Here is a 115,343-nt window from a genome sequence, read left to right on the forward strand (position 1 = left end):
TCTGCCATCGCGGGCTCCTCCGCAGTGTCGTTTCGTCGTGACGCTCATGGGCTCGAGGAATTTAGGATCGAACCCTGAACGATATTCGGCCCGTTTCGCTCAGGAGCACGATCCGGCAGGCGCAACCGTCGCCGTCGCCATGCCGTGAGCATCGAAGATCCTGCGAACGGTGCCGTCGCTCTTCAGGTCCTCGATAATGCCGCTGAAGACCTTCAAGGCTTCGGTGTGCCCCTTCGGCACGGCCACCGCCGTGCCGGCGGCATGGAAGTGCCCCTCCAGCATTCTTGCGCCTGGGAATTGCGGGAGCAGGCTCTGGAGCGACTCCTTCCCGAGGGCCAGCGCGTCGATCTCACCATCGCGGAATTTCTCCAGGGCCTCATCGAGGCCTGAAAGCCCGATCACGGTCGTCCTCGTGAGAGATTTACGAGCGCTCCGGATCGTGGCGGTGTTCTCGACGCCGTAGACGCGAATGCCTTCACGATCGGCTTCCGCAAGGCTGTCGATCGCGGATCCGGCCGGGACCATGTAGGTGCTCTCTCCCAGGAAGTAGTTGGGACCAAAGTCGACGGCCTTCTTTCTCTCGGCGTCAACAGGCGTGAAGGAAACGTCCCACGTGCCTGATGATGCCGTTTCAATGATGGCGCCCGAACTGGCACACTCAACCAGGGTCAGGGGAACCCCGATGCGTCGAGCCATGAGCTTCGCGAGATCCACGGTAGGGCCGCGTGGCTCGCCTGTTTGGGCATCCCGCGTCGTCCAGACTGCGGAAACTGCACTGCCCACCGCGACAGCCACCCGCAGGGTCCCTACTGGGGCCAACAAATCGCGCGTCGTTTGATCGATGTTTGACATTACACCACTCTTCGAATTCAGGACCTGCCGAACAATTCAGGACCTGCCGAACACTTGGCGAAGCTCCTCGACCTGACCGGATGTGAGCATCCGGCACGGGAGCGACCGTAGCGCCAGCAGCAGCTTCGCCGTTTCTTCCAATTCCTCGGAGGCAAAAACGGCCGAGGCCAAGTCCTTGCCGGTCACGATGGGCCCATGGTTTGCAAGAAGCACGGCCGCATACCCGCCCGCAAGATCCCGGATGAGATCTCCGGACGCAGGATCTCCCGGCCGCATATAAGGCACGAGCTTCACCTGCCCCACCCGCATGACAACATAGGGCGTGAGAGGCGGGATGCAGTCATCCTCATCAAGGTCCTGCAGACAGGAGAGCGCGGTCGCGTAGGTCGAATGCAGGTGAACGACCGCGCCGGTTCCAGGCCGCGTTTCGTAAAATGCGCGGTGCAGGAGCACCTCCTTCGACGGGGCGTCCCCGGAAACGTGGCGCCAGCCCCGATCGACCTTGGAGATGCGCTCCGGATCGAGAAAACCGAGGCCGGAGTTGGTCGGTGTGATCGGCCATGTGACTCGGCCGCCCTTCCCATAGTCCCTCGAAACATCAGACGCGCACGCGACAGAGAGTTCCATGTCGGACCAGCTATCGCTTTGCCGACATGCCCGCGAACGGTGTGGAGGTCGACCGATTGGTTCCGTCTGGATGATCACAGGCTGTGCAGTCATCAGGACTCCCGGAAGCGACGGGTAAGACCCGCTCCGTCGCCTGTAACCGATTGTCCTTTGCCTGAAGGTCGCCTTGCGCGCGGTGAGCCGCTTGCTTTGATGCAACACGACCGGCTCTTGAAGACATCAGTCCTCTGCTTGAATGCCACGGTATCGCACGGCGTTGCTCCACACCTGCTCGAAACGCCTGAGCGTGCGGAAGGTTACTTCGAGATCCCGGACCTCGTCCTCGTCCCGCGTTACGAGTTTATGATAGGTCCGGTCCATCTGCCGGATCCTGTCGCAAAGCTGGCGGCCCTTTTCGGATAGACGGATACGCGCGGAGCGTCGGTCCCTCTCCGAAGCGGTACGAATGACGTATGCCGTTTCGACAAGGCGCTTGAGGCTGTAGGAGGCATTCGATCCCAGATAGTACCCGCGCTCGATCAGATCGCGCACCGACAGCTCGCTCCGACCGATCGTGAAAAGCATCATGACCTGGGAGGGGCTGAGCTCGTCGATTCCCGCCTGGAGCAGATCCGCCCGGATGAGATCAAGCGAGCGGCGATGCAGTCGCTCGATGACCCGCACAATTTCGATGTGCGTGATTCCGACTGGCTCCGGGCCCGGCCGATCGGCATCGTCCCGGAGCATCTGAAATGCGCTTTCCTCATCCTGGCACTCGTCTTGTGAGGCATTCATCTCAATCACTGCTTCTTTCCATACTGCTTTTCATGGCAGATAATATGCGCTTTATTGCATAATATTCCCACGATTTCAGCGAATAATTTAGTTTGAAATTCGAATTAAAGTGCAAACATTTACGAATCACATGCCACACTTCAGCATAAAATCGCCAACTTTCTAAAGCTTTATTGATGTTCTTCCTTAAACAACCTCAGTTTTATTATGACGATCAGACTTTATGGGTAGACGCTATACCAAAATCGAGCGATAACTCCCTTCCAATAACTTTGGGGCAAAATTTGGGTATGTCTACGAAAAGCCACCTTTGGAGACTGTCCGCATGAAGAAGACGGCGAACCTCGAAGCCGCCGAACTCATTCACCAGGGGCGCAAAGCGTTTGTCACAGGTTTAGCCTATGCCGCAGCTCTCAGCGCGGTCATCAATGTCCTTCAGCTGACTGTTCCGCTCTTCATGCTGCAAGTGCATGACCGTGTTGTGAACAGTCAGAGCACCGACACGCTGATCATGCTGATCATCGTCGCGACGATCGGGCTGGCGCTCTTTTGCATCCTCGACTACGTGCGGGCGCTCACCTACCAGGTGATGGCCAGCAAGCTGGTTCGGAAACTGAACCTTCCTGTCCTTCAGGCGGCGGTATCGGCCTCGGTCGCGCATGGCGTCTCGCAATCGGGCCAGGCCATTCGCGAGCTCAACGACATCCGCGCATTCGTGGTCGGAAACGCCATCAGCGTTCCGCTCGAGGCTCTTTGGTCACCCATCTTCCTGGCCGTTCTCTTCGCGCTCCACTGGCTCTACGGCCTCGTGGCTCTGGTGTCCGCGATCATCATCCTGTCTCTGAGCCTGCTCTCGGACTTCCTGACGCGACGCGCCACGAAGCGGGCCAACGAAGCAGCCGTCCGCAACATTTCCGAAATCAGCGGCAGCCTTCGTCATGCGGAGGCCATCGAAGCGATGGGCATGCTGCCGGCCCTTGCCCGCAGATGGCGCAAGAACCAGCTTCAGACGCAGGACCTGCTCGACGTCACCACGCGCCGCAGCCGCGCTCTCTCATCCGTCACGCGCACCTGCCGGTACCTGATGCAGATCGCGGTTCTGTCGACCGGCGCGGTCCTGGTGATCAATCAGGAAGTCAGCGCCGGATCGATGGTGGCCTCGAGCATCATCATGGGGCGCATGCTCATGCCATTCGATTCCATGGTCGACGGCTGGCGCCAATGGGTCCTTGCCATGACCGCATGGAAGAATGTGCAGGATCTTCTCGAAAACCAGGCCCCGAAGCGCGAAACCACGCCGACTCCCCGCACCCAAGGAGAGTTGACGATCGATCGTGTCGTCTATGCTCCGCCCGGCTCCGACGTGCCGGTGCTCAAGGGCCTGACCTTCGCGCTGTCTCCCGGCGAAGTGCTCGGCATCGCCGGTCCGTCGGGCGCAGGCAAGTCCACCCTCGCCCGCCTCCTCATCGGCGTGACGAAGCCGACGACGGGCGGCGTCTATCTCGACGGCAATAACGTGTTTCTGTGGGAACGGGATTCGTTCGGCAACATGGTCGGCTACCTGCCTCAGAGCGTCTCGCTGCTCGACGGTACGATCCGAAGCAACATCGCCCGCATGCGGGACGCCGATCCCCGGCTCGTTCTGGAAGCGTCCCGTCTCGCCGACGTTCACGACATCATCGGACGCCTGCCCCTCGGATATGACACCCATATCGGTGACGGCGGCTATGTCCTTTCGGGCGGACAGCGGCAGCGGATCGGGCTGGCTCGGGCGCTTTATGGAAGACCCCGTCTGATCGTTCTCGACGAGCCGAACTCCAACCTGGATACGGATGGTGAGCGAGCCCTGATCCGCGCCATCGAGGCCATGCGGACAGACGGAGCGATCGTCATCCTGATCGCCCATCGCCCTTCCGTCATGCAGGTCGCCGACAAGATCATGGTCCTGCAGGAAGGCAAGATTACCCAGTTCGGGCCCCGCAATGCGATCGCCGGCATCATCACGCCCGGGGAGAAGCCCGCGCAGGCCGTGACTGCCCTCAGGGGAAATACATGACGAAAGCGGTCGATATCATCAGGAATCCGGTAGCTCTTGCCGAACCGAACGTGTCCGTCGAAATGAAGCCGTGGACGGAGGTATTCCGTGAGGAGGAACCGCGCGAACCGTCCTATCGGATACCGGTGGTCGCCGGTCTCGCCACGATCTTCCTCGGCATCGGCGGCCTGCTGACCTGGGGCTTTGCGGCCCATCTCGACAGCGCCGCGGTCGCCAATGCGACCGTTGTGGTGGATTCCAAACGGAAGACGATCAGCCATCTGGAAGGCGGCATCCTGAAGGCGCTGATCGCCCACGAGGGGCAGGTCGTGAAGGGCGGCGAAGCTCTGCTCCGGCTGGACGACACCCGTGCCAAGGCCGAGCTCGAACAGCTGCGTTCCAAGCGGATCGGCTTGGAGGCGCGTCTCGTTCGCCTCCGTGCCGAGCAATCGGGCGCCGAGGATCTGACCTTCTCGGAGGATCTGCAGGCATCCGGTGGACCGACGGCTGCGGACATTCTCGCCGCCGAGCGCCGGTTCTTCATCGCCAGACGCGAGATGTTCAACCGCAAGGTGGATATCCAGCGCAAGACGATCGCGCAGCAGGTTGCGGAACTTGAGGCCGTGAAGGCGCAAACCGATGCCAATGCGCGGCAGTCCGAACTGCTCGATCGCGAGCTCAAGGCCATCGCGAGCCTGGTCGAGAAAGGCTATGCGCCGCGGCCCCGCCTGACCGAGATGCAGACCCGCGAGAGCCAACTGGTCGGACAGGCCGGAGAACTTGCTTCGCGCAAAGCAAAGGCGGAGCAAGCCAAGGCGCAGGCGGACCTCGAGATCCTGTCCCTGGGCAACGATTTCCAGCAGCAGGTTGCCGCCGACGTTCAGACCGCTCAGCTCGATCTCGCCGACACGATGGAGCGGATGACCGCCGCAAGCGACGTGCTGCGCCGGATCGAGGTGGTCTCACCCGAGAACGGCATCGTGACGAATATCCGTTTCCATACCCCTGGAAGCGTGATTACGGCGGGACAACCGATTCTCGATATCGTGCCCGAGAACGAACCGCTCATCGTCGAGGCGAAGGTAAGCGTGCGCGATATCGATTCCGTTCATGTCGGAGCCCCGGTTCAAATCCGTTTGACCGCCTACAACAATCGCAGCACGGCGCCGCTGGCCGGCAAGCTGACCTATCTGTCAGCCGACCAGCAGATGGACGATCGCACGAACTATCCCTACTACGTCGCCCGCGCGGAGATTTTGCCGGAAAGCTTCAAGGCCAATCCGACGACCTCTCTGTATCCGGGAATGCCTGCCGAGATTCTCATCATCAACCGGCCGCGCCGGGCCATCGAGTATCTGCTCGAACCCATCACCGACAGTTTCAATCGCGCGTTCCGGGAAGAATAGAAGGCGCCCGACAGAGCCATACCGCGCTTGCCATCCATCCGTGACGGCGAGCGCGGCCTTGCCGGTCATTCGAATGAATTCCTGATTTCAGCACCGGGACAGCCATGTCAGGGCCATACCGATAAAAAATAGTTCGAAATTAGAAATATTACCTGACTTTTATACTGATGATTTTCAATAATTTCCTGAGTACTCGCCTATATATTGCCATCATTTAGCTGGTTTAACTAAAAATATTCTCAGTAATATTTACAAGGATGCGATTTCACTTTACGGAATCTATCGTCGAGCGCGGCGTTGGGCAGATTGCGGCGCGCCGATTCCTCGTTGCGCGGCTAGCGCTTCATTTCGGTTGAAGGACACGGACGGGCGGAGTCCGTTCGTCCGGTTCAGACAATAAGGATGACTGATATGGCAACCATCGGAGGCGGAGCCTTCAACGACCACCTGCACGGCACGAACGGCCCCGACGTGATTTTCGGGAATGGTGGCGACGACCTGATCTTCGGAGGCAATGACAGCGACGCGATCTCTGGCGGCGAAGGACACGACACTCTCTTCGGCGGCAATGGCGACGACTGGCTGTCGGGTGGCGAAGGTCACGACATGCTGTTCGGCGGCAACGGCAATGACGTTATGCAGGGCGGCAACGGCGACGACGTTCTGTTCGGCAACAACGGCGACGACATCCTCCAGGGGAATGCCGGCGACGATTATCTTCGTGGCGGCAACGGCGACGACATCCTGATGGGTGGAGACGGCAACGACATCCTCGAGGGCGGCAACGGCGACGACATCCTGATGGGTGGCGCTGGCGACGACGTGCTCCGCGGCGGTAACGGCAATGACGTCCTCATCGGCGGCGCCGGCGACGACATCCTTCACGGCGGCAACGGCAGCGACACCTTCGTGTTCACCGGGGGCGGCGGCAACGACATCGTGCTCGACTTCAAGGTCGGTCAGGACATCCTGCAGATCTCGAAGGGCATCAACGGCACGGATATCGCGACCGCCGACGATCTCGCCAGCCGCGTTCACCAGATAGGCCACGACACGTTCATCGATCTGGGCAACGGCGACTCGATCACGCTCCGCAATGTCAACGCCGACGACATCACCCACAATCCATCGGACGTTTTCAACGTTCAGTAAGACCTGCGACTCGACCGGGTAGTCATGGATGCCGCGGTCTTACAGCCGCGGCATCCCCATTTACGCACCAGATTGGCAGAGCCACACATGTATGAGGCCACCGAAGCGATGCCGTCGACGGAACGGATCGCACACCCGACAGTCTCCAGCCTCGGGCGCGATGTGATCCTGCTTGCATGGGATGTCACGCATGCGGTCCGCTTCTCTTCTCCCAAGCTGAGTGCGGAGGGCGAGGCGATTTCACCCCTGGCGTCGTTGCGCCTGCCCCTCTCTCGCGGCGGCGTCCGGCTTTTGTGGGTCTTGCGACGCCCCGCCGAGGGTGAGCGCGAGCTGGAGCTGCTGACCGGCCCGCTCGGCGTCAGGACGGAGGTGACGATCGACGCCGATACCGCGCTCCCCGCCGTCGACGCGCACGGCCTGCTCGAGGGCATCGCTCCATCGGGCCGCGTCGCCCTCGTTTCCGCGCTCTTCAACGTCTGGAGCGTGATGTTCCACCTGAAGCGGAGCAAGACATTCATCCGAACTCTGCGGGATATCCTTGCGCAGATCTCTCCCGACCCCGGCCCCGCGACGACCGTCGCCCAGGTTGCCGGCGACCTGGTTCTGCTCAGGACCTCGGTTTCCGCCGCCTTCGACAAGATCGATGCGATCTATGCCCTCGGCGGCGACGGGCCGACCCGGATCGTCGAACGCCCCTACAAGGTCGCGATTCGGGGAGGCGAACGGGAACTCGTCCATCTTCTGGCCGACGACACGGCGGTTCCGTCAGGCGAGTCCCTTCTTGTTCTGATCGGCCCCAAGGGCGTGTCGGTCCGGAAGCTGATCCGGCCGGAGACGGATCTTCCGTCGATCGAGCGCTGGTTCCGCGAGCAGGCTCAGACGGCTCCCGGTCTGCGCGAGCATCTTCTCATCGACATCGCCGAACGGTCGGCGGCCGGGCGTGCTCTTGCGCTCGAAACTCAGCTGCGCGCACCTCTGCGGCCGAAACGGGCCTCGAGCCGCCTGTCGACGCCATCGGCCGAGATCGTCTGTGCTCTCTCGACACCGGCCGGCACGCTCGTGACGGGATGGTATCGCGACCCGGTCGATCTTTTCGCCGGCATCGACGCGCTCGGACCCTCGGAAGGAGCGCGGGACCTCACGCAGCACCTGCGCCGCTTTCCGGTGGAGGTCGCGGGCCCGACAAAGGAAACCCGGGTTCCGGCAACGGGATTTGCCGTTCTGGCTCCGGCGCGTGCCGCGTCGGCTCCGATCCTTCAGCCTCGCTTTCGGCTGCGTCTGAAATCGGGAGCCCATCATCCCCTGATTCCTCATCTCCAACCGGCCGATCCGGTGGAAGCGAGGGCGGCCGCCCTGCGGTCCGTGCCGCCCCAGCACGTAGACGAAGCGGTGCTGTCCCACGTTCTCGCCCCGGTGATCGCCGACCTGCACGATCAGGCGCGGAGGCGCGTGGGGTCTCCGACCGTTCAGACGATCGGCAAACAGGTCCTGCGACCGAAGGTTTCGGTGATCATTCCGCTCTACAAGGCTTTGGACTTCCTCCGCTTTCAGATCGCATCCTTCGCGACCGATCCGTGGTTCCAGGCCAATGCGGAACTGATCTACGTCCTCGATTCTCCGGAGCAGGCCCAGGAGGTCGAGCACCTTCTCGGAGGCCTCCATCTGATCTACGGCCTCCCCATGATCCTCGCCGTCATGGAACGCAACGGAGGCTATGCGCGTGCGAATAACGTCGGCGTCTCGCTGGCTCGCGGCGATGTCCTGGCGCTGGTCAATTCCGACATCATTCCCACTGCGCCCGGCTGGCTTCAGACTCTGGCGGCGCGTGTCGGCGGACGCCGTCGCGGGATCGGTGCCGTCGGACCCAAGCTCCTGTTCGAGGATGGCTCGATCCAGCACGCCGGGATGTATTTCTCGAAAGACCATCGCGGCCGCTGGCTCAACCAACATTTCCATAAGGGCATGCCGCGCGATTACGCACCAGCCTGCGAGGATCGCATCGTTCCCGCCGTGACCGGTGCGTGCCTCGTCACGCCGAAATCCGTCTTTGAAGCCGTGGGCGGCTTCACCGAGGATTATGTCATCGGAGATTACGAGGACAGCGACCTGTGCCTCAAAATCACCATGACCGACCGTAAGATCGCGTACTCGCCCGACATCGAGCTCTATCATCTCGAGCGCAAGTCGATGTCCCTCAACAGCGAATACATGCGTGGAATCGCCTGGCAGTACAATTGTGCGCTCCACACGGAGCGTTGGGGCGATCTCATGACGTCGATCATGCAGGCCGGACGGCCGCGCAGAACAAGGAACGCAGCGATATGAATGCCCAGTTCGACCTCAGCGCCAACGAAATCACTCCCGTTGCGGAATCGGATGAGCGCCTGTCTCGGCTGATGGACGAGATCGCGCGCAACGAAACCCTGCCGGCGCCGTCTCCGGAGAACGTCTTCGTCGGCGATGGCGACTATCGGGCGATCGGTCTCGAATATCTCGGGCATTACGTCCGCATCGGCGGCCTCAAACCGACTCACCGCGTTCTCGATATCGGATGCGGGATCGGCCGCATGGCCGTGCCGCTGACGCAGTTTCTCGATCCGAAGACCGCCTTCTATGAAGGCGTCGACCCGGTCAACGAAGGCATTCAATGGTGCGTTCAGAACATCGGCTCCGCCTATCCCAATTTCCGATTCTGCCGCGTGGATGTCGCGCATGAGCTCTACAACCCGGGCGGCGCCATCAGCGGCGACAAGGTGGTCCTGCCCTTCCCAAGTGCCCATTTCGACTTCGTCACCATGGTGTCGGTCGCAACCCATCTGCCGGCGGCCGAGATCGCGGCCTATGCCAGCGAGATCATGCGGCTCCTGGCGCCCGGCGGTCGCCTCTTCCTGACGGCCTTTCTCGTCGATGAGGCCGATCTTTCTCGTCCGAATGCCCGTCCCAAATTCCTCAAGGGCGAGGCTCCCGGCACCTGGATCGCCGATCCGGCCGCGCCGCTGGGAGCCATCGGTTTCGACAACGGCATCGTTCAGGACATCCTCAAGAAATCGGGGCTTGCGATCCAGCAGGTCAGCCTCGGCCACTGGCGTGGCGTCGAGAGCGCCCACTACCAGGACGTCATCATCGCCATGAGGCCGGAGTAAAGCGCTTGACGATGCGGGTCCTTGTCGTTGCTCACAATCATCCCGATTTTCATCCCGGCGGGACGGAGATCTTCGCGCATGATCTGTTTCGCGAATATCGCTCGCGTCCGGATGTCGAGACTCTGTTCCTGGCCGCCACGAACCATCTTCACCGCGAGCAGCGTCCGGGCACCAGCTTCCAGTCGGTCGGAGACGCGCCGGATGAAGTGATCATGTGGAGCGGGCACTTCGACCGCTTCTATTTGAGCCAGATCGACAGCTATGGCGTCGTGCCTCACCTTGTGAACCTGCTCGAGGAATTCCGTCCGGACGTGGTGCACATCCATCACGTTCTCCTGCTCGGGGTCGAGTTCATCGCGCTCGTCCGACGCATCCTGCCGAACGCCAGGATCGTGATGACGCTTCACGATTACTACGCGATCTGCGCCCATGACGGCCTGATGATGCGCACGAAAAACCGGGAGCGCTGCGATCGCGCGACTCCCGGCCGGTGCAGCAGCTGCTTTCCGGATATTGCCGCGGACCGGTTTCTTCTGCGGGAGCAGTTCGTCAAGACCCTGTTCGGACAGGTGGACCGTTTCATCGCGCCGAGCCGCTTCATCAAGGACCGCTTCGTCGCCTGGGGACTTCCGGCCGACGGGATCGAGGTGGTCGCCAACGGCAGGCCCGCCGTCGACCCGGCGCCACACCGTCTCTCTCAGGACGGCCGTCGTCCGGTCTTCGGGTATTTCGGCAACCTCAATCCGTGGAAGGGCGTCCTGAGCCTCCTCAAGGCATCCCAGCGGCTGATCTCGACCGGTATCGAGGACTTCGAGCTGCGCGTCCATGGCGGCGCGCCGTTCCAGTCGCGGGAATTCGTCGAGGAGCTCGACTCTCTCGTCGACGAAACGGACCCCCATGTGGTTCGTCTCGGCCCCTACCGCCGCGAGGAGCTTCCCACGCTGATCTCTGCCGTCGACTGGGTCGTCATGCCGTCGATCTGGTGGGAGAACGCGCCCCTCGTCATCCAGGAGGCCTTCCTGCACCGCCGGCCGGTCATCGCGAGCAATATCGGCGGAATGGCCGAGGCGGTGCGCGACGGCATCGATGGATTGCACGTGCGGGCCGACGATCCGGTTTCTCTGGCGAATGCCATGCGCAGGGCCATGGAGACTCCGGGCCTCTGGGATCGCCTGGTCGCCGGGATACAGCCGCCGGCGGACATCCGCGAAGTCGCCGAGAGACATCTTTCGGTCTATCGCGCGATCGGACAACCGGCTGAGATCATCGAACTGGAGGCGAATGCGGCATGAGCACAGGACAAGTCGAGAGGGCGGTTGCGGTCACCCAGGCCCCGGACGCCGCACAGATCCAGGGACGTCTGGACGCCATCGAGGGCCGCCGTCTGTTCGGATGGGTTTGGGATCGGAATCGGCCGAACGAGCGCATCCAGATCCGCATTCTCCTCGAAGGTCGCACGGTTCTCTCCGCAACCGCCGACATGCCTCGCATTGATCTGCGGCGCAACGGCATCGGCGACGGCGTGCACGCGTTCGAGGTCGAACTCCCGGAAGCCATCGCAAGCGTCTCGGACAACCTCGCCGTCGTGGCGGTCTCGCCCAGCACGGGCGAAGAAGTCGTCCTGCGGGCTCCGAGCCAGGATGAAAGGGCCGCGGAAGCCGCGGTCAGCGGGCCTCTCAATCGCGTGCTTGACCGCGTCGAGCTGCTGATCGAGGCGCAGCGTCGTTCCCAAATGATGCAGCGTGAGGTCGTCGATGCCTTGCGGAGCACCTCGAAGCAGGTCGACGAAATCGTCGGGCAGGAGGACGGGATCGCGGCGGCCCTCGAGGTCGTGCGCACCAACCAGGCGGAGCTGGCGGAAAAGATTTCCGGCATCGAGGTTTTTCATCTGCGCTTCGACAAGGTCCTGGCGGATTTCGACAAGCGTATCCAGGAACTGACGACGGCAGCCGACCGTCCCATGCGCCGGGCCGTAGCGCTGCTGATCGCTTTCGGCGGCATTTCCGCCGTGAGCGCGCTGATCACATTAGTGGCCGTTTTGCGTCACGGCGTCAGGTAGGCGGCGCCTTCAAAAAAATGAATCGATGAGATCGTACGAAGCGATCCGAGAACAAGCATGACAGGGCAGATCACGTGAAAGACAAACTGAACCTTCCGGTGGATGGCGAGACGGCGCTTGCGACACCGATCGGAGACGATCTCGCATTGATCAGCGGCGTCGCCGACACGATGCCGGATACCATCGAAGTCTTGCTCAACGGCGATCCTTCCATGACGATGAAGGCCGGTGTCGTCAGCTGGCAGCGGAAGAATGCTCCAGCCGATGCGGCGACCGGCTTTGTCGCCGTCGTTCCGATCCGCCTCGCCGCCAAGGTTCGCCTGCGGTCGATCGTCGTGCGCCGGAACGGGCCTCCCATTCGCTATGACCTCGTTCGCCCTGCCGCCTCGGTTCAGGATCTGATGGAGATTCTTTTCGTCGATACGGCAGAGCGCTTCACCGACGTCACGGACGGGATCACCCAAACCCTGATAGCGGGTCAGGGCAATGAGAAACGCTTGGCCGCCGCCTTGTCGGTCCTGACCGCTGCCGCGAAGAACGACGGCTGGATCGAGGTCATGGGGCCGCTCGATACGGGCGAGCTCCTCCTTCAGGGATGGGCTCACACCCTGCCGTCGGACGAACTGCGGGTGCTCGTGGCGCAAGACGGTCTTCTCGTCGGTGAGGTCAAGGCGGCTTCGGTCCAACGCGACGATCTCGGCGGGAACGGCGTCGGCTTCATCGGCCTGCTCGATACAGGACCGGTTTCCGTGGAGCCGGAGAGCCTTCAGCGGGTGTTCTTCCGCACGAAGGACGGCTGGCGCACGCTCGACGTCTACGAGAAGCGCGTTCTCTTGCCGACGACGGACGTTCCGGCCCATATCCGCGACGGCCTGGCCCGGGCGTCGGCCCACCCTGACACGATGCAGATTCTTCGCCGTGCCGGCGAGCGCTTCGACGGACGCGACACGGTCTCGAGCCTGCAGCAGCCTGTCAGGATCGGCATGGACATGGTGGCCGAAGTACCTGGCGGCGGCCTGCTCGTCGCCGGATGGATGCTCGATCCGGAGGGGCATACGGACACGATCCTGCTCAGGGCGGGATCCGATTTCGCGCGGATTGACGATGCCTGGACGCGTCTGCCGCGCCCGGACGTGTCGGCGGCCTTCCAGCATAACGAGCTTTTTGCAGGACGCCTCGATCCCCGCAAGCTCGACCATGGCTTTCTGGCCTTCGTTCCCGGCCTCTCCTGCGCGGGGGATACGCCGGTCTATTTCGAGCTCATGGTCGGCGACAGCGTGGCATTCTATCGTTTGAAGCCCATGCGGAACCTCTCCCGCCAGGGGTTGGAACGGCTGGTCTCGCCGCTCGATCCGCGCACGGCAGCCGCGGGCGCAGCCATTGATCGCCATATCGGCCCGATGATGCAGGCGCTTGCCGCACCGGCTCCCCGCGTGGTCGAGACCCGCGACTTCGGTTTCGACGGCTCCGGCGCCCCGAAGGCGCTGGTGGTCGGCGCAGGCCATGACGTGGAGGAGTTGAGCGCCGCGCTCGTCCTGCTGGCGCTCGACGCGGAGGCCCGCAATACCCCCATGATCGTCTCGGCTCCCATCGAGGCCTTCGGAAGCCTCGCGCCCGAAGCCGAGCGGCTCGTCCGCTTCTATGGCCTCAGGCTCCGTATCATCGGGTCCGAGGAGGTGCAGGATGCCTGCGATGCCTTCGAGGCAGCCATTCAGGCGACGGATGCCGAGGCTCTCGTGCTCCTGGCGGCCGGCGTTCTTCCGCGCCAGTCGGGATGGCTGTCCTCGCTCGAGCGGGCCTATCGCAAGCGCGGCGGCAAGGCGCTCGTAAGCCCGACCATCGTGTACGAGGACGATTCCATCCGGTTCGCCGGAACGTGGTTCGACGCCGACGAGCAGAAGCTCGTCGACCGGTACATCGGCTACCCGCGCGACGTCGTTCACGGCTCCGAGCCGGCCGAAGTCATGGCAGGGTCCACCGCGTGCTGCATGGTCGCCCGCTCGGCCATCGAAGCGGCAGGCGGCTTCACCCGCTCCTACCTGGGAACCAGCGACAAGGGGCGCGACCTCTGCCTCAAGATGAGGCTCTGCGGAACCATGTCCGTGTGGACGCCCGATGTCGAGATGATCTCGGCCGAGGACGACGCAGGTGGAACCGGTCCGGCCATCCGTCGCCTCGCCCAGCGGATCGACCGCTGGAGCTTCGATCGCAAATGGTCCCTTCTCGTCAACAACATGCGGTGATGACAATGACCGAACATTCTCCACGCGTGCTGATCGTCTCCCATGGTCATCCGAGCTTCTCGCTCGGAGGCGCTGAAATCGCCGCGCACAATCTTCACAAGGGCCTCAACAAGATCGGAGGCGCGGAGTCCCGTTTTCTCGCGCGCGTAGGGCATCCGGTCGTCCGCCACAGCGGCACGGCCCTCATGAGCCTGCGCCAGAAGGGCGGCGACATCCTCTATCACGCGGACGATTACGACCATTTCCTGGTCTCGAACCGCAACACCGAGGAACTCGATCGCGATTTCCTGCGCGTCCTGCGGGACTTGAAACCGGATGTGGTCCATTTCCACCACTTCATCGGCCTGGGCCTCGAGACCCTCTACGCCGTCCGCCGCGCTCTGCCGGACTGTGTGATCGTGATTACGTTCCACGAGTTCCTCTCCATCTGTCACCACCACGGCCAGATGGTGAAGACGGGAGGGACGAAGCTCTGCCACCGGGCCTCCCCGGCGGATTGCAACGCCTGCTTCCCGGAGATATCCCCGGCCCGCTTCCTGCGCCGGGAGCATTTTGTCCGAGGCCTCCTCCAGGTCGCGGACTACTTCGTCTCGCCGAGCCAGTTCCTTGTCGACCGCTACGTCGAATGGGGCCTTGATCCCTCGCGGTTCATCGTGATCGAGAACGGTCTCGACATCGCGGAGCCCGTTCCCCCGCGCGAACTGCTGACCGCCGGGCGCAACAGGAGGGGGCGCCGCTCCCGTTTCGCCTATTTCGGGCAGATCACCCAGTTCAAGGGCGTCGACGTCCTTCTCGACGCCGTGGCACGGATTCCGGATAAGATCTGGGGCGACGACGCCCAGCTGATGATCTTCGGCGGCAACCTTGAGCGGCAGCCGAAACCGTTCCAGCAGAAAATCGAGACGCTCGTGGAGCGCGCCGGAAACCGCGTCCGTTTCTACGGCGCCTACCAGAACAGCGAGATGCCGCGCCTGATGCGTTCGATCGACTGGACGATCATTCCCTCCATCTGGTGGGAGAATTCTCCGATCGTCATTCAGGAAGCCTTCTTCCATGGCCGGCCGATGATCTGTTCGAATATCGGCGGCATGGCGGAGAAGATCACCGACGGCGTCGACGGCCTGCACTTCCGAGTCGGCTCGTCCGAGGACCTCGTCGACCGCATGACCGAGGCCCTGACGAACCCGCGCCTCTGGGAGCAGCTGCGCGCCGGGATCAAACGTCCGATCAGCTACGAGGATTGCGCCAGACAGCACCTCGACCTCTATCAGCAGCTTGCCGCCGAGAAGGCGACGAAAAAGGTTCCGGCCGCCGCGCTGACCGCGTGAGATCGTCCGACAGGCAACACACTGGCATGTCCAGGAGAGATTTTATGAAACGTATCCTCGTCATCAGCCCCTCGGGCGAAGTCTATGACCACGACAACGTTCGCTGGTACAATTACAAGGACGTCCAGGGCAGCATCGGCCACTACCACAATATCGGCGACGCCTTCGTGTTCGACTCGTCGCTGAAGCTCCTGAACTACGACCGGCTCGATGCACTCGAGATCGCCAAACCCAACATGGCCGATATCGACCGCATCAACGCGGAATACGACTACGTCTTCCTGCGTGGCTCCAACTACATCCACAGCGAGATGAACTGGGAGAAGGCGATCGAGGTTCTGAAGAAGCTGCGGATCCCGGTGATCGCATGGGGCATCGGCGCCCAGGCCCCGGTCAAGGGCAAGCTCGAGCTGTCCGAGCAGACCAAGACGGTCCTGCGCCTGATGGCCGATTCAACGACATCCATCGGGGTGCGCGGTGCCTACTCGGCCCAGGTCCTCTGGGATCTCGGCATCAAGAACGTGCGCATCGTCGGTTGCCCGACGGCGTTCCGTCGCAACAATCCCGACCTCGAGATCAAGCTGCCCCCGCTCGACACGATCAAGACGGCCGGCATCACGGTCCGCCGGGAGGTGTCCAGGACCTACGCCCGGAACGTCGAGCGGTACCTGACCTTCCATCGCGACATGGTGAAGGAAATGGCCTCCCGCTTCGACGTGGTTCTGATGGCCCAGGGCGAGGTCGAGGAGAAGAAGATGGTCTTCGGCACTCCCGCGCAGAGGGAGGAGGCGTTCGCGACCTTGAAGGCCAACGCCTGGGTCGGCCAATGGTATCTCGACGAGACGATGGAAAAGCTCCATCGCGAGCGGCTGTTCTATTCGGATGTCGTGGCGGATTACGAGGATCTCGTCCAGCAAAAGGATATGGTTCTCGGCTACCGCCTGCACGGCAACCTGATGGCGCTCGCCAACGGAACCCCGTCGATCTATTTCACCTATGACAGCCGGACCGTGGAATTCGCCGAGACCTATCAGATCCCGAGCTACGACGTTTTCTCGGACAAGACGTTCTCGCTTGAGGAGTACTGGGACCAGTCGCTCTTCGACAAATTCAACCGCGCCTATCGGTTCATGTATCGCGAGATGCGCCAGTTCTTGGTCGAGAACGGCGCCGACACGAAGATGGTCGACGTGATGAGGAAGCCCGTAAAAGAGCAGCTGAAGGCTGCATAAGACTATTCCGGTGAGACATACGTAACAGGCGCGTTGCAGTAGGAAGACAATATGACCGTATTGGTAACAGGTGGTGCCGGTTACATCGGCAGCCATATGGTGCTGGCCCTGGTGGATTCGGGCCAAGAGGTGGTCGTCCTGGATGACCTGAGCACCGGCTTCCGGTGGCAGGTCCACCCGAAGGCTCACTTCGTGCAGGGAGACATCGCGGATGACAGCCTCGTCACTGAAATCATCCGCCAGCATGGCGTCGACGCGATCGTCCATTTTGCGGGGTCGATCGTGGTGCCGGACTCCGTGTCCGACCCGCTGGGCTACTACTTCAACAATACGGTGAAGTCCCGCGCCCTGATCAGCACGGCGGTGCAGAACAAGATTGAAAACTTCATCTTCTCCTCAACGGCTGCCATTTATGGCGATGCCAAGGAGAGCCCCATCGCCGAGACGGCGCCGCTCAATCCGGTTTCTCCCTACGGCACGTCGAAGCTGATGACCGAGCTGATGCTCCGCGACACCGGCATCGCTCACCCGTTGAGATACGTGGCGCTCCGTTACTTCAACGTCGCCGGCGCCGACCCGCAGTGCCGCTCTGGCCAGTCGAGCCGCCGCGCCACCCATCTGATCAAGGTCGCGACACAGGCGGCCCTGAGCGAACGGAACGGCATCGATATTTTCGGGACGGATTATCCGACCCCGGATGGAACCTGCCTGCGCGACTATATCCACGTCTCGGACCTGGCGAGTGCTCATATGCTCGCTCTCGATTACCTCCGGGCCGGCGGGAAAAGCACGGCCATGAATTGCGGCTATGGACGCGGGTACTCCGTCCTGGAGGTTGTCGAAGCCGTGAAGCGCGTGTCCGGCGTCGAATTTGATGTCCGGCTGGCGGATCGGCGTGCCGGCGATCCCGCGACCCTGATTGCCGGGGCGGATCGCATCCGGGAGACCCTTGGCTGGAAGCCCGCTCTCGAAGAGCTCGAGACCATCGTCGCCCATGCCCTCGCGTGGGAAGAAAACCTCAAGAACAAGGCGGCAGCGGCTTAATCCGCCGGCCTACGGACGTTAAGGCAAGATCACATGCTAGACACCATCATCCGACAAGCCTCCTCCGATCAGCAGATGCCGAAGGCGGGACAAGGATCCCAGCCCTTGCGGGTCGCCATCCTCTGGAAGTTTCCCTCTCTCGGCCTGTATTCCAATTCTGCCTTCGATGATCTCTTCAACGCGATCGGGCACAACAACGGTAACCTGGCCTTCGTTCATGCCATCGCCAGCCAGATCACGAACCCCGTCAAGTTCTTCGGATGGACGACTCCGGCGGAGGATCTGAAGGCGAGTGCCGATATCATCGTCATCCCCTGCGCCAACCAGCTCGGCAAGCACACCGATTTTGGCGATATGGCCGAGCGACTGAAGGCATCCGGCCTCCCGATCGTCGCGATCGGACTCGGCGCTCAGGCCGACAGCTACGATCATGATATCGAGCTGAAGGAAGGGACAGTGCGCTGGGCCCAGGTCATCGGGGCGGCCAGGGTTTCGCCCACGGCCTCGAACATCTACACTCGCGGCGCCTATACGAGCGGCCAGCTCGACAAGCTCGGGATCACGGGATCGCTGCCCGGCGGATGCCCGTCGCACTTCATCAACCAGCAGAAAGGCCTCGGCCACAAAATTCACAAGAACTGGACCGAGATCGGCCTGCCGCGGGCCATTACGGTCGCGGCCGGCCATCAGGCCTGGATGAAGACGCGGGAGATCGAGCATCAGCTTGTCAGCCTGATGATGGACCCGTCCGCACCCGGCCAATACGTCGTCCAGTCCATGGCCGAAATGGTCAAGGTCTCCCGCGGAATCTTCGATGGGATCGAGGAACACGCCCTCAAGGGGATCCATAACCACACGGTTCCGCACTATAGTTTCGACGAGTTCAAGGCATGGTGCCGCAACTACGTGCGCTCGTTCTACGACGTGCCCGCCTGGATGGATTCGCTTCGCCGGTACGATCTGACGATCGGGTGCCGCTACCACGGCGTGGCTCTTGCCCTCCAGGCCGAGCGTATGGGCCTCACAGTCACGATCGACTCGCGGACCCGAGAGCTCTGTGAGAACACGGGTGTTCCGCATATCGCGGCCGAGGACCTGACGGCGCCGATCACCCGGTTCAATCTCAAGAAGCTGATCAAGTTCGATCCCGTCGCGTATGACAGGCACCGGAGCGAGGCGGCCGCGAAATATCTCGACTTCCTCGTGGCGAACCGTCTTGAGCCCGCCCCGTTTCTGAAGCGGATCGCGGAGGGAGGATAAGGCCATCTCACATCAATCGTCTCTGCCGCCTGTCTGGGAACGGCTCGATCGACCAAGTGGAGATCAATGCCAATGAAGACGCTTGCGCCGTCATCCTGGAACAACGTGATCCGAATTCTCCTGGCATGGTCGGCCGCTGTCACTGTCCTAAGTGCATGCGTGGCAAATGCCGGGGAAGCGCCCATGTTCTCCGTCTCACCCGTCCCGGAAGTCGTATACAGCTACCGGTCTCAGAAGTGCGACTGGCGCACGATCCCGGATTCGCCGGCGAGGTCCTACAGGCGAGAGGACGGTTCCCTTGTCCTGATCGCTTCGCACTTTCGGAACAGGATCTTCGAGGGACTCAACTTCGACGACCTTCGTCCGAATTGCGGAGTCGTCTCGCAAGGCGCGGAATCGGTCGATCCTTCCGAGTTCGACGACCGTTACTGGATCCAAAGTCTCATTCCGCTCGGCAATGGCCGGATCCTTGCATTGGCCAGCGAGGAGTATTCCGGGCTGCGTCACGATGGTGTCTGCTCCAAGGGTCGCGACAAACCGGCCTGCTGGTATCTCTCGATCGTCGGGCTGGAAGCGAACGATCGTGACTTCTCCTTCAGGCTTCTGCCGCGGGACCGGCGCCTGATCGCCGGATCCAACCGGACGTTCGACACGTCCGTCAACGCGGCCGGCTTCCTCACCGTCACGAACGCCGTCTTTGAGGGTGATTACGCCTATTTCATCGCCTGGACGGAAGATGCCGCGGAACCGGGGCCGCGTGGAAACTGCCTCTTCCGCGCGCCTCGAAGCGATTTGGTGAACGGCTGGCAGGTCATGAGCAAGGGCCGGTTCGTCGCGCCGCCCGACCCCTATCCGGGTAACGGCCTGCGCCCTGTTCAAGCCACATGCGACCGCCTGGGCGGGGCGGACATGTCGGGCAAGGCACGGTCGCTGGTCTGGCTCGAAACCAAGCAGATGTGGATGGTCGTCTGGTCGACGCGGGTCGATGGGGTCGGCGGGGTCTATTACGCCACCTCGCCTGACCTGAAACATTGGTCGTCGTCGGCCGTGCTGGTGTCCCTTGAGCCGTTCTGGGGCACCGAGAAGACCGGGGCGTTCTACGACTACCCGTCAGTCATCGACCATGCCAGCACGTCGCCGATCTTCCAATCGGCAGGTGACGAATTCTATCTGTACCTGACCCGTCTCAACTGGCAGAAGAAGCGCAATACGATGGACCGTGACCTCGTCCGCTTCAGGGTGAACATAAACTAGCGCATCGTGCGGACCCGGAGGGCCGCGCCAGCGAAAAGTGGCCCCGGTCTTTCGCTCAAACGATGCGCTCCTCTAGGAGGGAGCATCGGACCCAAAAGTGGATGCCACTGTCGGATCCGATGCTCTAGGGTGATCAGCTTACATCGACGTGGCTGGTCGAGTATCCCCTCCAAGAAGATCTTTGTGCTTTTCTCGCAGCCTGAACGTCGCTTCGGCACATTGTGCAGATCCGGAGACCAATGCTCACGAAAAGGATCTGAGGGGTGGACCCCCCAACGGCCTTGGTGTGCCAATTTGGACCTGATCCGCGAACTCCCATCCGGGCCCGCGGCGTATGAACGGCCGCAGGAGAGGCCGCTGGATGTACCTTTACCGGGCGATCGACAGCAACGGCGCCACAGTTGAATTCTGGTTCAGCGAACGACGGGACCTCATTGCTGCTAAGCGGTTTCTGCGCACGACTCTCAAGCGCCATGGCCGGCCCGAGCGGATTGTCATCGACGGCAGCCAGACCAACCGGGAGGCGATCTTGTCGTGTGATGCCGAGAGCCGGATGCAGGACCGTTCAAGACGCAGCCTCAAGCCAATCCGGATCCGGCAGAGTCAGTGCCTCAATAACCGCATCGAGCAGGATCACCGTGTCGTCAAACGCCGCGTGCGATCGATGCTCGGCTTCAAGTCGGTTGACAGTGCCCGCGTGATCCTGAGTGGGATCGAGATGGTTCACATGATGCGTAAAGGACAGGCGAAGTATGCCTGTCATTCAAACCTTTCGCCTGCCGAGCAGTTCGTGTGGCTCGCTGAACAACGTGGAGCGACGCTTGCTTCCATCTCTGCAACTTCAATCAGGATTTGCGACGGAGCCCTCCCACGAAGCTCCAGCATTCGGCGACAGCTGTCGACCGCGAAGACGACCCTGCTCCCGATACACGCTCACGCGGCGCGCCTATGATCCGCTTAGGCCTAGCTCTCCTTAGTCCTCCTCGGCCCTGATCCGAGGGTCGAGCCGGTGAGTTTTTGAAAAACTACTTGCAAAATGCCACGGGATTAGACGCCCCCATCAGATCCAGCATGACAAGACTTCTGAAATGTGCGCGGCTGGATCGCATCCTACTCGGACATCAGGGGAATGTGCGAGGAACGAGGCGGCGCATCCAGAGCCTGAACGCGATACTCCTCGCACCAAGGAAGATCAGGAAGGACATCCAAAGCCCGTGGTTCCCGAAGGCAGGTGTCAGAACTGCCCAAGCCGCGAGATATATGGCTAGTGAGAGCAGCATCATGTTGCGCATCTCACGCGACCATGTCGCGCCGATAAAGATGCCATCCATCTGGAATGCCACCGCTCCGGCGAGTGGGAGAAATACGGCCCAAGGAAGGAACTCATGAGCGATGTGCTTCACAGCCGTGGAAGGCCCCATCCAATCGATCACCAATCCCCCTGTGAGAGCGATCACGAACGAGATACCAGCCGCAATCCCGACACCCCAACCGGTGGTGAGTCGGACCATCTGATCGAAGGCAGGGCGGTAGCGTGCGCCAACCGCACGGCCTGCAAGCTGCTCTGCTGCCGTAGCCATCCCGTCGAGGAAGGAGATGGCAACGGAATAGAACCGGAGCAGGATGGTGTTCGCGGCCAGAATGTCTATTCCCATCGCCGCGCTCTGTCGCGTGAAGAACGAGATTCCGAGAAGAAGTGCGAGCGAGCGCACCATCATGTCCGAGTTGACGGCCGCCAGACGGCGCAGGCGCCGGGTGTTCCAGATCCCTACGGGATTCCAGTGGGCGGCGCTGGTGCGCGTGATGACGAGGACAAGACCTACCGCAGTAGTGACAGCTTCCGCGACGACGCTGGCGAGAGCAGCCCCCTCCAAACCCCATCCGAGATACAGCACCCACCACAGGCTTAGGGCAATTCCGAGTCCGTTGAGCAGGGTCTGCAGCATCAGTCCGAGAAACGCCTCCCCTCGCCCAAGGATCCAGCCGAATGCAACATAGTTAAAAAGAACAAACGGTGCCGACCAGATGCGGATCGTGAAATACCCCCTTGCTGCCTCTGCGGCCGCTCCCGACGCACCAAGGACCTCAAGGCCCAGAATTCCGATCGGCCGCCGCAGCAGCACGAGCGTGACGCCCACCCCTACCGCGATTACGAAGGCACCGAGCAGCATGCTCTGTTCCTCTGTGCGGTTGCCAGCGCCTACAGCCTGGGCTGTGAAGCCTGTGGTCGCCCCCCGCAGGAAGTTGCAGGACACGAATACCACATCGAAGATGACGGAAGCCAAGGCCACGCCGCCGATGAGCGCGGCATCTCCCGCGCGCCCGACGACGCCCGTCGCCACGAGCCCAACAAGTGGTGTCGAGAGATGGGCAAGCATCATCGGCAGGGCTATGCGCAGGATCTCATGGTGGGACACTTCGAAGGATAGGCTTCGTTTGTCGCTCACCGCTCGACCTTTCTGCTACGAGATCCGAACATCACCCGCCGTGGGAGGATCAATCCTGCCGCCGCGCCTCACCCAGGGTGTGCATGAGGCGATTGGCCCAACCGAAGATCGAAACCGCGTGCGTCAGGTCGAGGATCTCCAGATCGCTGAGGCCCACCTCGCGCAGCGCAGCGAGGTCTTCCGCGTCGATAGAGCCAGGTGCGCGCGTCAGCTTGACACCATAGTCGAAAATGGCCTGGTCGCGGGGGGGCAACTCGGCATCGGCCCCCTCGCGATAGATTGTCTCGACCACACCGGGACGTTTGCTCAGCGTGATGTAGCGGTTGGCATGGACCGAGGCGCAATAGATGCAGCGATTCACCACAGAAGCAGCGAGAGCTCCGAGCTCGCGCTCGGCACGTGACAGTCCACCGCGGCTGTACATGATGTCGTTGTAGAGCGGCGTCCGCTCGGCCAGGATCTCCGCGTCCTGAGCGAGCACCAGCAGATAGGCAGAAACCTTGGTGTTTGAAGGGGTCACCTTTAAAGCATCGAGTTGCTCCGGGGTCGCTTGCTGCAGGTCGACCGGAGCAACGTAGGGGTGCCAGTCCAGAGTTTCGAGGGTCAGTTCATGCACGGGATAGCCCATGTCACTCGCCTTTCAGCATGCGCATTCCCACCACCAGGCGGGCTTGGTAGTTCACAAAGGCGATCAGACCCGTTAGCGTCACAACGTCCCGGTCGGTGAGGCCAGCGGACATGAGTCTCTCGACGTCGCCACGCGTCGCCTTCTCAGGGGAAAGCGTCAGCAGATCGACGTGGCGCAGGATCGCGTTCGTGCGGGCATCCACGGCGTTCGTGATACTAGGATCGACGAGCGTCGCCGTGGCCGAGCCAGCTCCCTCACCATCGAGCAGACCGGCATAGTGAGCGGCTAGCGTATCGTCCTTCAGGAGGCGGACCATGCGGCATGCGAGCGCCGCACGTTCCACGTAGGAAAGGTTACCGGGATCAGCCGGATGCAAGGCGGCCCTGTAGCTTGCCTGGCTCAGGCGCAGGATTTCCGGACGCTCACGGCGCAGGGTGCCCACCCCTGTCGCGGGGTTGAGGCCCGCTGCCTTGTCGATGATATCCGCAGGGTCGGCTAGATCCATGATGAGATGTTCCTTTCGTCTCGGATGGGAGGGACCGAAGTAGGGCGTGCTAGACAATCCTGACGCCTGCCGGCTTCTCGGCGTCGGCATCCTGCCACTCGTCACCCTGAAGCTCCGGCTGCGCGTAGTCGAGAAGAGCCTGCCAATGGTGCTCAACGTCGGATACGAAGAAGCTGGCCGCCACACCTCGGGCAAGCCACGCGGCTCCCTCACTAATCGCCGGAATATCGCCGCTGACCTTCCCCAGGCTCAGGGTCGCGCCATAGTTGAAACAGTGAATCTTCGATAGCCAGGGCGCCGTGCCGGGCTCTTTCTCCATAAAGGAGAAATCCTCACCGAGCCAAGGGAAGGTCGCGAGATCGGCGTTCCCTGCCTCGGCAGGAGGCGTGTAGTGATCGCCCCACGTCGCAATTCTATCGGAATACTCGGCGAGCTCGGGTCGGCTCGTCGCGTTGACCGAAAATCCGGTTCCGAGGATCACGTGATCGGTGACGAAGTTCCGACCGGCCTGCGTCCTGATGACAATCTCGTCATCCTGCACGTGCATCGACTCGATGCCGTAGCCAAAATGGAAGAAGGCGTCGGGATGACGGCTCACCCGTTGGGTCGAGTTGCGCGGCGCGGGCGTCTGCTGCTTGAAGGAATAGTCCATGATGCGCCAGCGCCACGCGGGGCTCAGCTTCGGGAAGCCCGCCGTCATTCCATAGGATCCGACGCCCATGAGCTTGTTGATCATCGGCATCTTCCGTCGCCGCGCGAGAAGCCGGACCTCACAGGCGCCCTCCTCGAGCGCCACAGCAGCGTTGTCCATCGCGGAGGCACCGACCCCGATGACCACCACCCGCTTTCCACGAAGGGCGGCGAAGTCGATTTCGTCCGAGGAATGGGACCAGCGCTCGCGTGGGAGGTCCCGCACGAACGACGGGATCGTTGGCGCTCCCAGTCCCTCACGACCGTTGGCGAGAACGACACGGCGCGTCAGGATGGCAGGCTGATTGCCATTCTCGATTTCAAGTTCGAGGAGGTCGTCGAGCGGGCGAACGCGCGTCACCTCGATGCCGTTCTCCACCGGCAGCTTCAGCACGCTGCGATACCACCGCAGGTAATCCATCCACATGGGCCGCGGGATACGGAAGAGTTCTTCCCACGCCTCGGTCCCGAACTGCGCCGTGAACCATGCGCGAAAGGTGAGTGAAGCCATGCCATAGGCCGGCCCCAGCAATTGCTTGGGCGAGCGTAGCGTCTCCATCCGCGCATAGGTCATCCACGGACCCTCGAACCCTTCGGGGTTTTTGTCGAGGATGCGCAAATTCCGGATACCCGCGCGCGTGAGGGCGAAGGCGGCTACAAGGCCGCACATCCCTCCGCCGACGACCACTACATCACTGACGGGTCGTCCGCTGGAGTGCGTGGTGGGAGCGAGCCAGTTCAGTGGCGGATAGTTGAGGTAAGCGAGATCCTGCTCTACCCGAGCGCCAAGAGCTCTTAGGCTATGGTCGCCCGCGTCACGAAGAGAATGTGTCACGTATCGCCTCGGTCTGTCGTCGGTGGGGCGCGAAGGCGCACTAATCGTGGAGCATCACGGCGCTGTCCTCGTTCCAGCTTACCCAGACCTGCGGATCGGTCAGCCGGCTCGAGGAGACGGGATCCACGAGGGCACTCAGGTAGCACCCTGGAGCAATCTCGATCCTCAGGGAGGTGTGATTGCCTTTGAAAATGCGCTGGTCGACTCGTCCAGGCAGGCTGTTGACGCCCTCCTGCCCCTCCGGGGCGCACTGGATGGCTTCAGGACGAATAGCCACGTGTATGCGGTCGCCCGATTTGGGGCGAACGTCGTTAACGGCGGCACGCATGGGACCCCCAGCCCACCTGAGCGCAGCACTCCGCTCGTCGGCTCCTTCGACGATGCACTCGAGCAAGTTGGTTTCCCCGATAAAGTTCGCCACGAAGCGGCTGCGCGGCCTGCCGTAAAGCGCATGCGGGTCGCCAATCTGTTCGATACGCCCCTGGTTCATCACAACGATCTGGTCCGACATGGTGATCGCCTCTTCCTGATCGTGCGTTACGAACAGGAAAGTCTTCCCGGTCTTCTCCTGGATGGATTTCAGCTCGATCTGCATCTGCTGACGCAGCTTCGCATCAAGGGCGCTCAAGGGCTCGTCGAGCAGGAGCACCTGGGGATCGGGCGCGAGTGCCCGCATCAGGGCAACGCGCTGGCGCTGGCCGCCGGAGAGCTGCGCGGGCATCCTGTCGGCAAAGGCCTCGAGCTGGACGAGATTGAGCAGTTCCGTGACACGGCGGTGGATCTCATCCGATTTCCGGCCCTGAAGCTCCATTCCGAAGGCGATATTGCGCGCCACCGTCATGTGCGGGAACAGCGCGTAATCCTGGAACACGATGTTCACGTTGCGCCGGTTGGGTGGAAGGCGCGTCACGTCCTTGCCGCCGAGAAGGATGCGGCCGGAATTCGGGATCTCGAAGCCTCCCAGCATGCGCAGGGTCGTGGACTTGCCGCAGCCTGACGGGCCGAGCAGGGTCACGAACTTGCCAGGGTCGATCCTGAGATCCAGGGCATCTACGGCCTTCTGCTGGCCGTATAACTTCGTGACGTTGTCGAAATGGACGATCGGTTCCATCAGCGGGCTCTCGAACTGCGGGTGAAATGCTCGGCGTAGAGGCCGACAGCGGCGGTCGCCACCAGGACGAGGGTCGCCATCGCATTGATCTCAGGCGACATGCCTCCCTGAATTTTGGCGAAGATGAGCATCGGCAAGGTCGCTTGGTAGCCGCCGAGGAAAAAGGTGCGGACGAAGTCGTCGATGCTGAGCAGCATGCAGAAGATCATGCCGCCAATCACTGCCGGCCACAGGAAGGGCAACGTCACACGGAAAAAGGCGATGATGGGATCAGCGCCGAGATCTCGTGCGGCATCGACCAAACTGCGCGGCATGGCGCGAAGGCGTGTGAGGACCATGACGACGACAAAGGGGACAGCGTGCACGGTGTGTCCGAGAATGATCGCCTCGGTCCCTGTCTGCATGTCGATGGTGCGGACGAAGATGCGCAGGGAAATGGCCGAGATCATGCCTGGAACCACTGCCGGGATGCACGCGAGCGCGAAGATCACGGCCCGGGCCCAGATTCCCTCGGCGGAGATCAGGAGCGCAATCCAAACCCCGATGATCGTGGCCGCGACGGTCGAGCTGATGGCGATCAGGAGAGAATAGGCGAACGCTGACAGGAACTGCTGGTCCTGAAGTGACTTGGCGTACCAGTCGAGCGTCCATTTTCCGATCGGAAAGGCAATGAAGTTCGCGTCCTTGAAGCTCATGAGCATCATCAGGGCCAAAGGCGCAAGAAGGTAAAGGACGAAAGCCCAGTAGGCTGCTGTGAGCAGCATGCGTGGCATATCGACCAGGGCGGGATTTTCGCGCATTACATGAGCCTCGTTGTCCGATCGCCGACGACCCGCATGAAGAGCCCTGCCGTGATCAGGGAGGCGACCAGGAGGATGGTGGCGAAAGCTGCCCCGATGGGCCATTTGTCGCTCGCGCCGTGGAAGAAGGCGCCGATCGTCTCGGGGAACAGGGACGTGTTGGGGCCCCCGAGCAGCATCGGCGTCGCGAACACGCCGATACAGGTCAGGAATACCAGGCTGCAGCCTGATACGATTCCATCGCGCGACAGTGGCAGAACGACTCTGCGAAAACGAGTCAACGGACCTGCTCCGAGGTCGGCCGCGGCATCAAGCAGAGGTGAGGGAATCTTCTCGATTGCCGAGTAGAGCGGCAGCAGCATGTAGAGGCAGACGAGATAGACCACGCCGAAGCTGAGAGAGAAATAGCTGTAGAGCATCGGGATCGGCCGGTCGATCAGCCCGAGCTCACGGAGCAGCATGTTGATTGCGCCGCGGTTCGCCAGGAGCATGATGACTGAGAACGTCCGAATGATCTCGCCCGCCCAGAAGGGCACCAGCAGCAACAGCAGGGCCTTGGTGCGCCGCTGCGGGCGGACGATCTTCGCGATGTAGTAGGCGATCGGATAGACGACAATCAACGTCACCACTGTCGCCAGCGCCGAGAAGATCAGGCTGCGGATAAAGGGGATGTAGTAAATCGGCTCCTGGAAGAAAGCCGTGTAGTTGGAAAGGGTGTAGGCTGCCTCGGCGCCTTCCTCCAGGGGATAGTTCGCCAAAAAGCTGATACGGATCACCTGGAACAGAGGTCCAAGATTGAACACGACGATCCAGATCAGAGGGACGATCACGAGCAGGAAGAGCCGCCCGATACGCGTCTCGACGATGGCACCGATGGTCGAGCGGTAGAGTGTCGAGCTCGCCAGGTGACCAAAGACTGATCCGTAGTGCGGAGCTGCCCGGCGTTCGTCGGGGGGATGAGCGGCGCTCGTTGCGCCCTGAGTGATCACTGTCATAAGTCCGTCTTATCGTTCCGCAGCCTCCGGCTGAAGCGGCCGGAGGCTGCGCTGGGATGGTTTAGGCGGCTTTGATCTCGGCGGACGCGCGATCGACCATCTCGTTCTTCATGTCGCGGTTCTGTGAGCTGAAGAAGCGGATGCGCTCGACTTGAGCTTGTGGCAGGGCCGCTGCCTTCCGCTCGCGCTCGTTCAGCAGTTTATCCACGCCGCTAAAGGTTGAGGCAAAGCCGGACTGGCGAGTCATGGACGCGCCGACCTCCGGCGAGGCGAGCACCGCGTCGAGGAACTTGTATGCGTTCTCGGCATTCGGCGCGTTGTTCACCAGGTTGAGGGTGTAGACGAAGCCGTAGGTGCCTTCCTTGGGCACAGACAACTCGACTGGGTGACCTTCCATGATCAACTTGGCCGCGGGACCGGACCAGGCCTGCGCAAGATAGATGTCCTCGTTGATGAACATCTGCTGCACTTCCGAGCCGGCATCGTAAAACTTGCGCAACATGCCTTTGTTCTTGATCAGGAAGTCGCGAGCCTCGTTGGTCGCTTTCTGGGCCTCCTGAGATTTGCCCATGTAGCTGACGAAGTCGCCGTCATGGCCGAGATAGAGCATTGTGATGGAAAGGAAGTCACCGACGATATACGAGGTAAGGCCCTCGTACTTGGGATCGAACATCACACCCCAGCTGTCGGTGTCCTTCACCTGCTCGGTGTTGCGCACCAGACCTTCGTACCCAGCAAGAATAGGCGTGCCCCAGATGTTGCCGTTGATGCGTAGCCAGGGCGAATCCTGATAGACACTGATGAGGTTCTTCCAGTTGGCGATGCGCCCCGTGTCGAGCGGAGCGAGCAGCTTCGAATCGACGAACTGCGCGAAGCGGTGGCCCGCGACCGTGACGATGTCTGTAGAGGGCTTAGACGCCTCCGCCGTCAGCAGGTTGTACTGCTTGCCCTGGTCGTCCGTAAGTCGGATGCGGACTTCGATGCCCGTATCACGCTGGAATTTGTCGACAAATTCTTTGGGCAGGAATTTGTCGTAGGTCGTGATGTTGAGCACCTGGGTCGCCGCCCAGCCCGGCCGCGGGCGAATGATGTAGGGCACAGAGAGCGCGCCTCCACCGAGAATCTTCAGTGCGGATCGGCGTGTCGTCCTGACGTCCATCTTATGTCCCCTCTCTTTATTTGAAGAAGCCTGTCCTGCAGATCGCGAGTCGCGGGATAAGCCAAAGGCAGGCAGGATTTAAGCCCACCTGATCGGCGCGGGACAAGCCCAAACTTGGCCGTCCGCACCAAATTGAGAAACCGGACCCGATTCCAGCTCGTCGAACGGAGTAACGCCACACGAGGTCGTGCACGTCAGGAAGTCCAGTTCAGGATGATCTTGCCACTGTCACCTCTCTTCATGACCTCGAAGGCGCGCTCGTACTCCGCAACATCAAAGCGATGTGTAATAACCTTTCTCACACTGAGGCCCGATTGCAGCAAGGAAAGCATCTTGTGCCATGTCTCGAACATCTCGCGTCCGTAGATGCCCTTCACCGTGATCATCCTGAACACGATCTTCGTCCAATCGACCTGAAAGGGCCGCGCAGGGATGCCGAGCATTGCGATCTTTCCACCCACGACGAGATGATCGATCATCTGCTCGAACGCGGCAGGGGCGCCGCTCATCTCGAGGCCGATGTCGAATCCCTCCTTCATTCCGAGCCGTCCCATGACGGAGGCAAGATCCTCTTTGGATACGTCAACGGGCACCACGTCGGCGACCTCGCCCGCGAGTGCAAGGCGCTTCGGGTTAACGTCGGTAATGACGACATGCCGAGCGCCGACGTGCCGCGCAACGGCTGCGCTCATGATCCCGATAGGGCCGGCGCCGGTGATCAGCACGTCCTCGCCCACGAGGTCGAACGACAACGCCGTGTGCACCGCATTGCCCAGGGGATCGAGAATGGCGCCGATCTCGTCGTCGATCTCGTCGGGAAGAGGCACGATGTTGAAGGCGGGAATCTTGACGTAATCCGCGAAGGCTCCCTGAATGTTGACGCCGATGCCTCGCGTCTCGGGATCGAGGTGGAACCGCCCACCGCGCGCCGCCCGGCTCCTCATGCCGATTACATGCCCCTCGCCGGACACGCGCTGGCCGAGATCGAGATCGCGGACCGCAGAGCCTTTCTCGACGATCTCACCGGCGAACTCATGGCCAACGACCATCGGCACCGCAACCGTGCGGCTCGCCCACTCGTCCCACGTGTAGATGTGGATGTCGGTTCCGCAGATCCCCGTCTTGCGCACGCGCACGAGGACGTCCTCCGGCCCGATAGTCGGGACGGGCTCCTCGTGCAGCCAAAGGCCGGGAGTCGCGTGGGCTTTAACGAGCGCTTTCATCGAACCTGTTTCCTCGGGGCGGTCATCAGATAATGCCGAGCGCCTTGCCGGCATCCTTGAAGGCGTCGACGGCATAGTCGATATCGGCGTCGCTGAGCGCAGCCGAAATCTGCGTACGAATGCGTGCCCTCCCCTTCGGCACGACAGGAAAGAAGAAGCCTGTAACGTAGACGCCGCGCGCATCGAGTGCCCGCGCCATTTCCTGCGATAGGCGTGCATCGTTGAGCATCACCGGAATGATGGGGCTCGAACCGGGAAGCAGCTCGAAGCCGGCCGACGCCATAGCGCTCCGAAAGCGCTCCGCATGACGAGCGAGCGTGGCGCGCCGGTCGTCGGCGCTCTTCGCGATCTCGATCGCGCGCAGGGAGCCTGCAGCAACGGCCGGCGCCAAGCTGTTGGAGAACAGATATGGCCGCGCCCGCTGGCGCAGGATGTCGATCACCGGCTGCGCAGCAGCGACGAAGCCGCCCATCGCTCCGCCGAGGGTCTTGCCGAGAGTGCCGGTCACGATGTGCACGCGGTCGCCGACACCGGTGAGGGCGGGCGTTCCTCGACCCTTCTCACCGAGGTGGCCGGTAGCGTGGCAATCGTCGACCATCACGAGCGCATCGTAGCGTTCGGCAAGATCACAGATCGCGGGCAGGTCGGCGATGTAGCCGTCCATCGAGAACACGCCATCGGTTACGATGAGCTTGAAGCGCACGCCGTCAGCAATGGCCTCCTTGAGGCTGTCCTCAAGGGCGTTCATGTTGCTGTTGGCATAGCGGTAGCGCTTGGCCTTGCTCAAGCGAATGCCGTCGATGATCGACGCATGGTTGAGCGCGTCGGAGAGGATCGCGTCCTCCGGGCCGAGCAATGGCTCGAATACGCCGCCATTGGCATCAAAGCAGGCTGCGAAGAGGATTGCGTCGTCTTTGCCGAGATAGCGGGCGATGGCGCACTCCAACTCGCGATGCAGCGTCTGCGCGCCGCAGATGAAGCGGACCGAGGCCATGCCGAAGCCGAACCTGTCGAGACCCTCCTTGGCGGCGGCGATGACGTCGGGATGATCAGCGAGGCCGAGATAGTTGTTCGAGCAGAGATTGACGACGCTTCGCGTCCCACCCGCCGAGGCGACGTCGATCCGGCCGCCTTGAGGCCCTGCGATGAGGCGCTCCCGTTTGTAGAGCCCCTCCGCCTCGATGTCCTTGAGAAGGTCGGCCAAGTGATCGAGAAGCCTCAAATCCGCTCTCCGCGTTTTCACTATAATGGATACTTCCACTATAATGGAAACCTGTCAAGCCGGTGCCAGCGTGTTTGCTGACGTCTTCCCTAAAGTTCAGCGATAGAGGAGGATCATCAGACCCTTGGCCGGCTTGTTGAGCACATTCCGGATCCGGTGCGGCACGTCGGCCGGATAGCGCGCCGTCTCGCCCGCCTTGAGCGAACGTGTGACGTGGCCGCTCGTGATCTCGAATCCATCCGTGTGCGCGGTAAAATGCTCGAACGCTCCGGTTGCGTGCGGCCCGCTGTCCAGCATCCCCAACGGCGCGATTTCGACCTCGTACCATTCAATTCGCCCCGCGAGCCGCGCGGGGCTCAGGATACGAAGCCGGCTGGAGCCATCGCCACTGCGTATCTCCGGCGTTTGCGTCGCCGGCACGATCTCGATGGTTTCATCGGACGAATGCGGCACGGATTTCCCGGCGAGAAGATCGGAGAATTCGATCTTGAGCGCCCGGGTTAACCCCCAAAGCACGGCAAAGGTGGGATTGGCCTGCCCCCGCTCAATCTGAGACAGCATCGATTTCGAGACACCCGACAGTGCCGCCAGTTGCTCAAGTGTCAGTCCGAGGCTCTTTCTGTGACGCTGGATGATTGGCCCGATCTGCGGCGTATTGATCTCTTCAGCCATGCAGGTTAGCTTTCCCATGTCCTGGAAACTGGAATTTCAACCGTTGGCCACTATAGATATACTATTCATCAAGAATAAAGAAGGCCTGCGGGCGGACAATTCCAGCGTCATGGCTGACGATGACATCAAGAGCCCTTACAGGCATTCGTAGGCTGGGCGAAATCCACCTGACATAGCATACACGCCGTGCCGAGCGCAGATCCGTGCTGGCAGGCACCAATCAACGGAAGAGGAGAAGTCGATGCGGGTGAGTATTCTTGGAGCGGGCGCTATCGCCTATGGGGCAGCCGCCTATCTCGCGCAGGCGGGACACGACCCCATGCTTTGGTCGCCTTCGGGGGAGCGCACCAAGGAGCTTGCCGCAGGAACGCCTCTGACAGCCACCAATGCGGTCGACGGGACCTTTACGCCACGTATTGCCCAGAGTTGCTCCGAGGCAGTCGAGACCGCCGATGCGGTCATGATCGCCCTGCCCGGCTACGGTCACAAGCATGTGTTCGATGCGGCGGCGCCTCACATCCGTGAAGGACAGCCGATCATCATCAGCTCCCATGCCTCGTTCGGCGCGCTTTATCTCTCGAAATTGCTGGCTGCACGCGGCGTCCGCGCGCCCATCATTGTTTGGGGCACCACGGTGACGACCGGCCGGCAGAAGAGTCCAACCGAGGTGTTCGTGGCCACTGTGCGTCAGAAAGTCGATCTCGCGACAGTTCCACAGAGCGCCATCGAAGAAGGTCACGCCCTGTGCACCGCGCTGTTCGGTGATCGCTTCGTCAAGCGCGATGGCCTGCTCGCGATCGCCCTCAGCAACCTCAATCCGCAGAACCATCTCGCGATCGCCCTCCTGAACCTGACCCGTATGGAGCGCGGCGAAACGTGGGGCCAGGGCGAGAACGTCACGCCCACCGTCGGACGCCTCATCGAGGCGCTCGACGAGGAACGTCTGGCAATTGCGAAGACCTTCGGCTTATCGGTGCGCACCGTCAAGGAGCATTTCTCGCTCTCGTTCCATGTGCCCATGGGTAGCGTGTCGGATATGAATCAGGAGATGCACCGTCAGGGTCGTGGAGGCTTCGGCCCAACCACGGTAAACAGCCGCTATGTTCTAGAGGATGTTCCCTTTGGCTTGGCACCGACTGCCCTCCTCGGGCGCATGGTCGGTACGCCTGCAACCCTGCATGAGGCCGGTATTACCCTGTTCTCGGCGGCCTACGGGCGCGACCTAACCAGAGATAACGATCTGTTACCCGCACTCGATCTCGGGAACCACACCCTCGAGCAGTTGCAGAGCCTTTGCCACAGCGGCTTCTGACACACTGCGTGCCGCCCTTCGCAGCAGGATCAACATATCCTGCTGCGCTATGCGGGAATTGGCGGAGGGAACGAGGCTGCCTCCTCCGTGTGTCGTGGAAGACTGAGCCTCTTTGGCGGGTTTGAAGGCGAAGGAATGAGACACGAGACCATATCGAGGATGGTTCCGTTCTCGCCCCAAGCGAGAGCGCAGATTCTTCGGGCGGCCTGTCTGGGATCAATCTCGATAAGGATAATGTCGGTCTGAGGATTGAACCTGATGAGTTTCTTATTGTTGAGGCGAATAGCTCGCAATCGCTCGAACTGACCGATGACGCCTCGAGTGTGTTGTGGGCAAAATGGAACGCGATCCTGTCCTGTCAGGCCCAGAAGGACAGACCAGAATGCTTCCTCCTCGCCCTTTTGCCCCTCGAAAGTATCGAAGATGCGAAGCCGGACGCACTGGATGGCGAAGCGGTGGGCATTGCTGAGTTGCTCTGCAAGGGCCTGCGAGCACCCTGCCCATCGGGAGCATTGATTAACATCAAATGCATCAAGTCGTTCTTGGGGCAGCTTCAGCATCATTTCTGTTCATTATGACGGATTTTTCATCCTGTAAACAGGAAATTCCATTATTAAGAACAAGCTCTCCCGGATGCCGTCCCCTGGAGCGAGCATGGTGTTGTTCTTGGAGTGCAGTAGGGGCCACGCCCGGCTAAGGGATTTGATTTATCAGGACAGCGGCCGAGCATGACGCTATGGAGGATCCGATGACTAATAGTAGCAGGAAGGACAAGTGCGCCTCTTGGCTCAGAGAAGTTTTTTTACGTTTCCGTGACTGGGAGCATTCTGAGCGGTTTGTGATTGGACCAGACAAAGCTTGGGCGCAGCATATGCGCGCGACACGGCGCATGCTTTAGAAACCTTGGTCACCTACGACGTCGCCATAAGGTCTCCAAGGTGTTCAGTTTCAACAGTCCCCGACGGGAGTAGTGGACCTGACTCAGGCGCGCCTAGGGCTTGATGAATCAAGGCCATGGGTGGCCTATCACCGATCGCGCTATGCGGTCTTACTGGTTTTGTCGCAAGTTATGTCTGAGGGCGGAAAGACGCCCGAACAGCTTGTCGCTGCCTATGCGACGAGCTGCTCGAACTGCTCGGCGAGGGACAGCTGCGGCGCGCGGGCATACTTTGCCTGTCCCTTCCGCATCATGTGAACCATCTCGATGCCACCGAGGATCACATGGGCGCTGTCCATGTGACTTGAACCCGAGCATCGGCCGCACTCGGCGCTTGATGGCACGATGATCTTGCTCAAACCGATTGTTCAAGTAGCAACTCTGACGGATCCGGATTGGCTTCAGCGTCTGCCGTGACCGGTCCTGCAGCCGGTCTGTCGTATGGCAGGAGAGGATTGCCTCCCGGTTGGTCTGGCTGCCGTCGTTCACAATCCTCTCAGGCCGGCCATGTCGCTTGAGCGCCTTGCTGAGGAGGCGCTTGGCAGCAGCGAGGTTGCGCCGCTCGCTGAACCAGAACTCAATGGTGTCACCGTTACTGTCAATGGCGCGATAGAGATAGGTCCACCGTCAGCGGACCTTGATACAGGTCTCATCGATGTGCCACCTCCGGGTGACGGCCCGCTTGCGGAGGTTGCACTGCTCCAAAAGGAGTGGGGTGTAACGCACCGTCCAACGATGGATCGTCGCATGGTCAACCTCAACACCGCGCTCCGCCATCATCTCTTCGAGACTCCGCAGGCTCAGATTGTAAGCCAAATACCACCGGACGCAGAGCAGGATCACAGATCGATCAAATTGCCTACCCTTGAACATCGCACGTCACTCTCTCGCCAGCGAAGGCCATTGCCCCGCGGTAGGAAAGAAAGAGTTGCGACATGACCCCGTTGCGCCGTGGAAGTCTTCGTAGCCCATCAGACGGGCGGCGATTTCATGGCATTGGCTAAAGTCGGCCCCACAGTTCAGACGCTCAAGCGGCGGCGTTCTTGAGGGATGCCGTCGTTTTACGTCAACAGCGCCCGCAGCTTGCGCACGGCGCTGTCCGGAGTTGTCAGGACGGGACGCCCCGTGGCCGCCGCAACCGCGCCGGCAGCGCGGGCGAGGCTAAACTGGGCAAGCGCGATCGCATCACAGTCACAGAGCCTCCTGGCCGCCTCGGCTGCGAGACGGTCGTGCTCGGCGCCGTCGCCTCGGTCGAGAGCCGCGAGGGCGCCCTCGATCAGGGTCGGAGCGAGCGCGACGCCTTGCGGGAACTCGGCGGGCATCGACGCGAGCGTCGGTGCAAAGGTCGCCATGAGGCCGATGTGGGACCCATGCGCACAGGCTTCCTCGATCATGGCCTCGTTGGGCTTGAGCACCGGGATGCCGGAGAGGTCGTCCTTCACGGCATCGATGCAGGAACCGAAGGCCGAGCACGTGAACAGGATGCCGTCGGCTCCCGTGTCTCGCGCATAGCGCCCGAGCCACAGGAAGCGCTCGGTCATTGCGGGCGTGATCGCACCGTCCCGCGCGACATCCGCGGAGAGCGAGTCGTCGAGGAGGTTCATCAGTGTCGGCTCAGGCCAGAGCCGACGGAAGGCCTCCTCGATCGGCGGCGGCGAATGGCGGAGCGCATGGATGAGGACGATCCTCATGCGGCCGCTCTCCGCCGGCGCTGCAATCCAACGATGAGGCCCAATAGGGCGAGTGCCGGCAGGGTCACCCAGTAGGAGCTCGGCCGATCAGTGGGGACGAGGACGGACTTCACCGTGTCGCCGGGCTGAAGACCATACTTGGCGGCCTCGCTGCCGAGTTTAGCCGAGCGCACGATCATGTCGTCGCCCTGCTTTGCCAGGATGAGCCCCGTCTCGCCGAGCCGCTGCTCGGGCGTTCCCTCACTGCGCAGACTCAGTCGAACCAGCTTCTCGACATCATCGCCGGCGCGGCTCTGGCTGAGCACGCGCAGCCGTAGCGTACCGTCCTTCGGAATCGTGTTCACCTGAGTGGCGATTGCGTCCGGGCCCTTGGGCTCGTAGGCGGGCTCCACGAGGTTGAGCCAGAATCCCGGCCGGAACAGCGTGAAGCAGATCAGCAGCAGCGCGAGCGTCTCCCACAGCCTGTTGCGGGTGAGCAGCCAGCTCTGAGTCGCTGCCACGAAGCAGGCCATGCCGACGGTGGCGAAGGCGAGCACCATGGCGAATTGCCACCAGCTTCCGATGTCGATGAGCAGGATCTCGGTGTTGAAGATGAAGATGAACGGCAGAAGGCCGGTCCGGATTTCATATTTGAAGCCCTGGATGCCCGTCTTCACCGGATCCGCGCCCGAGATCGCTGCTGCCGCATAGGCGGCAAGCCCCACAGGTGGCGTCACGTCGGCCATCAGGCCGAAATAGAAGACGAACAGGTGGACTGCGACGAGCGGCACTGCGAGGTCGTTCTGCGCCGCGACCTCGATCAGGACCGGCGCCATCAGGGTCGCGACGACGACGTAGCTCGCCGTGGTCGGCATGCCCATGCCGAGCACCAGACAGATGCCGGCCGTCAGCAGGAGCATGATAACCAGGTTGCCGCCGGAGACAGCCTCCACGATCTCGGTCATCACGAGACCGATTCCGGTCAGCGCGACCGTGCCCACGATGATGCCGGCAGCCGCCGTCGCGATACCCACCCCCGTCATGTTGCGCGCTGCGGCCTCGAGCGCCTCGATGAATTCCCTGGCACCGCGCCGCAAGCCCGCCGCCATGGCGGTTTCGCCACGGAAGAACGCGACGATGGGCCTTTGAGTCAGGATGACGAAGGCCAGTGTCGCCGTTCCCCAGAAGGCCGCGAGGCCAGGCGACATCTCCTCCACGAGCAGGCACCAGATCAGCACGATGACGGGAATCAGGTAGTGCAGACCGGTCCGTGCCGTTTCGTAGAAATCAGGTACGGCCATTGTCGGCGACGACGGATCGTCCTCAGGTAGATCCGGATGCCGGGCTTTGTTCCAGAGCAGCCCGACATAGGCTGCCGCGAGGCCGGTTCCGATGACCCAGGGAGCATTGTCGCCCAGGGCTGCCTTGACCGCGCTGAGAACGAAATAAACGATCCCGGCAAGAATGATCAGGGCAGACCAGGTCGCGAGCGCTTTGACGAGCCGCTGCGAGAAGACATGCCGGCGAATACGGGGGGCGCCGGCGAGACCCATCTTCATGGCTTCGATATCGACGATATAGAACAGTGACCCGTAGGTCAGCAGTGCCGGGACGAAGGCGTGCTTCACCACCTCGGCATAGGAGATGCCGACATATTCTGCGATGAGGAAGGCTGCGGCGCCCATCACCGGGGGCATGAGCTGGCCATTCACGCCAGCGGCGCACTCGATGGCGCCCGCCTTCACAGCAGGGTAGCCGACCCGCTTCATCAGCGGAATCGTGAATGTGCCGGTCGTCACCGTGTTGGCGATCGACGATCCGGAAATCATGCCGGTCATGCCGGATGCGACGACACCGGCCTTGGCGGGACCGCCGCGATAATGACCGAGGAGGGAATAGGCCAGCTGGATGAAATAATGGCCTGCACCCGCCTTCTCGAGCAGCGTGCCGAAGAGAACATAGAGGAAGATGAAGCTCGTCGAAACGCCAATCGCGACGCCGAACACGCCCTCCTGCGTCAGCCACATCTGGGAAGCCGCACGGGCAATCGAGGCGCCGCGATGGGCGAAGAGGCCACCAAGCCAGGGACCCGCGAAGATATAGGCCAGCATCAGGGCTGCGATGGCGGCGAGGGCCGGGCCGACCGCGCGGCGGGCTGCCTCCAGCAGAACCAGGACGCCTGTGACAGCAATGACGATGTCGGTCGTGGTCGGCAGGCCGGGACGCTGCGCCAGCTCGCGGTAGAAGAAGAACAGATAGAGAGCTGAAGCGGCGCCGAGCGCGGCAAGGACCCAGTCATAGAGCGGAACATAGGAGCGCGGCGATGCCTTGGCGCGTGGGAACGTCAGGAAGGCAAGCGTCATCGCGAAGGCGAGGTGGATCGCCCGGGCTTCGAAGTCGTTGAAGACGCCGGTCTTCAGGGCGAAGGGGAGAGGGGACGCATACCAGATCTGAAACAGCGACCAAGCCAGGGCTGTCCAGAAAATGAAGACGCGCGTGATCCCCCTCGGCTTGCGGCCACCCGTGTCGGCTTCCGCCACCATTTCTTCCAATACGGCGCGAGAAGCCGTAGCGCTTTGATCGACGCGCATGATCTTGTTCCCCTTCGTCAAGAAAAAAGGCGGGCTGCCCCCACGCAGCCCGCCTCCTGCTGCTGCTTACATCCAGCCTTTTTCTTTGTAGTATTTGACGGCACCCGGATGCAGCGGCGCAGAGAGGCCGTTCCTGATCATCGCCTTGGGGTCGAGATTGGCGAAGGCGGGATGCAGCTTCTTGAACTCTTCGAGATTGTCGAAGACGGACCTCACCAGGGCGTATACCGTATCGTCAGAAACTTTCGCCGAGGTGACGAGCGTCGCGACGACGCCATAGGTCGTCACCGGGTTAGGGTTGTTGGCATACATGCCGCCGGGAATGGTCGCCTTCGCGTAATAGGGCTTCTCGCTCACCAGCTTGTCGACAGCAGGGCCTTCGACAGAGATGAGCTTGGCGCCGCAGGCCGTCGTCGGATCCTGGATCGCGGCGGACGGATGGCCGACACCGTAGAAGAATCCGTCGATCTTGTTATCGCAGAGGGCCGTGCCCTGCTCGTCGGCCTTCAGTTCTCCCGCAAGCGAAAAGTCGGACTTGCTCCAGCCGAGCTCCTTGAGGAGTTCCTCCATCGATGCGAGCGTTCCTGAACCCGGGTTACCGACATTGAAGCGCTTGCCCTTGAAATCGGCGAACTTCTCGACGCCAGCCTCCTTGCGCGCGAGAACGGTAAACGGCTCCGGATGGACCGCGAAAACCGCCCGCAGATCCTTGTCGGCGCCAGTGTCCTTGAATTGCGCAAGACCATTGACGGCATTGAACTGGACGTCGGACTGAGTCATGCCGAATTCCTGCTCGCCCGACCGGATGGCGTTCACGTTGAACACGGAGCCGCCGGTCGATTCTGTCGAGCAGCGAATTCCTGTCTTGGCGCGGTCCTTGTTCATCAGACGGCAGATCGAGCCGCCGACCGCATAATAGACCCCGGTCACGCCGCCGGTGCCGATCGTCACGAATTTGGACTGCGCGATGGCTGGCGCGGAAAGGCCGACCGACAGTCCGAGAGCGATAAGTCCCGCTAGTTTCGCATTCATGTTCTTCCCCTCTGGTTGAATGCAGGTTTCTGCTTGTTACACAATGGACTGGATGGCCGCGTCTACGGCATCGCCAAGGCGTTCGACGATAGTGTCGATATCCTGGGTGGTGCAGATGAAGGGCGGCGCCAGCATGTTGTGATCGCCGGACTTGCCGTCGATCGTTCCGGGCATGGCATAGCATGCCAATCCCCGCGCCAGGGCTTCGCGCTTGACGCGGGCATTCAGTTTCAGGGCTGGATCGAAGGGTGTCTTCGTGGCCCTGTCGGTCACGTATTCGACGGCCCAGAACAGGCCGCGTCCGCGAATGTCGCCGACGTGATGATGATTCCCGAACCGCTCCTTAAGCCGCCGCTCGAGATGAGCGGCCTGCTTCCGGACATTCGCTAGCAGGTCCTCCTCCTCGATGGTTTTCTGGACGGCGAGAGAAGCTGCGCAGGCGAGCGGATGCGCAAGATAGGTATGGCCATGTTGGAAGAAGCCGCTGCCGTCGCGGAATGCCGCAAAGATCTTGCCGCTGAGCAGGACTGCGCCGATCGGCTGGTAGCCGCCGCCAAGCCCTTTGGCAATCGCCAGCAGGTCGGGCGTGATTCCTTCCTGCTCGCAGGCATGCAGTGTGCCAGTACGGCCCATGCCGCACATCACCTCGTCCAAGACAAGGAGAATGCCGTATCGGTCGCAGATCTGGCGGATGCGCTTGAAATAGCCGGGCGGCGCAGTGGTGCAGCCCTGAGTGGCGCCGCCGACCGTCTCCGCCACGAAGGCGATCACCGTTTCAGGGCCGAGTTCTTCGACCTTGGCCTCGAACTCGGCGGCAAGCCGCTCCCCATAGGCCTCAGGCGTTTCGTCGGCGCGCTGGTCGCGATATGCGTAGGGCGGCGAGACATGGTGGCTCTCGAAGAGCATCGGGGCGAATTGCTGCCGCCGCCAGAGATTGCCACCGACCGCGAGCACGCCGAGCGTATTGCCGTGGTAGCTCTGCCGTCGCCCGATGAAGTTGACGCGTCCGGGCTCGCCGCATTCAATGAAATATTGCCGCGCCATCTTGAGAGCGGCTTCCATGGCCTCCGAGCCGCCCGATACGTAATAGACGTGATCGAGCCCCGCCGGCGCATGGGCGACCAGATGATCGGCAAGCTCCTCGGCGACATCGGTTGTGAAGAACGAGGTGTGAGCGTATGCAAGGCGATCGGTCTGAGCCTTGATGGCCGCGTTGACCCGCGGGTGACCATGTCCGAGGCAGGATACCGCTGCCCCGCTGGAGGCATCGATATAGGACTTGCCCGCCTTGTCGATGATCTCGATGCCACGCCCGGCCACAGCGATGGGAAGCTGATCGCTGCCGGCGATCTGCCTGTGCAGGATATGCGTCGTTCTCGCGGGATCGGATTGGTCTTGGATCACGATGTCTGCCCTTTGCTGGTCTTGTGCGTGTAATAGGAGCCGAATCGCTCCAGGTGAGCCTCAGCGGCTGCGATGGCCGAGACCGCTTTCTTGCCGCGCCGGGCCGCCACGAGCGCCGCAATGCATTCGACGACGATCAGCGCCGGGGCGACGGTCTGCAGGAACGAGGGCGTGCTGATCGGTACGATGATCGTGGCCGTCGCCTGCCGGGTGATCGGCGAAACCGTGCTGTCGGTGATGGCGATGATGCTCGCTCCGCGCTCCCGGGCGAAGGCAACGGCCTCGACAGTGATGCGAGTATAGGGAGCGATGGTCAGGGCGAGCAGTGCGTCGCCGGGGCCGATGTCGCGCAGCGCATCGAGTCCGACCGCTCCGGCTCCGTCCACCAGCACCGTCCGTTCCCCGATCAGCGAGAGAAGATAGGCTCCAAGATGGGCACCGGCGAAGCTGGAGCGGGCGCCGATGCAGAAGAGCCTGTCTCGTTCCACGACGATGTCGGCTGCCTTCGCGATGGCCGCCAGCGTCTCTGGGCCGCTCAGGAGCTTCAGGTGGCCCGCGAGGCCCGCCAGAAGATCCGACGTGAGCGCCACGTCGCCATCGAGCGCGCGATGCTGCAGCAGCCTTTCGGCCCGGTCGGCGAAATGATCGGATCGTTCGCGCAGGGAGGTTACGTAGACCTCCTTCAATTCGTCAAAGCCGTTATAGCCCAGCCGCTGCGCAAGCCGCGTCATTGTGGCGGGTGGCACTCCGATGCGCTTTGCCTGTTCCCGCATGGACAGAAGGGCTACGTCGTCCGCGCGATCCAGCAGCCAGCGCGCCACAACCCGATGCTGGGCCGGCAAGGTGTCGAAAATTGCAAGGAGCCGGTCGGCGATGGGCGTGTCTGACATGGCTCCACTGTAGCGCTGCCTTCGTGAATTGCAACAATCGTTTCACTGTGACTGTTGATGAAACAAGTGGGAGCGGTGCCATCGCTCCCCTCGGAGTATGCGGATCCATGAGAAGTCAGGTCTCCACTTGGATGTCGCACCCCAAAGTTTGGCAGCACTGTTGCATTAACCTAGGCGGTATAAGGAGGGCGGTTAATCGAGGAGCCGCCCGTTGTCTCTATTCAAGCGCCGCCGCTTTCCGGTGGAGATCATCCTGCTGTGCGTCCGCTGGTCCTACAAATACGGGATCAGCTGTCGGGTGATGTCACGTTAACCTAAGGAGTCCGCAAGGAGCCCTGCTTTGTTGATTTCAGGCAAGCACGCCCGCGGTGGCTTTCCAAGCCGCCATAGCCTGAAGGCGGTGAAGGTGGGTGGCGAGGGCAGAGCGGTGGGAATGGGGCGGAACGAACAGGCTCGGGCATGCTGCCGTTCCTACCGCAGAGGCCCTGACCAAAAGTTGTCGTGACATCACCGTCTTACGGCCTATTACGGTGAAAGGTCCGGACCTGAGGCTCAAGCAGCCATAGGACGAACGACCGGCGCGTGCCATTTGAAGACATTCGCCCGTGGGCATCAGCTCGATTGTGGCGCTTCACGGCAGCTTATCGTACGCCCTTCTCGTCTACACCAGATCGCACAGACCTGATGAAGTTTGCCAATAGCGCCGAAGGGTCTCGTTTCCTAAGGGCTAGTGCCAGCACAGCCTGCGGCTCGCGCGGTCCACTCACGTAACGGTAGACGACTCCCTCCATCTGGACCGATTTGAGGCATTCCGGCACAAGCGTCACCCCAAGACCAGCCGCCACGAAGCCGAGAGCCGAACTCATTCGCGGGGCTTGTTGCGCAATGCGAAGGCTGAAGCCGGCTGCTTGGCAGGTGGAAACCGTCTCGTCATGAAACCCTGTTCCCGGAGGCCCGATGAGAATGAACGGCGTGTCGGCGCATTGCGCCAATTCCACCCGTCCGGGCACCTGCGCCAGGCGGCTTTCGGCCGGCAGAGCCAGCACCATCGGCTCCGTCACCAGCGGGATCGTCAAGAGATCGGGATCGTGAAGCTTGGCACTGCGCACGAAGGCCACATCGATCTGCTCTCGGGCGAGATTGTGTGCGATCTCATGGCTCAGCCCTTCGGTCAGCGTGATGGTCACTGCCGAGAGGGTCTCCCGAAAGCGGCGGATCGATTGCGGCACGAGCGGATGAAAGGGCGCGGTCGGGGCAATGCCGAGACTGAGCTGGCCCATCTCGCCGCGCGCTGTCGAGCGGGTTCTCTCGACCGCACGGTCAAGCCGGGCGAGAATATCGCGAACTTCCGTGAGCAGCACCCGTCCGGCCTCGGTTAGTTCGACGCCACGGGCTTTGCGCAGGAACAGTCTCAACCCAAGGCGGTCTTCGATCGCTTTGATCTGCGCGCTCAGCGGCGGCTGCTGCATGCCAAGCCGCTCGGCGGCGCGGGTAACATGGCTCTCCTCGGCAACGGCCACGAAACAGCGCATCTGCTTCAGGTCCAACATATACCGGGCTCGTATGGGTTTCGTTGTTTTCATACGATACCTCAGATGAAGCGCAGCCGCTAACGTCAGCTCACCGCAACTGACCTTCAGCGTTGGAGATTGCCATGAGACGCCGTGACTTCTTGCTGCTCAGCGCTACCACTTTTTGTGTATCGTGGTCAGGGCTGTGCTTGGCCACAGGATATCCCTACAGGGAAGCACGCGTGATGGTGGGGTTCCCGCCCAATGGCCCAGTCGATATCGCCGGCCGGCTCGTGAGCAGGCTCCTCAGCGAGCGGCTGGGCCAGCCTTTTGTCGTCGAGAATAAACCCGGCGAGAGTGGCAATGTGGCAACTCGCGAAGTCGTGCACGCCGATCCGGATGGCTATACGCTGCTGATCTTCGGCCCTGTGAACACGATCAATGCCGCGCTGCGGACGGATCTCGGGTTCGACTTCGCCCGCGACATTGCTCCTGTGGCTGGACTGTACAGTGTTCCGCTTCTCGTTGAGGTGAACCCCTCGCTTCCGATCACCTCGCCGGAGGATTTCCTGTCGTTTGCCCGTGCCAATCCCGGCCGACTGAAGGTGGGGTATGCGGGGAGAGGGACGCCGCAGCATTTCGGGATCGAGCTTCTGAGATGGATGGCGGGGCTCGACCTCCAGCTCCTCCCGTTTGTTGGTTCAGCGCCGGCACTTCAGGCGCTTGTCGCTGGAGAGGTCGATGCCATGTTCGATCCTCTGCCCTCATCCATCGGTCTCGTGCGAAGTGGCAAGCTCCGGCCTGTGGCGGTGACCAGTTCATCCCGCTCATCGATCTTGCCGGAAATCCCCGCGATGGCCGAAGTCGTCCCAAACTATGAGGCGGGATCCTGGTTTGCGGTTGGGGCGCCACAGAGCACTTCGCCCGATGTCATCGCCGTATTGAGCCGCGTCGTTCAAGAGGGGCTCACTGAAGCACAGGTTAGAGACAAGATAGGAGAACTCGGTGGGATGCCGCTGGCCCTTTCGCCAGAACAACTGAGCATCTTCGTGAACGCCGAGATTGCGCGCGCTCGGAAGGTGATCGAGGCAACTGGCATTCTGCGCTAATGAGCAACCTTATCACCAACTTGCTGAGGGCCGTATTGGGTCAGGCATCGGTATTCCTGCTGCCCGCAGAGGGTCGATTGGCGCACTTTAAGGGGACCAAGTACTTTCGTCCGAGGAGTGCCGGGAGCGGTCGTTCGCCTTAACTCACCAGCGGAGCGTCGACTGAGCATACGACGCCTGTCTCGGAAAACTCGATCTGCACCTCGCCCGCGAGTTCTTGAGCCAGGCTGCGCTCAATGAGCCGCGTGCCGAAGCCACGGCGGACGGGCTTCTGGACAGGCGGTCCCGCCATCTCCTCCCACATCAGATGCAGGCGCGGGGGAGTGCTCGCGCCAGTCAGGATCCAGTGTACCCTGATCTGCCCCGTTCCATTGGACAATGCCCCGTATTTCACGGCATTCGTCACCAATTCCTGGAGCGCCATCGCAAGCGGCAGCGCCATGCGCGGCGGGACCTGTACGCTCACGCCCTGTACGTGGATGCGGTTTTCCCCGCGGCTACGGTACGGCTCGACGGCCTGTGCGACAATGTCGTGGAGGGCCACATGCGCCCAGCTCCGGTCGGTCAGCACATTGTGAACCTGCGACAGCGCGATGAGACGGCTCTCGATGGCGTCTGACGCGTGGTCAAGCGAGGGCGCGTTCCGCAGTGTCTGCGAGGCGATGGACTGCACCGTCGTCAGAGTGTTTTTCACCCGATGATTGAGCTCGCCGATCAGAAGGTCCTTCTCCCTCACGGCCGCTCGCAGCTCGTCCACGACCCGAAGGCGCTCGATGGCGGCGCCAAGCAGATTGGCGTAGCTGCGGAGGAACTCGATGTCCGATTGCGTGAAGTCCCGGGGGTCGCGGCTGTCCACCTGAAGGACGCCAAAGGGTGGACGCCCGTTGCTGCTCAGCACGAGCACGTTCACAAACGCCTTAACCCCATGCTCTTTCATGAAGTCGTGGTACTCGAAACGATCCTCCTTATCGGAGTTCTTTGAGATGACCGCCCCCTCCTTGAGGGTCAGCCCTTCCGGTGAGTTCTCGGCCGCCGTGACAGTGACCGCGCCGATGATCCCCGGTCTCCACCCGACGCCCGCACGGACTGCGAAGGTCTGACCATCAGGCAGGAGTTCCATGAGCTTGGCCAAGTCGGTTTCGAGGGCCCGGCTGATGAGCTCGCAGGCCCTGTTCAGGATATCATCGATGGTCTCGGTCTTGAGCGCAAAGTCCCCGAACTCTGCCAAGGCCCGCTGCTGCTCCAGCAACTCCTCTTGATCGGTATCGTTTTGGTTGGCCATCTATTCGAGCTTCGCCGTGGTGAGAGGGTGTTCAATTCGCCAAAGGTTCCAGGGTTCCGGTGCCCGGTACGTTCCATGGGACCATTCCACCCCATCACGGTGGAATGCAGTGCCACGGACATTCCTGCGCCATTCCAGCATGTGCCTATTCACTGGAGCGTCTGCCCCGGGTCAAACTGAGCCGAGTTTCCCTATGCGTTCGGAACGTTCGGTTCGATGAGGATTGCTGCCCTCGGGCTAATGTCTTAGGCGTGCCGAAATCGTTGATTTAGTCGGCCAGACGGAGCGCTGACGGTCTGCTCAGCTCGACCAGCGGAATGACCTCCTCGGCCACGCTGTGGCTGTTTCACACTGCCTCTTCGAGCACCGGAAGGGGCTCCTCATCGTCCGGTTTTCGGCTGGGAGGTTGGGTTGGATTGCTCATGACTGCTCTCACATGAACGCAAGCCCAGAGGAACCCACCAAGGGAGTTCCTTGCGCCTGAACTCCGGGCAGCCTTGGCCGAATCTGCAACGAATCGTTGATCTGTAAGGAAATCCGCCTGTCCCTGCCGAACAATTCCCACATCCGAGGGTTGGAGGGCGAACAGGAGGTCCGCCATGGCCAACACCCATCACCCCGACACGCCGCGCAATCAGGGCGACTACGACGCTCCCCACATGAGCCCGGTCATGCCATCCGAGGATGCCCGCACCATCATGCTCAACCGGATCTCCTGGGGAGCTGTGCTCGCCGGTGTCGTCGTGACCCTGGCCATCCAGCTCATCCTCAACCTGCTCGGCATCGGCGTCGGGGCGGCGACCCTCAATCCTGCCGCCGGGGCCGCCGGCAATCCCTCCGCCTCGACGTTCTCGATCGGTGCCGGTGCTTGGTTCGTGGTGGCCGGCATTCTGGCCTCGCTCGCCGGCGGCTACGCCGCAGGCCGGCTGGCCGGCAGGCCGAAGGAGTCCACCGCGGGTTGGCACGGCCTGACGGCATGGGCGCTGACCACGCTCGTCATCTTCTATCTCCTGACCACCACCGTAGGCGGCATCCTCGGCGGAGCCTACCGCACCGTGACCAGCGCCTTGGGCAACGTCACCCAGGCCGTGGGCTCAACGGCGCAGACCGCCGCCCAGGCGGCCGCTCCCAGTCTCGCCGGAGCCGCAGACCCCTTCTCATCCATCGAGCAGCAGATTCGCAGCGCGACGGGTGGCAATGATCCGGCGGCCCTGCGGGATGCCGCCGTTGCTTCGGTGCGAGCCGCGCTGACCGGCAACGAGCAGCAAGCGGCCGACGCCCGCAATCGCGCTGCCGATGCTCTCGCCCGGGCGCAGAACATCCCGGTCGACCAGGCCCGCGGCCAGGTGCAGCAGTATGAGCAGCAGTATCGGCAAGCAGTGGACCAGGCGAAGCAGCAGGCCACACAGGCTGCCGACAAGGCCTCGACCGCAGTGTCGACCGGTGCCCTCCTGGCGGCCCTTAGCCTGATCCTCGGCGCGGTGGCAGGCTGGTTTGGCGGGCGCATGGGCGCCGTCGAGCCAACGATCACGGCTCAGATGGGCCAGGGCCGCGCTACCGCGGCCGGCGCCGTTGGGACCACTGCGGGAACCGACGCGATCGTGGAACGGACCACTGATCCCACTCGCCGGGCAACGGCCAGCGGAACCGACAGCCGCATTCCCCGGTCCTGACGGTCCCCTCGTCCGGAGAACGACGACCCAGCAGATCGTCGCCGCCTTCTTTGACACAGCTGCTCCAAGGCCCGACCGACCTTGGAGCAGCGGCCAAAGTCACGCAGCCATGCAGGAGAATTGTAGATGTCGAAGACCGTCACGTGCCTGCACCCGGACCTGCAGAATGTCGCGGCTGATGGACGAAGACCTGTACCGCCTCACGGTGACCCGCTGCTCATCTGGCGTCGAGAGAAGGTTCTGTTGCAGACACAGGGCTTGCGCCGGACCACCTGGCGCCAGGCACCGAAAGGTCGCCTTAGGGTCAAACCAAGCCATTGAGCTCTTGCCCATGAGGGTCAGCTCACGCCGCCAATGCGGGATTTCGGCTAAGGTCCGCTTGGTGCCATTTCTTAGACCTTTGGGAGTACACAACGTCCAAGCGCAAAGCGGTCGTATTCGGCCGCGCAACGCTCGATGGGAGCGTGTGAGCATCACCTGACAGCCAGCTTACTGACTCGATGTAACCTCACGGATTGCGTTGGATATCGGGTCGGTCAATACTCGGATCAGTCTTTTGGTTGCCGTTTCCAACTTGAGCGCCATGAACATGCCTCCTGCTATTGCCAGTGCACAAAGCAGAAGAACGATGATGACGGTTTCATTGCGGGGGCGAAAAGACCAAAGCTGCCGAAGAGCAGAGCCAGCCAGAAGATCAGCAGAACCATGAACGAAGCTGGTAAGGACGTATTTGCCCTTTCAATGAGGACTCATCGCGCGTCCGCGATACTGTCGAGCAGCTTCAAGGCCAGTGCTTGGGCCTGCTGTCGCTGATTGTCACCCGGCTGAAGGTCAAGAACGCAGCTCGTCACCGCCTCGAATCTCGGCAGTGATCTAAGGTTGCCCGCAAGCCGGGAGCTCTGCGCAACAGTGCTTCCTGTGCGTCCCTATCATATGCTTCATGAGCCGCTGACGTTTATTGAATAGCCCCGTCTGCCCGCCTTGTGAAGAAGTATAGGAATACCCTTAAGAGGTATTCATTACAGTCGATACTTGCCCTCTGCTAACAATGGCGCATAATTTTTTTCACCCTATCGACCATGCGTGTTCGATGGCAGGAGCCCGCAACGAGGTTTTGCCACTCACATGCAGGAGGTGTCGGCCCGCATTTGACAGTTTCCCGCACAGGCCCGGGCCGCCGGTCCTGCGCCCCTTCCGGGGATCCGGAAAATCAAAAAACATAATTGCAAGGTCTTCGGCCTGCAGGGAGGAAAAACATGAACAGGCGTGAACTGCTCTCGACAGTTGGTGCTGTTGTGGCCGCTGGGCTACTCGCGGTGCCTGCGACAGCTTTTGCTCAAAGCCAGAAGGAGATGGTGGCGGTCGTCAAAATTGCTGGAATCCCCTGGTTCAACGCGGTCGAGAAGGGAATCAAGAAGGGCGGACAGGACTTTGGGATGAACGCCTCGATGATCGGCCCCGCCAACGTCGATCCGGCGCAGCAGGTGAAGCTGCTGGAGGATCTGATCGCGAAGAAGGTCGACGTGATCGGCCTCGTGCCTCTGGACGTGAAAGTCACCGAACCTGTGCTCAAGCGGGCCCAGGCCGCGGGTATCCCGGTCATCACGCATGAAGGTCCCGAACAGGAAGGCCGGACCTGGAACGTCGAGCTCATCGACTCGAAGAAGTTCGGCGAAGAGCAGATGAAGCGCCTTGCGCAGGAGATGGGCGAAGAGGGCGAGTACGTCGTCTATGTCGGCACGCTCACGACCCCGCTCCACAACAAATGGGCGGATGCGGCGATCAACTATCAGAAAGAGCACTATCCCAAGATGAAGCTCGTCACCGACCGGTTCCCCGGCGCGGACGAGATCGACACAAGCTACCGGACCACGCTGGACGTCATCAAGGCCTACCCCACCCTCAAGGGCATCCTGGGCTTCGGTTCGAACGGTCCAATTGGCGCCGGCAATGCGGTGCGTGAGAAGCGGCTCGGACGCAAGATCGCGGTGGTCGGCACGGTGCTCCCCTCTCAGGCCAAGCCTTTGATCATGGACGGCACGATCCGCGAGGGATTCCTTTGGAACCCCACCGATGCCGGCTACGCCATGGTGGCTGTGGCCAAGCTTGTTTTGGACGGCAAGGACATCAAGGACGGAATCGAGATCCCCGGTCTCGGCAAGGCCGAAGTCGATGTCGCAGGGCGGCAGATCAAGGTCGACAAGATCATGCGCATCAATAAGGACACCGTGGACGGCCTGATCGCGCAGGGTCTGTAAGCCGCGAAGGCGAGCGACCGGCGCGGAGCATTCGACCGCGCCGGTAACCGTCAGCAAGGATCCGCTCCCATGGCCTTCCTCGAACTACAGCAAATCTCAAAGCGCTTTGGGGGGGTCCGAGCGCTGGAGGACATTTCGCTCACGCTCGATGCGGGTGAAGTCCACTGCCTCGTCGGCGAGAACGGATCCGGCAAATCGACGCTCATCAAGATCATATCGGGCGTGCAGCCCCCGGAACCGGGCGGTCGCATCGTCGTCGCGGGAATCGAGCACACCCGGCTCACTCCGATCGAGAGCACCCGGCTCGGCATTCAGGTGATCTATCAGGACCTCTCCCTGTTCCCGAACCTCACCGTTGCGGAAAACATCGCGGTGAGCCAGCATCTCGGCCGCCCCCGTGCCGTGGACTGGCGGGTGATCGACGAGACGGCACGACGCGCCATGGCCCGCATCGGCGTTGCGCTCGACGTTCATGCCCGAGTGGAGACGCTCTCGATCGCAGACCGGCAGCTCGTCGCGATCTGCCGGGCCATGGCCGCGGATGCCCGCCTCGTCATCATGGACGAGCCGACGGCATCGCTTACCCGCCATGAGGTCGACGCTTTGCTCTCGCTCGTCCGGGAACTGAAGTCGCGCAATATCTGCGTCGTCTTCGTGAGCCACCGCTTGGACGAGGTGATGGAGGTCGCCGAGCGCGTCACGGTGCTGCGCGACGGGCGCAAGGTCGGAACCTACGATGCAGCCGAGATGGACGACCACCGGCTCGCCGTCCTCATGACCGACAAGGAGTTCCACTATGATCTGAGGGATGTCGACCTCACCGGGCGGCCCATCGTTGTAGAGGTCGAGAACCTCACGCGGCGCGGAGAATACGAGAACATCGATCTTCAGGTGCACGAAGGCGAGATTCTCGGCATCACGGGGCTCCTCGGCTCGGGGCGAACGGAGCTTGCGCTTTCGCTCTTCGGGATGAATCCCCCTGACTCGGGTACCCTCCGGATCGCAGGACGGCCGCTCGCGATGCGCTCCAACAGGGAGGCCATCGAGAACGGGGTCGCGTATGTCTCCGAGGATCGCCTGACCCTCGGCCTAGTGCTCGACCAATCGATATCGGCCAATACGGTCATGACAATCCTCGATCGCCTGGCAGGGCGCCTCGGCCTCATCGACCCGAAACGGCAGCGCGAGACCGTGCGGCGCTGGATTCGGGACCTCGGCATCAAGGTCTCCGATCCCGAGAATCCGGTGAAGACCCTCTCCGGCGGCAATCAGCAACGCGTGGTCCTGGCGAAATGGATGGCGACCAACCCGCGCCTCCTCATCCTGGACAGCCCAACGGTCGGCGTCGACATCAACGCAAAGGACGGGATCTACGAGATCGTCAAGCGGCTGGCGGCGGAAGGCGTCGCGGTAATCATGATTTCCGACGAGATCCCGGAGGTGCTCTTCCACAGTCATCGCGTGCTGGTCATGCGGGCGGGACGGCTCACCGGCGAATTCCGGCCGCACCGCACTTCGGAAGCTGAACTCAGGGTGGCTGTGAATGCTTGAGCTCAGTCCTTCCACCTGCCCCTCGGTCGGCGGTGTAACGGAGCGGCCCGCGCCGGATCCGACACCCATATTCGAGCAGGGTCGTTCATGATCAACGCTCTCCGCCGCTTCTCGCATAGCCAGGAGGCCCGCCTCCTTGCCGTCGTGCTTGCGCTCGGCGCCATCCTTACGATCGCGACCCCGAGCTTTCTCACGTTCCAGAATCTGTTCGACCTCCTCACCTCCTATGCTTTTCTCGGCATCCTAGCGGCGGGACTGCTCGTCGTTCTGGTCGCCGGGGGAATCGACATCTCGTTCACGGCGACAGCCTCGGTGGCGCAATATCTGGCTCTGTCATCTGCCAACGCCTATGGGCTGGGCTGGGCTGGGACTTTCGGGCTCGCCATCGGAACGGGAATCGCCTGCGGGCTGATGAACGCCTGGCTTATCGAGAGTCTGCGCATCTCGAGCATCATCGTCACGATCGCAACGCTCAACATCCTTTACGGCCTGCTCGTCTTCGTCACCGGCGGCCAGTACATCTACGCCCTGCCGGACTGGTTCTCGAAAGGGATCTGGTGGCTCGAATTCGTCGACGCCGACCAGATCCCTTACGGGCTGAATCTCCAGATCTTGCTGCTCCTGCTCGCCTTCGCGGCAACTTGGGTCCTGCTCAACCGGACCACCATCGGACGGCAGATCTATGCGCTTGGCGGCAACAGGGACGCCGCGGGGCGGCTTGGTTTTCATGTGTTCGGCCTCAGCCTCTTCGTCTACGGTTATATGGGCTTTATGGCGGGCATCGCGTCGCTCGCGCAGGCGCAGCTGGCCCAGAGCGTGGCGCCCACGGTCCTCGTCGGCCGGGAGCTCGATGTGCTGGCGGCAGTGGTCCTCGGGGGAGCGAGCCTCAACGGCGGCGTAGGAACGGTGCTCGGCACGGCGCTGGGGCTCGCACTCCTCGCCGTATTGCAGAACGGCCTCGTTCTGGTGGGCATCTCGTCCTACTGGTCGCAGTTCTTCGTCGGGCTCGTAATTCTCGTGTCCGTGAGCTCGACCGCACTCACCCTCAGGCGCCGGGCCAGGAGTGCCGTCGCATGAAGTACCCAACATCGGTTCTCCAAGCACGGGGAGGCAGCGGGCCCCCATGGGCGCGGGTTCTTCTGCAGAGCACCGTGCCATGAACCGCCCCCTGATCTCTTCCAAGCCGGTCGACACGGTCGGGCCGCTCGACAGTGAGCTTGCGGCGGCAGAGGCGCCTCCGCCTCGGGTCGGGCGCTTCGAGCGCTTGCGGGATTTCGGTGGCGACGGCGACAACCTGAGGCTCCTAGTGCTGATCGCGATCCTGCTAGCGGGCTTCGGGCTCGTGATCGGCAAGCAGCTTTTCTCGGCAGCATCCCTCCAATCGATGGCCTACCAACTGCCGGAACTCGGCATCCTGTCGCTCGCCATGATGGTGACCCTCCTCTCGGGGGGCATCAACCTATCGGTCATCGCGACCGCCAACCTGTGTGCGCTGGCGATGGCAGCCACTCTCACGCGCTTCGTGCCTGGATCGGAAGGTGCGGCTTGGGTTCTGATCCAGGTGGCGGCTCTCGCGGCGGGGTTCGCCATCGCGGCGCTGATCGGGCTCGTGAACGGGTTCATCATCGCTTATCTGCGGGTTTCGCCCATTCTCGCGACGCTCGGCACGATGACCCTGGTCAAAGGGATCTCGGTCGGCACAACGCGAGGCAACGTGATCTCCGGCTTCCCTGAGCCCATCGTTTTCATCGGGAACGGAGCGGTGCTGGGCATCCCGATGGCGCTACTCGTCTTCGCCGCGGCCGCGCTGCCGCTGGCGATCATGCTGAACCGAGCGCCTCTGGGAGCGGCTATTTACATGATCGGCTCCAACGAGCGGGCGACGCGCTTCTCGGGGATCCAAACGCGGCGCGTGATCCTGAAGGTCTATTTGATCTCGAGCCTTCTCGCCGCCGTGGCGGCCGTCGTCATGATGGCTCGCTTCAACTCGGCCAATGCCTCTTATGGCGAGAGCTATCTGCTGGTCACCATCCTCGCGGCGGTGCTCGGGGGTGTCAACCCGATGGGCGGATTCGGCAAGGTGAGCGGGCTGGTGCTGGCCCTCATCATGCTCCAGATCATCTCGTCGGCCTTCAACCTCCTGAACTTCAGCGCATTCCTGACCCTGGCGATCTGGGGCGGCATTCTGATCGCGGTCGCGGGCATGACCCAGTTGCGCCAGCGGCTTAAGGGCGGTTGACCATGACTGGGTCCGGCAGGCCGCAGACAGCGGCTCTCGACATCGGGAGAACCAATCTGGAGCTCGTGCTCGCCGACACCTTCGAACATGCGCTCCGGCGCGCCGTGGAGATCGAGACCCTCGACACCGTCACCGACACCCCCAAGGCTCAGGTGACCGCCTGATCCCAATCCCCCACTCAAGCCACAGAGACGTTCCCATGCTTCCCACCCGCATCCTTGGAAAGACAGGCATCCCGGTCACCATTCTCGGCTTCGGCGGCGTGCCGGTCGGGGACTTGTACGAGCGGCTCGACGAAGGCAGGGCCATCGCGACGGTCGAGTCGGCCCACCGCGCCGGCATGACTCTGTTCGACACCTCGCCGCATTACGGGAACGGCCTCTCGGAGCTGCGTTTCGGTGCTGCGCTGCGGCGCTTTCCACGCGACTCCTACGTGCTTTCAACGAAGGTCGGAAGGCACATGAACCCGCGCATGCCGGGCAGCAGCGTCGGAGGTCCCGGCTTCGCCGGCGGCGTGCCGCATGCGTCGATCGTCGACTATTCCTATGACGGCACGATGCGCTCCTTCGAGCAGTCCCTCTTGCGGCTCGGCCTCGACCGCATTGACATCCTCCTCCTGCATGACGTGGACGTCTGGACGCACGGGCCCGAGATGGCGGACCAGCGCTTCCGGGAGGCGATGGAAGGATCCTACAAGGCCGTGCACGAACTCCGGAGCCAGGGTGTCATCAAGGCGGTGGGCCTCGGCCTCAACGAATCCGACACGACGGTGCGCTTCGTGAAGGCAGGAGACTTCGACTGCGTGCTGCTCGCCGGACGCTACTCGCTCCTCCAGCAGGATGCCCTCGACGAGTTCCTGCCGCTGGCCGAAAAGAAGGGGATCGGCGTCATTCTCGGTGGCGTCTACAATTCCGGCATCCTGGCCACCGGGGCCAAGCCCGGCGCTCATTTCAACTACGTGCCGGCTTCGCCCGAGGTGATGGACAAGGTCGCGCGGATCGAGCGCGTCTGCGAGGCCCATGACGTCCCGATCGCGGTCGCGGCCCTCCAGTTCGCCCTCGGCGCACCGACTGTCGCATCCGTGATCCTCGGAGGCATCTCTCCCGACGAGGTCGAACGCAACATGACGGCAATCAAGACCGAAGTGCCAGCCGCGCTTTGGAGCGATCTGAAAGCCGAGCGTCTGCTTCCCGAGACGGTGCCAGTGCCCGCATGAGACCAGCGCGAGCCCCACAAGAAGGTTCTGACCCGGAAGATGCGGCCGCTTCGGCCATGCAGGCTAGAGCATCGGACGGAAAAGCGGACCCTCTTTTGGGATCCAATCCGATGCTCCACGCCTTCAGTGGCGCATCGTTCGGAGCAGAAAATCGGGTCCACTTTTCCGCACGATGCGCTAGCGTAAGCGACCCGAAGGATGGACCGGCTGCCGGATGACAGGTCGGTTTCCAAGCCCCCCAACCCAGTCGGGGTGTAACGAAAGATAAGGAGGAACCCATGATGAGCAAAAGAAGCTTGTTGGCCCTTGTGGCCGCCGCCGCCCTAGCCTCCGGCCTGACTGTCGCCGGCGCGCCGGCCCGGGCCGCCGAGAAGGAAATCGTCTATCTAACGCCCGGCCTCGACCTGCCGTTCTGGCGCTATCTCTCCAAGGGCGTCGAAGCCGCGGCAAAGAAGGAGGGCTACGCCTACCAGGCGCTCGACTCCTCCAACAACGCTCAGACCCAGCTGCGCAATGCCCAGGATGCAATTGCCCGCAAAGTGGCTGGCATCGTGATCTCGCCCACCGATTCCTCGACCGCCCCCAGCGTGCTCCAGCTCGCCAAGGACGCCAACATCCCGGTCGTCATCGCCGACATCGGAACGAACAGCGGCGATTACGTGTCGTTCATCATCTCCGACAACTATGAGGGCGCGAATGGCGTCGGCAAGGCCCTTGCCGACGCCATGAAGAAAAAGGGCTGGCAGGGAGGGTCAGTCGGCATCGTCTCGATTTCCCAGGCCCGCAAGAACGGTCAGGCCCGGACGAAGGGCTTCCGGGATGCGCTCAAGGAGGCTGGGATCACTAAGGATGCCGGTCTGCAGCAGATGCAGTCGTACACCGCCGACGAGACCTTCAAGTTCACGCAGGACATGCTGACCGCCAACCCCGACATGAGGGGGCTGTTCATCCAGACCGACCAGCCCGCCATCGGGGCATTGCGCGCGATCCGTGCCGCCCGGCGACAGGGTGAGGTCCTCGTCGCGGCGTTTGACGGCATCCCGGAGTTCGTCGACCTGCTCAAGAACGGCGAGATCGTCGTTTCCGGCATGCAGCAGCCGTACCTCATGGGGGTGCGCTCCGGAGAGGCCCTCCTGGAGCATCTGAAAGGCGGCACACCCCAGAAGGAGATTCTGGTGCCGATCCTGGTCGTGACCAGCGAGAACATCGAGAAGCTCCTGCCTACCGTGAAGGAGACGGTGTTCGCCAACGAGGTGAAATAACGCCCTAAGCTTGGCCGGCCTGGAACCCCGGGCCGCGCCCCGCAACGGAAATCCGCAACGATGCATGCGTTAGGCCGGGTCCTGCCCTCAGAAATTCTCAAAGCGACCGGGGTCGACAAGACATTCGATCGTACCCAGGCACTCCGGTGCGCGACCCTCGAACTGCGCGCGGGCGAAGTTCACGGGCTTCTCGGAGCCAACGGCGCCGGCAAGTCGACCCTGTCGAAGGTCATCTCGGGGCACGTCATCCCGGATCGGGGCGAAATCGTCTTCAAGGGGCAAACGCTCCGCGTCGCCTCCACGCGCGATGCCCTTGAGGCCGGAATCGCCATCGTCATGCAGGAGACCAGTCTCGCGCCCGATCTCTCGGTTCTAGAGAACATCTTCTTGCCGGAGCTCGGCAGGTCCGGCCTGCTTTCGCGCGGCCGGCTGCGCCAGCGCGCCCGAGAGCTGCTCGCCCGGCTCGGTCACGAACATATGCTACCGCTCGACCAGGAGGTGCGCGATCTCTCCGCAGCACAGCGCCAGTTGGTCGAGATCGCTAAGGCGCTCGCGCTCGACACCGATCTCATCATCTTTGACGAGCCAACTGCGTCGTTGAGCCCGTCTGAGGTAGAGCGCCTTTTCGAGATCATGGATCGGTTGCGCCAGGACGGCCATGCCCTGGTGTTCGTGTCCCATCGCCTCGAAGAGGTCTTCGCGATCACCGACCGCGTTACCATCATGCGTGAGGGACGCACCATCGCGGCTTCGCTGGAGACGGCCTCGCTCAGCCAGGGTGACCTGGTGCGCCACATGGTCGGCCAAGAGCTAGGTTCGATCTACGCCCGCACCGCGGAAGCGCGCAAGCTCGACCAGGACCGTTCTGGCGAATTCCTGCTGGCCGTCGAAGGGCTAGGCGCGCCGCCTCACGTCGTCGACGTGTCCTTCGGCGTGCGCCGCGGCGAGATCCTTGGCCTCGGTGGGCTCGTCGGGGCTGGCCGATCCGAGGCCGCAGAGGCAATCTTCGGCCTGCGCCCGCGAGCCCGCGGCACCATCACGCTCTCGGGGAGGCGCATCGCTCCGCGGAGCCCCGCCGAGGCCATCGCCTACGGGATCGGCTTCATCCCCGAAGATCGGCGCACGCAGAACATCGTGCCCGACCTCTCGGTCAAAGAGAACCTCCTCCTCGCGCATCTGGGCGCTCACCACGGGTTCGGCCGCGGCTACCGCAAGAGAGAGGCCGCGGCAACGCGCCTCATGGAGCGGCTGGGGCTGCCCGCCGACCGCCTCCTCGATACAAACATGCTGACCTTCTCCGGAGGCATGCAGCAGAAGGTCATCATCGCGCGCTGGCTGCTGCTCAAACCTGCCGTTCTCATTCTGGATGAGCCCACCAAGGGCGTCGACATCGGCACCCGTTCCTCAATTTACACGATCCTGCGGGAGGTCGCCTCGCAGGGCATGGCCGTCGTGCTGATCTCCTCGGACTTCGAGGAACTTCTCGGCCTGGCGGACCGGATCGTCGTGCTCAGCGACGGGCGCTCAATCGCGGATCTGCCGAGCGCGCTTCTCGACGAGGTGAAGCTCACGCTGCTCGCCGCCCCGCGGACGTCCATGGCGCGCAACACCGCCCTGCTCGAGGCCGTTTCGGCAGATCACGGCGGTGCGGCCTTCTGGGCGCTCATCGATGGCGACGGGCTGATCTGCCTCAACCTCGTGGAGGCCGCGGGCAGCCCCGGTCCCGGTCTGCGGACCGGAGAGGCCATGCGGATCGGGGAGACCCGCATTCCCCGCGCCCTCACGGAGCGGCAGGACGGCTTCGTCACGGAGGCGGACGTGCCTCTCTCGACCGTGCTGGTCCCAATGCGCAGCCCGCGCGGTCACGATTTCGGCTGGATCGGGCTGACAGTCGACAGCCGGATGCCCATCCCCTCCGCCCAGACCATCCGGACGCGCGTTGAGGGCCTGATGAGCGCCGATTGAACAGGAGTGGACAGAGTGACGTCGAACAACCTCGTAAACACCGGCTCCCGCGGACCTCTCGACGGGGTTGCGCCCCGCCGCACCAACTGGGCGAGGCGGATCTTCGGCCGCCTCGAGGTGCGGATGGTCCTCCTTGCCTTGCTCATCGCCATCGTGCTGTCGGTGCTCTCTCCGTACTTTCTCACGCGCACGAACCTCTTCAACATTCTCGACCAGTCCGTGGTGGTCGGCATCGTCGCTGTCGGCATGACCTTCGTCATCCTGACCGGCGGGATTGACCTTTCGGTCGGATCGGTCGCGGGCCTGTGCGGGATCGTCCTGGGCCTTTCCCTGCAGCACCTGCCGATCCCGCTCGCCATCCCGTGCGCTATCGCGGCGGGCGGATTCATCGGCCTCGTCTCAGGGTGCCTGATCGCCTATTTCGGCCTCGCGGCTTTCGTGGTGACACTCGGCATGATGGCGATCGCCCGAAGCCTCGCGTACATTTTCTCCGGGCAGACGGCGATCTCGAACATCCCGTCGGACCTGTCGAACATCGTCTACACCTCGATCCTCGGAATCCCGGCGAACGTCGCGTTCCTCCTCGTCCTCTACGCGCTCGCCTTCGCGTACCTCACCTACACCAAGGGAGGGCGCACCATCTACGCGATCGGCTCCAACAAGGAAGCCGCGCGCGCCGCAGGCCTCTCCGTCCTTTTCTACAGCACGCTGCCCTATGTGATCTCCGGCGCCCTTTCGGCGGTCGCAGTGACGTTTTCGATAGCGCAGCTCCTTTCGGCCGATCCCCTGATGGGCAACATGCTCGAGCTCGATGCGATCGCGGCCGTGGTGATCGGAGGAGCAAGCCTCTACGGCGGGCGAGGCTCGATCGTGGGCACGCTCATCGGCGTCCTGATCATGGTGACGATCCGCAACGGGCTGAACCTCATGGGCGTTTCACCCTTCTGGCAGGGCTCGGCCATCGGAGCGATCATCATCCTGGCGCTGTTGGTCGAGAGGCTGGTCAGCATCCGGGCAAAACGCTGAAGCCGGCTAAACGGGAAGTCACGCCAAACGACCAAGCGGCCCGAGCATTCTAAAGGGAGGTTCGATATGTCCATCAATGCGTCACTCGCCGTGCGACTCTACGGCACCGAGGAGCAGGCAGAGCCGCCGCGCATTCTCCGCGCGGGCTCGCTCACCGTGGAGCTCGAAGCCGGGAACCTGCGCTACGTCCGCTTTCGCGGCCATGAGCTCCTGCGCGCCGTATCCTTCATCGTGCGCGACCGCAACTGGGGCACCTACAACCCGCGCATCTCGAACCTGTTCACCGAAGAGACAGAGGCCGGCTTTCGCGTCACCTACGACGCGGTCACGGCGGACGATCACCAGGAGTTCCGGTACTCGGCGGAGATCTCCGGCACGAGTGATGGCCAGCTCACCTTCCGAGCACGAGGCCGCGCGGCCACGGACTTCGAGACGAACCGCACCGGATTCGTGGTTCTCCATCCCGCGAGCACGGCAGGACGGCCGGCCCGGATCGAGCATGTCGACGGTCGGGTCGTGGAAGGCGCGTTCCCGGAGCTGATCGATCCCGTCCAGCCCATGATGGACCTGCGTGGGCTGACCCACGAAGCCGCTCCGGGCCTCTCGGTCACCTGCCGGATGGAGGGCGATACCTTCGAGATGGAGGACCAGCGCAACTGGACGGACGCCTCGTTCAAGACCTATGTGCGCCCGCTCGCCCTGCCCTGGCCGTACCGACTCGCGGCCGACACCGAGCTCGAACAATCCGTCACGGTGACGGTCGAGGATCGCGGGAGTGCGACCGCTCCGGCGGGCGGAACGATCACGGTCCGCCTAGGCGACGATGCGGGACCGGTCCCGCGGCTCGGCCTCGGGCTCGATCCTGCTGACGCTGAGGATGCCCGCGCCGCCCGCGGCAGTTTGGCCGAGATCGGGCCTTCCTATCTCATCTGTCGCCACGATCCCCGTCAGGGCCACGGTCCGGACACCCTACGCGCAGCGATCGAGATCGCACGCGATCTCGGCGCGCAGCCCTGGCTCGAGGCCGTCGTCCTCTCGATTGAGCAGAGCGCAGCGGAAGCTGAGGTCGCGGAGCTCGGCCAGATGGCAGTCTCGCTCGGCTCGCCGTTCCAAGTGGTCCTCATCTCGCCCGCACCCGATCTGAAATGCACCTTGCCGGGCAGCATCTGGCCGTCGGCCCCGCCGCTCGACGCGCTCTACAGGGCCGCCCGTGAGGCGTTCCCCGGTGCGGAGATCGGCGGCGGAATGTTCAGCTACTTCACAGAGCTCAACCGCAAGCGCCCGCCGACGGAGCTTCTCGACTACGTGGTTTTCACGACATGCGCCGTGGTCCATGCCGGCGACGACCGCTCCGTCATGGAGGGGCTCGGGTCGCTCCCTTTCATCGCCAAGAGCGCCCGCGCGATCGCGGGAGAGACGCCCATCATCGTCGGGCCGAGCGCCATCGGCATGCGCGACAACCCTTACGGCGAAGCCCCGATGGCCAACCCGCGCAACATCCGGCAGGCCATGAACTTCAACGATCCACGTCAGCGAGGCCTCCTCGGGGCGGCATGGAACATCGGCTACTTCTCGCATTTAGCGCGCGGCGGTGCGGCCGCGATCACGCTCGGCGGCTTGGTGGGAGCGTTCGGAGCCGTTCATGCACGCCGCTCCTGGACGCAGCCCTTCTTCGATGCCCAGCCGGGACTCTATCCAGTCTTTCACATCCTGCGTGGCCTTGCCCGGCTGGGTGGACGCGCGATGATCGCAACGGAAATCTCTGCACCCAGCTTAGTGCAAGGCTTCGCCGCCCAGTCGGACTCGGGTTGGGAGCTGTGGCTTGCGAATCTTACGGCCGAGCGCCAGCGCGTCATGATCGAGGGAAATGGGAGCATCCAAGGAGCGAGCCTCGCCGCTGAGGATTTCGAGGCAGCTGCCCTCGACCCAGGCTTTCTCGACCGGATGGCACGAATGGACTCGGTCGAGCTGGAACCCTTTGCCATTGCTAGATTGGCTCTGCAACGGTGATGGCAGTGGACAAGCCGATGACCGGAAGGGCTGCAGGGTTCGACGCTGTCCCTCACCGCAGCGGCTCGCCAGCCCTTCCGCGGGAAGCCGGCCGGGCTAGCGCGCCAGCCATCCGCCGTCGACAGGCAGCGTATGGCCTGTGATCATGGCGGCGGCATCGCTGGCGAGGAAGACGACCGAGGCAGCGATCTCCTCAGGCTCGATGAGACGGCCGAGCGGTGTGGCATCCAGGATCGCGCCCTTCAGTGCGGCATCGGCGAGCAGGGATTCGACGAGGGCGGTCCTGACGAAAGCCGGAGCCACCCCGTTCACCCGGATGCCGTGCGGCGCCCATTCCAGGGCCCAAGCCCGCGTGAGGTTCACGAGAGCGCCCTTCACGGCGTGGTAGGCTGGATTCGGGTAAAGCCCTCCTCCCGATAAGCCCATGATGGAGGCGACGTTCACGATAGCGCCACGACCCTGCGTGATCATGGGCTTCGCGGCGGCCCGCGCGCAGAAGAACGCTCCCGTGAGGCCGATTCCCAGGACACGCTGCCACTGTTCCGTGGGAAGGTCGACCGTCGCGACTCTCGCTCCGACGCCGGCGTTGTTGACGAGAACGTCGAGGCTTCCGAATTGCGAACGGGTTTCTTCGATAACACGGTCGACTTCGCGCTCGTCGGCGACGTCGAGCCGTGCCGGGAACGCTTGGCCACCGGCCCGGGAGATCTCGTCCGCCACCTGTGCCGCACGGGTGCCGTCCATATCAGTGACGGCAACACTGGCACCGGCATGTGCGAACGCTATGGCCGTGGCGCGTCCGATGCCGGCCCCAGCCCCCGTGATCAGGACCACCCGCGCGTCGAATCGCAGTTGCGCTGCTAATGGATTCAAACGACCCTCCCCTTTGACCGTCCGCATTCTGGCCGGTCGACCGAACATTTTCCAAGCTGGAAGAAGCTGGAAATCGCACTTGGAAAAGAAACTAAGTGCTTTTCAGGTCAGTGTAGAGGATAACCTGCGTGCCTGAACGAGCGCCAGGCGGGCGTGTACAGACCGTGAGCAGTCCGTAGGCGGCCCAGGTGGTCTTGCTGCGGGCGATGGAGCGACGGTGCGTGACGGTATCGGTGCTCATGGTGGGATCCTGCCACGGAGTTGGTCAAACATCACCTTGAACCGGCGGGGCAATCTCACCCCAGGTTGCGCCTCCTATGAAACGTAGAGGTCCGGGCATGCCTGAAGCCGCACTTCAGTTGCCTGCCCGCTCTCAAGTGCCTTTCCGCAGGCCGCCGCGGTCGCCGTCGCGGCGTAGCCGTCCCATGCGCTTGCACCGACGGGAACTCCGGTCCGGATCGAGTCCACCCATGCCTGGAGTTGGCTCCTGTAGGCAGCAGAGAAGTGTGCCCGCCAATCCTCGGCAAACCTGGAAATCTCCTGTCCAGAGGAGCGAATGCGCACGAGGGACTGCGGCGTGAGCGCCAGAGTGCCGTTCTCGCATACGAGCTCCGCGCGGACATCGTAGCCGTAACGGGCATTCACAAAAACTTCGATGTCGACGAGGGTGCCCTGACGAGTTTCTAACACGATGAACTGCGGGTCCATCAAGGCGCCAGGGTCGGTTGGCCTTCGCCTGAAAACCGTTGCGGCCGTGAATTCGCTGTCTAGGAGCCAGCGCGCGATATCGATCTCGTGGACGGCCGAATTGCTGATCAGCATTGCGGAGTTGAACCAAGAGGGCGCGTTGGCATTGCGGTGGATGCAGTGCATCAGGAGCGGTGCGCCGAATCGGCCACTCTTCAGGTTGGATCTCATGGTCACATAGCCGGGATCGAACCGTCGCATGAAGCCTACCTGGACGAGGCGTTTCCCGATCGCGATCTCCGCATCCACGATGCGCAGGCAGCCTTCGACGGTTGGAGAGAGCGGTTTTTCGCACAGCACGGGCTTTCCAGCCGAGAGGCAGGCAAGAACCAGCTCCTCGTGGGTGGCGTCAGGAGCGGCGATCAAGACCGCGCCGACCATAGGATCACCGATTAGAGAGTGCGCATCAGCATGGATGCGTTCGACCCGGGCGGCCGCTGCGACCGCCGCGGCCTTATTCGCGTCCACGTCCGAAATGGCGACCGGGACGGCCCCTTGAACGGAACTCGCAAGGATAAGGGCATGGTCGCCGCCCATGACACCGGTCCCGATCACCCCTACCCCGATGGTCATTCCACCTCCTCCCGCGGCATGCTTTCCCAGGGCGTCACGTCAGCCGACGCCCAACCCACGCCTCGAGCGCCCTGTTGAAGCGATCCGGCGCCCAGTCCTCGGCCAATGCCTGCGTCATGAGTGATTGCTGCGTTTGCGGGGCGAGCCCGCCGATGGGCGGATCTCGATCGAGGTTTGTCGGAAACGAATAGCCCTCGGCGCAGGCGGAGACCGCATTGGCTCCCTGCTCGGGCGTCAGTCGGCCCGAGGTCAGCATCGATCTGAGCGTGGGATAGAGCGCCGCGCTCATCCGAACCCGGTCGACACTTTCCATGGCACGGCCAAGAGCGGACGATATCTGGAGCAGATTCGCCATCCGGCGGACGGTCTCCGACCGATTGGTGCCGGCTGCATGGAAGACGGCGGGGTTGAAGAAAACGGCGTCACCCTTCGACAGCGGCAACTGCACGTGATGCCGCTCGAAGTACTCCTTGAACTCAGGCCTGCTGGTCGCGAGATAGCCCAGCAGGTAAGACTGCGAGTAGGGAAGGTAAAGCGTCGGTCCCGTCTCTATCGGCATGTCGCAATGGGCCACCGCGCCCTGGAGCGTGAGGACCGGGGAAAGGCGGTGCACGTGAGCCGGGTAGCGAGAACCGCTTTCAGGTGTCTGGAAGCCCAAATGGTAATCGCGATGGGCCGACTGTGCGGCTCCCCCCGGATTGACAACATTGAGCTGCGACGTGATCTGGTAGGCGGGTCCAAGCCAGGCCTCGCTGATGAGAGCAATCACCTCGTTGCCGTAATAGGCTACGAATGTCTCAGGATCCCGCAGGCAGAGCTTCTCGAGGGCATTCCAGACGCGATCGTTGGCGCCCGGCTTCGCAAAGTGGTCGCCTCCACCCACGTTGCTGGCGCGCTGCTCCTCGATCATGGCCCAGAACTGCTCTGTCGCGGCCTCCAGGGGCGCTAGGTTGGCAAAAGCGGCGCGGATGACGAGGATTCCCGGCCCGTTCATCATGGCTTCGACCCATTCGGCCATGAGCGCCTTGCGACTCTCGGGCGATGACGCTGCCACACGCACGGCGGCACCATCGTAGACCAAGACGTTCGACACCACCTCGCTGGCGAGGCGATACTCGGTGATGTCGGTCGTGCGTTCCACTAGGGCCTTGCAGTCGTCGAGGTCACATTGGTCTTCGCTTAACCAGACCTGATCGCCCCGGATTTGGGAAATGTTGTCGGTCCTCATGTCGAAAGTCCTTCCCGGGAAGCAGTCGCATGGGAACGCCGCCGGAGCGGGCCAGGAGGCGTTCCCTACGCAGTCGGTACAAGGCTCACGACGAGCCGCCGATGCAGGTTGCCACGTTCTGGGGCGTGCAGACGTCGAGACCCGTATAGGTCGGATCCTTCGGTGCTGGCTTGCCGTCTTTGATGTCCTTCAGGAAGAACATCGTCTTATAGCCCATCTCAAACGGGCGCTGGCCAACCTGTCCCTTGGAAAGACCGGCCTTCAGCAGGTCAAGTTGGACGGGAAGCGTATCGGCCACGACCAATGCCAGCGAGCCGTTGTCGATGCGGGCCTTATACTTCTCCGCGACCTTCCGGTAGGCCTGCGGAATAAACTGCGGGAAGCCGCCAGTCGGGATGAAAGCGTCGAGTTGCGGGTACTTGCCGAGGGTGTCTTCCATCTGCTGGACGGAGAGCGGGAAATCATCATTGGTGTAGAGGGGACAGCCCTCGACCTCGCGCCAGCCGTTCTGGCCTGTCAGCCGCGCCCCGGGAGCCTGGTCCGATTTCGCCCCGGCAAGCGTGTCCCGGATGCCCTGCATGCGCTCATTATGGTTCGCTGCCGCGGCGCCGCCTGATTGGATGCAGATCGTCCCACCCTTCGGCTTTATCTGCTGGGCGAGCTTCGCCAAATTGACGCCGATCTCGTAGTTGTGAGTGCCAACATACGCGACGCGCAGGGCCTTGTCCTTCTCTAAGAGGTCGGAATCCCAGGTAAGGACCGGAATGCCTGCCTTCTTCGCCCCCTCAAGTGCCTTTCCCATTGCGGCCGCATTTGCGGGTGACACCGCGATGCCATCGACCTTCTTTGAAATCAGGTCGTTCACAACCTGAACCTGCTCGTCGCCGCCGCCGTGCTCGCCGGGGCCGATGTACATGCACTCGAAAGCGCCGTTCGATTCTTTTTCGGCCTTTTTGCAGCCGTCACGGGCTTGGTCGAAGAATGGATTATTCATGTTCTTTGGCACGAGCGCGAAGACAAGCTTCTTTCCCTGTGCCTGGGCGCCGGCACTCATCGCCAGGAGCGCAGCAGCCGCCACGCTCAATGTCAGGGCTCTCATTGGTGTTCCTCCTTCTGGTAATGATCGTCCGGCATAGCTCTCAAGCCGAACGTTTGCCGCGGATCCGCTGGAGCAGAACCGCCAACACGATGAAGAGACCGACGAAGGCGCCCTGCCAGTTGGCATCGACGCCCGCCATGAGAAGAGAGTTGCGGATGACCTCTATCAGCGCCGCACCGACCACGGCGCCGTACGCGGTGCCCTGGCCTCCCATGAGATCGGCCCCGCCGATCACGGTCGATGCGATCACGCGCAACTCATAGCCTTGTCCGAGCGCATTGATGGCCGATCCCTGCCAGCCGACGATCAGGACCGAGGCGAGCGCGGCGGTGAGGCCGGACACGATATATGCCTGGAGCTTCATGCGCCGAACGGGAACGCCGGTGAGGCGGGCGGCATTCTCGTTGCTGCCGATGGCGTAGAGATAGTTGCCCCAGGCCGTGAAGTTGAAGATGAAGCCGAAGACCAGGGCTAGGATCATCAGCACCCAGACCGGATTGGCGACGCCTAGAATTGCGCCGCCTCCGATGGCATCGAAGGTGTCGCCCGAGGGGCCGAAATCATAGATCATCCTATTCCCGGACAGGACGATGGCGACTGATCGGGCGAATGAGAGCATGCCGAGAGTGACGACGAACGCCGGGAGGCCCACATACGCGATGAGGAAGCCGTTGACGGCGCCTGCGGCGGCACCTGTAAGAAGACCTGCCACGAGAGCGATCACCCAATGGTAGCCGGCTTGCAGGACAAGGCCGCAGACTACGCCGACGACACCCATCAGCGATCCGACCGACAAGTCGATGCCTCCTGTGAGGATAACGGCGGTCATGCCAACGGCCATGATGCCGATAAAGGCGAAGTTGCGGGTGATGTTGTAGAAATTATCCGCCGAGGCGAAGGCATCCGGCTGATCCCAGGTCATCACCGCGCACATCAGGATCAGGGCGACGGTGATCCAGAAAGGCTGGCTCGACAGCAGCCTCTGGCCAAGACTCTGTCCCTTGAGGCTCGTGATATCCTCGACTGCGACGCTGCCTTGCACGAGACGGGGTGGGACGGTTGCCATGGGCCCTCAGGTGTCTATGCGGTGTGAATGGCTCCTGTGATGAGGCCGGTGACCTCTTCAGGGGAGGTTTGGTGGACAGGCTTGTCGGCGACCTTGGTGCCGCGGCGCATCACAACGACCCGATCGCAGACGGAGAACACATCTGGCATGCGGTGGCTGATCAGGACGACGGCGATGCCCTTGTCCTTCAAGCGGCGGATGAGATCGAGCACTTCCGCGACTTGCCGCACGCTGATCGCGGCGGTCGGCTCATCCATCAGGACGATGCGAGCATCGGAGAGGCGGGTGCGGGCAATCGCAACGGCTTGGCGTTGCCCACCCGACATCTGCTTGACTAAGTCCCGGGGGCGCGTCTCGGACTTGAGTTCCTGAAACAGCGCTGCAACACGGGAGTACATGGCTGGATAGTCGAGAATCCTGAGCGGACCGACCTGACGTTTGAGTTCGCGGCCCAAAAATACGTTGGCGGAAGCCGTGAGATTGTCGCAGAGGGCGAGATCCTGATAGACGACCTCGATGCCTTCGGCGCGCGCGTCCACGGGTTTGTGGAAGTGCTTGATCTGCCCCTGAATTCGGATCTCGCCCTCGGAGGGCCGAAAATTCCCGGCGATTATTCTCACGAGGGTGGACTTACCGGCGCCATTATCGCCCATGAGGCCCACCACCTCGCCAGCCCCGATCGACAGGTCGACGCCTTTCAGCGCCTCGATCGCGCCGAAATGTTTGGCAATGCCCTGGAGTTCCAGCAGCGCCATGCATCCTCCCGGGATCGGTCCTGAAGTCGAACCGAATTGCCCTTCTTAAGGGGCATGTATTCGGAAGAGGTTTACAGTTCCTGCGGCAGCGGTAAAGTACTTTTTCTTCGGCATTCGGGACTACATGCAATGCCTTGGCCAAGTAATCCCTTTGCGCATGGCACCTTGGTCACCGAGCAGGAGTTTGCCGCCATCGTGGTGCGCACGACGACTGACGGTCGTGTGACGCGCCTCGGCGAGATCGCACGCAGCGAGCTCGGCGCGGATGCGTATTCCCTCCGCAGCCTGCTCGATGGCAAGCCTGCGGTCGGGATCCAGATCGTGCAACGGCCTGGCGCCAACGCGCTCGACACGGCAGCCGCCGTGAGAGCCCGGATGGCGGAGCTCGCGGGCACGTTTCCCGCAGGCGTCGAGCACCGGATTGCCTACGATCCCACGATCTTCGTCAGGGCGTCGATCAAGGCCGTGCTGAAGACGCTGGCCGAGGCCGTCCTCCTCGTGGTGCTGGTGGTCGTCGTGTTCCTCCAGAGCTGGCGGGCCGCCATCATCCCGCTGGTGGCGGTGCCGGTCTCCCTGGTCGGCACGTTCGCTGTCATGCACCTGATGGGCTCATCGCTCAACACGCTGTCGCTGTTTGGCCTCGTGCTCTCCATCGGCATCGTGGTGGACGACGCAATCGTCGTCGTGGAGAACGTCGAGCGTCACCTCCGGCTCGGCGCCACGCCCCGCGAGGCGGCTCACAAGGCCATGGCCGAGGTGACCGGACCAATCATCGCGATCACCTTCGTGCTGGTCGCCATCTTCGTCCCGACGGCTTTCCTGTCCGGGCTCACCGGCCAGTTCTACAGCCAGTTCGCCCTCACGATCGCCGTTTCGACAGTGCTGTCCGCAGTCAACTCGCTCACGCTGGGTCCTGCCCCGGCGGCGTTGCTCCTGAGAGATCACCATGCCCGGCCTGATCCCGTGACACGGGTCCTGGACACCATGGCGGGCTGGTTCTTCCGCGGGTTCAACCGGGGATTCGATGCGGCATCCGCCGGGTATGCCGGGCTGACGCGGCGGGCCGTCCGGTTCGGGAGCCTCGTCGTCGTGGTGTACGGAGCCCTGATCGGCGCGACATGGTTGGGCTTCTCCGCCGTGCCGACCGGATTCGTGCCCTCCCAGGACAAGTACTATCTCGTAGGCATCGTCCAGCTCCCGGCTGGAGCCTAGCTCGACCGCACCGACGAGGTCACGCGCAAGGTTTCGGAGCTCGCCCTGGCCGCGCTCGGCGAGCCATTTCTTCATCATGGCGATCTCGCCCTCCTGGGCCCTGATCACCGCTTCCGCGAGTTCCCGGATCTTGGGATCCTTCCCGTACTTCAACTCCACCCGCGCCATGTCGATCACGCCCTGGTGGTGCGGGATCATACCGCGACGGAAATCCACATCGGCATCGTCGGTGAAGTCCATGACCATGTCCTTGTGCGGCGCCGTCACGTTAACTTGAGCCGTGTAGATCGACCGGCATGACCCAACCCGTCAGCTACAAGCCGCATCACTTCCCATCCGAGAACATTGCTCATGCCATTTGGCTGTACTTCCGGTTCCCGCTGAGCCTGCGGCTCGTGGAGGCAATGTTGCTGGAGCGCGGCATTGTCGTTTCTTACGAGACGGTCCGCCGGTGGGCGCTGAAGTTTGAGCCGGCTTACGCTCGCCGCCTCAGGCGCAAGACGCCGAGCCGCCGCGACATCTGGCATCTCGACGAAGTCGTGGTAACAATCCCCGGCCGGAAGCACTGGCTGTGGCGAGCCGTCGACCAGGACGGATACATTCTTGATGAAATCGTCCAGATGCACCGCAACACCAAGGCAGCCATGCGGTTGTTGAAGCGCCTCTTGAAGAAGCAAGGCTGTCCGCCCCGGCGGATGATGACCGACAAGCTGGGCTCTTATGCGGCTGCCCGGCGCCAGATCCTGCAGGCCGTGGAGCACCGCTCGCACAAGGGCCTCATTAATCGGGCAGAGAATTCGCATTTGCCCTTGCGCCGGCGAGAACGGGCGATGCAGGGCTTCAGGTCACCAGGAGATCCGCAGAGGTTCGTCTCTGTCTTCTCAGCAGTCCGAAATCTTTTCGTTCCACCCTGCTCCCACCGCTCCGCCTTTGCCACGCATCTGCACCGTCTCACCGTCATGGCGGAATGGAGAGCCGCGATCGGTGTCACCCGTTGAACCCGCTAACCATTCGACCGGAATTTGGCATGCCATGCGGCGGTTAACGTGACAGCGCCTACTTCACAAATGTGCCACGAGCGGCCATTGGCGGATAGCGGGACGTCTTGTTCAGCTTACGATTGGTCCAGCCAATTTCCAGTCCGATTATGCACGGGAGCTCTTTTGGCCAGTGGCACCCGATCCCAACGGCAGACCGAAGCGAGACGGGTGCCGCACCCGTCTCTCCTATCGCCGCAAGTTGACGACAGCAACGCCGATGAGGGCCATGATGCCGCCGATCGCGCCGAGCACGGTCGGCATCTCCCCAAGCCACAGGAACCCGAGAAGCGTGGCAACCGGCGGCACACAGTACATGAAGTTTGACGCACGGCTGGCAGGCAGGCGCGAGAGTGCTACAGCCCATGTGCCGTAGGCAACGAGGCTGGACACGAGACCAAGATAGATCATGGCCTGGATGCCTGACGCTGGCGCAACCGCGAACTCGGATTCAGCACTGGGCAGCCAGGGCGACAGGAACAGGGCACCCAGCACCATGTTCCAAGCCGAAACTGTCAGCGGCTTGTGCCTGGCGAAGAGCGGCTTCTGTACCACTGTTGTGACCGAGGTACACAGAGCCGCACCGAGGATAAGCAGGGCACCCGCGTCGAGACGCATCCCCTGCCCCTCACCAAGCGCAATTAGGCCGATCCCGGCAAACGACAGCGCCGTTCCGAGCCAGGCGCGGAGACTGAACCGCTCGCCGAGCATGAGCATCGCGAGACCGGCTGTTATGATCGGGTTCGTGTTGATGATGAAGCTTGCAGCACCGGCCGAGACGGTCTTCTCGCCCATGTTGAGAAGGGCCGTATACAGCGCCACGAAGAGAAAGCCGCCGACCATCAGCCGAAGGACATCCGGCAGCGTTGGCCATGCCGGGCGCATGACCGCGAGAAAGACTGCTGCCGGGACAGCCGCGATGGCAAATCGCAAGGCCCCGAGTTCGATCGGGCCGAACGCCTGCAGGCCCGCGCGGATGGCCGGAAAAGCGGAAGCCCAGGCGAGAATTGTGACGATGACAGCAGCAGCGGTCACGCCGTCTAAGGATTGGCTCTTGGAAGGGCAGGCGGCACCGATGCTCATGGCGGCAGCTCACAAGGGGAAGTGATGAGGCTGGACAATCCCGTGAAGTCAGCTGATTGACAATCGAACAATTCGAGGATCAGCTGTGCGCATGGATCACAGCTCACCCCCATTGCCGCCGCTCGACGCCCTGCGCGCATTTGAGGCCGCAGCGCGCCTTGGCAGCTTCTCGGCGGCGGCGCAGGATCTGCGCCTCACGCACGGCGCCATCAGCCGACAGGTAGCCAAGCTCGAGCACTGGCTTGGCGAGAGATTGTTTGACCGGCGGGCGCGTGGGGTTGCTCTCACGCCGCAGGGGCAACGTCTCCATCAACGGACGAGCGAGGCGTTCGCGCTGATTGCCGACAGCTCCGATCGCTGGGTTGAGCACCGGGGCGCCGCGGTCGTCCGCCTGACGACCATTCCGTCCGTCAGCAGCCTATGGCTGATGCCGCGCCTGAAGGACTTTGAGCGCGGGACGCCAGCCTTGCGGATCGAGTTCGTGGTCGAGCATCGCAACACCGATCTCGAAGCTGAGGGAATTGATCTGGCGATCCGCTGCGGTCGTGGGTCCTTACCCGGTCGCGTCTCCGCGCGTCTATTCGAAGAGCAGTGCTTTCCGATCGCCTCACCCGCCGTGGCCGGTTCACTCGGGACTGGAGCGCCAGAGCGGATCCTGGACTATCCGCTCGTGCACGACTCCGACGCCTCCGGCTGGCGCACCTGGTTCGCGGCACAAGGCATGGACTACCGCCCGCGGCCGCAGGACCGCCGGTTCGAGGACTACAACCTTGTGCTCGATGCCGCAGCCTATGGCCTCGGTGTGGCTTTGGCTCGCCCGCCGCTGGCCGGCGAGGCGCTGCGCAGCGGGCGCGTCGTCGCGGTTGATCCGCGAACGGCCCTCAATCCTGTCTCCTACTGGCTTGACCGACCGTCGAGCCGCTTGCGGCCCTCCGCGGCGGAACTCGCCCGGCGGATCATGGCAGAAGCGGGCTTGGCCACTCCTGCGGTCGAGGCATTCGTGAAAACGTAGAACATCCTGTGCTTCTTGGTCAGACCAGATGCTCTCAAGAGGCACCGTCAAGTTGCCAGAAAAGGATACATCGATCTCGGTTCGGGGCAGGAGGCCTCGATGACCCCGAGATCGTAGATGTCATCAGCGGAGCTGTTTCTTTCAATTGGGCCAATCGATTGATACCGTCTCTCGGCGAGCCCACGCCTCCATCGACGATCCAGCCCTAGCGCATCGTGCGGAAAAGTGGACCCGGTTATTCGCAAGAACGATGCGCTGTTCTCTAGTCCTCGACAGCGGGCCAAGTCTGAGATTGCGAGCATCGCCGAGGCTGGCGTGATTCCCATGAAGTCCGCAGCGGCGTACCGAGCACACATCATGAAGCGCACCCAGGCAGCGTGCTCGTCGAGCCGCAGAATAACCTTCTCAATGCCGAGACAGACGCGAGCCGCTTGATCTGTCCCTTCGGCAAGCAGGACGTGGATGATTTGTGACGCAACACAGTGAAGATGCAGCACTGGGCCAGCGAGCATCTCGACCGCTGTGAGAGAGCTCTCAAGACCCTCAAAGGGATCGTGTCCGGTTGATGAAGCCGAGGCAAGCCTGCTAACCACCTTCAGCAGAGCTATGATGCCCGAAACTAACCGTGGCGGTTGGCGTAGCGCCGTTTCTTCGTCAGGTTCTTCTGCCCTTCGAGTGTCTTGGCGGAAGCGATCACCTCCCGGTAGCGACGGGTACGCTTCTTGAACGACGGTCTACTGCGAGCTTTACCAGCCATGAACATTGCCTTTTCAGTCGGTGAGGCATGAGACAATAGGAGCCGAACGAAAGCACCTCGTCCTGAATGGGTATGCGTCAGCTGCGCACCTCTTCGAATGCCCGCACCCACATCTCGCAGATACCGGATCGGACGATATCGTGTAGCGTGAACTCGATGATAGGCACCGGCAACATCTGGGACTTGATCAGGTGAATGACAGTATGCAAACCCGAGGTCTCGCGCAGATCGCACTGGCTGATATCGCCGTTGATTACCACGGTGCAGTCCTCGCCGATCCGGGTCAGGAACGTCTTCATCTCGGCGGGAGTGGCATTCTGGGCCTCATCGAGGAGGATGAAAGCATCTTTCCACGAGCGACCGCGCATGATTTCGAAGGGGACCATCTCAATGTCTCCGTTCTTCACGGCGATCTCATAGGCCGCTGATCCGATCCGGTCCTTGATGGCCTCAATGACAGGAGCCGCCCATGGCCCAAACTTCTCTTCCAGACTACCAGGAAAGAAGCCTAGCGAGCGTCCGCTGGGCACATTTGGCCGGGTTAGAATGATTTTGGTGATCCGGCGCTGGCGAAAGAGGTCTGCGGCAAGGGTTGCCGCGATCCAAGTCTTGCCCGTACCTGCCGGGCCAAGAACGACGACTTGAGGGCCCGTTTTTAGAGCCTCCAGGTAAGCAGCCTGAGTCGCATTGAGCGGCTTGATCGACGGGAGGCTTCGTTCCGCATCGAACTTGGACCCATGAAGTTCGATGATGTCGGCAGTTTCGAAGGAACGACGGGTTCTTCGTCTCTGCTTGTCGTGGCGCTTGCTCAAGGGCTAACTCCAACATTCAGGGCTGCACAAAGCATTCCGCCCGAGGCCGGGTCGGCGGCACTCGGGCGGAATGTGAAGAAGGCATTTCGGGGCGCGTTGCTGCGAGCGGTCGATTTCCGCGATCCAACTGGTGAGATCAGTCCGTCTGGTCGTCAAAGTGCTTGTCTCCACCCGCTGGACGCAAACCATCTTCGATTCTCATGACAGCTATTACTGCCACGCTCTAACGCGAGTCGAATGGTGAGGCAGGCTGCTTAGTTCCAAGGCAGCGTAGGCTACCCCCATTTTCCTGGGGATGACCCAGTCTAAACTGCCGCCTCACGGGGTTTAGGTGAAAGGGACTTTTTCTACAGCAATGCCCCAGCCGAGCTGGCGATAAAATTCTAGAGCATCGGACGTGAACCCGAACCCACATCCGATGCTGTCAATTTCTGTGTTTGAGCATCTTTCCACGCAAAACCGGTTCCCGCTTTTGCGCCCGATGCGCTAACCTATGTTAATCGAGGCTTGGAACGACACTTGCGACCCTGAGTTGATTGGGCAAGCGGAGCCGGATGCAACCCCGCGTCCGGTTTCCTGATGGAGAACACCATGGTCAATGCCTCCTCAGACCCGAACCAGCCCATTCCAGGCGATGCCGCAAGTCAATCCAAGGACTGTCCCCCGGATTGCGACCTGCCTGAGAACTCTCCGGAAAACCTTGATGCTCGGCTCGATCATGCCATTGAGGAGACCTTTCCAACGAGCGATCCCATCTCGGTAACCATCACCAAGAGTGCTGGTGCGAAGGCCCCACGGGAGGGCGATGCCTCCACAAGCGATCAGAGACGTGCAGATCAGGGCCGAGCAGAGCAGGACACCGCCGAGAAGCTACTCGATCAGGTGCAAGAGGTAATCCAAGACGCCGCACATACAGCCTCGGGCACCATTCGTGAGGCTTACCGCGAGGGTCAGCGCTACGCACGGCAAGCCCGCGAACGCTTCCCCCAGGCTGAGCGCTTTTATCGCGACGGGCACGAGACAGTGGGTCGTCACGTGGAGGCGGCCCCGCTGCTGTCGCTCCTCCTGGCGGGAGCGGTCGGTTATGCGCTGGCCTGGATGATCCATGGTGGGCAGCGCGGGCGGGACAGGCGTGTACCAGATTATGCCAAGACCAGACGCAGCTACGCTGTGCATTCAGCTGAGCACCACGAACAGTGATCTGCGCACCGGCGCAGGCGGCGATCGGGGCCTGTCGATAGACCGTGGCAGAGGGATGAACCATGCCCTAGAGCCTTTTCCGCAAAAGTGGATGCCGGTTATGCGAAGAAAAGGCGTCTTTCTCAAACAACAAATGCCTTTTCCGTGAACCGAAGTTCATGGAAAAGGCTCTAGACTGATACGACATCTCGCCCTGATGCTCCTGGCGTGATGACCGGTAAACCCTTGATCGAGAGTGATCGGGTGGAAGGCACTGCCATGGATGATCTGCAGGATAATCATCTTGGCTCGATCAAGCGGCTGATGATCGAAAAGGTCAGCGGCAAGGTTGCCTATGCGATCATGTCGTTTGGCAGCTTCCTCGGCATGGGCGAGGATGAGCAGATCATGCAGTGGAACAAGCTCACCTACGACACCAGCCTGGGTGGATATCGCACCGACATCACGGAAGAGCAGCTGCGCGGAGCTCCAACCTTTACCCGTGATCAGGATCATGACTGGACGGATCGGGAGTGCGAGCGCGAATTGCACGATTATTGGAGAGTGCCTTACTACTGGGCATCTGAGTCTGAGGGGGGAGACCTTCAGAAGGATCGGCTGTAAAAGCCAGAAGGAGCGTTGGTCCGCTCGACCAGCCGACGTAGCGCAGGAGAGTTCGCGAAAAGGGCACCGTTCTCTTATTCCGGGGATTCGGGTCAAGCCCTTTGAGCGGTCGTTTCTGTCCGTTCGGCTGATATCACCTGTCGGGTCATGGTTCTCTCCGCGGTCGGCAGACACCGCCGCATGATGGGGTCGGAGGCCTCAGCCTCGCCATGTGGCGTACGCAGTCGATCTGCTCTCTGAGGTTCAGGTCTCAGGCCGCAACAGTGCTCACGCGATGGCTGCTGCCTCGTCCCGGAAGTGTGTGTCGTCGGCCACATCCGGTGCAGGATCACAGACAGGTTACGGGCGACCGCCACCATGGCCTTCTGGCCGCCCACCTTCTTGGCGAGCCGGGTGCCCCAGGCCTTGAGCGGCGACCGCGCGAGACCCGGTTCAGCAGGATCCCGGCCGCCTTAAACAAATACGTGCCCTCAAACAAATACGTACGTAGCAATGGGTCGCAGCATGTGGAGATCCGCCCGCTTCGGTCGATCTCGCCTGACTGATATCGTCGTGGGGTCAGGCCAAGGTAAGCCCCTACGCTGGAGGAGCTTGAGAACGGGCCCGGTGCGTCGGACTGAAAGGCAGTTTCAAGAGGTTTCGGCCTGGGCTGAAGTGCGACTCTCTTCTGAGAACAGGAGGTGGATCATGACCCAGATGTATGGACCGGCCGTGCGTCGCAAGAGACTTTCGACATAGAGAGGTTGGTCTTGGAGAGGTTGGTCATGCGCTAATGTCTCCCGCCCTTTCCGGAGCCGAGCTCCTGGCCATCATGGGTATCCGCGCGCATCCGGTCTCATAAGCTTCTCGGCCCTGACCAGCCAATTGGGTCACCAGAACCCGGATGCGACGGCGCGACCGTTCTCCATCTCGTCTTTCTCTCGCAGACCTCGGCGAGCTTCGAGCGACTGACGCAGGATGAGGACTGGGGCGACCTTAACCTGCCGCAGCCGCTATTCGTGGTTCATAGGTGCGGTTCTGACTCAACACGCTCCAGGCAATCCGGGGTAGCGTCCCGGAACGTGGCGTAAGAGCAGGTCACCGATGGGGTGGGCATCTTTCCCAATGATCGGACAGTGATCTGGCCGGTGGGAGCCTTGATGCTGGAGCAGAACGACGAATGGGCCGTGAGCCGGCGCCCTATGTCGCTGGAGAGTCTGAGCGCGTTGAGCGATGATCCTATTCGCAGGCTGTCGGCTGTGACCGCCTGAGCAACCCGGCTCAGCCGAAGACTGGCGCTCTTACACCACGCCGCGGGACACGATCGCGGCATCCGATAGCGATGTCCACATAAACGGTCAGACACTCATTACTTCCGTATCGAGCCGAGGACGACCTCGGGCCAGACATTTCGGGATCCGAACGCCCTACCGGAACACGATCGTCTTGTTCCCGTTCAGAAGCACCCGGTGCTCGATGTGGAACTTGACTGCGCGAGAGAGTGCCAGGCACTCGACATCGCGGCCGATGGCGGTCATGTCGTCCGGTGAATGCTCGTGGCTCACGCGCTGTACTTCCTGCTCGATGATCGGCCCTTCGTCGAGCTCCGGCGTCACATAATGAGCGGTCGCGCCAATCAGCTTGACGCCCCGGGTGTAGGCCTGGGTGTAGGGTGCAGCCCCCTTGAAGCTCGGGAGGAACGAGTGATGGATGTTGATAGCCCGGCCCGACAGAAATTGACACATCTCGTCGGACAGCACCTGCATGTAGCGGGCCAGCACGATCAGATCCGCGCCGGTGGTTTCGATGATATCCCGCAGCCGTCGTTCCTGCTGCACCTTGGTCTCTTTCGTTACAGGCAGATGGTGAAACGGGATCTTGCGATTTGTTCCGAGATCCTCGAAGTCGCGGTGATTGGAGACGATCCCGACTACGTCCATGTTCAGGGCGCCGATCCGCTGGCGGTACAGAAGGTCGTTCAGGCAATGCCCGAAGCGCGAGACCATGAGCAGCACTCTAGCGGGAGTGCTGGTTTCATGGAGGCTCCAGTCCATGCCGTAACGCTCGGCGATCGGCTTGAAGAGTCCTTCGAGCGCCGGCCGTTCGGTCCGCGGATCGATGGGCGTGAAGGTGACGCGCATGAAGAAGCGCTCGGTCTCACGATCGCCGAACTGCGAGTTGGTGATGATGTTGCATCCATTTTGAACCAGGAAACCCGAAACGGCCTGGATGATGCCGATCGTGTCGTAGCAGGAGAGTTTCAGAACGTAACGTGGATCTTCGAGCTTCATCGTTGTGCGCCTCGGTCACATATTGAGCTTTCGATGTGGAATTGACCTCAAGGGCGGCGGGAGGCTCGCGTCCGCCGTCCGGGCCCGCCCTTCATGACCGGCAGCGGTCCTTATCGGTAGATCGGGAACTGGCTGCAGAGTGCCTTGAACTCCTGCAGGACCTGCTTTTCCGTTGCCGCGTTTCCTGTCTCCCATTCCGAGCGAACCCGATCAGCACATGCGCGATCCTGTTGCCGACCCGCTCGAGAGCTGCTTCGACGGCTTGTCCGTCACACCGATAGGACACAAACCGAGCAGGACGACATGGCTGTCCGTGCCGGCGGATGCTGGTCGGGAGCCTCGCTTGCCGATCAGACAATGGGCGGTTCGAACTCACGGGCTGCTTCGATCAGGTAGTCGCGCACGTAGGTCGAGAACGATCTCCAGCACTCCACCTGATAGGTCGGCCTGTCATCGAGCCTCATGAGCACGATCTCGGCCTTGCCCATCAACGTCCGGGTCGCCATTCCGGTCGGAAAGGCAGCCTCGGCAAGATCCAATGGGCAGCCGCTGTTAAGCACCTCGGCTGCGCGGCTGCCGGAGACAGTGAAACCGACGTTGCGGTGACTGACGTCCACGAGGGTGTAGAAGCGGCCGCTGAGCGCCTTGTCGACCTCTTCTGCAATCATCGCCGCGTCAGCGTAGGGCCCTGTCAGAAGCCACTCGTTCGGGCCAAGGCGGATCGATGACCGCCCGGCCGATCCCGAACGGGTGTTGATCGGAATGTCGAGGCTGAACTCCGCGGCTGTCCCGGCGCTCGCCGCATCGGACTCGTTCAGTCGAAGCGAGTAGCGAGCCTGGGCTGGGAGAGGTCGGATGACGACCTGTTCCGCATCCTTAGGCCCCACGACGGTTTTCTCGACCGGCAGCGACATGTCACGGCGAACGGCATGGCTTGTCTTAAGCATTGACGCGCTCCCCCGCAGGATCGAAGAACACGGGCTCACAGACTTTCGCGCTCGTAAAGCCCGCCGGTGTCGTTACATAGATGCGGCTGCCAACGCGCGTTCGTCCGCCGGACAGCAGCGCGAGCGCGATCGAGCGACCACAATTCGAACTCCAGTAGCTGGAGGTCACGTGTCCCATCATGCGCATGGGGATCGCCTGGTGAGGATCCGTCACGATCTGAGCTCCCTCGTCGAGCACCTCGCCGGGATCGTCGGTCATGAGCCCCACGAGCTGCTTGCGCCCGGCGCCGATGATGTCAGGCCGCGAAAGAGAGCGCTTGCCGACGAAATCGGGTTTGGTTTTCGCGATCAGTCCCGACAATCCGAGATCGTCCGGCGTCACGGTGCCGTCCGTTTCCTGACCGACGATGATGAAGCCCTTCTCGGCGCGCAGCACGTGCATGGTCTCGGTGCCGTAGGGTGTGATGCCATAGGCCTGCCCGCGCTCGAAGAGAGCCTCCCAGACCGATTGCCCATAATCGGACGGCACGTTGATCTCGAAGCCGAGCTCACCCGTAAACGACACCCGGAACAGGCGGCAGGGAACACCGCAGATGGAACCGGTGCGCACCGACATGTGAGGAAATGCCTCTGGCGACAGGTCGATATCGGACACCAGCGGCTCGAGCACCTCGCGCGCCTTCGGCCCCTGCAGGGCGATGACCGCGTACTGCTCCGTGATCGAGGTCAGAAAGACCTTGAGGTCCGGCCATTCGGTCTGGAGATAATCCTCCATGTGAGCCAGCACTCTCGGCGCCCCGCCCGTGGTCGTGGTCACGTGGAAGCGGTCGGGGGCAAGGCGCGCAACGACGCCGTCATCCATGATGTAGCCGTCTTCCTTCAGCATGAGGCCGTAGCGGCACTTGCCGGGTTCGAGCTTCAGCCATGCATTGGTGTAGATGCGGTTCATGAACTCGGCGGCATCCGGGCCCACGACCTCGATCTTGCCGAGCGTCGAGGCATCGAAGATGCCGACGCCCGTCCGCGCGGCCTTGCACTCGCGCGCCACCGCGGCATGCATATCCTCGCCCGGTTTCGGGAAATACCAGGCCCGCTTCCAGAGCCCGACATTCTCGAACTCCGCCCCCTGGGCAACGGCCCATTCGTGGATCGGCGTCGTACGGACCGGATCGAACAGGTGATGACGGCTCGGGCCGACGAATGCGCCGAAGGTGGTCGGCGTATAGGGAAGCCGGAACGTGGTGGTCCCGACGGCCGGAACGGGCCGGTCGAGGATATCGGCCACCAGACCGAGCGCGTTCATGTTCGACGTCTTGCCCTGGTCCGTCGCCATGCCGGTCGTGGTGTAGCGTTTGACGTGCTCGATGGACTCGAAGCCCTCGCGCACCGCAAGCTTGATGTCCTTCGCCGTGACGTCGTTCTGGAAGTCGACGAAGGCGCGCGCACGCTTTGGATCGGTGCTCGTCGGCAGCACCCGCACCGGTTTGAAGCCGACAAGACTGTTCGTGGCCCCGAAGGTCCGCTCGGATGCGTGCTCCGCCGCCTCGGCACCGGCCGCCCAGCCCTGGGACAGGCATTCCCAAAGCTGGTACGTTCCTTTGGCCGCGCCGGCCGAGCGCTCGGCCTGCACCGACGTGCCTGGCACGAAGGCATCGAGCGAAGGTTCGTAGCGAGCCTTGCCGCGTGATTGGGAGAACAGGTGAATGGCGGGTGTCCAACCGCCGGACATGCCCACGCAGTCGCAGGGCAGCGTGCGAAGCGAACCGACGCGTCCGTCGACACCGACCGGAGCCACGACGAGGCCGTTGACGCGCTTGCGCCCACGGGAACCGACCAGCGTGTGTCCGGTCAGCACCTCGCAGCCCATGGACCGCAGATGTGCGGCCTCCGGTCCGCACTCGTCCTCGCTCCGGACATCGACCATGGTGACCGCCAGTCCTGCCGCTCTGGCATCGGCGGCAGCCGTATAAGCGGAGGCACCGTTGGTGGCGAACACGATCTGCCGTCCGGGCGCGACACCATAGCGGTTGATGTAGGCTCGGACGCTTTCCGCCATCATGATGCCCGGCCTGTCGTTGTCGGCGAATACAAGCGGGCGTTCATGGGAGCCGGTGGCGAGCACGACCTGTCTGGCGCGCACCTGCCAGAGCCGCTCGCGCGGCAGATTGGATGACGGGTCGGTGAGATGATCGGTCACGCGCTCCGCAAGGGCTATGTGGTTATGGTTGTAATACCCGACGGCCGTCGTGCGCGGCAGGATCACCACATTGGTGCGAGCATCCAGGGTGTCGAGCGCCGTCCGCACCCAGTCCTGGGCCGTGACGCCATCGATCAGCGAGGTCACGTCGTGCAGGAGCGAACCGCCGAGCTCCGGTTGCTCGTCAACGAGGATGACGCGCTTGCCGCTTTCGGAGGCCGCCAGCGCCGCGGCAAGGCCCGTCGGACCGGAACCGACGACGAGCACATCGCAATGGGCATGGCGATATTGGTAGCGATCCGGGTCAGGAATTTCAGGTGCACGGCCGAGACCGGCAGCGGCGCGGATGCGCGGCTCGTAGACTTTGGTCCAAAACGATCGCGGCCACATGAAGGTTTTGTAATAGAAACCGGAAACGATCACCGGCGAGAGGAGATCATTGACCTCGCCCACATCGAAATCGAGCGACGGCCAGTGATTCTGCGACCCGACGGTCAGGCCGTCGAAGATCTCTGCCACCGTGGCGCGATTGTTCGGATCGGCACGTCCTCTCCCCCTATCGACGTCGAGGAGTGCATTCGGCTCGTCCGATCCGTGGCTGACGATACCCCGCGGACGGTGATATTTGAAGGAACGGGCGACGAGATGAATACCGCTGGCGAGCAGAGCGGAAGCGACGGTGTCGCCCGCATATCCCTGAACGGGCTTTCCATTGAAGCTGAACGAGACAGGCTTCGTGCGGTCGATGCGGCCGCCCTTGGGGAGTCGGTAAGCCTGGGCCATCAGAGCCTCTCCTGCCGGGGCGCGCGGTCGGGCCGCTTTTCACCCGCCTTGTACGTTTGAATGAACCGGTCGCTCGCCGTGTCACGCAGCGCATTGAACCAGCGCTGGCAGCCATGGGCATGGTTCCAACGCTCGGCGAAGATGCCCTTCGGGTTGGTGCGAATGAACAAATACTCCGCCCATTCCTGGTCGCTGAGTTTCGACGGCTCGGCAGGACGCGCAATATGGGCCTCGCCTCCACACCGGAACTCGATCTCCGGGCGGGGTCCGCAATAGGGACAGGTCACAAGCAGCATGGTGTGCCTCAATGTGCAACGGCTGCAGCCGCAGCCTCGTCGATAAGCCGGCCCGTGCGGAAGCGGTCCAGGGTGAAGGGCGCGGCGATCGGATGCGGCTCGCCTTTCGCGATCGTGTGTGCGAAGACGTGGCCGGAGCCGGGCGTTGCCTTGAAGCCGCCCGTTCCCCACCCGCAATTGACGAACAGGCCGGGCACCGGCGTCTTGCCGATGATGGGTGATCGGTCCGGCGTTACGTCGACGATGCCGCCCCAGTTGCGCAGCATGCGCATCCGGGTGAATTGCGGGAACAGCTCGCAGATCGCGTCGAGCGTATGTGCCGCGATGTGGATGCCGCCCTGCTGGCTGTAGGATACGTACTGGTCCGTGCCTGCCCCGATGACGAGTTCACCTTTGTCCGACTGCGAGATGTATGCATGCACCGCGTTGGACATGACGACGCAGGGGAAGACCGGCTTGACCGGCTCGGAGACCAGCGCCTGGAGCGGAAAGCTCTCCAGCGGCATACGGACGCCGGCCTTTTCCATGATCACGCTGGTATGCCCTGCCGCGACGACGCCGATGCGTGGCGTGCGGATGAAGCCTTTCGTCGTCTCCACGCCTTCGACCGCGCCGCTGAGGCCACGGCGGATGCCTGTCACCTCGCAGTTCTGGATGATGTCGACGCCAAGCGCGTCGGCCCCGCGGGCGTAGCCCCAGGCGACCGCATCATGGCGGGCGGTGCCGCCGCGGCGCTGCAGGGCTGCGCCCATGACCGGGTAGCGCAAGCTCTTCGAGATATTCAGAGGCGGGCAGAATTCCCGGGCTTCTTCCGGCGTCAACCACTCGTTGTCGATGCCGTTGAGGCGGTTCGCGTAGACGTGGCGCTTGAAGCTCTGCACATCATGCACGTTATGGGCCAGCATCATGACGCCGCGGGCCGAATACATGACGTTATAGTTCAGTTCCTGGGACAGGCCCTCCCAGAGCTTGAGCGCATGCTCGTAAATTGCCGCACTCTCGTCGTAGAGGTAGTTGGAGCGGATAATGGTGGTATTGCGCCCGGTATTGCCGCCACCGATCCACCCCTTCTCGAGCACGGCGATGTTTCGCATGCCGTGCTCCTTCGCCAGATAATAGGCCGTCGCGAGACCATGCCCGCCTCCGCCTACGATGACGGCGTCGTAGCCGACCTTGGGCTCCGGAGCGCGCCACTGACGCTCCCATCCCAGGTGAGCATTCGCCGCCTCCTTCAGAAGCGTGAAAAGCGAAAATCGGCGCATCGGTACACCCTCGTGCTGTCCGACTGTTATGCCGTACATTGGCCGCCGGGCTTCGCATTGGCGCGACACTGGGATAGAATGGATGCGACAGGGGATCAAAGAAAATGGCCCAACCCGGCCCCAAGCTGAAAGTGGGCTTCGTGCTCATGCCGAAGTTCACCCTGACGGCCTTCTCGACCTTCCTGGACGTGCTGCGCCTGGCGGCCGACCAGGGGGACCTCAGCCGACCGATCGCCTGTGCCTGGGAGGTCATGAATCCGCAGCGCCGGCCGGTCCGGTCCAGCTGCGGGATCGACATTCAGCCGTCCTCGGACTTCATCGACCCCAAGGCTTTCGATTACCTCGTGATCGTCGGAGGGCTTTTACATGGCGCACACGGGATCTCTCCCGAGATTGCTCATTACATAGGATCCGCAGCCCGGGCCGGCGTGAAGCTCATCGGAGTCTGCACGGGTAGCTTCGTCCTATGCCGCCTGGGCTTGATGAACGATCGCAAATGCTGCGTCAGCTGGTATCATTACCGGGACTTTCTTGAGGAGTTTCCGGATCTCGTCCCGATCGCCGACCGCCTCTACGTGATCGATCGTGATCGTATCACATGCTCCGGCGGGGCCGGGGTGGCCGATCTCGCGGCTCGTCTGGTCAGCGACCATCTGGGGGCGGCTCAAGCATACAAGGCTCTGCACATCCTTCTCGTCGAACGGCCCCGCTCAGGAGACGCAGCGCAGCCCGCCCCGTTCCTGGCCGCCACGAGCGACGGTCACCTGGTCTCGCGGGCCCTGCTCCTCATGGAGCAGAACCTCATGGAACCGCTCTCTATTCAGGATCTTGCCGGGGCGCTCGCCTTGAGCGTGCGGCAGCTCGAGCGTCATTTCCGCAATCACTTGGGTGAGAGCCCTCAGGAAAGCTACATGGCCCTGCGCCTCAAGCATGCGCGGTGGATGCTCGAGCACAGCGCCCTTCCGGCCGTGCTGATCGCTGCCGAGCTGGGATTTTCCGACAGCTCGCATTTCGGCCGGAGCTTCAAGGCACGCTATGGCATGACCCCGGCCCATTTCCGCCAGATCAGCCGTCATGGGGCCGGTCCCTCGGCTACCCGGGCGAGGGCGGGGGAGCATGACGGCACGAATGCTGATCGCCGGGTCTTCGACCAGGATCGTGCGCCGGAATCATGAGCGAAGAGACGAGCTCGTGCCGCGTTTTCGCCGGGGACACAGCCGTTCAGGCGGCTTTCCGTCGCTGGAAGGGCCCATGCGGAATTTCCGGCGGAGCGAAGCTCTCGGCCTTCGCCCGATCCCACCGTCCATACCAGTCGGCCAGTTCGGGGATTTCCTGGCCTGAAACAAGGAATCCTTCCGGCAGGTAGGGATAGGCTTCGTTACCGTCGAGAAACTCGTTTTCCTTTTGCCGGAACATGAAGTGATACGGCATGAAGTCGCTGGGATTGCTCAAGCCGGCAGCCCCCGCGATCTCGCCCAATGCATGCATCGTATTGCGGTGAAAGCGAGCCACCCGGTCGCTCTTGTCGCCGACATCGATCGCGCGCTGGCGGATGGGATCCTGCGTCGCGATGCCGACAGGGCATTTGTTGGTATGGCAGGACTGCGCCTGGATGCAGCCTATGGCGAACATGAAGCCGCGCGCGGCATTGCACCAGTCGGCGCCAAGCGCCAGGGTCCGGGCAATATCGAAGGCCGAGACGATCTTGCCGGCGGCGCCGATCTTGACTTCGTGCCGTATCCCGGCGCCGCGCAGCGTATTGTGCACGAAAGTCAGCCCCTCGAGCATCGGCATGCCGACGCGATTGGCGAATTCGACCGGAGCGGCGCCCGTTCCGCCCTCGGCCCCGTCTACGACGATGAAATCGGGAATGATGCCGGTTTTGAGCATGGCCTTGACCATACTCATGAATTCGCGGCGATGCCCGATACACAGCTTGAAACCGACCGGTTTGCCGCCGGAAAGCTCCCGCAATTGGCCGATAAACCTCATGAGGCCGATCGGTGTCGAGAAGGTGCTATGAGCAGCCGGCGAGACGCAGTCCACGCCCATCGGGATCCCACGCGCTTCGGCGATCTCCTGGGAGATTTTCGAAGCGGGGAGCATGCCGCCATGGCCGGGCTTCGCCCCTTGGCTCAGCTTCAGCTCGATCATCTTGATCTGAGGATCGGCGGCAAGCTCGGCGAACTTCTCGGGCGAGAAGCTGCCATCGTCGTTGCGGCAGCCGAAATAGCCGGAGGCCACCTGGTAGATCAGGTCGCCGCCGCCCTGCCGGTGATAGCGGCTGATCCCGCCCTCACCCGTATCATGGGCAAAACCGCCCTTTCTCGCACCGGTGTTGAGCGCGAGAATGGCGCTCGCCGACAGCGACCCGAAGCTCATCGCCGAAATATTGTATAAACTGCCATTGTACGGCCGTTTACAGGCAGAACCGCCGATGCGCACCCGAAAATCCGTGTCGGCAATCGTAACAGGCGTGGCCGAGTGGGTGAGCCACGCATAGCCGGAGCTATAGACATTCTCGATCGTCCCGAAGGGGCGCTTGTCTTCAACGCCCTTCGCCCGCTGATAGACGAGGCCGCGATCCTGACGGCTGAACGGCACCTCGTCACGATCGCTCTCGATAATGTATTGCCTGATCTCCGGCCGGAAGCTCTCGAGCAGGAAGCGCAGGTGCCCGACCGTCGGATAGTTTCGCAAGATCGAATGGCGGCGCTGACGCAGATCGTGAATGCCTAAAGCGAACAACGCCCCAGAAACCGCTGCGACGATGAACAGCCATGGGCTGTAGACCGTTGCTCCGACGAGCGAGGCGAGCGTCACGAGGCCGGCAGCCGCAAACACGGCATAGCGCTGGTATGAGAGGATAGTCTTCACCATTTTGGGATTGTTTCGAAGCGTCCACAGGCGGCAGATAGGGAAGCGCCTATTTTGGCCGGTCCGGAACGGATAAGCAATGGTGGGCGAACCGTTCCGGTGATGGATCTCCTGGTTGCCGCCTTGGCACGGTATGGAATGTCGCAGCGCCAGTTGAGAAGGTTGCGCGAAACGCCGAGGCGAGGCCCAGGCATGTGCGGGATGTCCCATTCAGCCCTGCCTTGCGCGAAACGAAGCCGATCCTGGTGGCTCCGCACGTCCTCGTAGGACAAACCACACCTGAACCAGGCTGGAACCCGAGCTTCGGAGGGCTACAGTATCGGGCGTGGCATCGAACTCACGTCCGATGCCTTACGCTTTGTGTTTCGAGCATCTTTTCACGCAAATCCGGTGCCCACTTTTGCGTTCGATGCTCTAATGACCGTTCGTGCGGTCCGGCATGCCCTCCGGCGTCAGTGTGCGGACAATGCTGTCATCCAGAGCCTCGTATTCGTGATAGGCGATCGTCCGGTAGAGCTCCTTACGGGTTTGCATGCGCTCCAGCATGGTCTGCGTGCCGCCATCACGGACAATGGCTTCGTACAGTTCTTCGTGCGCCTTTGCGGCCACCCGGAGGGCGCTGACAGGCCAGATAACCATACGATATCCCATGTCCTGAAACTCGTTCGCGCTGAAGAACGGCGTTTTTCCGAATTCGGTCATGTTCGCCAGCAACGGGGCATTCACACGTCTTGCGAACTCCCGAAACATCTCGGCATCGTGAAGGGCCTCGGGGAAGATCGCGTCAGCGCCCGCCTCGAGATAGAGCTTCGCACGCGCGACAGCGCCCTCAAGCCCTTCGCTCGCAGCCGCATCCGTCCGCGCAATGATATAGAGATGTCGGCGCGCTTTCGCGGCGGCGGCGACTTTGGCAGCCATGTCCTGCGGTGAGGCCAACTTCTTGTCGTTCAGATGCCCGCATTTCTTGGGCAGAATCTGATCCTCGATATGGACAGCGGCGGCGCCCGCATCCTCGAAACTGCGGACCATGTGCATGACATTGAGGACCTCGCCGTACCCCGTGTCGCCGTCCACGAGGATCGGCAGACCGGACGAACGGGCGATCTGCCGGATGAAGAAGCAGACCTCGTCGACCGTGATGATGCCCAGATCCGGCAGCCCCATCGATGCACTCATCGCCGCCCCCGACAGATAGAGCGCCCCAAATCCCGCTGCCTTGGCCTGGAGCGCCGCCAGACCGTTGTAGGCTCCCGGGATCTGCAGGATTTCGGGGCGGCCCAGCAACTCACGGAACCGATCTCCGGCGTTGGTCGTGGGAAGGTCTTTTGCAACGAGATACGGCATCGTGGAACCCTTCTTCATTCTCTTCTGACTAAGCAATGTCGGCCGGACCGGCCTCAATGGCCGTGGCTTTCACGCGAGGACTGGCTTCTCTCAGGCGCCAATGCCCTCAGGTGCCTGGGCCATCAGGCGACTTGGGAATCAAGCGTGTTGGGACAAGCACGGCCCCTTCCATGAGGCGCCGAGCCGTCCTGTAGACGACCGCCTCTCGGGCGAAGGCTTCTCCATTCTTCGCCTCTACCACGGATGCAACGGGGATGACCCCGGACGGGTGGGCGACCCGGATATCGGCCCCGGACCCGGGATCCGAGGACGCCAGCCGGCTCGCGATCGTCCCTTTAATTCTCACGGCCACCGCAAGACACATGGCGGCGGTCAGCGGGGTTGCGCGATGAGGCTGCCCCGCCGAGATCATGCGGGTCATGATGTCCATGTCGGTCGCGGACAAGCGGCTTCCTTTCAAAGTCGTGGCTTCCCCAGGGGCTGCGAGAAGCGAGACAATGGGAAGATTTCGCGTGCGTGTCCGCGCCTCATCCTCGTCTGCGACGATCCCCATTCTCACGGCAGCCGCCACCCGGAGCGCCTCGAAGAGCGCGAGCGCCTTCGGATCGCCCGCCAGCTCGTCCGGATGTTCAGCCCCCGTGAAGCCCAAGGCTGCGGCTTCCACGAACACGGTGGGATTGGCCGCATCGACCAGTGAAACGGCAAGCCGCCCGCCCCCCTCTATCTCGAGAAAATCCTGCACATTGCCTGTCGGCAGCAGCCGACCGGTCGCCGCTCCGCCGGGCTCCAAGAAGGACAACCGAATCGGAGCCCCCGTTCCGGCCACTCCGTCCAAATGAAAATCGCCTTCGATAGCGGCCTTTCCATCGACGATCGGGAACTGGGCCACGATGATCTTGCCCGTATTCGTATTATGAATCCGGACCTTTGCGACCGTGCCGTCGGGCCGGACCAGCCCTTCGTCGACCGCGAAGGGCCCGATGGCGGAGGAGATGTTTCCGCAATTCGCCTTGTACTGGACCAACGGCTCTCCGACCGCGACTTGCGCGAAGGTGTAGTCCACATCCGCATCGGGCCTCCTCGAAGGGCCCACGACAGCGACTTTGGACAAGGATGACATCCCGCCTCCCAGCCCATCGAGCTGACGTCCGTTCGGATCCGGGCTCCCGATCGCGGCGAGAAAGACGGGATCCCAATCCGCTTTGTCCTTGGGAAGATCCTCGGGCCGGAAGACGATCGCTCGGCTGGTTCCGCCCCGCATGTAGACGGCTCGAACTGGAATCTGTGGCATATCAGGTGACCTTATCGACGGGTTCGGTCTCAGGATTGTTCGTTGTGGCTCAGCAAGCGGCGAAGCACGAAGGGCAGGATACCGCCCGCACGCCAGACCTGTACGTCGCTCTCGCTGTCCAACCGGCACTTCAACGGCACGGTGATCGCCGAGCCGTCCGTCCGGATGATCCGGCACTCCACGACGGCTCCGCGCTGCGCCTGGCCGACCATATCGTCGATCTCGAATGTTTCGGTGCCGTCCAGTCCGAGCGTCGATCGCGTCACCCCATTCAATAATTGGAGAGGCAGAACGCCCATGCTGGCAAGGTTAGCCCGGTGAATCCGCTCGAAGCTCTCCGCGATGACGACACGGACCCCGAGGAGCCTCGTTCCTTTCGCGGCCCAGTCGCGGGACGAGCCCGTTCCATATTCCTTGCCGGCGATCACCACGAGGGGCACTTCATCGGAGGCATAGCGAGCGGCCGCCTCGAAAACAGGCATGACGTCGCCGCTCGGCTGATGCCGCGTGAAGCCGCCCTCGATTCCGGGAACCATCTCGTTGCGGAGGCGGATATTGGCGAACGTGCCCCGGACCATCACCTCGTGGTTGGCTCGCCGTGCTCCATAGGCATTGAAGTCACGGACAGACACCCCCTGCTCGGTCAGGTAGCGCCCCGCGGGTGAATTGGCGGGAATGTCCGAGACGGGCGAGATGTGATCGGTCGTAATGCTATCCCCGAGCAGCAGGAGCGGACGGGCCCCCACCAGACTGTGCAAGGATTGCGTCCGCCCGGACGGCTCCCCGTCAAAATAGGGTGGGCAGCGAATATAGGTGCTCGCCTGGTCCCATGGAAACAGGCCTCCCGTACTCCCGCTCAGGGCGGTCCATTCACCCTCTCCGACGAATAGCTCGGCATAGGAGCGGCGGAACAGATCGGGCGACAGGGTGCGACCGAGCACTTCGGCGATCTCCGTGGATGTCGGCCAGATCTCTTGAAGCAGGACCGGACGGCCTTCGGGCGTGGTTCCGACAGGCTCCCGGGTCAAGTCGACCGTCACGCGTCCTGTCAGGGCATAGGCGACGACCAAAGGCGGCGACATCAGATAATTCGCACGGGCCAGAGGATGAATGCGGGCCTCGAAATTCCGGTTTCCCGAAAGCACGGAGCACACCACGAGATTCTTGTCGCGGACCGCCTCGTCGACCCAAGGGGCGAGCTGGCCGGAATTGCCGCCGCATGTGGCGCAGCCATAGCCGGCGACCTGGAATCCGAGCCGATCGAGATCACCCTGAAGACCACTCTCCTCGAGATAGCCGCCCACGACCCTGGATCCGGGCGTCAAGGAGGTCTTGACCCAGGGCTTGACCTTGAGCCCCAGCGCGACTGCCTTCCTGGCCACAAGACCGGCCGCGATCATGACGGCCGGGTTGGAGGTATTCGTGCAGCTCGTGATGGCCGCGATGACGACAGCGCCATCCCTGATTTCGCCATCGGATCCCTGCGGCACGGAAACCTGCATTTCGGTCCGGAAATTCTCCGGTACCCGGTGGAGCGGCACGCGATCCTGCGGTCGCCGCGGACCCGCTGCGCAGGGCTCCACATCGCCAAGGTCGAACGGAATGATCGCGTTGAAATCCGGCTCCTGCGCGCCGGCCTCCCGCCAGAGTCCCTGAGCCTGGCAATAGGCTTTGATGAGCGCGACATGGCTCTCCTCCCGCCCCGTCAGACGGAGATAGTCCAAGGTCGCCTGGTCGATGGGGAAGAATGCGCAGGTCGATCCGTATTCCGGCGCCATATTGGCGATCGTCGCCCGGTCGGCCACGGCAAGTTCGTCCAGGGACGGCCCGGTAAACTCGATCAGCTTGTCGACGACGCCGACGGAGCGCAGGCGCTGCGTGAGCGTGAGAACGAGGTCGGTCGCAGTCACCCCTGGCCGGAGACGGCCCGTGAGCCTCACCCCCACGACATCCTGAAAGGATACCGCGAGAGGAAGCCCGAGCATGGCCGCCTCGGCCTCGATGCCGCCGACGCCCCAGCCGAGAACGCCCAGGGCATTGATCATCGTGCTGTGGCTGTCCGTGCCGACCATCGTGTCGGGAAAGGCAACGATTCCACCGTCATGCCGCTCGACGCGGACCACGGAAGCGACGTGCTCGAGATTGACCTGATGAAGGATGCCCGAGCCCGGCGGCACCACACGCAATGTATTGAAGGCCTGCTGGGCCCATTTCAGGAAGCGGTATCGCTCCGTGTTGCGCTGGTATTCATACGCGAGGTTCTTGTTGAAGGCGCCGGCATGGCCGGCCTCGTCGACGATCAGGGAATGATCGATGACAAGATCGACGGGAATCAGCGGATTGACGCGGCTCGCATCGTCCCCGAGGCCCTGCATCGCGCTCCGCATGGCCGCGAGATCGACGAGGCCCGGCACCCCGGTATAATCCTGCATCAGCACGCGCGCGGGATGGAACGCGACCTCGGCCTGCTGTCCGGACCGAGGTTTCCAGTTGGCGAGCGCCAACACGTCCTGGTCCGAGATCCCGTTCCGGCCGGAATTGCGGACCATGTTCTCCAGCAGGATCTTGAGGCAGAACGGCATCCGCCCAATGTGGGCAAGATCGTTCTGCGCGAGCGCCTTCAGGTCGAAATACGCGATATGCTGCCCGCCGACATCGAGTGTCCGACGGATGCTTGCTTTCAGGGACATCATGAAATCCGTGTTCGAAACGACGACATTATCGCTGCGGCTTGTGCTTCGACGTGCTTGAGGAGGCGCCTGAGGCCGCCCCGGGCGCGGCGCTGACCGACAAGCCCGCCCTCGCGGCGGCGATATGACGACGCATGGTCAGTTCGGCCAGTTCTGCGTCGCGATCCGCCAGGGCGTCCGCGATCCGGCGGTGTTCGACGAAGGCGCGCCGCACGCGCCCGGCAATTCGCCTCTGCCGACGGCGGCACAGTCGGATGAGATTGTAATACTCGCCGCAGAGCAGATTGATGAGGGTCTCGTTGCGGCTGCACTTGACGATGAAAAGATGAAAATCGTCGTCGGGATCACCCTGAAGATCCTCGATATTGAAGGTGCTTTCGTCGAGATGGGCCTCATGCCGGGCCAGGATAAGCCGCAACTGCTCGATCTCGGCGTCGCTGATCCGGATTGCCGCTTCCCGCGCGGCCATTCCTTCAAGCGCCTCGCGCACCACGAAGATCTCCTGGATCTTCTCGGGCGTCAGCTCGATCACACGTGCGCCGACATGCGGGGCGCGTGTCACGAGCTTCCGTTCCTCCAGACGGCTGATGGCCTCCCGGAGAGGAGCCCTGCTGGTCCCGAGCTGTCGCGCCAGCTCCGGCTCGCTCAGCTTCTCGCCCGGCTGGAGCTGCCCCCGCAAGATGGCGTCGCTGAGCTGGTTCAGGATGCGGTCGGCCGTGGTCAGCCTCTCATCCACATCGTTTGATGGCTCTCCTGACATTCGGCATCTCCTCACCCTGGTCTCTACACTCCTCGCGGCTCAATCGTCAAGAAGTGTCGACAATGTTCGAGTAATCAGGCTATCAATTGTCATAATTACCGTCTTTATCAGAGAGATTGTCGACATTGATGCTTGACAAGCCCTCGGCTCCGGGATCGAATGAGGGACATGCAGCGCGCAATATCGATCCGCTGCCAACAACAAGCCGCCCAACTGCGTGGAGAAGGCGGCCGTCAATCGATGAACCCAAGCAGCACGCCGCTGCCAGAGGCATCTCTGCAAAAACGCTCCGGAGGAACCATGCCCTACTCTCGCAGAACAATCCTGCACACCGCCGTTGCAACCGTCGTTGCAACGATCCTTTCGACTGCCGCCATTGCCCAAGACAAGGACTTCAAGATCCTGATCCCCAGCGGTCCGGGCGGAGGCTGGGATCAGACGGCACGCGCCATGCAGCAGGCCCTGATGCAATCGGGCGTCGCCAAGGGCGTGCAGGTCACGAACGTTCCGGGCGCAGCCGGAGCCATCGGCCTCGCTCAGTTCGTCAACAACACGAAAGGCGATCCCAGCCAGCTCATGATGAGCGGATCGGCCATGGTGAGCGGAATCCTGACGAACAATGCACCGGTCAAACTCGATCAGGTGACGCCGATCGCTCGCTTGATGGCCGAATACCTCGCTGTCGTGGTACCGCCGGATTCTCCGATCAAGACGGCGAAGGACCTGATGGATCGCGTGAAGGCCGATCCGGCTAAAGTCACCTGGGGCGGGGGAGCGGCAGGCGGGATCGATCATGTCGCCGTAGGCCTGTTCACGAAGCTCGCTGGAGTCGATCCGGGAAAAATGAATTATGTCGCCTTCTCGGGCGGCGGAGAGGCCCTCGCGGCGATCCTCGGCGGCAAGGTGACGGCCGGCATCTCCGGCTACGGCGAGTTCGAAAGCCAGATCAAGGCCGGCAAGTTGCGCCTGGTTGGAATTACGTCGGCCAGCCGCATTCCCGAGATCGATGCTCTGACTTTCAAGGAGCAGGGGGTCGATCTCGAAGTGCTGAACTGGCGTTCGGTAATGGCGGCGCCAGGAATTACACCCGACCAGAAAAAGGACATCACGACGGCCATCGAGGCGATGGCGAAATCGAAGGAATGGCAGGAGATTCTCAAGCAGAAGAACTGGGCCGATTCCTATCTGCCGGGCGACGCCTTCGCCAAATTCCTGGCGGAGGATCAGGCGCGTACCAAGGAGGTTCTGACCTCCCTGGGACTTGTCAAATCATAGGCGGACGTCTCCGCGCTCTCCGACAGACGCCGCGCCTTCGCGCGGCGTTTCTTTTTATCTCAAGTCCTTTTCCGCGAAGTGGATCCAATTCGCGGTCCAACGATGCAACAGAGCGCAGCTGCCGGGGACTTCGGCACCGGGCAGTCGCGGTGTGAGTTCGGGAACCAAACGGCTACGGTGTCCGTTGGTCGCGCTGGCTCTCGATGTCGGAGCAGCCGGTTTGCCGTTGTTGTTTTGGTTTGGAGTTTCTTTCATGCGACAAGCCCCGAAATCATCTCGATACGAGCAGGACGAAAGGGCCCGACCGGCCGTCAGATCCTTTCCGGCCGCGTGAAGGTGTCCAATGCGGCACGACCAGCACAACGTCGGGGAAGATCATGAAAGCACGCGATCGGCCTCTGTTCATGCCTATCTGTACGATGCGGACGGCCACGATCGCGAGGTGGCGCTCGACGGGCTGTGCATCCGGGACCTCGGCGAGCGCAACCTGCTCTGGGTCGATGTCGGCACTCGGGACCGTCAGGTTCTCGAGCCTCTGGTCGGGCTGTTCGATCTCAAGAGGGATTCGCTTCGCGAGTTGCTGCACCCGCAGGACGACCTCTATCTCGACAACTATGGGGAGTATTTCCAGTTCGACGTCGTGGCGCTCAGCCCGGTAGGCGAGAGTGGGCATGAGGCATGGCTGCCGAGGCACCGGGCCGTGCACCTGGAATTTCTCGTCGGGCCACGATGGATCATGACTGTCCATGACGGAGACCTGCCGTTCCTGCGAGCCTTTCGCGAACAGGACAAGGGCGAAACCCTGATCGGTGCCTTAAGCCCGCCGGCCCTTGTGGCATCGCTCCTCGATTGGCATCTCACCGCCTATTTCGATGCCCTTACCGCCCTCGAGGCCTTCCTCGACCACCTGGATGAGACTATGCTCACCCGTGCCGCCAAGCGCAGTCTTCTGCCGGGCGTCGTCGAGGTGCGCCGGCGCGTGTCGCGACTCCGACGGCTGCTCGCGTCGCACCGTCTTGTGTTCTATGGCCTGTCCCGGCCCGACTTCGCCCATGTGGTGGAATCGGACGCATCCTCGCATTATCGCTCCTTGGAGCGACGTTTCGAGCGCGCGGTGGACGCGGTCGATCATGCCCGGGATCTCGTCAACGGGTCCTTCGATCTCCTCACCACACGCACAGCCGAGGCGACCAACGACCTGGTGCGCCGTCTCACCTTCGTCACCCTCCTGCTGGGCGTGTTCAGCGCCATCGCGGGCATTTTCGGGATGAATTTCGAGATCCCGTATTGGCATTGGGGAGCGGAGGGCTTCTGGGGAGTGATCTCGGCCCTGGTATCCGTGAGCATCGGCGTGACCGTGGTCGCCCGGCGCAGAAACTGGATTTAAAGCATCGAACGCGGGAATTGGGAGCTGGGTTTGCGTGAAAAGTGGATCAAAAACATAGGACTTACGACATCGGATGCGGATGTGATGTCACGTCCGATGCTGGAGAGCTGATTCCACGCCAGCGGAATCAGCTCTTTTCGTTGGTGTGCCGCATTCTTGACGGCGCACCGATCCACATGGCCGTTAAAGGCCCCAAGCCTCCGAGGGCGCTCAGATGGCCTGCACGAGCTGATCGATGCTGGCCTTGGCGTCGCCGTAGAACATGCGGGTGTTGTCCTTGTAGAAGAGCGGGTTCTCGATTCCGGAATAGCCCGTCCCCTGCCCGCGCTTCGACACGAAGACCTGCTTGGCCTTCCAGACCTCGAGAACCGGCATCCCGGCGATCGGGCTGTTCGGATCCTCCTGGGCGGCCGGGTTCACGATGTCGTTCGAGCCGATGACGATCACCACGTCCGTCGCGGCAAAGTCGTCGTTGATCTCGTCCATCTCCAGCACGATGTCATAAGGAACCTTGGCTTCGGCGAGCAGCACGTTCATGTGTCCCGGCAGGCGACCGGCGACGGGATGAATGGCGAACCGCACCTCTTTGCCCTTGGCTCGCAGGCGGCGCGTCAATTCCGACACCGATTGCTGGGCCTGCGCAACCGCCATGCCGTAGCCCGGCACGATCACGATGCTGTCCGCCTCCTCGAGCGCCGCCGCCACTCCGTCGGCATCGATGGCGATCTGCTCGCCGGCGATCGCCATGACCGGGCCGGCGGTGGTGCCGAACCCGCCGAGGATCACGCTGATGAAGCTTCGGTTCATCGCCTTGCACATGATGTAGCTCAGGATGGCACCCGAGGAGCCGACCAGCGCGCCCGTGACGATCAGCAGATCGTTGCCGAGGGTGAAACCGATGGCCGCGGCCGCCCAGCCCGAGTAGCTGTTGAGCATCGAGACCACCACGGGCATGTCGGCCCCGCCGATTCCCATGATCAGATGATAGCCGATGAAGAACGCCAGAAGCGTCATCGCCACCAGCGTCCAGATGCCGGCCCCCTGCACGTACATCGCCAGAAGGATCAGCGAGAGCAGCGCTGCGCCTGCATTGAGCCCGTGCCCGCCGGGCAGCTTCTTCGCCTTGCCGCTCACCTGGCCGGCAAGCTTGCCGAAGGCGATCACGGAGCCGGTGAACGTCACCGCGCCGATGAACACGCCGAGGAACACCTCGACCTTGAGGATCGCGATCTCGACCCCGGTCTTGTGCGCGAGCACCCCGGCAAAGCCCGTGAGCGTCTGCCGCGCGGCCTCGTCCAGGGCGAGCACGCGCTGCAGTTCGAGCTCGGCGTTGAAGCCGATGAACACGGCCGCGAGACCGACGAAGGAATGCAGCGCCGCCACCAGCTGCGGCATCTCGGTCATCTCGACCCGTTTCGCCACGTACCAGCCCAGGCCCGAGCCGATCACCAGCATGACGGCGATGACGGCATAATGGCCGACGCCCGGACCGAATACGGTTGCGCCCACCGCCAGCGCCATGCCGGCCATGCCGTACCAGACGGCCCGCTTGGCGCTCTCTTGGCCCGAGAGGCCTCCGAGCGACAGGATGAACAGGATAGCGGCCGCCACATAGGCCGCGGAGACGATTCCAACGCTCATCGGACGATCTTCCTTCTACGACTTCTGGAACATGGCGAGCATCCGGCGCGTGACCAGGAAGCCGCCGACGATGTTGATCGTCGCGATCAGGAAGGACAGCGCCGCCAGGCTCACCACGAGCCAGTGGCTCGACCCCACCTGCAGCAGTGCTCCCAGGATCACGATACCGGAGATGGCATTGGTGACGGCCATCAGCGGAGTGTGCAGCGAATGGCTCACGTTCCAGATCACCTGGAAGCCGACGAAACAGGCGAGCGCGAAGACGGTGAAATGGGCCATGAAGCTCGCTGGGGCATAGGCTCCGATCAATGCAACCAGGAGGCCGCCCAGGACAAGCAGCCCGACCTGTGTCCTGGTCTGGCTCCTGAAAGCTGCAACCTCCTGCGCGCGCTTTTCCTCGCGGGTGAGCTCCTTCGGCTTGTCCTTCGGTTTGGCGGCGGCGATCGCCCGCACCTTGGGCGGCGGAGGCGGATAGGTGATGGCCCCCTCATGCGTCACGGTCGCTCCGCGGATCACGTCGTCGTCCATGTCGTGGACGATGGCGCCGTCCTTCTTGGGCGTCAGATCGGCCAGGAAGTGGCGGACGTTGTTGGCATAGAGGGTCGAGGCCTGAGCGGCCATGCGGCTCGGGAAATCGGTATAGCCGACGATGGTGACGCCGTTCTCGGTCACGATCTTCTCGTCCGGCACAGTCAGATCGCAGTTGCCGCCGCGCTCGGCCGCGAGATCGACGATCACGGAGCCCGGCTTCATGGCCTGCACCATGTCGTCCGTCCATAGCTTCGGGGCCGGCCTTCCGGGAATCAGCGCGGTCGTGATGACGATGTCCATCTCGGGCGCGAGCTCGCGGAACTTGGCGAGTTGCTTCTCGCGGAACTCGGGACTGGAGGGCGCGGCATAGCCGCCGGTGGCGGCCCCGTCCTGCGCGTCCTCGAACTCCAGGAACACGAACTGAGCGCCCATGGACTCGATCTGTTCGGCGACCTCGGGGCGTACGTCGAACGCATAGGTGACCGCGCCGAGCGAGGTCGCCGTTCCGATGGCGGCAAGCCCCGCGACGCCGGCGCCGACGACGAGCACCTTGGCGGGCGGGATCTTGCCGGCGGCCGTGACCTGGCCGGTGAAGAAGCGGCCGAAATGGTTGCCGGCCTCGATCACGGCGCGGTAACCGGCGATATTGGCCATGGAGGAGAGCGCGTCCATCTTCTGGGCGCGCGAGATGCGCGGCACCATGTCCATGGCGATGAGGGTAACGCCTTGCGCCCTTGCCAGCTCCAGAAGCTCTGAGTTCTGCGCCGGCCAGAAGAACGAGATCAGCGTCTGGCCGGGACGCAGCTGCGCGATCTCGGCCGCGACGGGCGGCTGCACCTTCGCAACCACATCGACCGCGGACAGCAGGGACGCCGCATCCGGCGCGACGGTCACGCCCGCCTCAGCGTAGGCCGCATCCGACAGTCCCGCGCTCGCCCCGGCCCCGGCCTCGACGAAGCACGCATGTCCGAGCTTCTGCAGCTGACGCGCGGATTCCGGCGTCAGAGCAACACGCCTCTCGCCAGGAGAGATCTCCTTGAGTGCCCCTATCTTCATCGTCTGAGATCCTTAGAAACGTCGGTGAGCCCGGCCGATCATGCCGTCGCGGAACAGCGCCGGCAAGCGGGTCGGCCGAGCCGTTGAGGCGGGCTGCCCGCCGGGTCTCTTCCCGGCGGGATGGGAATATCGGCTTCTAGAGCATCGGACGTGAAAAGTGGATTCCACTTTTCGCTAGCAAGGCCCCGCGGGGTCCGGGCGATGGATTGGCGTCTAACTGTGCGCGGGCCTAGAGCTGTTTCCACTGACATGGAAACAGCTCCTACCTTTGGTGTGCCGCATTTTTGGACCGCGAACCGGATCCACCTCGCCGAAAAATGCTCTAATGCGAGACAAGAACGCCCTTGGACTCGAAGATATCGCGAATCTGCCGAACATAGCCGTGATAGGCCTTGTCCTCGTGCGTCCGCGTCCATTGACGGGGGCGTGGCATGTCGATCTTGAGGTCGAGATCGACACGGCCGGGGCGCGGCGACATGACGAGCACGCGATCGGCCAGGAACACGGCTTCGTCGATGCCATGGGTGATGAACAATACCGTATTGCGAACCCGCAGCCACATCGATTGCAGATCCATGATCATCTGCTCGCGCGTCAGGGCATCGAGAGCGCCGAAAGGCTCATCCATGAGAAGCAGACCTGGCTCCTGGATCAGTGCCCGGCAGATCGCAACGCGCTGGCGCATGCCGCCCGAGAGTTCGGAGGGATATTTGTTGCCGAAGCCTTTGAGGCCGACCTGCGCGAGCAGCTCCTCGGCCCGCGCGCGGTATTTTGCAAGATCCAGGTGCTTGATCTCGATCGGAAGCAGGATGTTGTCGAGGACCGTGCGCCAGTAGAGAAGAAGATCCGATTGAAAGACCACCCCGGTCTTGGGATGTGGCCGGTTGACCTTTTCTCCGTCAATCGCGATGTTGCCGGTCGAGGCAGGCGTCAGACCCGCGAGCAGCGAGAGCAACGTGCTCTTACCGCACCCGCTCGGCCCGACCACCGCCACGAAGCTCCCCGGCTCGATCTGGAGGTCGATTTTATCGAGGGCGAGGACGTCGTCGTCCTCTCGCGTCTGGTAGCTTTTCGAGAGCCTCGATATGTCGACTGCGGCCCCGCTGGTCTGGCTAGAGATACCCATTGAACTGCCTCACTGTACGTCCCTTGATGTGGCCAAACGCCATTCACGTGTCTCACTTGCACCTGTCTCACTTGGCGGCGTCGCGCTTGTAGGTGACGCGAGACTCCACCATATCGACGACGAAGTAGAGCAGCACGCCGATCGCCGAGATTGTCACGACGGTTGCGAAGTTGAGCGTGGTGTCGAACAGCGAGTTCGCCTGAAGCTGCAGGTATCCGAGGCCCCGTTCGGCGGAAACGTATTCGCCGATGACCGCTCCGATCACGGCCAGAGAAACCGCCACTTTGAAGCCCCCGAAGATATTCGGCAGCGCCGCGGGAAGACGGATCTTGAAGAAGATCTGCCACTCGTTCGCCCCCATGGAACGGGCCAGGTTCACGAGGTTCTTGTCGAGGGACTGCAGGCCAACGACGGTCGAGATGACAATCGGAAAAAAGGAGATCAGGAACGCGAGCGTGATTTTCGGAGCCCAGCCGTAGCCGAGATACAGAACGAGGATGGGCGCGAGGGCGACCTTCGGCACCGTCTGCAGCGCAACGAGGATCGGGTAGATCGCCCGCTCGAAGGGCTTGGAATAGAAGATCGACAAAGCCAGCGGAATACCGATCACCGCTCCGAAGGTGAATCCCGCGATGACCTCGAAGAGCGTGACGTAGGAATGGGCCGCAAGCAGCGGAATTTCGCTGACGATGCGCTTTGCGATCGCCAGCGGCGTCGGCAGAACGAACTCGGAGACTCCCAACAGCGGAACCATGGCCTGCCAGGTTCCGATCAGGACAGCCGCCAGGACGAGCGCCGAGTAGCGCTCCATCCATGTGCTCCGTGCCTTTTTCTTGTGCTTCATGCTCTTCGACTGCTTCCCCAGCGCCTGACCGACGCCGACAATATCTGTGCTCGCCACCGTAGCCTCACTGCTTCAGAAGTTCGTTGGTGTAGAAGGAGGACAAAGGCTTGACGCCGCCGATGTCCTCGTCGAGCTTGATCAGCTCGATCGCGTTGGAGACGACTTTCTCGTCGATCCAGCCTACGGGCTTGCCGTCCGGATTCGGCATCGATGCGGAAGTCGCCTCGATCTGCTTCTGGATGACCTTGTCGGACGGCCCACCCTGCCAGACCCCCTTCAGAACTGCGGTCGCACCGGCGGGATCGGCTCGAGTCATGTCGATCGCTTTCGCATTCGCCGTGAGGAACTTTCTGAGTGTCGCCCCCTTCTTCTCGATGCCTGAATTGCTTGCCACCAGGGCCAGTCCAGGCACTCCCAGCCCGTATTCCGGCAGGTCGAGGGTCGGGAATGTGGTTCCGGTTCGCTCCTCGAGCACGGGAAGGTCGTTGGTCCGGTAGACGCTGACCACGTCGACCTGCTTCTGCAGGAATTGGGGAACGCGCGACTGCGCATCCATTTGGATCTTCTTGACCTTGCCGCAATCGACCTTGTTGATGTCGCAGAAGGCGCTGAGGTAAGAGGTGCCCGTCTCGCCGACGGCATGGGCGACGGTCTTGCCCTCGAGATCCTTCGGCGTCTTGACCGGTTTCTCGGGATGCGAGATGAGCGCGATGGGCGTCGTGGGCTGATACAGGGCGATGATCTTGACGGGCATCCCTTTCTGAATGGCCGAAATCGCGAAGATCCCGGGGAGCACGACGACATCTTCCTGGCCCTGGATCAGGGCACCGAGCGCGGCCTGTGCGCCCGCCCCTTCGCCGAGCTTCAGAGTCAGACCCGCGTCCTTGTACAGGCCTTTCTGCTCTCCCAGATAGAAGAAGCCGTATTCGCCCTTCAGCTTCCAGCTGAACCGGACATTGATGTCCTCCGCCATCGCGCTTTGGCTTGCCAAGGTGGCAGCGATGACAGCAGTCGCCGTTAGCGCAACTCTTCGAACGAGACCTGCGGCATGAGACATTCTTCCCTCCCGAATACGACGCCCTGTGGCGTCATCTTTCTCTGAGCGGCCTGCCGTCTTCTATGGTGAGCGTGGAGGCATTTACGAACCGCATACTTGATCTCATGTTGTGATCACAAATGGACTGTGTCAAGGGCAAGTTTCAGTCGGCCGTCGTTCGATCCGAACTCTCACGCGAAAGGCATCTCCGGCCGGCCGTGATGCTATAGTGTGGGTCAAAGAGGACCGTCGTCACGGCGGTGGGCAGCTTGGAGAAACCGACAGGGTTGATTCGGATTGCCGGAGCAAACCTTCCTTCGAAGGATGGGGAGCAGCGCTCCCGCCCAACGGGTCTCGATGATCATGCTGGAGCATCGAACGCCAAAGCAGAAACCGGCTTTGCGTGAAGCGATGCTCGAAACCAAGATGTTGAAGCATTGTGCGCAAGGCTGCACGCCGAGGCAATCGACAGCAAGGGGCAACCCGGCGAGAATACAAACCGGCTTCCGCCCTCTCCGGGACTTTTTCCGGTGAAGAGAGTTCGTTCCGCCAGCGGAATACCAGGACATCGTTCTTGCGAAAGACCGGGTCCACTTTCGCACGATGCGCAATGCGGCGAAGCAAAGTGAAAAGTGCGTGATCTCGCTCTGTCGGAATCAACTCCGGTGCGTGGACGCGAAGGTGCTGGGCAGCGATCTCATGATGGCGCTTTTGCTGAGATTGCGCGCGATGAAGACGAGCCATCCCTTTCGCTCGCCGTCGGGCCAGGCGGGCAGATATTCCGGGGGATAAACGACGTGCTGCACGCCGTGCACCACGAGGGGGCGCGGATCGCCTGCGACCGACAAGAGCCCTTTCACGCGCAGGATGCTACGGCCGCGGCTGACGAGGAGCAGCTCCATCCATTCCACGAAAGACGGCCAGTCGACTTCGCTTGCGACCTCGACCGTGAATGTCTCGATCCCGTCGCTGTGCTGGCCAACCGGCAGCGTGTTCGACATCTGGGTATAGCCCGGCTCCCAACTCTCCCGCTCTTCGAAGATATCCTGTGCGCGCGGCATCGCATTCTTGCTCGAGACGAGCGGGCTGACGCGCGCATTGATCCTGGAAATGCCGAGCCTGACGGCATCGAGCTGCCACGGCTCGACAATGTCCGACTTCGTGATGAGGATGGTATCGGCCAGGGCGACCTGCTGGCTGGCCTCCGCGAACCGTCCGATGCTGTCGAGGCCGCTGACGGCGTCCACGGCCGTGACGATGCGCCCTGCGCGGTAGCCCCGCCGCAGGCGAAGGTCGCTCATCACTGCATGCATGATGGGAGCGGGATCGGCAAGACCCGTGGTCTCGACGACGACCTGGCGAAAGCGCACCGCGTCTCCGCGCTGAGCCATCGCCAGGAGGTCCACCAGGGTCGATACGAGATCGTCGCGAACCGCGCAGCACAGGCACCCGGACGAGAGCAGTACGGCATCTTCCGAAACTTCCCTCACGAGAAGATGATCGAGCCCGACCTCGCCGAACTCGTTGATGACGACGGCCGTATCGGCCAGGTCGGGTTCACCGAGGAGGTGCGTGAGAAACGTGGTCTTGCCGCTTCCGAGAAAGCCCGTCAGCACATGAACCGGTATTCTCTGATCGGGTTCGGAGGACGACGGCTGCACGGTCAGGCGACCTCGAATATCGCATCCACCTCGACGGCGACGTTGCGCGGCAGGGAGCTGCAGCCGACGGCCGCGCGGGCATGACGCCCCGCCTCGCCGAAGACCGCCACCATCAGGTCGGACGCGCCGTTGATGACCTTGGGATGATCCCCGAAGGCCGGATCGGCATTGACGAAGCCTCCGAGGCGCACGACTCCCACGACCCTGTCGAGATCGCCGTTCAGGGCATGCCGAAGCTGGGCGAGGATGTTGATCGCGCAAAGGCGGGCCGCGGCCTGACCCTCTTCGATGGATATGCCCGCGCCGAGCTTGCCGGTGAACTTGTCCTGGCCCCCGTCCCGAGGCACCTGCCCGGACACATACACCAGATTGCCCACGCGCCGCGCCGGCACGTAGTTCGCTGCTGGAGCAACCGCGTCCGGCAGGCTGATACCCAGCTCTGCCAGCTTATGCTCGTATCGTCCCCCCATCACACACTCTCCTCAAGATACCTTGCGCGCCAAAAAGTCGAATTGCAGCTCCTGCCCCAAAGTGAAGGGCAACTCGATGCCCTGCGATCCGGCGACGCTGAGCAGCGCCCGGCAGGTTGTGCGGATATCCTGGACCACGCCGCGCTTCGCGGCCGTGGCATTCCCTGCCTTCAGGGCGGTCAGGATGGCCTCGTGGTCGGATGCGTTCCACGGCATGGAGGGGATCAGCAGCGACATGTACATCGTCGGCCCGAACTGCAGCCAGAGAGACTCGATAAGCGGACTCAGCACTTCGGATTCGGCGGCGTTGTAGAGCGTGAAGTGGAATTCCTGATTGATCGAAAGGCAGTTCATGATGTCGCGCCGTTCGATCGCCGTGAGCAGGTGCTTGTTGATCTTGGCAAGCTCGGTCGTCAGGGCCGGCGTCGCCTTTTCGACCGCGAGCTCGGTTGCCATGCCCTCCAAAAGCTCCCTCACGGCGAAGAGATGGCTCAGTTTTTCGGGGTTGAGGCGCGGTACGCGGACCGAGCCGCCCTTCGTCTCCTCCAGGGCATTCGCGGCAACGAGCCGGCTCAACACCTCCCGGACGGGCATCGGGCTGGTTCCCAAAGCCTCCGCGAGCTTGCGCAGGCTCATCACCTGACCGGGCAGAAAAGCGCCGACCATGAGGCCGCGCCGCATGTAGTTCAGAACATGCTCATGGACATGGCCGCGCTCGGGCTTGGCCTGCGCGGGTTTTTCGGTTTTTGATTTCTCACTCATCGTTGATCCATATTCCGCGCCTTCCGTCTCGCGTCCAAGGCTCTCAGGCTTCGCGGCACGCAGCCCCGAAAGGGGCCTGCGGATGCCCTCCTCGAGGCGGGACCTCGGCGGGGGAGAGTTGACGGCGCCGCGTGTGTGATCTCATAGTGTGATCAATATTCCAAACCGTGCATGATGGCAACCTGTATTCCCATCATGCCCGCAAGCGGCCGCACAATGCGGCCACGACGGACGCCATGATGCATCATATCATCTCCCTCCCTGACAGTCATGGACCGGCCCCGAACTCCGCGGCCCGGCCGGCCGCTCCCCGGGAGTTCTCCAGGCGATGACGAGCCGCTCGATGCCGATGCCGGTTCCCACCCAGGCAGTCCTTCGGGAGACGGTTGCCGCCCATGCGGCGCGGGGGCGCTACGTCCTCGGCAATGTGCGTCTCGATCCTTCCACCATGGCAGGAAGCTTCACACCGGCCGCAGACGGGGACTTCGTCCTCGCCGACCTGACCGTCGAGGCCGGAAAGATCGCGAGGATTGCTGCCCCGCTCTCTGCATCCGAACGCTCCGGCGACGATGGGGCTCCTGTCGTCGATATCGGCGGACGGGTGGCGCTTCCCCTGTTTGTCGACTGCCACACCCATCTCGACAAAGGCCACATCCTGCCCCGAACGAGTGACGCCGATGGTGCCTTCGCGACCGCGTTGTCCGCCGCCAAAGCGGACCGGGAGGCGAACTGGTCGTTCGAGGATCTACTGCGCCGCATGGACTTCTCCTTGCGCTGCGCCCACCACTACGGAACGAGAGCCGTCCGGACGCATCTCGACTCGCAGCCGCCGCAGGACGCGGTTTCGTGGCCGGTCTTCCGGGATCTTCGGGAACAATGGCGCGATCGGATCGATCTGCAGGGCTCCTGCCTTTTCGGCATCGATTTCGCCCGCGACGAGGCGTTCCTCGCACGAATTTCACAGGTGGTCGCCGCCTGCGGCGGCGTGCTCGGCGCAGTCGCCTACCCCGTTCCCGACTTCGACAGGCTTCTCGACAGGATGTTCGCGGCCGCAGGACGCTACGGCCTCGATCTCGATTTTCATGCCGACGAAACGGCAGACCCTTCGTCGGATTGCCTTCGGCGCATCGCTCTTGCGGCCCTTCGGGCGAAGGGACGCGGCAAGGTGCTGGTCGGACATTGCTGCTCCCTCGCAAGCCAGCCAGCATCGACCGTCGGGGACACGCTCGGCCTTGTCGCCGATTCCGGAATTGCGGTCGTGTCCTTGCCCACCTGCAACCTTTACCTGCAGGACCGTCGTCACGACGGCACGACGCCCCGATGGCGCGGCGTCACGCTTCTGCACGAGATGAGGCGCTACGGCATTCCCGTCGCGCTCGGTTCTGACAATACCCGGGATCCGTTTCACGCCTACGGCGATCTCGACATGCTCGATACCTATCGCCTCGGCACGCGCGTTCTTCATCTCGACAATCCGACTGGAACCTGGCCGACGACCGTCTCGACGACCCCGGCGGCCATCATGGGGCTCGATCGGACTGGAGAAATCCGCGAAGGACTGTGGGCCGACTTCATCCTGTTCGAGGGCCGTTCCTGGTCCGAGATCCTGTCGCGCCCGGAAGGCAACCGCGTCGTCATCCGGGCCGGCTGCCCGCAAACCTCATCCCTGCCTTCCTACGCAGAGCTCGACGGGCTCGCCGGCCTGGCTCCGGATTGACCCCGACATACGGTTTCGCCCGACGGGGAACGGCGGGCGAGCGCATCGTGCGAAAAAGTGGCCCCTGTTTTTTGCACGATGCGCTCTTCCCACGAAGGGAGCATCGGACCCAAAAGTGGATTCCACTTTTCACGTCCGATGCTCCAGGACGACGGGAAGACGACACCGACGTTAAACGGCAGCGCCCACCTGATACAGCTCGACCTTGGTTCCGTCCGGATCGGCGATGTAGATCGTCAACCCGTAAGGGCCGTTGTGGAGCTCATTGTAGTAGCGCACGCCGGCTTTCTTGAGCTTGGCGTCGAGCGACCGAACGTCATTGACCTCGAACGCGATGTGGTCGAGCTGACGATGACCGGCCTCGCGGCCGTTAATGAGCGCGATGCCCTGATGGAAGGCGGTGAACGGCCGTCCGTCGGCGAGCGGCTTGGCCGGCCTGATCGTGAACCCGAGCAGATCGGTGTAGAAGTCGACCGACTTCTCGATGTCGGACACCATGATCAGCTGATGACCGTAACTCGTCACACGGGGCTTTATCTGGTCGCCAATCCAGTCGAGAACGTCCGATGAGGAGGCCACCTCGCAGAAATACTGCTTCCAGACCTGCTTGGCCGTGGCCTCCCAATCCGGGTTGACGCCCGAAATACAGTCGTCGACCGCGACGACGTCGAGGTCGCGGAGATAGGCTTCGCGGATGCTCGTCTCCACGCAGGCATTGGTCGTGGCTCCCGTGACGAAGAGGTGCTGCGTACCGAGCATCTTCAGCATCATCTCGAGGCGTGTCTCGTAGAAGGCTCCGAAACGGTGCTTGCGGATGACGAAGGACGGGTCGAACGCGGCCAGGGGCTTGAGCTCGTCGATGATCTCCTCGTCCCAGCTGCCTGCCAGGGCCGAGACCTGCTTGCGGCGGGCGGTATGGCCCAGAAGCTTCTTCTTGGCGCGATTGTGGTCGAGGGCGAAATGCTCCTGCATCGTCCAGATCACCGGGATCCCGACGTCCTGGCATCTCTTGATGAGCCGGGCGAGCGGCGGAACGATTGATGCCAGGCGCTTCGTGTCGACCCCGGAGATGCCGAGCGTGCCCTTCTCATGGATGAACGCATTCTGCAGGTCGATGACCAACAGCGCCGACTTACGATAGTCGAGGACTTCCAAGCTCATCTGTGTTCCTCCGGCTTGTCGTTCTTGTTCTCTGCCATGTCGATGCCGAGAACGCCGCCGCGCCCCCAGCTGTCCTTGGCGGTTTCATGGATGACGACGTGCAGGTGATCGGGCTTGCATGCGGCCTCTTCCACCATGGCCTTCGTGATGGCCCTGACGAGGTTGCGCTTCTGCTCGACGGAGCGCCCCTCCCACATCTCGACGATGACGAACGGCATGTCTCTCCCCTTCCTTCTCTCTGGATGTTGTTCTAAAGCGTCGGACGTGAAATCGAACGCACGTCCGACGCTTTAACATTTTGACGGTGAGCATCTTTTCATGCAAAACCGGTTCCCACTTCCCGCGTTCGATGCTCCCTTCTTAGATCAGCGCATCGTGCGGAAAACCGGGTCCACTTTTCCGCACGATGCGCTAGCCTGCCCAAACCGGCGCGGCCGGTGCGAAGCCGGTGACGAAGTCGTTGTCGCCTTTGTCGCTTCCGCTGATGAGCCAAAGCGGACGGTTGGCGTAGTTGATCAGGACCTGCTCCTCCATGCAGAGGCGGTGCGCAGGATGCTGCGGGTCGCGATCGAAGCGGCTGGTCGCCGGCATGATTCTGATGACGAAGAGCGGCTCCGACGGCTGGAACTCATCGAGCGACTCCGGTCCGATCGCATGGATTCCGACGGCTTTGGGACGCGGCCGAGCGGACCCGACTGGGAGCAGCACCACGGCCCCGGATAGAGGCGACACCGGCCAGTAGCGCCCCTCCCTTCCCTCTTGCAGAAACCCTACGTAGCGGCCCGCCTCCACGAACAACTCGCTGTCCCAAAGAATGAGATCCGGTCCGATGACCGCCCGTGCGGCATCGATCACGGGCTGGCTCTCGCACAGTTCGAGAAAGCACCAGGGATCGGTCAGCCCGATCCCATGGCCCCATGGGTTATGGATGCCCGACAGTCTTTCCTGACGGATCGTTTCCTTGCTGGCCACGATCGCCGCCACGGCCCCGAGGACCGATAGCCGCCCGGGCATCAGCGGGTCCCGACCCGCAAGATCCAGCTGGAAAGACCGCATCGCGGTCATGACGGCAGCGTCACGCATCGGCCGCGGCCATAGTGTCCTTCGGCGACGGTGCCTTGCTCGTAGACGACCTCGCCGCGCGCGACCGTCATGACGGGCCAACCTTTCAGCGTCCAGCCTTCATAGATGCAGGTGCCCTTTCCCGTGTGATTCACGGTGCGCTCCTCGTCGAGGTCGACGAGCACGAGGTCGGCGTCGAAGCCGACATCGATGTGGCCCTTGCGAGGCCAGAGGCCGAAGCGGCGGGCGGGATTGAACGAGTTCATCTCGACGAGGCGGGTGAGCGGGAGCCCCCGCTGATGCACCCCGAAATGGAGCATCAGGGACAGCTCCCAGGGGAAGGACACGACACCCGGGAACTCGGTCCACAGGTCCTCTCCCTTCTTGGGCAGGAAGGGCACGTGATCGGTGCCCAAGCTGTAGACAGAACCGTTCAGCATACCCTGCCAGAGCCCCTCGAGTTCATTCCAATCCCGCAGCGGCGGCGAGATCTTGGCCCGCATGTCGAGATCCTCGTCGTAGCAGGTCCTCGTGAGATAATGCGGGCAGGTCTCGACCGTCACATGAACGCCGCGGGCTTGCGCCTCTGCCGCGAGCACCGGTCCCATGCCGACCGAGGTGTGGACCAGATGCAGAGAGCACCCGGTCTTCTCGGCGAGGAAAATCATGCGGCGGATGGTCTCCACCTCACAGAAGGCAGGACGCGATTCCGTGTAGGCGCCGAGATCCTGGCGGCCCGACGCGGCGATTTCCTTCTTGATCCAGGAAGCGATCTGCGTGTTCTCGCAGTGAACGTTGATCACGCCCCCCGGGACCTTGGACAGGATGCGCATGGCGGCATAGACCCAGCCGTCGGTCGCCGGCACGATGCCGATCGGATTGTCCGGCTCGTAGCCGAAATAGCATTTGAACGATTTGACGCCCGTCTTGGCGATGATCTCCGGAATCTCGGCGATATGCTCCTCGCGCTGGATTCCGAAATGAAACCCGAAATCGACGACGGAGTTCTCCTCTCCGATCGCCTTCCGCTCCTCATAGAAGGGTAGATAGGATTCCTTGAGGTTGCGAATGTAGAGCAGGATCGTCGTCACGCCGCCCGATGCGGCGGCCGCAGTCTCGGTCCGCATGTCCTCGGCGAAGGGAAACTTCACACCGAGATGGCAGTGGGGATCGATGAGACCCGGCATCAGGACGCGTCCTTCGGCGTCGATCGTCCGGGTGGCATCCGGCAGAACCGCGTCGGCGCCCGTGAGGACGATCTTGCCTCCCTGAACCGCCACGCCCCCATGGAACTCGCCGTCGTGACGAACGACGCGGGCATTCTTGATTACCAAATCCGCTTTCATTGCCTTTGCTCCAGAATCCCTTCGATCCGACGAAGAATGCCGCTCCACTGGCTGCGACCGACGGTGATCGGTGCCCGCGCTCCCATGCCGCGCGCCCAGATGGCCTTGAGTCCCCTCGCAGCCGCCGCCTCGCGGTCGATGGTTCCCGGGGGCGCCGCCACGTCGACGAGGAGTGCGTGTTTCGGCAGGAGAGCGAGCTGCTCCGCACCGATCAGCTTCTTGGGAACCGTCCCGATGACGATGTCCATCTCGGGCAGGATGTGGGAAAGCTGCTCCAGCGTGAAGGATTCCGCGCCGGCCGCGTAAGCGGCCGCCCGCTGCACGGGGTTGCGCGCCGCGACATGGACCTTGGCGCCGAGAGCGACGAGCGTGCTCGTCAGGAGCGACCCGATCGTGCCTTGGCCCACCAAGCAGACATTCGCCTTGTGGATGGTGATCTGGGTGTTCTCGATGATGACCTTGAGCACGCCCTCCACGATCGCGGGGCCGCGCAGCAGCATCAGGTCGACATCCCATTCGTACTCGTGCAAGGAAATGCCGAGCGCCTCGCAATGAGACTTCAGGTTCGCGTCGGCCCAACCGAGAATGATGTGCCCGGGTCTTCTCATTCCCGCCAGCATGTCCCGCGTCGGGATGATCTTGTCCGGGGCCTTCGGGGCGAACAGCGCGCCTTCCGCCGAGATGCCCGGAATGGGAAAGAGAGCGATGTCGGCGCCTTTCAAAGCGTCCGCAGCGTCTGAGGCGTGATAGACGCCTTCAATGCCCTCTTCGGGCCATGGAAAACCATAGGCCCGGACCACGGCTCCGGCCCGAACGGCGCAGCGTGCGATCTCCTGCTCCCGCGCATCGCCCGCCACGATGGCGATCACTGTATCGTGCCAGCTCATCACATTCTTACCTTTTCAATGACCTGCTGCTTGGACAGCCCGGCAATTCCCATCGCTTCCGCCGTGCGCCCGCCGTCGCGGTAGTCCGTTCCGACTGCAATCTGAGCCAGGCGATAGAGCGCCTCCGCGACCGGAGCTTCGACCTTCGCGATCCGGGCGAATTCCAGGAAAGGCAGCAGGCCGTGACCGAAATCCTCTTTGTAGTAGCGGTTCTGCAACGAATCCGGCCCCTTGATGCGGCTGTTGGCCGTGCCCCCCGAAATCGCCGCGCGATAATCGGCGGTATCCATCACGTCGGGTTCGACCGTGCCGAGGAGCTTCATCTCCTCGATGAGATTCGGGAGCTTGTGCCCGAAGGCTTCGGCGACGGCGAGGCGCTCCCGGTCGAGCTGCTGCATGACGCGGGCCACGCCGGGCGTCATGGCATCGACATAGAACGTGAAGTCGCCGCCCGTGGCTTCCACCCAGGCGGCCGCCAGGACGGCGCCCGGCGGATGCAGGATCATGTTCACATTGGAAAGATCGGACGCAATCACGTCCTCGACGGGGACAAGACCGGGATAGAGCGTCGCGGCGATCTCGATGGCATGGGCGCCGCCCTTGAGGCTTGCAGCCTTCAGGTGCTTTGCGCGTCCGCTGATCGTGACGCCGTCAGGACGGTATTTCCGCGCCACGTAGGTCATCGTGGAGAATTCGACAACGGGAGGCGCCGCCCGGCCGCTCCGGGAGAACGTTTCGGCGAATTCGAGCGCTCCGCCGGTATGCCCGGGATTGAGCACGACGAGCTTGTCGGAGGGCCAGCCGGCGGCGGCCAGGGCGGCCGCCATCGCAGAGTGCGTGAATGTCGGCAGCACGACGACCGCCACGTCGACGCCGGAGATCGCCGCCTTAAGGTCGGTGGTGATCAGGGCCGGGTTCGCGACGCCTTCGCCGAGCTTGCCGTCGTAAGCGATTCCGCCGAGCCGGACGTGAGGCTCCAGAGTGTCGGGTGAGCGTGCCCAGAAGTGAACATCATGGCCTGCTTGGATCAGCTCGACGACAGATGCCGCGCCGCCTGCTCCTGCGCCCAGTACTGCTACTTTCATGTCTTTCCTCCGAGGGCGGAAGCGCAGTCGGATCGCCGGTCCCATCAGGCACCGCCGGCTCTGCCTTCTCGTCTCCCTGACTTGGTCTTATTATTTGATCACAGTTTATGATCACATACGTGCTTGTCAAGCATGAGAACGAAATTTTGCCTTCGTCGTGCATGGGTCGAAAGCACTGCGCGCTCGGCGAATATCGCCAACCGGACAGGGCGCAGGAACGAACACACGCGCAGGATGACAGGAGCGCGAGCGCTCCGGAATGGTCCATAAGAACGAGACAGCTGAGGAAGAGACGAATGTCGCGTTCGTCCCTCCTCGATCGATAGCGATTTTTTGCGAAAGAGATCCGCTTCGGCGAGAAAGTGGTCCCGGTTCTTCGCAAGAACGATGTGCTAGGCGACCGCCGGGATGGTGCTTCGTTCCGGCGCGCGGAATTCCTGCTCGATGCACTGAGTCACCATTTGCGCCGTCGCGGCGGACAGCGTCCACCCAAGATGGCCATGGCCCGTATTGTAGAAGACTCCCGGCAACCGCCCCTTTCCGACGCGCGGCATCATGTTGGGCATCATCGGACGCAACCCGGCCCAGGGAACGACCCGGTTGGTGCCGACAGCCGGAAACAGCATCCGGGTCCACTCCACGAGAGGCTTGACCCGATCATCGCGGATGTCGCGGTTCATGCCGTTGAACTCGGCCGTCCCCGCTACCCGGAAACGGCCGTTGCCCAGCCGGCTGGTGACGATCTTGGCGCGATCGTCGAGAAGGCTCACCCATGGGGCTCCTCTCTGGCTTTGCTCGTCGTCCAGATGCACGGTGATGGAATAGCCCTTGACGGGATAGATATTGACCCGGTCGCCGAGCATGCCGGCGAAATGCCGGCTGGCCGCACCCGCGCATATCACCACGACGTCGGCCTCGATGGTGTGGCGGGAAATGTCTCCGCCATCGGACGGCGAGCCGAGCGAATAGCCGATGCGGTAGGTCTGGTTTCGGGCGATGTCGTCGACCGCTGCATCATAGATGAAGCGGACACCCCGCCGCTGGCAGGCCCTGGCGAGACCGGATGTGAACTTATGAATATCGCCCGTCGAGTCCGACGGCGTATGAAAGCCACCATAGAAGTCGCCGTGCAGGGCGGGCTCGATCGATTTCACTTCGGCCGCCGTGACAGGCCTGCGCTCCAGTCCCCCTTCGATCAGCAGGGAGTTGACCTTGCGCGCGTGCTCGAAGCTCGGCTTGTCCCAGTAGATGTGCAGAATGCCGCGCCGGACGTGATCGAAGTCGATTTTCTCCCGCTCGGCGATGGCGAACAGGTATTCGCGCGCGGATATCGCCAGACGGGTGGTGTCCACCGTATTCCTGCGATAGTGGGCGATGTTCGAGACGAACTCCGCCAGCCAGGAGTATTTGTGCCAGCTCGGAAGCGGGTTGAGCAGCAATGGAGCGTCGGCCTTGAGCATCCATTTGATGCCCTTCAGCACCGTCGATCCGTGGTTCCACACCTCCGCGTTGCTGGCGGAGAGCTGCCCGCCATTGGCGAAGGAGGTTTCCATCGCCGCGTAACGCTGGCGCTCGATCACCGTCACGGAATAACCGCGCTCGAGCAGGGCATAGGCCGTGGTGACGCCGGTCACGCCGGCGCCGATAATGACAACATGGGACATAGGATCCTCCAGGACCGAAGTGAACGCGGATTAAAAATCCGCCGCTGTCCCCAATCTGTCTCTGTACCTGAGAGCTTGGCCGCAGCGAGGAAGCGGCTGCGGGTTTCCCCTTCGGTGGGCACGCGCAGTGCCTCTCTCCAGATCGTTCAGCAGCATGGTCACCCTTGCCTGAGAGTTTCCTGGGGGGTTGCTCCGTCGGCGCCGGCGGTGCGCGACGCGCACCCCCGATCTCTCCCATGCAGCCTCTTGAACGCAGTTGTCTCTGTCGATGAAATGACTCGCGCGGGCCGCGCTTCGTCAGTTGCCTTCGTCGTACAGAGTTGTCGTCGTCTCGACATCCTCCTTGTGCAGACCGGCCCGCTCCACTGCGGCCGCCGCGAGGGTGCGCGCCATCCGGCGAATTTCGGCCTCGTCGACGCCCTGCACCTTGCCGTCCGCATACAGAACCTGTCCGTCGACCCAGGTCTGTGTGATCGAAGCCGTGGACGCGGAGAACACGAGCGCCTGGAGAGGATCGTAGAACGGTGTCCATTCGACGTGGTCGAGATCGAACAGGATGAAGTCCGCCTTCTTGCCGACCTCCAGCGAGCCGATCTCATCATCCCACATCAGCGCCCTGGCACCTTCGATAGTGGCGGCCCGAAGCGCCTGCCTGGCCGTGAAGACATCCGGCTTCAGACGAGCGTCCTTGAACATGCCGGCGACGACCAGCATCTGCCGCATCAGGTTCATGTTGCCCGCGGCCGAGACGCCGTCGGTGCCGAGTCCGACCTTCACGCCGGCCTTGACCATCTCCGGATACTTGCCGATGGCCGTCGCACCCTTGCCGAGCTTGAAGGACGAGCAAGGGCAGAAGGCGACGCTCGCGCCCCGCTGGGCCAGCAGGCGAACCTCGGCATCGGATACCGCCGCGCCATGGGCGATCACCAGATTGTGGCCAATGCCTCCTGCCCGATCGATGCGGGTGATCGGCCAGCAGCCATATTTGCTCTCGCACACGTTCGCCTCCTCGATCGAGGTGGCGAGGTGATAGGTCGTGCCGACGCCGAGCCTCTCCGCGAGCTTGACGGCGCCCACATGGAGCTCGAGACTGCACGGCTCCTTGCCTTCGATGTTCACCCAGCAACGCGCGCGCCCGTCCAGCGCTCCGTTGTAGCGTCTGACGCAATCCTCCAGGACCTCGAGCGCGGCTTCGGCATTCGGGAAGAAATGGTGATCGGCCATTTCCTGGGTCCAGCCGCGCGGTAGCTCTGCGGGCGGATTATCGGCCGCATGGCGCCCGGTGATGCCCCGGATCCCAGTCTTCTCCATGGCCCGGACGACGATGCCGGGATCGTATTGGGACCCCATGTCGAGGAAGCAGGTCGTGCCGCAGCGAAGCATCTCGGTGATCCCGAGCAGCGCCCCCCAATACTCGTCCTCCTCGGTGATATGCGCGTAGAAAGGCTTGGCCCAATGGAACACCCAGGCGCGGGTATTCAGGTTGTCCGGGAAGACGGCTCGCGAGAGCGTCTCCGAGAGATGAACATGGCTGTCGACGAAGCCGGGGCACATGCCCAGCATGGTGCCGTCGATGACCCTGTCGAAACTCTCCACGTCATGACGGGAGGCGACCTCGTCTGCCGGACCGATATCGGCAATGCGGTCGTCGGCGACGACCACGCTGGCGTTGCGCAAGACGGTGTCGTTCTTGTCGACCGTGAAAACGAAGTTCAAGTTTCGGATGAGCGTGCGCATATGTGTATCCACCTGAAACTGTACAGCCGCGGATAGGCACTGCCCTGCGGGTTCCAGCAGCAAAAGGCTCTTGAAGGGATGCAGTCGGACACTCAGTCCGCCTGACTGCATCCTGATCGGCAGGAGCGTCGGTCAGGCCAGGACGGCCTCCCTCGTCGTTTCCTGCCGTTTCGCCGTACCAGTGAGGATGAGGCGGTCGGTGTCGGCGTAATCGGAGAGGAGCTCCGATCTGTTGGCGGTGACCAGCAGCATGTCCTTGTTCTGCATGCCGAAGCCGTACCCGGTATCGTAGCATAGCGGCTCGAAGCCGAGAACCATGTTCTCCTCCAGGATCGCATCGCTTCCCGGCCTGCCCAGCACGGGCGTCAGGCCGAGATAGGGATCCTCGTGGAGGTGAAGACCGATGCCGTGGCCGACGAAGGAGATCGGCGGCAGGTTCATTTTCGCGAGCTTTGCGATGAAGGCATCGTAGATCTCACGGCAGCTC

Annotated in this window: 95 protein-coding genes, 5 pseudogenes and 1 riboswitch (2 of these 101 running past the window's edge); of the genes and pseudogenes, 37 read left to right on the plus strand and 63 right to left on the minus strand. The window is 62.5% G+C overall.

The window, feature by feature from the left end; translation table 11 throughout:
• From tam to AB8841_RS08825, 4 genes are all read right to left on the minus strand, one after another.
• Positions 1-8, minus strand: the 5' end (the start) of a protein-coding gene (gene tam, locus AB8841_RS08810; RefSeq protein ID WP_370435390.1) for a trans-aconitate 2-methyltransferase. It extends 766 nt beyond the left edge of the window; the window shows 8 of its 774 coding nt (coding positions 1-8); its start codon is at positions 6-8; its stop codon lies off the left edge, out of view.
• A gap of 91 nt (positions 9-99) precedes the next feature.
• A complete protein-coding gene (locus AB8841_RS08815; protein ID WP_370435391.1) occupies positions 100-852 on the minus strand; it encodes a transporter substrate-binding domain-containing protein in 753 nt (250 codons plus the stop codon).
• Between the two features lie 36 nt (positions 853-888).
• Entirely contained in the window at positions 889-1,572 is a 684-nt protein-coding gene (gene otnC, locus AB8841_RS08820; protein ID WP_370435392.1) for a 3-oxo-tetronate 4-phosphate decarboxylase, read from the minus strand.
• Between the two features lie 126 nt (positions 1,573-1,698).
• Positions 1,699-2,253, minus strand: coding sequence for a MarR family transcriptional regulator (locus AB8841_RS08825; protein ID WP_370435393.1), 555 nt, complete (start codon positions 2,251-2,253; stop codon positions 1,699-1,701).
• A 325-nt stretch (positions 2,254-2,578) separates the two neighbouring features.
• Between AB8841_RS08825 and AB8841_RS08830 the strand changes: the two genes are divergently transcribed.
• From AB8841_RS08830 to AB8841_RS08895, 14 genes and pseudogenes are all read left to right on the plus strand, one after another.
• Entirely contained in the window at positions 2,579-4,309 is a 1,731-nt protein-coding gene (locus AB8841_RS08830) for a type I secretion system permease/ATPase (protein ID WP_370435394.1), read from the plus strand.
• Positions 4,306-5,694 carry an HlyD family type I secretion periplasmic adaptor subunit gene (locus AB8841_RS08835; protein WP_370435395.1) on the plus strand — a complete coding sequence of 463 codons (1,389 nt, stop codon included), beginning with the start codon at positions 4,306-4,308 and terminating at the stop codon, positions 5,692-5,694. The genes AB8841_RS08830 and AB8841_RS08835 overlap by 4 nt, the downstream gene beginning before the upstream one ends.
• 411 nt (positions 5,695-6,105) lie before the next feature.
• Positions 6,106-6,846 (plus strand): calcium-binding protein, encoded by a 741-nt coding sequence (locus AB8841_RS08840; RefSeq protein WP_370435396.1) that lies wholly within the window; start codon positions 6,106-6,108, stop codon positions 6,844-6,846.
• 87 nt (positions 6,847-6,933) lie between these two features.
• On the plus strand, positions 6,934-9,171 hold the full coding sequence (locus AB8841_RS08845; protein ID WP_370435397.1) for a glycosyltransferase family 2 protein: 2,238 nt from the start codon (positions 6,934-6,936) through the stop codon (positions 9,169-9,171).
• Positions 9,168-9,989, plus strand: a complete 822-nt coding sequence (locus AB8841_RS08850) for a methyltransferase domain-containing protein (protein WP_370435398.1) — start codon at positions 9,168-9,170, stop codon at positions 9,987-9,989. Before AB8841_RS08845 ends, AB8841_RS08850 begins: the two co-directional genes overlap by 4 nt.
• A 5-nt stretch (positions 9,990-9,994) precedes the next feature.
• Positions 9,995-11,281, plus strand: a complete 1,287-nt coding sequence (locus AB8841_RS08855) for a glycosyltransferase family 4 protein (RefSeq protein WP_370435399.1) — start codon at positions 9,995-9,997, stop codon at positions 11,279-11,281.
• Positions 11,278-12,048 carry a hypothetical protein gene (locus tag AB8841_RS08860; protein WP_370435400.1) on the plus strand — a complete coding sequence of 257 codons (771 nt, stop codon included), beginning with the start codon at positions 11,278-11,280 and terminating at the stop codon, positions 12,046-12,048. The genes AB8841_RS08855 and AB8841_RS08860 overlap by 4 nt, the downstream gene beginning before the upstream one ends.
• 74 nt (positions 12,049-12,122) lie before the next feature.
• The gene (locus tag AB8841_RS08865; protein ID WP_370435401.1) at positions 12,123-14,291 is read left to right on the plus strand and encodes a glycosyltransferase family 2 protein; all 2,169 of its coding nucleotides are present in this window, start codon (positions 12,123-12,125) and stop codon (positions 14,289-14,291) included.
• A 5-nt stretch (positions 14,292-14,296) separates the two neighbouring features.
• On the plus strand, positions 14,297-15,619 hold the full coding sequence (locus AB8841_RS08870) for a glycosyltransferase family 4 protein (RefSeq protein WP_370435402.1): 1,323 nt from the start codon (positions 14,297-14,299) through the stop codon (positions 15,617-15,619).
• 44 nt (positions 15,620-15,663) lie between these two features.
• On the plus strand, positions 15,664-16,851 hold the full coding sequence (locus AB8841_RS08875) for a polysaccharide pyruvyl transferase family protein (RefSeq protein WP_370435403.1): 1,188 nt from the start codon (positions 15,664-15,666) through the stop codon (positions 16,849-16,851).
• 51 nt (positions 16,852-16,902) lie between these two features.
• Positions 16,903-17,895, plus strand: coding sequence for a UDP-glucose 4-epimerase GalE (galE, locus tag AB8841_RS08880; RefSeq protein WP_370435404.1), 993 nt, complete (start codon positions 16,903-16,905; stop codon positions 17,893-17,895).
• A 33-nt stretch (positions 17,896-17,928) separates the two neighbouring features.
• Entirely contained in the window at positions 17,929-19,155 is a 1,227-nt protein-coding gene (locus AB8841_RS08885; protein WP_370435405.1) for a polysaccharide pyruvyl transferase family protein, read from the plus strand.
• Positions 19,156-19,338: 183 nt separating this feature from the next.
• The gene (locus tag AB8841_RS08890) at positions 19,339-20,409 is read left to right on the plus strand and encodes a hypothetical protein (RefSeq protein WP_370435406.1); all 1,071 of its coding nucleotides are present in this window, start codon (positions 19,339-19,341) and stop codon (positions 20,407-20,409) included.
• 349 nt (positions 20,410-20,758) lie between these two features.
• Positions 20,759-21,211, plus strand: a pseudogene (locus AB8841_RS08895) (transposase); the annotation flags it as partial.
• Between the two features lie 319 nt (positions 21,212-21,530).
• Here AB8841_RS08895 and AB8841_RS08900 read toward each other — a convergent pair.
• The 11 genes from AB8841_RS08900 to AB8841_RS08950 form a co-directional block, all read right to left on the minus strand.
• Positions 21,531-22,856: an MATE family efflux transporter gene (locus AB8841_RS08900; protein WP_370435407.1), complete on the minus strand. Its 1,326-nt coding sequence runs from the start codon at positions 22,854-22,856 to the stop codon at positions 21,531-21,533.
• A gap of 49 nt (positions 22,857-22,905) precedes the next feature.
• A complete protein-coding gene (locus AB8841_RS08905; RefSeq protein ID WP_370435408.1) occupies positions 22,906-23,484 on the minus strand; it encodes a peroxidase-related enzyme in 579 nt (192 codons plus the stop codon).
• 1 nt (position 23,485) lies between these two features.
• Positions 23,486-23,989 carry a CMD domain protein gene (locus AB8841_RS08910; protein WP_370435409.1) on the minus strand — a complete coding sequence of 168 codons (504 nt, stop codon included), beginning with the start codon at positions 23,987-23,989 and terminating at the stop codon, positions 23,486-23,488.
• A 49-nt stretch (positions 23,990-24,038) separates the two neighbouring features.
• Positions 24,039-25,514, minus strand: coding sequence for an NAD(P)-binding domain-containing protein (locus AB8841_RS08915; RefSeq protein WP_370435410.1), 1,476 nt, complete (start codon positions 25,512-25,514; stop codon positions 24,039-24,041).
• A 40-nt stretch (positions 25,515-25,554) separates the two neighbouring features.
• On the minus strand, positions 25,555-26,625 hold the full coding sequence (locus tag AB8841_RS08920; RefSeq protein ID WP_370435411.1) for an ABC transporter ATP-binding protein: 1,071 nt from the start codon (positions 26,623-26,625) through the stop codon (positions 25,555-25,557).
• Complete coding sequence (locus AB8841_RS08925; RefSeq protein WP_370435412.1) at positions 26,625-27,425, minus strand: ABC transporter permease; 801 nt, start codon at positions 27,423-27,425, stop codon at positions 26,625-26,627. Before AB8841_RS08925 ends, AB8841_RS08920 begins: the two co-directional genes overlap by 1 nt.
• Entirely contained in the window at positions 27,425-28,411 is a 987-nt protein-coding gene (locus AB8841_RS08930; protein ID WP_370435585.1) for an ABC transporter permease, read from the minus strand. Before AB8841_RS08930 ends, AB8841_RS08925 begins: the two co-directional genes overlap by 1 nt.
• Positions 28,412-28,481: 70 nt before the next feature.
• Positions 28,482-29,579, minus strand: coding sequence for an extracellular solute-binding protein (locus AB8841_RS08935; protein ID WP_370435413.1), 1,098 nt, complete (start codon positions 29,577-29,579; stop codon positions 28,482-28,484).
• Positions 29,580-29,773: 194 nt separating this feature from the next.
• Positions 29,774-30,802 carry an L-threonine 3-dehydrogenase gene (gene tdh / locus AB8841_RS08940; protein ID WP_370435414.1) on the minus strand — a complete coding sequence of 343 codons (1,029 nt, stop codon included), beginning with the start codon at positions 30,800-30,802 and terminating at the stop codon, positions 29,774-29,776.
• 25 nt (positions 30,803-30,827) lie between these two features.
• Positions 30,828-32,024: a glycine C-acetyltransferase gene (locus tag AB8841_RS08945; protein WP_370435415.1), complete on the minus strand. Its 1,197-nt coding sequence runs from the start codon at positions 32,022-32,024 to the stop codon at positions 30,828-30,830.
• Positions 32,025-32,120: 96 nt separating this feature from the next.
• On the minus strand, positions 32,121-32,696 hold the full coding sequence (locus AB8841_RS08950; RefSeq protein WP_370435416.1) for a helix-turn-helix domain-containing protein: 576 nt from the start codon (positions 32,694-32,696) through the stop codon (positions 32,121-32,123).
• A 241-nt stretch (positions 32,697-32,937) separates the two neighbouring features.
• On the opposite strand from AB8841_RS08950, the gene AB8841_RS08955 reads away from it, so the two are divergent.
• Positions 32,938-34,008, plus strand: a complete 1,071-nt coding sequence (locus tag AB8841_RS08955) for an NAD/NADP octopine/nopaline dehydrogenase family protein (protein WP_370435417.1) — start codon at positions 32,938-32,940, stop codon at positions 34,006-34,008.
• 47 nt (positions 34,009-34,055) lie between these two features.
• On the opposite strand, the gene AB8841_RS08960 is transcribed toward AB8841_RS08955, so the two are convergent.
• The 8 genes and pseudogenes from AB8841_RS08960 to AB8841_RS08995 all read right to left on the minus strand — a co-directional run bounded on the left by AB8841_RS08960 (position 34,056) and on the right by AB8841_RS08995 (position 44,082).
• A complete protein-coding gene (locus AB8841_RS08960; protein WP_370435418.1) occupies positions 34,056-34,571 on the minus strand; it encodes a hypothetical protein in 516 nt (171 codons plus the stop codon).
• 547 nt (positions 34,572-35,118) lie between these two features.
• Positions 35,119-35,818, minus strand: a pseudogene (locus AB8841_RS08965) (IS6 family transposase).
• Positions 35,819-36,006: 188 nt separating this feature from the next.
• Complete coding sequence (locus tag AB8841_RS08970; RefSeq protein ID WP_370435419.1) at positions 36,007-36,636, minus strand: aspartate/glutamate racemase family protein; 630 nt, start codon at positions 36,634-36,636, stop codon at positions 36,007-36,009.
• The gene (locus tag AB8841_RS08975) at positions 36,633-39,206 is read right to left on the minus strand and encodes a TRAP transporter permease (protein ID WP_370435420.1); all 2,574 of its coding nucleotides are present in this window, start codon (positions 39,204-39,206) and stop codon (positions 36,633-36,635) included. The genes AB8841_RS08970 and AB8841_RS08975 overlap by 4 nt, the downstream gene beginning before the upstream one ends.
• A 66-nt stretch (positions 39,207-39,272) precedes the next feature.
• Entirely contained in the window at positions 39,273-40,238 is a 966-nt protein-coding gene (locus AB8841_RS08980) for a TAXI family TRAP transporter solute-binding subunit (protein ID WP_370435421.1), read from the minus strand.
• A gap of 36 nt (positions 40,239-40,274) precedes the next feature.
• Positions 40,275-41,642: an aspartate aminotransferase family protein gene (locus AB8841_RS08985; protein ID WP_370435422.1), complete on the minus strand. Its 1,368-nt coding sequence runs from the start codon at positions 41,640-41,642 to the stop codon at positions 40,275-40,277.
• Positions 41,639-42,532: a MurR/RpiR family transcriptional regulator gene (locus AB8841_RS08990; RefSeq protein WP_370435423.1), complete on the minus strand. Its 894-nt coding sequence runs from the start codon at positions 42,530-42,532 to the stop codon at positions 41,639-41,641. Before AB8841_RS08990 ends, AB8841_RS08985 begins: the two co-directional genes overlap by 4 nt.
• A 641-nt stretch (positions 42,533-43,173) precedes the next feature.
• Positions 43,174-44,082 carry a LysR family transcriptional regulator gene (locus tag AB8841_RS08995; RefSeq protein WP_370435424.1) on the minus strand — a complete coding sequence of 303 codons (909 nt, stop codon included), beginning with the start codon at positions 44,080-44,082 and terminating at the stop codon, positions 43,174-43,176.
• Between the two features lie 104 nt (positions 44,083-44,186).
• Between AB8841_RS08995 and AB8841_RS09000 the strand changes: the two genes are divergently transcribed.
• The gene (locus tag AB8841_RS09000) at positions 44,187-45,152 is read left to right on the plus strand and encodes a Bug family tripartite tricarboxylate transporter substrate binding protein (protein WP_370435425.1); all 966 of its coding nucleotides are present in this window, start codon (positions 44,187-44,189) and stop codon (positions 45,150-45,152) included.
• A 139-nt stretch (positions 45,153-45,291) separates the two neighbouring features.
• Here AB8841_RS09000 and AB8841_RS09005 read toward each other — a convergent pair whose 3' ends face one another.
• Positions 45,292-46,434 carry a sensor histidine kinase gene (locus AB8841_RS09005; RefSeq protein ID WP_370435426.1) on the minus strand — a complete coding sequence of 381 codons (1,143 nt, stop codon included), beginning with the start codon at positions 46,432-46,434 and terminating at the stop codon, positions 45,292-45,294.
• A 599-nt stretch (positions 46,435-47,033) separates the two neighbouring features.
• On the opposite strand from AB8841_RS09005, the gene AB8841_RS09010 reads away from it, so the two are divergent.
• From AB8841_RS09010 to AB8841_RS09060, 11 genes are all read left to right on the plus strand, one after another.
• Positions 47,034-48,107 carry a PhnA-like protein gene (locus AB8841_RS09010; RefSeq protein WP_370435427.1) on the plus strand — a complete coding sequence of 358 codons (1,074 nt, stop codon included), beginning with the start codon at positions 47,034-47,036 and terminating at the stop codon, positions 48,105-48,107.
• A gap of 1,256 nt (positions 48,108-49,363) precedes the next feature.
• Positions 49,364-50,365 (plus strand): autoinducer 2 ABC transporter substrate-binding protein, encoded by a 1,002-nt coding sequence (locus tag AB8841_RS09015; RefSeq protein ID WP_370435428.1) that lies wholly within the window; start codon positions 49,364-49,366, stop codon positions 50,363-50,365.
• A 69-nt stretch (positions 50,366-50,434) separates the two neighbouring features.
• Positions 50,435-51,916: a sugar ABC transporter ATP-binding protein gene (locus AB8841_RS09020; RefSeq protein ID WP_370435429.1), complete on the plus strand. Its 1,482-nt coding sequence runs from the start codon at positions 50,435-50,437 to the stop codon at positions 51,914-51,916.
• An 87-nt stretch (positions 51,917-52,003) separates the two neighbouring features.
• Positions 52,004-52,993: an ABC transporter permease gene (locus AB8841_RS09025; RefSeq protein ID WP_370435430.1), complete on the plus strand. Its 990-nt coding sequence runs from the start codon at positions 52,004-52,006 to the stop codon at positions 52,991-52,993.
• A gap of 79 nt (positions 52,994-53,072) precedes the next feature.
• The gene (locus tag AB8841_RS09030) at positions 53,073-54,155 is read left to right on the plus strand and encodes an ABC transporter permease (protein ID WP_370435431.1); all 1,083 of its coding nucleotides are present in this window, start codon (positions 53,073-53,075) and stop codon (positions 54,153-54,155) included.
• Positions 54,156-54,157: 2 nt separating this feature from the next.
• Positions 54,158-54,319, plus strand: coding sequence for a hypothetical protein (locus AB8841_RS09035; protein WP_370435432.1), 162 nt, complete (start codon positions 54,158-54,160; stop codon positions 54,317-54,319).
• Positions 54,320-54,354: 35 nt separating this feature from the next.
• Positions 54,355-55,371, plus strand: coding sequence for an aldo/keto reductase (locus AB8841_RS09040; RefSeq protein ID WP_370435433.1), 1,017 nt, complete (start codon positions 54,355-54,357; stop codon positions 55,369-55,371).
• 278 nt (positions 55,372-55,649) lie between these two features.
• A complete protein-coding gene (locus AB8841_RS09045; RefSeq protein WP_370435434.1) occupies positions 55,650-56,633 on the plus strand; it encodes a substrate-binding domain-containing protein in 984 nt (327 codons plus the stop codon).
• Between the two features lie 60 nt (positions 56,634-56,693).
• A complete protein-coding gene (locus AB8841_RS09050) occupies positions 56,694-58,598 on the plus strand; it encodes a sugar ABC transporter ATP-binding protein (RefSeq protein ID WP_370435435.1) in 1,905 nt (634 codons plus the stop codon).
• Between the two features lie 15 nt (positions 58,599-58,613).
• Positions 58,614-59,624 (plus strand): ABC transporter permease, encoded by a 1,011-nt coding sequence (locus AB8841_RS09055; protein ID WP_370435436.1) that lies wholly within the window; start codon positions 58,614-58,616, stop codon positions 59,622-59,624.
• Positions 59,625-59,690: 66 nt separating this feature from the next.
• Positions 59,691-61,634 (plus strand): hypothetical protein, encoded by a 1,944-nt coding sequence (locus AB8841_RS09060; RefSeq protein WP_370435437.1) that lies wholly within the window; start codon positions 59,691-59,693, stop codon positions 61,632-61,634.
• Between the two features lie 96 nt (positions 61,635-61,730).
• On the opposite strand, the gene AB8841_RS09065 is transcribed toward AB8841_RS09060, so the two are convergent.
• From AB8841_RS09065 to AB8841_RS09095, 7 genes are all read right to left on the minus strand, one after another.
• Positions 61,731-62,507, minus strand: a complete 777-nt coding sequence (locus AB8841_RS09065; RefSeq protein ID WP_370435438.1) for an SDR family NAD(P)-dependent oxidoreductase — start codon at positions 62,505-62,507, stop codon at positions 61,731-61,733.
• A gap of 91 nt (positions 62,508-62,598) precedes the next feature.
• Entirely contained in the window at positions 62,599-62,748 is a 150-nt protein-coding gene (locus tag AB8841_RS09070; RefSeq protein ID WP_370435439.1) for a hypothetical protein, read from the minus strand.
• 74 nt (positions 62,749-62,822) lie between these two features.
• The gene (locus AB8841_RS09075; RefSeq protein ID WP_370435440.1) at positions 62,823-63,827 is read right to left on the minus strand and encodes a Gfo/Idh/MocA family protein; all 1,005 of its coding nucleotides are present in this window, start codon (positions 63,825-63,827) and stop codon (positions 62,823-62,825) included.
• Between the two features lie 34 nt (positions 63,828-63,861).
• Positions 63,862-65,055, minus strand: coding sequence for a phytanoyl-CoA dioxygenase family protein (locus AB8841_RS09080; RefSeq protein ID WP_370435441.1), 1,194 nt, complete (start codon positions 65,053-65,055; stop codon positions 63,862-63,864).
• Between the two features lie 85 nt (positions 65,056-65,140).
• Complete coding sequence (locus tag AB8841_RS09085; protein WP_370435442.1) at positions 65,141-66,154, minus strand: sugar-binding protein; 1,014 nt, start codon at positions 66,152-66,154, stop codon at positions 65,141-65,143.
• Between the two features lie 40 nt (positions 66,155-66,194).
• Complete coding sequence (locus tag AB8841_RS09090; protein WP_370435443.1) at positions 66,195-67,220, minus strand: ABC transporter permease; 1,026 nt, start codon at positions 67,218-67,220, stop codon at positions 66,195-66,197.
• A 14-nt stretch (positions 67,221-67,234) separates the two neighbouring features.
• The gene (locus AB8841_RS09095) at positions 67,235-67,975 is read right to left on the minus strand and encodes an ATP-binding cassette domain-containing protein (protein WP_370435444.1); all 741 of its coding nucleotides are present in this window, start codon (positions 67,973-67,975) and stop codon (positions 67,235-67,237) included.
• Between the two features lie 159 nt (positions 67,976-68,134).
• Between AB8841_RS09095 and AB8841_RS09100 the strand changes: the two are divergent.
• Positions 68,135-69,247 (plus strand): annotated as a pseudogene (locus AB8841_RS09100) (efflux RND transporter permease subunit); the annotation flags it as partial.
• On the opposite strand, the pseudogene AB8841_RS09105 reads toward AB8841_RS09100, so the two are convergent.
• Positions 69,233-69,442: pseudogene (locus tag AB8841_RS09105) on the minus strand (DUF305 domain-containing protein); the annotation flags it as partial. The pseudogenes AB8841_RS09100 and AB8841_RS09105 overlap by 15 nt on opposite strands.
• Positions 69,443-69,483: 41 nt before the next feature.
• Between AB8841_RS09105 and AB8841_RS09110 the strand changes: the two are divergent.
• Positions 69,484-70,185, plus strand: coding sequence for an IS6 family transposase (locus AB8841_RS09110; RefSeq protein WP_370435445.1), 702 nt, complete (start codon positions 69,484-69,486; stop codon positions 70,183-70,185).
• 228 nt (positions 70,186-70,413) lie between these two features.
• On the opposite strand, the gene AB8841_RS09115 is transcribed toward AB8841_RS09110, so the two are convergent.
• Positions 70,414-71,307, minus strand: coding sequence for a DMT family transporter (locus AB8841_RS09115; protein WP_370435446.1), 894 nt, complete (start codon positions 71,305-71,307; stop codon positions 70,414-70,416).
• A 91-nt stretch (positions 71,308-71,398) separates the two neighbouring features.
• Between AB8841_RS09115 and AB8841_RS09120 the strand changes: the two genes are divergently transcribed.
• The gene (locus tag AB8841_RS09120) at positions 71,399-72,319 is read left to right on the plus strand and encodes a LysR substrate-binding domain-containing protein (RefSeq protein WP_370435447.1); all 921 of its coding nucleotides are present in this window, start codon (positions 71,399-71,401) and stop codon (positions 72,317-72,319) included.
• Positions 72,320-72,938: 619 nt separating this feature from the next.
• Here AB8841_RS09120 and AB8841_RS09125 read toward each other — a convergent pair.
• Both AB8841_RS09125 and AB8841_RS09130 read right to left on the minus strand, forming a co-directional pair.
• Positions 72,939-73,076 carry a hypothetical protein gene (locus tag AB8841_RS09125; RefSeq protein WP_370435448.1) on the minus strand — a complete coding sequence of 46 codons (138 nt, stop codon included), beginning with the start codon at positions 73,074-73,076 and terminating at the stop codon, positions 72,939-72,941.
• Between the two features lie 77 nt (positions 73,077-73,153).
• The gene (locus AB8841_RS09130; protein WP_370435586.1) at positions 73,154-73,825 is read right to left on the minus strand and encodes a PhoH family protein; all 672 of its coding nucleotides are present in this window, start codon (positions 73,823-73,825) and stop codon (positions 73,154-73,156) included.
• A 654-nt stretch (positions 73,826-74,479) separates the two neighbouring features.
• Here AB8841_RS09130 and AB8841_RS09135 point away from each other — a divergent pair.
• Together AB8841_RS09135 and AB8841_RS09140 are read left to right on the plus strand one after the other, a co-directional pair.
• Positions 74,480-75,088 (plus strand): hypothetical protein, encoded by a 609-nt coding sequence (locus tag AB8841_RS09135; RefSeq protein ID WP_370435449.1) that lies wholly within the window; start codon positions 74,480-74,482, stop codon positions 75,086-75,088.
• A gap of 258 nt (positions 75,089-75,346) precedes the next feature.
• Entirely contained in the window at positions 75,347-75,691 is a 345-nt protein-coding gene (locus tag AB8841_RS09140; protein ID WP_370435450.1) for a PRC-barrel domain-containing protein, read from the plus strand.
• 328 nt (positions 75,692-76,019) lie between these two features.
• Here the strand turns inward: AB8841_RS09140 and AB8841_RS09145 are convergent, their stop codons facing one another.
• Positions 76,020-76,253, minus strand: coding sequence for a hypothetical protein (locus tag AB8841_RS09145; protein ID WP_370435587.1), 234 nt, complete (start codon positions 76,251-76,253; stop codon positions 76,020-76,022).
• A gap of 520 nt (positions 76,254-76,773) precedes the next feature.
• Between AB8841_RS09145 and AB8841_RS09150 the strand changes: the two are divergent.
• Positions 76,774-76,941, plus strand: a pseudogene (locus AB8841_RS09150) (IS256 family transposase); the annotation flags it as partial.
• Between the two features lie 156 nt (positions 76,942-77,097).
• On the opposite strand, the gene purU reads toward AB8841_RS09150, so the two are convergent.
• The 5 genes from purU to AB8841_RS09175 form a co-directional block, all read right to left on the minus strand.
• A complete protein-coding gene (gene purU / locus AB8841_RS09155; RefSeq protein ID WP_370435451.1) occupies positions 77,098-77,961 on the minus strand; it encodes a formyltetrahydrofolate deformylase in 864 nt (287 codons plus the stop codon).
• Positions 77,962-78,311: 350 nt separating this feature from the next.
• Positions 78,312-78,908: a sarcosine oxidase subunit gamma gene (locus AB8841_RS09160; RefSeq protein WP_370435452.1), complete on the minus strand. Its 597-nt coding sequence runs from the start codon at positions 78,906-78,908 to the stop codon at positions 78,312-78,314.
• Positions 78,901-81,888, minus strand: a complete 2,988-nt coding sequence (locus tag AB8841_RS09165) for a sarcosine oxidase subunit alpha family protein (protein ID WP_370435453.1) — start codon at positions 81,886-81,888, stop codon at positions 78,901-78,903. The genes AB8841_RS09160 and AB8841_RS09165 overlap by 8 nt, the downstream gene beginning before the upstream one ends.
• A complete protein-coding gene (locus AB8841_RS09170; RefSeq protein ID WP_370435454.1) occupies positions 81,888-82,184 on the minus strand; it encodes a sarcosine oxidase subunit delta in 297 nt (98 codons plus the stop codon). Before AB8841_RS09170 ends, AB8841_RS09165 begins: the two co-directional genes overlap by 1 nt.
• 8 nt (positions 82,185-82,192) lie before the next feature.
• Entirely contained in the window at positions 82,193-83,446 is a 1,254-nt protein-coding gene (locus AB8841_RS09175) for a sarcosine oxidase subunit beta family protein (RefSeq protein ID WP_370435455.1), read from the minus strand.
• Positions 83,447-83,550: 104 nt separating this feature from the next.
• On the opposite strand from AB8841_RS09175, the gene AB8841_RS09180 reads away from it, so the two are divergent.
• Entirely contained in the window at positions 83,551-84,621 is a 1,071-nt protein-coding gene (locus tag AB8841_RS09180) for a GlxA family transcriptional regulator (RefSeq protein WP_370435456.1), read from the plus strand.
• Positions 84,622-84,667: 46 nt separating this feature from the next.
• Here the strand turns inward: AB8841_RS09180 and AB8841_RS09185 are convergent, their stop codons facing one another.
• The 5 genes from AB8841_RS09185 to AB8841_RS09205 form a co-directional block, all read right to left on the minus strand.
• Positions 84,668-86,326 (minus strand): FMN-binding glutamate synthase family protein, encoded by a 1,659-nt coding sequence (locus AB8841_RS09185; RefSeq protein WP_370435457.1) that lies wholly within the window; start codon positions 86,324-86,326, stop codon positions 84,668-84,670.
• A gap of 411 nt (positions 86,327-86,737) precedes the next feature.
• Complete coding sequence (gene prpB, locus AB8841_RS09190) at positions 86,738-87,667, minus strand: methylisocitrate lyase (RefSeq protein WP_370435588.1); 930 nt, start codon at positions 87,665-87,667, stop codon at positions 86,738-86,740.
• A 106-nt stretch (positions 87,668-87,773) separates the two neighbouring features.
• A complete protein-coding gene (locus AB8841_RS09195) occupies positions 87,774-88,958 on the minus strand; it encodes a 2-methylaconitate cis-trans isomerase PrpF family protein (RefSeq protein WP_370435458.1) in 1,185 nt (394 codons plus the stop codon).
• 29 nt (positions 88,959-88,987) lie between these two features.
• A complete protein-coding gene (gene acnA, locus AB8841_RS09200) occupies positions 88,988-91,651 on the minus strand; it encodes an aconitate hydratase AcnA (protein ID WP_370435459.1) in 2,664 nt (887 codons plus the stop codon).
• A gap of 25 nt (positions 91,652-91,676) precedes the next feature.
• Positions 91,677-92,408 (minus strand): GntR family transcriptional regulator, encoded by a 732-nt coding sequence (locus AB8841_RS09205; RefSeq protein WP_370435460.1) that lies wholly within the window; start codon positions 92,406-92,408, stop codon positions 91,677-91,679.
• 300 nt (positions 92,409-92,708) lie between these two features.
• Between AB8841_RS09205 and AB8841_RS09210 the strand changes: the two genes are divergently transcribed.
• Positions 92,709-93,683, plus strand: coding sequence for a Bug family tripartite tricarboxylate transporter substrate binding protein (locus AB8841_RS09210; protein WP_370435461.1), 975 nt, complete (start codon positions 92,709-92,711; stop codon positions 93,681-93,683).
• Between the two features lie 343 nt (positions 93,684-94,026).
• The gene (locus AB8841_RS09215) at positions 94,027-95,070 is read left to right on the plus strand and encodes a magnesium transporter CorA family protein (protein ID WP_370435462.1); all 1,044 of its coding nucleotides are present in this window, start codon (positions 94,027-94,029) and stop codon (positions 95,068-95,070) included.
• Positions 95,071-95,280: 210 nt separating this feature from the next.
• Here AB8841_RS09215 and AB8841_RS09220 read toward each other — a convergent pair whose 3' ends face one another.
• The 8 genes from AB8841_RS09220 to AB8841_RS09255 form a co-directional block, all read right to left on the minus strand.
• Complete coding sequence (locus AB8841_RS09220) at positions 95,281-96,711, minus strand: NAD(P)(+) transhydrogenase (Re/Si-specific) subunit beta (protein ID WP_370435463.1); 1,431 nt, start codon at positions 96,709-96,711, stop codon at positions 95,281-95,283.
• 15 nt (positions 96,712-96,726) lie between these two features.
• Positions 96,727-98,298 (minus strand): Re/Si-specific NAD(P)(+) transhydrogenase subunit alpha, encoded by a 1,572-nt coding sequence (locus AB8841_RS09225; RefSeq protein ID WP_370435464.1) that lies wholly within the window; start codon positions 98,296-98,298, stop codon positions 96,727-96,729.
• Positions 98,299-98,620: 322 nt separating this feature from the next.
• A complete protein-coding gene (locus AB8841_RS09230) occupies positions 98,621-99,424 on the minus strand; it encodes an ABC transporter ATP-binding protein (protein ID WP_370435465.1) in 804 nt (267 codons plus the stop codon).
• 67 nt (positions 99,425-99,491) lie between these two features.
• Positions 99,492-100,268 (minus strand): ABC transporter permease, encoded by a 777-nt coding sequence (locus AB8841_RS09235; RefSeq protein ID WP_370435466.1) that lies wholly within the window; start codon positions 100,266-100,268, stop codon positions 99,492-99,494.
• A 64-nt stretch (positions 100,269-100,332) separates the two neighbouring features.
• On the minus strand, positions 100,333-101,325 hold the full coding sequence (locus tag AB8841_RS09240; RefSeq protein ID WP_370435467.1) for an ABC transporter substrate-binding protein: 993 nt from the start codon (positions 101,323-101,325) through the stop codon (positions 100,333-100,335).
• Between the two features lie 635 nt (positions 101,326-101,960).
• Positions 101,961-102,965, minus strand: a complete 1,005-nt coding sequence (locus tag AB8841_RS09245; RefSeq protein ID WP_370435468.1) for a GTP-binding protein — start codon at positions 102,963-102,965, stop codon at positions 101,961-101,963.
• Between the two features lie 2 nt (positions 102,966-102,967).
• Positions 102,968-103,435 carry a RidA family protein gene (locus AB8841_RS09250; protein WP_370435469.1) on the minus strand — a complete coding sequence of 156 codons (468 nt, stop codon included), beginning with the start codon at positions 103,433-103,435 and terminating at the stop codon, positions 102,968-102,970.
• A 12-nt stretch (positions 103,436-103,447) separates the two neighbouring features.
• Positions 103,448-104,197 carry a GntR family transcriptional regulator gene (locus AB8841_RS09255; protein ID WP_370435470.1) on the minus strand — a complete coding sequence of 250 codons (750 nt, stop codon included), beginning with the start codon at positions 104,195-104,197 and terminating at the stop codon, positions 103,448-103,450.
• Positions 104,198-104,546: 349 nt separating this feature from the next.
• Here AB8841_RS09255 and AB8841_RS09260 point away from each other — a divergent pair, with 349 nt between their 5' ends.
• Positions 104,547-105,914, plus strand: coding sequence for a cytosine deaminase (locus tag AB8841_RS09260; RefSeq protein ID WP_370435589.1), 1,368 nt, complete (start codon positions 104,547-104,549; stop codon positions 105,912-105,914).
• Positions 105,915-106,085: 171 nt separating this feature from the next.
• Here the strand turns inward: AB8841_RS09260 and AB8841_RS09265 are convergent, their stop codons facing one another.
• The 9 genes from AB8841_RS09265 to AB8841_RS09305 all read right to left on the minus strand — a co-directional run.
• Entirely contained in the window at positions 106,086-107,075 is a 990-nt protein-coding gene (locus AB8841_RS09265) for an isochorismatase family protein (RefSeq protein WP_370435471.1), read from the minus strand.
• A complete protein-coding gene (locus tag AB8841_RS09270) occupies positions 107,072-107,293 on the minus strand; it encodes a 2-hydroxymuconate tautomerase (RefSeq protein ID WP_370435472.1) in 222 nt (73 codons plus the stop codon). Before AB8841_RS09270 ends, AB8841_RS09265 begins: the two co-directional genes overlap by 4 nt.
• Positions 107,294-107,486: 193 nt before the next feature.
• The gene (locus AB8841_RS09275) at positions 107,487-108,158 is read right to left on the minus strand and encodes a resolvase (RefSeq protein ID WP_370435473.1); all 672 of its coding nucleotides are present in this window, start codon (positions 108,156-108,158) and stop codon (positions 107,487-107,489) included.
• Positions 108,137-109,483, minus strand: coding sequence for a dihydroorotase family protein (locus AB8841_RS09280; RefSeq protein WP_370435474.1), 1,347 nt, complete (start codon positions 109,481-109,483; stop codon positions 108,137-108,139). Before AB8841_RS09280 ends, AB8841_RS09275 begins: the two co-directional genes overlap by 22 nt.
• The gene (locus AB8841_RS09285; RefSeq protein WP_370435475.1) at positions 109,480-110,370 is read right to left on the minus strand and encodes a dipicolinate synthase subunit DpsA; all 891 of its coding nucleotides are present in this window, start codon (positions 110,368-110,370) and stop codon (positions 109,480-109,482) included. Before AB8841_RS09285 ends, AB8841_RS09280 begins: the two co-directional genes overlap by 4 nt.
• A complete protein-coding gene (locus AB8841_RS09290) occupies positions 110,370-111,455 on the minus strand; it encodes an NAD/NADP octopine/nopaline dehydrogenase family protein (protein WP_370435476.1) in 1,086 nt (361 codons plus the stop codon). The genes AB8841_RS09285 and AB8841_RS09290 overlap by 1 nt, the downstream gene beginning before the upstream one ends.
• A 392-nt stretch (positions 111,456-111,847) precedes the next feature.
• The gene (locus AB8841_RS09295) at positions 111,848-113,119 is read right to left on the minus strand and encodes a D-amino acid dehydrogenase (RefSeq protein WP_370435477.1); all 1,272 of its coding nucleotides are present in this window, start codon (positions 113,117-113,119) and stop codon (positions 111,848-111,850) included.
• Between the two features lie 145 nt (positions 113,120-113,264).
• Positions 113,265-113,366, minus strand: a riboswitch (glycine riboswitch).
• 50 nt (positions 113,367-113,416) lie between these two features.
• The gene (locus AB8841_RS09300) at positions 113,417-114,856 is read right to left on the minus strand and encodes an amidohydrolase family protein (protein ID WP_370435478.1); all 1,440 of its coding nucleotides are present in this window, start codon (positions 114,854-114,856) and stop codon (positions 113,417-113,419) included.
• A 132-nt stretch (positions 114,857-114,988) separates the two neighbouring features.
• A protein-coding gene (locus tag AB8841_RS09305) for a M24 family metallopeptidase (protein ID WP_370435479.1) crosses the window boundary here: on the minus strand, positions 114,989-115,343 show its 3' end. 824 nt of this gene lie beyond the right edge of the window; 355 of the gene's 1,179 nt are visible here — the last part of the coding sequence; its start codon lies off the right edge, out of view; the stop codon is at positions 114,989-114,991.

The organism is Microvirga sp. TS319, from assembly GCF_041276405.1.
In the GTDB taxonomy this organism is placed as follows: Bacteria; Pseudomonadota; Alphaproteobacteria; order Rhizobiales; family Beijerinckiaceae; genus Microvirga.

Coding starts and splice junctions, on each gene's coding strand:
- AB8841_RS08815 (WP_370435391.1), bottom strand. CDS start 852: ATGTCAAACATCGATCAAACGACGCGCGATTTGTTGGCCCCAGTAGGG.
- otnC (WP_370435392.1), bottom strand. CDS start 1,572: ATGACTGCACAGCCTGTGATCATCCAGACGGAACCAATCGGTCGACCT.
- AB8841_RS08825 (WP_370435393.1), bottom strand. CDS start 2,253: ATGAATGCCTCACAAGACGAGTGCCAGGATGAGGAAAGCGCATTTCAG.
- AB8841_RS08830 (WP_370435394.1), top strand. CDS start 2,579: ATGAAGAAGACGGCGAACCTCGAAGCCGCCGAACTCATTCACCAGGGG.
- AB8841_RS08835 (WP_370435395.1), top strand. CDS start 4,306: ATGACGAAAGCGGTCGATATCATCAGGAATCCGGTAGCTCTTGCCGAA.
- AB8841_RS08840 (WP_370435396.1), top strand. CDS start 6,106: ATGGCAACCATCGGAGGCGGAGCCTTCAACGACCACCTGCACGGCACG.
- AB8841_RS08845 (WP_370435397.1), top strand. CDS start 6,934: ATGTATGAGGCCACCGAAGCGATGCCGTCGACGGAACGGATCGCACAC.
- AB8841_RS08850 (WP_370435398.1), top strand. CDS start 9,168: ATGAATGCCCAGTTCGACCTCAGCGCCAACGAAATCACTCCCGTTGCG.
- AB8841_RS08860 (WP_370435400.1), top strand. CDS start 11,278: ATGAGCACAGGACAAGTCGAGAGGGCGGTTGCGGTCACCCAGGCCCCG.
- AB8841_RS08870 (WP_370435402.1), top strand. CDS start 14,297: ATGACCGAACATTCTCCACGCGTGCTGATCGTCTCCCATGGTCATCCG.
- AB8841_RS08875 (WP_370435403.1), top strand. CDS start 15,664: ATGAAACGTATCCTCGTCATCAGCCCCTCGGGCGAAGTCTATGACCAC.
- galE (WP_370435404.1), top strand. CDS start 16,903: ATGACCGTATTGGTAACAGGTGGTGCCGGTTACATCGGCAGCCATATG.
- AB8841_RS08885 (WP_370435405.1), top strand. CDS start 17,929: ATGCTAGACACCATCATCCGACAAGCCTCCTCCGATCAGCAGATGCCG.
- AB8841_RS08890 (WP_370435406.1), top strand. CDS start 19,339: ATGTTCTCCGTCTCACCCGTCCCGGAAGTCGTATACAGCTACCGGTCT.
- AB8841_RS08905 (WP_370435408.1), bottom strand. CDS start 23,484: ATGGGCTATCCCGTGCATGAACTGACCCTCGAAACTCTGGACTGGCAC.
- AB8841_RS08910 (WP_370435409.1), bottom strand. CDS start 23,989: ATGGATCTAGCCGACCCTGCGGATATCATCGACAAGGCAGCGGGCCTC.
- AB8841_RS08920 (WP_370435411.1), bottom strand. CDS start 26,625: ATGGAACCGATCGTCCATTTCGACAACGTCACGAAGTTATACGGCCAG.
- AB8841_RS08925 (WP_370435412.1), bottom strand. CDS start 27,425: ATGCGCGAAAATCCCGCCCTGGTCGATATGCCACGCATGCTGCTCACA.
- AB8841_RS08935 (WP_370435413.1), bottom strand. CDS start 29,579: ATGGACGTCAGGACGACACGCCGATCCGCACTGAAGATTCTCGGTGGA.
- tdh (WP_370435414.1), bottom strand. CDS start 30,802: ATGAAAGCGCTCGTTAAAGCCCACGCGACTCCCGGCCTTTGGCTGCAC.
- AB8841_RS08950 (WP_370435416.1), bottom strand. CDS start 32,696: ATGGCTGAAGAGATCAATACGCCGCAGATCGGGCCAATCATCCAGCGT.
- AB8841_RS08955 (WP_370435417.1), top strand. CDS start 32,938: ATGCGGGTGAGTATTCTTGGAGCGGGCGCTATCGCCTATGGGGCAGCC.
- AB8841_RS08960 (WP_370435418.1), bottom strand. CDS start 34,571: ATGATGCTGAAGCTGCCCCAAGAACGACTTGATGCATTTGATGTTAAT.
- AB8841_RS08970 (WP_370435419.1), bottom strand. CDS start 36,636: ATGAGGATCGTCCTCATCCATGCGCTCCGCCATTCGCCGCCGCCGATC.
- AB8841_RS08975 (WP_370435420.1), bottom strand. CDS start 39,206: ATGCGCGTCGATCAAAGCGCTACGGCTTCTCGCGCCGTATTGGAAGAA.
- AB8841_RS08980 (WP_370435421.1), bottom strand. CDS start 40,238: ATGAATGCGAAACTAGCGGGACTTATCGCTCTCGGACTGTCGGTCGGC.
- AB8841_RS08990 (WP_370435423.1), bottom strand. CDS start 42,532: ATGTCAGACACGCCCATCGCCGACCGGCTCCTTGCAATTTTCGACACC.
- AB8841_RS08995 (WP_370435424.1), bottom strand. CDS start 44,082: ATGTTGGACCTGAAGCAGATGCGCTGTTTCGTGGCCGTTGCCGAGGAG.
- AB8841_RS09000 (WP_370435425.1), top strand. CDS start 44,187: ATGAGACGCCGTGACTTCTTGCTGCTCAGCGCTACCACTTTTTGTGTA.
- AB8841_RS09005 (WP_370435426.1), bottom strand. CDS start 46,434: ATGGCCAACCAAAACGATACCGATCAAGAGGAGTTGCTGGAGCAGCAG.
- AB8841_RS09010 (WP_370435427.1), top strand. CDS start 47,034: ATGGCCAACACCCATCACCCCGACACGCCGCGCAATCAGGGCGACTAC.
- AB8841_RS09015 (WP_370435428.1), top strand. CDS start 49,364: ATGAACAGGCGTGAACTGCTCTCGACAGTTGGTGCTGTTGTGGCCGCT.
- AB8841_RS09020 (WP_370435429.1), top strand. CDS start 50,435: ATGGCCTTCCTCGAACTACAGCAAATCTCAAAGCGCTTTGGGGGGGTC.
- AB8841_RS09025 (WP_370435430.1), top strand. CDS start 52,004: ATGATCAACGCTCTCCGCCGCTTCTCGCATAGCCAGGAGGCCCGCCTC.
- AB8841_RS09030 (WP_370435431.1), top strand. CDS start 53,073: ATGAACCGCCCCCTGATCTCTTCCAAGCCGGTCGACACGGTCGGGCCG.
- AB8841_RS09035 (WP_370435432.1), top strand. CDS start 54,158: ATGACTGGGTCCGGCAGGCCGCAGACAGCGGCTCTCGACATCGGGAGA.
- AB8841_RS09040 (WP_370435433.1), top strand. CDS start 54,355: ATGCTTCCCACCCGCATCCTTGGAAAGACAGGCATCCCGGTCACCATT.
- AB8841_RS09045 (WP_370435434.1), top strand. CDS start 55,650: ATGATGAGCAAAAGAAGCTTGTTGGCCCTTGTGGCCGCCGCCGCCCTA.
- AB8841_RS09050 (WP_370435435.1), top strand. CDS start 56,694: ATGCATGCGTTAGGCCGGGTCCTGCCCTCAGAAATTCTCAAAGCGACC.
- AB8841_RS09060 (WP_370435437.1), top strand. CDS start 59,691: ATGTCCATCAATGCGTCACTCGCCGTGCGACTCTACGGCACCGAGGAG.
- AB8841_RS09070 (WP_370435439.1), bottom strand. CDS start 62,748: ATGAGCACCGATACCGTCACGCACCGTCGCTCCATCGCCCGCAGCAAG.
- AB8841_RS09075 (WP_370435440.1), bottom strand. CDS start 63,827: ATGACCATCGGGGTAGGGGTGATCGGGACCGGTGTCATGGGCGGCGAC.
- AB8841_RS09080 (WP_370435441.1), bottom strand. CDS start 65,055: ATGAGGACCGACAACATTTCCCAAATCCGGGGCGATCAGGTCTGGTTA.
- AB8841_RS09085 (WP_370435442.1), bottom strand. CDS start 66,154: ATGAGAGCCCTGACATTGAGCGTGGCGGCTGCTGCGCTCCTGGCGATG.
- AB8841_RS09090 (WP_370435443.1), bottom strand. CDS start 67,220: ATGGCAACCGTCCCACCCCGTCTCGTGCAAGGCAGCGTCGCAGTCGAG.
- AB8841_RS09095 (WP_370435444.1), bottom strand. CDS start 67,975: ATGGCGCTGCTGGAACTCCAGGGCATTGCCAAACATTTCGGCGCGATC.
- AB8841_RS09110 (WP_370435445.1), top strand. CDS start 69,484: ATGACCCAACCCGTCAGCTACAAGCCGCATCACTTCCCATCCGAGAAC.
- AB8841_RS09115 (WP_370435446.1), bottom strand. CDS start 71,307: ATGAGCATCGGTGCCGCCTGCCCTTCCAAGAGCCAATCCTTAGACGGC.
- AB8841_RS09120 (WP_370435447.1), top strand. CDS start 71,399: ATGGATCACAGCTCACCCCCATTGCCGCCGCTCGACGCCCTGCGCGCA.
- AB8841_RS09125 (WP_370435448.1), bottom strand. CDS start 73,076: ATGGCTGGTAAAGCTCGCAGTAGACCGTCGTTCAAGAAGCGTACCCGT.
- AB8841_RS09135 (WP_370435449.1), top strand. CDS start 74,480: ATGGTCAATGCCTCCTCAGACCCGAACCAGCCCATTCCAGGCGATGCC.
- AB8841_RS09140 (WP_370435450.1), top strand. CDS start 75,347: ATGGATGATCTGCAGGATAATCATCTTGGCTCGATCAAGCGGCTGATG.
- purU (WP_370435451.1), bottom strand. CDS start 77,961: ATGAAGCTCGAAGATCCACGTTACGTTCTGAAACTCTCCTGCTACGAC.
- AB8841_RS09160 (WP_370435452.1), bottom strand. CDS start 78,908: ATGCTTAAGACAAGCCATGCCGTTCGCCGTGACATGTCGCTGCCGGTC.
- AB8841_RS09165 (WP_370435453.1), bottom strand. CDS start 81,888: ATGGCCCAGGCTTACCGACTCCCCAAGGGCGGCCGCATCGACCGCACG.
- AB8841_RS09170 (WP_370435454.1), bottom strand. CDS start 82,184: ATGCTGCTTGTGACCTGTCCCTATTGCGGACCCCGCCCGGAGATCGAG.
- AB8841_RS09175 (WP_370435455.1), bottom strand. CDS start 83,446: ATGCGCCGATTTTCGCTTTTCACGCTTCTGAAGGAGGCGGCGAATGCT.
- AB8841_RS09180 (WP_370435456.1), top strand. CDS start 83,551: ATGGCCCAACCCGGCCCCAAGCTGAAAGTGGGCTTCGTGCTCATGCCG.
- AB8841_RS09185 (WP_370435457.1), bottom strand. CDS start 86,326: ATGGTGAAGACTATCCTCTCATACCAGCGCTATGCCGTGTTTGCGGCT.
- prpB (WP_370435588.1), bottom strand. CDS start 87,667: ATGCCGTATCTCGTTGCAAAAGACCTTCCCACGACCAACGCCGGAGAT.
- AB8841_RS09195 (WP_370435458.1), bottom strand. CDS start 88,958: ATGCCACAGATTCCAGTTCGAGCCGTCTACATGCGGGGCGGAACCAGC.
- acnA (WP_370435459.1), bottom strand. CDS start 91,651: ATGATGTCCCTGAAAGCAAGCATCCGTCGGACACTCGATGTCGGCGGG.
- AB8841_RS09205 (WP_370435460.1), bottom strand. CDS start 92,408: ATGTCAGGAGAGCCATCAAACGATGTGGATGAGAGGCTGACCACGGCC.
- AB8841_RS09210 (WP_370435461.1), top strand. CDS start 92,709: ATGCCCTACTCTCGCAGAACAATCCTGCACACCGCCGTTGCAACCGTC.
- AB8841_RS09215 (WP_370435462.1), top strand. CDS start 94,027: ATGCGGCACGACCAGCACAACGTCGGGGAAGATCATGAAAGCACGCGA.
- AB8841_RS09220 (WP_370435463.1), bottom strand. CDS start 96,711: ATGAGCGTTGGAATCGTCTCCGCGGCCTATGTGGCGGCCGCTATCCTG.
- AB8841_RS09225 (WP_370435464.1), bottom strand. CDS start 98,298: ATGAAGATAGGGGCACTCAAGGAGATCTCTCCTGGCGAGAGGCGTGTT.
- AB8841_RS09230 (WP_370435465.1), bottom strand. CDS start 99,424: ATGGGTATCTCTAGCCAGACCAGCGGGGCCGCAGTCGACATATCGAGG.
- AB8841_RS09235 (WP_370435466.1), bottom strand. CDS start 100,268: ATGAAGCACAAGAAAAAGGCACGGAGCACATGGATGGAGCGCTACTCG.
- AB8841_RS09240 (WP_370435467.1), bottom strand. CDS start 101,325: ATGTCTCATGCCGCAGGTCTCGTTCGAAGAGTTGCGCTAACGGCGACT.
- AB8841_RS09250 (WP_370435469.1), bottom strand. CDS start 103,435: ATGGGGGGACGATACGAGCATAAGCTGGCAGAGCTGGGTATCAGCCTG.
- AB8841_RS09255 (WP_370435470.1), bottom strand. CDS start 104,197: ATGAGTGAGAAATCAAAAACCGAAAAACCCGCGCAGGCCAAGCCCGAG.
- AB8841_RS09260 (WP_370435589.1), top strand. CDS start 104,547: ATGCCGGTTCCCACCCAGGCAGTCCTTCGGGAGACGGTTGCCGCCCAT.
- AB8841_RS09265 (WP_370435471.1), bottom strand. CDS start 107,075: ATGAGCTTGGAAGTCCTCGACTATCGTAAGTCGGCGCTGTTGGTCATC.
- AB8841_RS09270 (WP_370435472.1), bottom strand. CDS start 107,293: ATGCCGTTCGTCATCGTCGAGATGTGGGAGGGGCGCTCCGTCGAGCAG.
- AB8841_RS09275 (WP_370435473.1), bottom strand. CDS start 108,158: ATGCGTGACGCTGCCGTCATGACCGCGATGCGGTCTTTCCAGCTGGAT.
- AB8841_RS09280 (WP_370435474.1), bottom strand. CDS start 109,483: ATGAAAGCGGATTTGGTAATCAAGAATGCCCGCGTCGTTCGTCACGAC.
- AB8841_RS09285 (WP_370435475.1), bottom strand. CDS start 110,370: ATGAGCTGGCACGATACAGTGATCGCCATCGTGGCGGGCGATGCGCGG.
- AB8841_RS09290 (WP_370435476.1), bottom strand. CDS start 111,455: ATGAAAGTAGCAGTACTGGGCGCAGGAGCAGGCGGCGCGGCATCTGTC.
- AB8841_RS09295 (WP_370435477.1), bottom strand. CDS start 113,119: ATGTCCCATGTTGTCATTATCGGCGCCGGCGTGACCGGCGTCACCACG.
- AB8841_RS09300 (WP_370435478.1), bottom strand. CDS start 114,856: ATGCGCACGCTCATCCGAAACTTGAACTTCGTTTTCACGGTCGACAAG.